98 protein-coding genes, 3 tRNA genes and 2 pseudogenes (1 of these 103 cut by a window edge) are annotated in these 112,318 nt (G+C 63.0%); 43 read left to right on the top strand and 60 right to left on the bottom strand.

The features are described 5' to 3' along the window. The 3 genes from GKZ68_RS15900 to proB all read right to left on the bottom strand — a co-directional run. Positions 1-41, bottom strand: partial view of a YdeI/OmpD-associated family protein gene (locus GKZ68_RS15900; protein ID WP_173116483.1) — the beginning only. 391 nt of this gene lie to the left of the window's left edge; the window shows 41 of its 432 coding nt (coding positions 1-41); it begins with the start codon at positions 39-41; its stop codon lies off the left edge, out of view. Between the two features lie 80 nt (positions 42-121). Next, a complete protein-coding gene (locus GKZ68_RS15895) occupies positions 122-1,375 on the bottom strand; it encodes a glutamate-5-semialdehyde dehydrogenase (protein WP_173116481.1) in 1,254 nt (417 codons plus the stop codon). A 32-nt stretch (positions 1,376-1,407) separates the two neighbouring features. After that, complete coding sequence (gene proB, locus GKZ68_RS15890; protein WP_173116479.1) at positions 1,408-2,493, bottom strand: glutamate 5-kinase; 1,086 nt, start codon at positions 2,491-2,493, stop codon at positions 1,408-1,410. Positions 2,494-2,690: 197 nt separating this feature from the next. On the opposite strand from proB, the gene GKZ68_RS15885 reads away from it, so the two are divergent. Then, positions 2,691-3,701: an NAD(P)-dependent alcohol dehydrogenase gene (locus tag GKZ68_RS15885; RefSeq protein ID WP_173116477.1), complete on the top strand. Its 1,011-nt coding sequence runs from the start codon at positions 2,691-2,693 to the stop codon at positions 3,699-3,701. 20 nt (positions 3,702-3,721) lie between these two features. Here GKZ68_RS15885 and GKZ68_RS15880 read toward each other — a convergent pair whose 3' ends face one another. Continuing rightward, a complete protein-coding gene (locus GKZ68_RS15880; RefSeq protein WP_173116475.1) occupies positions 3,722-4,714 on the bottom strand; it encodes an aldo/keto reductase in 993 nt (330 codons plus the stop codon). A gap of 189 nt (positions 4,715-4,903) precedes the next feature. On the opposite strand from GKZ68_RS15880, the gene GKZ68_RS15875 reads away from it, so the two are divergent. The 3 genes from GKZ68_RS15875 to GKZ68_RS15865 all read left to right on the top strand — a co-directional run bounded on the left by GKZ68_RS15875 (position 4,904) and on the right by GKZ68_RS15865 (position 8,319). Continuing rightward, positions 4,904-5,602, top strand: a complete 699-nt coding sequence (locus tag GKZ68_RS15875) for a DsbA family oxidoreductase (RefSeq protein ID WP_173116473.1) — start codon at positions 4,904-4,906, stop codon at positions 5,600-5,602. Between the two features lie 159 nt (positions 5,603-5,761). Further along, positions 5,762-6,955, top strand: a complete 1,194-nt coding sequence (locus tag GKZ68_RS15870; protein ID WP_173116471.1) for a hypothetical protein — start codon at positions 5,762-5,764, stop codon at positions 6,953-6,955. Further along, positions 6,946-8,319: a TonB-dependent receptor gene (locus tag GKZ68_RS15865; protein WP_173116469.1), complete on the top strand. Its 1,374-nt coding sequence runs from the start codon at positions 6,946-6,948 to the stop codon at positions 8,317-8,319. The genes GKZ68_RS15870 and GKZ68_RS15865 overlap by 10 nt, the downstream gene beginning before the upstream one ends. 68 nt (positions 8,320-8,387) lie before the next feature. On the opposite strand, the gene mfd is transcribed toward GKZ68_RS15865, so the two are convergent. Beyond that, entirely contained in the window at positions 8,388-11,861 is a 3,474-nt protein-coding gene (mfd, locus tag GKZ68_RS15860) for a transcription-repair coupling factor (protein WP_173116467.1), read from the bottom strand. Positions 11,862-11,999: 138 nt separating this feature from the next. On the opposite strand from mfd, the gene GKZ68_RS15855 reads away from it, so the two are divergent. The 3 genes from GKZ68_RS15855 to GKZ68_RS15845 all read left to right on the top strand — a co-directional run bounded on the left by GKZ68_RS15855 (position 12,000) and on the right by GKZ68_RS15845 (position 14,290). Further along, positions 12,000-12,224, top strand: a complete 225-nt coding sequence (locus GKZ68_RS15855; protein WP_173116465.1) for a hypothetical protein — start codon at positions 12,000-12,002, stop codon at positions 12,222-12,224. Between the two features lie 4 nt (positions 12,225-12,228). Continuing rightward, positions 12,229-12,966 (top strand): metal-dependent hydrolase, encoded by a 738-nt coding sequence (locus GKZ68_RS15850; RefSeq protein WP_173116463.1) that lies wholly within the window; start codon positions 12,229-12,231, stop codon positions 12,964-12,966. A gap of 232 nt (positions 12,967-13,198) precedes the next feature. After that, on the top strand, positions 13,199-14,290 hold the full coding sequence (locus GKZ68_RS15845) for an NYN domain-containing protein (RefSeq protein WP_173116461.1): 1,092 nt from the start codon (positions 13,199-13,201) through the stop codon (positions 14,288-14,290). A gap of 76 nt (positions 14,291-14,366) precedes the next feature. Here GKZ68_RS15845 and GKZ68_RS15840 read toward each other — a convergent pair whose 3' ends face one another. Then, on the bottom strand, positions 14,367-14,819 hold the full coding sequence (locus GKZ68_RS15840) for a PaaI family thioesterase (protein WP_173116459.1): 453 nt from the start codon (positions 14,817-14,819) through the stop codon (positions 14,367-14,369). A gap of 153 nt (positions 14,820-14,972) precedes the next feature. On the opposite strand from GKZ68_RS15840, the gene GKZ68_RS15835 reads away from it, so the two are divergent. Both GKZ68_RS15835 and GKZ68_RS15830 read left to right on the top strand, forming a co-directional pair. Further along, entirely contained in the window at positions 14,973-15,464 is a 492-nt protein-coding gene (locus GKZ68_RS15835) for a YajQ family cyclic di-GMP-binding protein (protein WP_173116457.1), read from the top strand. A gap of 109 nt (positions 15,465-15,573) precedes the next feature. After that, positions 15,574-16,371: a TerC family protein gene (locus tag GKZ68_RS15830; RefSeq protein WP_302051994.1), complete on the top strand. Its 798-nt coding sequence runs from the start codon at positions 15,574-15,576 to the stop codon at positions 16,369-16,371. Between the two features lie 65 nt (positions 16,372-16,436). Here the strand turns inward: GKZ68_RS15830 and GKZ68_RS15825 are convergent, their stop codons facing one another. The 3 genes from GKZ68_RS15825 to GKZ68_RS15815 form a co-directional block, all read right to left on the bottom strand. Beyond that, the gene (locus GKZ68_RS15825) at positions 16,437-16,853 is read right to left on the bottom strand and encodes a hypothetical protein (protein WP_173116455.1); all 417 of its coding nucleotides are present in this window, start codon (positions 16,851-16,853) and stop codon (positions 16,437-16,439) included. Between the two features lie 123 nt (positions 16,854-16,976). Beyond that, positions 16,977-19,778, bottom strand: coding sequence for a M36 family metallopeptidase (locus GKZ68_RS15820; protein WP_173116453.1), 2,802 nt, complete (start codon positions 19,776-19,778; stop codon positions 16,977-16,979). A 138-nt stretch (positions 19,779-19,916) separates the two neighbouring features. After that, a complete protein-coding gene (locus GKZ68_RS15815) occupies positions 19,917-20,453 on the bottom strand; it encodes an RNA methyltransferase (RefSeq protein WP_173116451.1) in 537 nt (178 codons plus the stop codon). A 238-nt stretch (positions 20,454-20,691) separates the two neighbouring features. Between GKZ68_RS15815 and mutS the strand changes: the two genes are divergently transcribed. Together mutS and msrA are read left to right on the top strand one after the other, a co-directional pair. Next, complete coding sequence (gene mutS, locus GKZ68_RS15810; RefSeq protein WP_173118489.1) at positions 20,692-23,355, top strand: DNA mismatch repair protein MutS; 2,664 nt, start codon at positions 20,692-20,694, stop codon at positions 23,353-23,355. Positions 23,356-23,461: 106 nt separating this feature from the next. Further along, positions 23,462-24,145 carry a peptide-methionine (S)-S-oxide reductase MsrA gene (gene msrA / locus GKZ68_RS15805; RefSeq protein ID WP_254244036.1) on the top strand — a complete coding sequence of 228 codons (684 nt, stop codon included), beginning with the start codon at positions 23,462-23,464 and terminating at the stop codon, positions 24,143-24,145. An 83-nt stretch (positions 24,146-24,228) separates the two neighbouring features. Here the strand turns inward: msrA and GKZ68_RS15800 are convergent, their stop codons facing one another. Next, positions 24,229-24,654 carry a hypothetical protein gene (locus GKZ68_RS15800; RefSeq protein WP_173116447.1) on the bottom strand — a complete coding sequence of 142 codons (426 nt, stop codon included), beginning with the start codon at positions 24,652-24,654 and terminating at the stop codon, positions 24,229-24,231. 141 nt (positions 24,655-24,795) lie between these two features. Here GKZ68_RS15800 and GKZ68_RS15795 point away from each other — a divergent pair, with 141 nt between their 5' ends. Together GKZ68_RS15795 and GKZ68_RS15790 are read left to right on the top strand one after the other, a co-directional pair. Next, positions 24,796-25,959 (top strand): methionine aminotransferase, encoded by a 1,164-nt coding sequence (locus GKZ68_RS15795; RefSeq protein WP_173116445.1) that lies wholly within the window; start codon positions 24,796-24,798, stop codon positions 25,957-25,959. Positions 25,960-26,056: 97 nt separating this feature from the next. Further along, complete coding sequence (locus GKZ68_RS15790; RefSeq protein WP_173118488.1) at positions 26,057-26,854, top strand: amidohydrolase; 798 nt, start codon at positions 26,057-26,059, stop codon at positions 26,852-26,854. 11 nt (positions 26,855-26,865) lie between these two features. Here GKZ68_RS15790 and GKZ68_RS15785 read toward each other — a convergent pair whose 3' ends face one another. Next, complete coding sequence (locus GKZ68_RS15785; protein WP_173116443.1) at positions 26,866-29,205, bottom strand: FG-GAP-like repeat-containing protein; 2,340 nt, start codon at positions 29,203-29,205, stop codon at positions 26,866-26,868. Positions 29,206-29,409: 204 nt separating this feature from the next. Between GKZ68_RS15785 and murF the strand changes: the two genes are divergently transcribed. Next, a complete protein-coding gene (gene murF / locus GKZ68_RS15780; protein ID WP_367949172.1) occupies positions 29,410-30,711 on the top strand; it encodes a UDP-N-acetylmuramoyl-tripeptide--D-alanyl-D-alanine ligase in 1,302 nt (433 codons plus the stop codon). 7 nt (positions 30,712-30,718) lie between these two features. On the opposite strand, the gene rfbC is transcribed toward murF, so the two are convergent. Together rfbC and GKZ68_RS15770 are read right to left on the bottom strand one after the other, a co-directional pair. Then, entirely contained in the window at positions 30,719-31,267 is a 549-nt protein-coding gene (gene rfbC / locus GKZ68_RS15775; protein ID WP_173116441.1) for a dTDP-4-dehydrorhamnose 3,5-epimerase, read from the bottom strand. Positions 31,268-31,281: 14 nt separating this feature from the next. Then, positions 31,282-32,433 (bottom strand): glycosyltransferase family 4 protein, encoded by a 1,152-nt coding sequence (locus GKZ68_RS15770; RefSeq protein WP_173116439.1) that lies wholly within the window; start codon positions 32,431-32,433, stop codon positions 31,282-31,284. A gap of 129 nt (positions 32,434-32,562) precedes the next feature. On the opposite strand from GKZ68_RS15770, the gene GKZ68_RS15765 reads away from it, so the two are divergent. Together GKZ68_RS15765 and hflX are read left to right on the top strand one after the other, a co-directional pair. Beyond that, entirely contained in the window at positions 32,563-32,859 is a 297-nt protein-coding gene (locus GKZ68_RS15765) for a cytochrome c (protein WP_173116437.1), read from the top strand. Between the two features lie 40 nt (positions 32,860-32,899). Further along, positions 32,900-34,240, top strand: a complete 1,341-nt coding sequence (hflX, locus tag GKZ68_RS15760; RefSeq protein WP_173116435.1) for a GTPase HflX — start codon at positions 32,900-32,902, stop codon at positions 34,238-34,240. A gap of 90 nt (positions 34,241-34,330) precedes the next feature. On the opposite strand, the gene GKZ68_RS15755 is transcribed toward hflX, so the two are convergent. Beyond that, on the bottom strand, positions 34,331-34,708 hold the full coding sequence (locus tag GKZ68_RS15755) for a peroxiredoxin family protein (RefSeq protein WP_367949171.1): 378 nt from the start codon (positions 34,706-34,708) through the stop codon (positions 34,331-34,333). Between the two features lie 267 nt (positions 34,709-34,975). Between GKZ68_RS15755 and GKZ68_RS15750 the strand changes: the two genes are divergently transcribed. The 3 genes from GKZ68_RS15750 to GKZ68_RS15740 all read left to right on the top strand — a co-directional run bounded on the left by GKZ68_RS15750 (position 34,976) and on the right by GKZ68_RS15740 (position 39,928). Continuing rightward, positions 34,976-35,473, top strand: a complete 498-nt coding sequence (locus GKZ68_RS15750; protein ID WP_173116433.1) for a histidine phosphatase family protein — start codon at positions 34,976-34,978, stop codon at positions 35,471-35,473. Between the two features lie 114 nt (positions 35,474-35,587). Then, positions 35,588-37,738 (top strand): polyphosphate kinase 1, encoded by a 2,151-nt coding sequence (gene ppk1, locus GKZ68_RS15745; RefSeq protein ID WP_254244035.1) that lies wholly within the window; start codon positions 35,588-35,590, stop codon positions 37,736-37,738. A gap of 75 nt (positions 37,739-37,813) precedes the next feature. Continuing rightward, positions 37,814-39,928 carry a molybdopterin-dependent oxidoreductase gene (locus GKZ68_RS15740; RefSeq protein WP_173116431.1) on the top strand — a complete coding sequence of 705 codons (2,115 nt, stop codon included), beginning with the start codon at positions 37,814-37,816 and terminating at the stop codon, positions 39,926-39,928. Between the two features lie 124 nt (positions 39,929-40,052). Here GKZ68_RS15740 and GKZ68_RS22200 read toward each other — a convergent pair whose 3' ends face one another. Continuing rightward, positions 40,053-44,150 (bottom strand): metallophosphoesterase, encoded by a 4,098-nt coding sequence (locus GKZ68_RS22200; protein WP_254244034.1) that lies wholly within the window; start codon positions 44,148-44,150, stop codon positions 40,053-40,055. Between the two features lie 287 nt (positions 44,151-44,437). On the opposite strand from GKZ68_RS22200, the gene GKZ68_RS15730 reads away from it, so the two are divergent. The 3 genes from GKZ68_RS15730 to GKZ68_RS15720 all read left to right on the top strand — a co-directional run bounded on the left by GKZ68_RS15730 (position 44,438) and on the right by GKZ68_RS15720 (position 47,502). Beyond that, positions 44,438-45,766, top strand: a complete 1,329-nt coding sequence (locus GKZ68_RS15730; RefSeq protein ID WP_254244033.1) for a Pycsar system effector family protein — start codon at positions 44,438-44,440, stop codon at positions 45,764-45,766. Positions 45,767-45,799: 33 nt separating this feature from the next. Continuing rightward, a tRNA-Arg gene (locus GKZ68_RS15725) sits at positions 45,800-45,871 on the top strand. 185 nt (positions 45,872-46,056) lie between these two features. Next, on the top strand, positions 46,057-47,502 hold the full coding sequence (locus GKZ68_RS15720; RefSeq protein WP_173116429.1) for a hydrolase: 1,446 nt from the start codon (positions 46,057-46,059) through the stop codon (positions 47,500-47,502). Positions 47,503-47,586: 84 nt separating this feature from the next. On the opposite strand, the gene GKZ68_RS15715 is transcribed toward GKZ68_RS15720, so the two are convergent. From GKZ68_RS15715 to GKZ68_RS15690, 6 genes and pseudogenes are all read right to left on the bottom strand, one after another. After that, positions 47,587-49,836 carry a DUF5686 family protein gene (locus GKZ68_RS15715; RefSeq protein WP_173116427.1) on the bottom strand — a complete coding sequence of 750 codons (2,250 nt, stop codon included), beginning with the start codon at positions 49,834-49,836 and terminating at the stop codon, positions 47,587-47,589. Between the two features lie 2 nt (positions 49,837-49,838). Then, entirely contained in the window at positions 49,839-50,165 is a 327-nt protein-coding gene (locus tag GKZ68_RS15710; protein WP_173116425.1) for a carboxypeptidase-like regulatory domain-containing protein, read from the bottom strand. Positions 50,166-50,401: 236 nt separating this feature from the next. Next, positions 50,402-51,613: a family 1 glycosylhydrolase gene (locus GKZ68_RS15705; protein ID WP_254244032.1), complete on the bottom strand. Its 1,212-nt coding sequence runs from the start codon at positions 51,611-51,613 to the stop codon at positions 50,402-50,404. 212 nt (positions 51,614-51,825) lie between these two features. Then, a complete protein-coding gene (locus GKZ68_RS15700) occupies positions 51,826-53,517 on the bottom strand; it encodes a GMC family oxidoreductase (RefSeq protein ID WP_173116423.1) in 1,692 nt (563 codons plus the stop codon). A gap of 51 nt (positions 53,518-53,568) precedes the next feature. Continuing rightward, a complete protein-coding gene (locus GKZ68_RS15695) occupies positions 53,569-54,138 on the bottom strand; it encodes a gluconate 2-dehydrogenase subunit 3 family protein (RefSeq protein WP_173116421.1) in 570 nt (189 codons plus the stop codon). Positions 54,139-54,222: 84 nt separating this feature from the next. After that, positions 54,223-55,019 (bottom strand): annotated as a pseudogene (locus tag GKZ68_RS15690) (SDR family oxidoreductase). Positions 55,020-55,370: 351 nt separating this feature from the next. Here GKZ68_RS15690 and GKZ68_RS15685 point away from each other — a divergent pair. Next, positions 55,371-56,876: a S9 family peptidase gene (locus GKZ68_RS15685; RefSeq protein ID WP_173116419.1), complete on the top strand. Its 1,506-nt coding sequence runs from the start codon at positions 55,371-55,373 to the stop codon at positions 56,874-56,876. Between the two features lie 29 nt (positions 56,877-56,905). On the opposite strand, the gene GKZ68_RS22195 is transcribed toward GKZ68_RS15685, so the two are convergent. The 7 genes and pseudogenes from GKZ68_RS22195 to GKZ68_RS15650 form a co-directional block, all read right to left on the bottom strand. Next, positions 56,906-57,187, bottom strand: a complete 282-nt coding sequence (locus GKZ68_RS22195) for an OmpA family protein (RefSeq protein WP_254244031.1) — start codon at positions 57,185-57,187, stop codon at positions 56,906-56,908. A gap of 437 nt (positions 57,188-57,624) precedes the next feature. Beyond that, a pseudogene (locus GKZ68_RS22190) lies at positions 57,625-58,062 on the bottom strand (PA14 domain-containing protein); the annotation flags it as partial. A gap of 45 nt (positions 58,063-58,107) precedes the next feature. Continuing rightward, complete coding sequence (locus tag GKZ68_RS15670) at positions 58,108-58,824, bottom strand: SDR family oxidoreductase (RefSeq protein ID WP_173116416.1); 717 nt, start codon at positions 58,822-58,824, stop codon at positions 58,108-58,110. A 51-nt stretch (positions 58,825-58,875) separates the two neighbouring features. After that, on the bottom strand, positions 58,876-59,328 hold the full coding sequence (locus tag GKZ68_RS15665) for a DUF2007 domain-containing protein (protein WP_173116414.1): 453 nt from the start codon (positions 59,326-59,328) through the stop codon (positions 58,876-58,878). A gap of 100 nt (positions 59,329-59,428) precedes the next feature. Beyond that, the gene (locus GKZ68_RS15660) at positions 59,429-59,965 is read right to left on the bottom strand and encodes a hypothetical protein (RefSeq protein WP_173116412.1); all 537 of its coding nucleotides are present in this window, start codon (positions 59,963-59,965) and stop codon (positions 59,429-59,431) included. 26 nt (positions 59,966-59,991) lie between these two features. After that, positions 59,992-60,501 (bottom strand): energy transducer TonB, encoded by a 510-nt coding sequence (locus tag GKZ68_RS15655; protein WP_173116410.1) that lies wholly within the window; start codon positions 60,499-60,501, stop codon positions 59,992-59,994. Positions 60,502-60,736: 235 nt separating this feature from the next. Then, entirely contained in the window at positions 60,737-61,297 is a 561-nt protein-coding gene (locus tag GKZ68_RS15650) for a fasciclin domain-containing protein (protein WP_173116408.1), read from the bottom strand. 252 nt (positions 61,298-61,549) lie between these two features. On the opposite strand from GKZ68_RS15650, the gene GKZ68_RS15645 reads away from it, so the two are divergent. From GKZ68_RS15645 to GKZ68_RS15615, 7 genes are all read left to right on the top strand, one after another. Further along, positions 61,550-61,625: transfer RNA gene (locus GKZ68_RS15645), tRNA-Gly, on the top strand. Positions 61,626-61,718: 93 nt separating this feature from the next. Then, positions 61,719-61,801 (top strand) — tRNA-Leu (locus GKZ68_RS15640). Between the two features lie 406 nt (positions 61,802-62,207). Then, positions 62,208-62,636, top strand: a complete 429-nt coding sequence (locus GKZ68_RS15635) for a Rieske 2Fe-2S domain-containing protein (RefSeq protein WP_173116406.1) — start codon at positions 62,208-62,210, stop codon at positions 62,634-62,636. A gap of 58 nt (positions 62,637-62,694) precedes the next feature. Further along, the gene (locus GKZ68_RS15630; protein WP_173116404.1) at positions 62,695-63,150 is read left to right on the top strand and encodes a thioredoxin family protein; all 456 of its coding nucleotides are present in this window, start codon (positions 62,695-62,697) and stop codon (positions 63,148-63,150) included. Between the two features lie 4 nt (positions 63,151-63,154). After that, positions 63,155-64,243 carry an FAD:protein FMN transferase gene (locus tag GKZ68_RS15625; protein WP_173116402.1) on the top strand — a complete coding sequence of 363 codons (1,089 nt, stop codon included), beginning with the start codon at positions 63,155-63,157 and terminating at the stop codon, positions 64,241-64,243. Next, positions 64,240-64,473 (top strand): DUF4266 domain-containing protein, encoded by a 234-nt coding sequence (locus tag GKZ68_RS15620; RefSeq protein WP_173116400.1) that lies wholly within the window; start codon positions 64,240-64,242, stop codon positions 64,471-64,473. The genes GKZ68_RS15625 and GKZ68_RS15620 overlap by 4 nt, the downstream gene beginning before the upstream one ends. Before the next feature lie 34 nt (positions 64,474-64,507). Next, complete coding sequence (locus tag GKZ68_RS15615) at positions 64,508-65,797, top strand: DUF3570 domain-containing protein (protein WP_173116398.1); 1,290 nt, start codon at positions 64,508-64,510, stop codon at positions 65,795-65,797. 25 nt (positions 65,798-65,822) lie between these two features. Here the strand turns inward: GKZ68_RS15615 and GKZ68_RS15610 are convergent, their stop codons facing one another. The 7 genes from GKZ68_RS15610 to GKZ68_RS22745 form a co-directional block, all read right to left on the bottom strand. Further along, positions 65,823-66,368, bottom strand: a complete 546-nt coding sequence (locus GKZ68_RS15610) for a hypothetical protein (RefSeq protein WP_173116396.1) — start codon at positions 66,366-66,368, stop codon at positions 65,823-65,825. 1,043 nt (positions 66,369-67,411) lie between these two features. Beyond that, complete coding sequence (locus GKZ68_RS15605; protein WP_173116394.1) at positions 67,412-68,344, bottom strand: FecR family protein; 933 nt, start codon at positions 68,342-68,344, stop codon at positions 67,412-67,414. Continuing rightward, on the bottom strand, positions 68,344-68,586 hold the full coding sequence (locus tag GKZ68_RS15600; protein ID WP_173116392.1) for a hypothetical protein: 243 nt from the start codon (positions 68,584-68,586) through the stop codon (positions 68,344-68,346). Before GKZ68_RS15600 ends, GKZ68_RS15605 begins: the two co-directional genes overlap by 1 nt. A 31-nt stretch (positions 68,587-68,617) precedes the next feature. Then, positions 68,618-69,319: an RNA polymerase sigma-70 factor gene (locus GKZ68_RS15595; protein ID WP_173116390.1), complete on the bottom strand. Its 702-nt coding sequence runs from the start codon at positions 69,317-69,319 to the stop codon at positions 68,618-68,620. A 117-nt stretch (positions 69,320-69,436) separates the two neighbouring features. Beyond that, positions 69,437-70,819, bottom strand: coding sequence for a cell wall metabolism sensor histidine kinase WalK (locus GKZ68_RS15590; RefSeq protein WP_173116388.1), 1,383 nt, complete (start codon positions 70,817-70,819; stop codon positions 69,437-69,439). Continuing rightward, complete coding sequence (locus tag GKZ68_RS22750; protein WP_367949170.1) at positions 70,820-71,083, bottom strand: winged helix-turn-helix domain-containing protein; 264 nt, start codon at positions 71,081-71,083, stop codon at positions 70,820-70,822. It abuts the gene before it with no gap. Then, complete coding sequence (locus GKZ68_RS22745; RefSeq protein WP_367949169.1) at positions 71,080-71,523, bottom strand: response regulator transcription factor; 444 nt, start codon at positions 71,521-71,523, stop codon at positions 71,080-71,082. The genes GKZ68_RS22750 and GKZ68_RS22745 overlap by 4 nt, the downstream gene beginning before the upstream one ends. A 215-nt stretch (positions 71,524-71,738) precedes the next feature. On the opposite strand from GKZ68_RS22745, the gene GKZ68_RS15580 reads away from it, so the two are divergent. From GKZ68_RS15580 to GKZ68_RS15550, 7 genes are all read left to right on the top strand, one after another. After that, positions 71,739-72,407, top strand: a complete 669-nt coding sequence (locus GKZ68_RS15580) for a DNA starvation/stationary phase protection protein (protein WP_173116386.1) — start codon at positions 71,739-71,741, stop codon at positions 72,405-72,407. A 203-nt stretch (positions 72,408-72,610) separates the two neighbouring features. Further along, entirely contained in the window at positions 72,611-72,937 is a 327-nt protein-coding gene (locus GKZ68_RS15575) for a helix-turn-helix transcriptional regulator (RefSeq protein ID WP_254244030.1), read from the top strand. A gap of 71 nt (positions 72,938-73,008) precedes the next feature. Next, positions 73,009-73,827 carry a sulfite exporter TauE/SafE family protein gene (locus GKZ68_RS15570; RefSeq protein ID WP_173116384.1) on the top strand — a complete coding sequence of 273 codons (819 nt, stop codon included), beginning with the start codon at positions 73,009-73,011 and terminating at the stop codon, positions 73,825-73,827. Between the two features lie 48 nt (positions 73,828-73,875). Next, entirely contained in the window at positions 73,876-75,225 is a 1,350-nt protein-coding gene (locus tag GKZ68_RS15565) for a rhodanese-like domain-containing protein (RefSeq protein ID WP_173116382.1), read from the top strand. A gap of 26 nt (positions 75,226-75,251) precedes the next feature. Beyond that, on the top strand, positions 75,252-75,815 hold the full coding sequence (locus GKZ68_RS15560; protein ID WP_173116380.1) for a YeeE/YedE family protein: 564 nt from the start codon (positions 75,252-75,254) through the stop codon (positions 75,813-75,815). A 15-nt stretch (positions 75,816-75,830) separates the two neighbouring features. After that, positions 75,831-76,241, top strand: coding sequence for a DUF6691 family protein (locus GKZ68_RS15555; RefSeq protein WP_173116378.1), 411 nt, complete (start codon positions 75,831-75,833; stop codon positions 76,239-76,241). Positions 76,242-76,291: 50 nt separating this feature from the next. Then, positions 76,292-77,620 (top strand): MFS transporter, encoded by a 1,329-nt coding sequence (locus GKZ68_RS15550; protein ID WP_173116376.1) that lies wholly within the window; start codon positions 76,292-76,294, stop codon positions 77,618-77,620. Positions 77,621-77,649: 29 nt separating this feature from the next. Here GKZ68_RS15550 and GKZ68_RS15545 read toward each other — a convergent pair whose 3' ends face one another. The 6 genes from GKZ68_RS15545 to GKZ68_RS15520 all read right to left on the bottom strand — a co-directional run bounded on the left by GKZ68_RS15545 (position 77,650) and on the right by GKZ68_RS15520 (position 84,210). Continuing rightward, positions 77,650-79,191: a glycoside hydrolase family 32 protein gene (locus GKZ68_RS15545; protein WP_173116374.1), complete on the bottom strand. Its 1,542-nt coding sequence runs from the start codon at positions 79,189-79,191 to the stop codon at positions 77,650-77,652. Positions 79,192-79,374: 183 nt separating this feature from the next. After that, a complete protein-coding gene (locus GKZ68_RS15540; protein WP_173116371.1) occupies positions 79,375-79,959 on the bottom strand; it encodes an arylesterase in 585 nt (194 codons plus the stop codon). 149 nt (positions 79,960-80,108) lie between these two features. Beyond that, a complete protein-coding gene (locus GKZ68_RS15535; RefSeq protein ID WP_173116369.1) occupies positions 80,109-80,774 on the bottom strand; it encodes a carotenoid biosynthesis protein in 666 nt (221 codons plus the stop codon). 107 nt (positions 80,775-80,881) lie between these two features. Continuing rightward, a complete protein-coding gene (gene crtD / locus GKZ68_RS15530; protein ID WP_254244029.1) occupies positions 80,882-82,393 on the bottom strand; it encodes a 1-hydroxycarotenoid 3,4-desaturase CrtD in 1,512 nt (503 codons plus the stop codon). 75 nt (positions 82,394-82,468) lie between these two features. Further along, positions 82,469-83,671: a class I SAM-dependent rRNA methyltransferase gene (locus tag GKZ68_RS15525; RefSeq protein ID WP_173116367.1), complete on the bottom strand. Its 1,203-nt coding sequence runs from the start codon at positions 83,669-83,671 to the stop codon at positions 82,469-82,471. A 98-nt stretch (positions 83,672-83,769) separates the two neighbouring features. After that, positions 83,770-84,210, bottom strand: coding sequence for a hypothetical protein (locus GKZ68_RS15520; protein ID WP_173116365.1), 441 nt, complete (start codon positions 84,208-84,210; stop codon positions 83,770-83,772). A 134-nt stretch (positions 84,211-84,344) separates the two neighbouring features. Between GKZ68_RS15520 and GKZ68_RS15515 the strand changes: the two genes are divergently transcribed. Continuing rightward, positions 84,345-85,679, top strand: coding sequence for a hypothetical protein (locus tag GKZ68_RS15515; protein ID WP_173116363.1), 1,335 nt, complete (start codon positions 84,345-84,347; stop codon positions 85,677-85,679). 20 nt (positions 85,680-85,699) lie between these two features. Here GKZ68_RS15515 and GKZ68_RS15510 read toward each other — a convergent pair whose 3' ends face one another. From GKZ68_RS15510 to rbfA, 13 genes are all read right to left on the bottom strand, one after another. Next, positions 85,700-86,368, bottom strand: coding sequence for a hypothetical protein (locus GKZ68_RS15510; RefSeq protein WP_173116361.1), 669 nt, complete (start codon positions 86,366-86,368; stop codon positions 85,700-85,702). A 12-nt stretch (positions 86,369-86,380) separates the two neighbouring features. Next, complete coding sequence (locus GKZ68_RS15505) at positions 86,381-87,799, bottom strand: hypothetical protein (protein WP_173116359.1); 1,419 nt, start codon at positions 87,797-87,799, stop codon at positions 86,381-86,383. Positions 87,800-87,808: 9 nt separating this feature from the next. Further along, entirely contained in the window at positions 87,809-89,176 is a 1,368-nt protein-coding gene (locus GKZ68_RS15500; RefSeq protein ID WP_173116357.1) for a hypothetical protein, read from the bottom strand. Continuing rightward, positions 89,157-91,325, bottom strand: coding sequence for a hypothetical protein (locus GKZ68_RS15495; protein WP_173116355.1), 2,169 nt, complete (start codon positions 91,323-91,325; stop codon positions 89,157-89,159). Before GKZ68_RS15495 ends, GKZ68_RS15500 begins: the two co-directional genes overlap by 20 nt. Beyond that, positions 91,280-92,716, bottom strand: coding sequence for a hypothetical protein (locus tag GKZ68_RS15490; RefSeq protein WP_173116353.1), 1,437 nt, complete (start codon positions 92,714-92,716; stop codon positions 91,280-91,282). Before GKZ68_RS15490 ends, GKZ68_RS15495 begins: the two co-directional genes overlap by 46 nt. A 175-nt stretch (positions 92,717-92,891) precedes the next feature. Continuing rightward, a complete protein-coding gene (locus GKZ68_RS15485; RefSeq protein WP_173116351.1) occupies positions 92,892-93,641 on the bottom strand; it encodes a hypothetical protein in 750 nt (249 codons plus the stop codon). 146 nt (positions 93,642-93,787) lie between these two features. After that, positions 93,788-94,444 (bottom strand): hypothetical protein, encoded by a 657-nt coding sequence (locus GKZ68_RS15480; RefSeq protein WP_173116349.1) that lies wholly within the window; start codon positions 94,442-94,444, stop codon positions 93,788-93,790. A 114-nt stretch (positions 94,445-94,558) separates the two neighbouring features. Further along, on the bottom strand, positions 94,559-95,011 hold the full coding sequence (locus tag GKZ68_RS15475) for a hypothetical protein (protein ID WP_173116347.1): 453 nt from the start codon (positions 95,009-95,011) through the stop codon (positions 94,559-94,561). 67 nt (positions 95,012-95,078) lie between these two features. After that, positions 95,079-96,425, bottom strand: coding sequence for a hypothetical protein (locus tag GKZ68_RS15470; protein WP_173116346.1), 1,347 nt, complete (start codon positions 96,423-96,425; stop codon positions 95,079-95,081). A gap of 120 nt (positions 96,426-96,545) precedes the next feature. After that, a complete protein-coding gene (locus GKZ68_RS15465) occupies positions 96,546-99,545 on the bottom strand; it encodes a DEAD/DEAH box helicase (RefSeq protein WP_173116344.1) in 3,000 nt (999 codons plus the stop codon). Positions 99,546-99,652: 107 nt separating this feature from the next. Then, positions 99,653-100,885 carry an FtsX-like permease family protein gene (locus GKZ68_RS15460; RefSeq protein ID WP_173116342.1) on the bottom strand — a complete coding sequence of 411 codons (1,233 nt, stop codon included), beginning with the start codon at positions 100,883-100,885 and terminating at the stop codon, positions 99,653-99,655. A gap of 181 nt (positions 100,886-101,066) precedes the next feature. Continuing rightward, the gene (locus GKZ68_RS15455) at positions 101,067-101,876 is read right to left on the bottom strand and encodes a bifunctional 2-polyprenyl-6-hydroxyphenol methylase/3-demethylubiquinol 3-O-methyltransferase UbiG (RefSeq protein ID WP_173116340.1); all 810 of its coding nucleotides are present in this window, start codon (positions 101,874-101,876) and stop codon (positions 101,067-101,069) included. Positions 101,877-101,926: 50 nt separating this feature from the next. Next, complete coding sequence (rbfA, locus tag GKZ68_RS15450; protein WP_173116338.1) at positions 101,927-102,361, bottom strand: 30S ribosome-binding factor RbfA; 435 nt, start codon at positions 102,359-102,361, stop codon at positions 101,927-101,929. A 235-nt stretch (positions 102,362-102,596) separates the two neighbouring features. Here rbfA and GKZ68_RS15445 point away from each other — a divergent pair, with 235 nt between their 5' ends. Continuing rightward, complete coding sequence (locus GKZ68_RS15445; RefSeq protein WP_173116336.1) at positions 102,597-104,027, top strand: hypothetical protein; 1,431 nt, start codon at positions 102,597-102,599, stop codon at positions 104,025-104,027. A 69-nt stretch (positions 104,028-104,096) separates the two neighbouring features. On the opposite strand, the gene tatC is transcribed toward GKZ68_RS15445, so the two are convergent. Both tatC and glyA read right to left on the bottom strand, forming a co-directional pair. After that, complete coding sequence (gene tatC, locus GKZ68_RS15440; protein WP_254244028.1) at positions 104,097-104,981, bottom strand: twin-arginine translocase subunit TatC; 885 nt, start codon at positions 104,979-104,981, stop codon at positions 104,097-104,099. A gap of 180 nt (positions 104,982-105,161) precedes the next feature. Continuing rightward, complete coding sequence (gene glyA / locus GKZ68_RS15435) at positions 105,162-106,469, bottom strand: serine hydroxymethyltransferase (protein ID WP_173116334.1); 1,308 nt, start codon at positions 106,467-106,469, stop codon at positions 105,162-105,164. Between the two features lie 87 nt (positions 106,470-106,556). Between glyA and GKZ68_RS15430 the strand changes: the two genes are divergently transcribed. Beyond that, positions 106,557-107,126: a Crp/Fnr family transcriptional regulator gene (locus GKZ68_RS15430; RefSeq protein WP_254244027.1), complete on the top strand. Its 570-nt coding sequence runs from the start codon at positions 106,557-106,559 to the stop codon at positions 107,124-107,126. Positions 107,127-107,211: 85 nt separating this feature from the next. Next, positions 107,212-107,937, top strand: coding sequence for a hypothetical protein (locus tag GKZ68_RS15425; RefSeq protein ID WP_217275267.1), 726 nt, complete (start codon positions 107,212-107,214; stop codon positions 107,935-107,937). On the opposite strand, the gene GKZ68_RS15420 is transcribed toward GKZ68_RS15425, so the two are convergent. The 4 genes from GKZ68_RS15420 to GKZ68_RS15405 all read right to left on the bottom strand — a co-directional run bounded on the left by GKZ68_RS15420 (position 107,921) and on the right by GKZ68_RS15405 (position 109,713). Further along, positions 107,921-108,628, bottom strand: a complete 708-nt coding sequence (locus GKZ68_RS15420) for a metallophosphoesterase family protein (RefSeq protein ID WP_173116330.1) — start codon at positions 108,626-108,628, stop codon at positions 107,921-107,923. The genes GKZ68_RS15425 and GKZ68_RS15420 overlap by 17 nt on opposite strands. 91 nt (positions 108,629-108,719) lie before the next feature. Then, positions 108,720-108,932, bottom strand: coding sequence for a hypothetical protein (locus GKZ68_RS15415; protein ID WP_173116328.1), 213 nt, complete (start codon positions 108,930-108,932; stop codon positions 108,720-108,722). 52 nt (positions 108,933-108,984) lie between these two features. Then, the gene (locus GKZ68_RS15410; protein ID WP_173116326.1) at positions 108,985-109,158 is read right to left on the bottom strand and encodes a hypothetical protein; all 174 of its coding nucleotides are present in this window, start codon (positions 109,156-109,158) and stop codon (positions 108,985-108,987) included. Positions 109,159-109,191: 33 nt separating this feature from the next. After that, a complete protein-coding gene (locus GKZ68_RS15405) occupies positions 109,192-109,713 on the bottom strand; it encodes a hypothetical protein (RefSeq protein ID WP_173116324.1) in 522 nt (173 codons plus the stop codon). A gap of 76 nt (positions 109,714-109,789) precedes the next feature. Here GKZ68_RS15405 and rsmI point away from each other — a divergent pair, with 76 nt between their 5' ends. Together rsmI and lnt are read left to right on the top strand one after the other, a co-directional pair. Further along, complete coding sequence (gene rsmI / locus GKZ68_RS15400; protein WP_173116322.1) at positions 109,790-110,569, top strand: 16S rRNA (cytidine(1402)-2'-O)-methyltransferase; 780 nt, start codon at positions 109,790-109,792, stop codon at positions 110,567-110,569. Continuing rightward, complete coding sequence (gene lnt, locus GKZ68_RS15395; RefSeq protein ID WP_173116320.1) at positions 110,553-112,220, top strand: apolipoprotein N-acyltransferase; 1,668 nt, start codon at positions 110,553-110,555, stop codon at positions 112,218-112,220. Before rsmI ends, lnt begins: the two co-directional genes overlap by 17 nt. Positions 112,221-112,318: the final 98 nt, after the last annotated feature.

The raw sequence follows: 112,318 nt of genomic DNA, 5'->3' as shown, positions 1-112,318 counted from the left end.
TGCCAGGCGTGGCCGGGTACCTGCACAATCTGGGTAGGCATGAAGCTGGGCCCCCAGCTTCGAGTATGGCGCGGAAAGTAACGTTCATAATAACAGTAGATTAGCCTGGTGAAGCGAGCAGCTAGCCCGCCCGCACCTGCCCGGTGCCGCGCACCAGCCACTTGTAGCTCGTCAGCTCCTCCAGGCCCATCGGGCCGCGCGCGTGCAGCTTCTGGGTGCTGATGCCGATTTCGGCCCCGAGCCCAAACTGCGCGCCGTCGGTGAAGGCCGTAGACGCATTGGCGTACACGGCGGCCGCGTCAACCACTTGCAAAAAGGTGTCGATGTGCGCCGCATCTTCCGAAATAATGGCCTCACTGTGGCGCGAGCCGTGCGCAGCAATGTGGTCGAGGGCCGCGCCGAGGCTGGCCACCGTTTTAATGGCCAGCTTATAATCCAAAAACTCAGTGCCAAAGTGCGCCTCGCTCGCCTCGGCCAGCAGCGCGGCCGGGTAGTGGCCGGCTAAGGCCGCATGGGCCGGCGCGTCGGCAAAAAGCTGCACCCGTGCCGAGGCGAGCGGCGCCACTAAAGCTGGTAAATCAGCCCGGCGCTTAGTATTGATTAACAGGCAGTCGAGCGCATTGCATACGCTCACGCGGCGCGTTTTAGCATTGGCGATGATGGCCGCGCCCTTAACCAGGTCGCCGGTTTCGTCAAAATACGTGTGCACCACGCCAGCCCCGGTTTCGATAACAGGCACGCGCGCATTCTGGCGCACATAGTCAATCAGTCCCTGGCTGCCCCTGGGAATAACCACATCTACCAGGCCCACCGCTTGCAGCAGCGCCTCGGTGGCGGCGCGCTCGGGTGGTAGCAGCGTGGCGGCGCCCAGCGGCAGGCCGTGGCGCAGCAGCACTGGCCCGGCCACCTCGATAAGCGCGGCATTGGAGGCGGCGGCATCGGAGCCGCCTTTCAGCAGGCAGGCGTTGCCGGTTTTCAGGCACAGCGCCAGGCTGTCAAACGTCACGTTGGGCCGCGCCTCGTAGATGATGCCCACCACCCCTAGCGGCACGCGTATTTTCTTTAGCTGCAAGCCATTAGGCAATTCTTTCTTGCTGATGACGGTGCCGAGCGGCGAAGGCAGCGCGGCCACGTTGCGCAGGTCCTGGGCCATGCTAGCCAGGCGCTCGGGCGTGAGGCGCAGGCGGTCGTGGCGCGGGTCGGCGGCGGGCATACGGGCCAGGTCCCGGGTATTTTCGGCCAGCACGAAGTCGGTGTGGGCGAGTAAGGCATCGGCCAGGTCGCGCAACGCGGCATCGGTAGTGGCGGGCGGCACCGTAGCCAGTGCACGGCTAGCCTGCTGGGCCGCGCGAAAGAAGTCGGAGTAGGCAGTCATAAAAACAGGCGCTGGCGCTGCTAGGCAATTGCTTAGCTTTCAGTAGTTAAAAACAGATAATCGTAGTGCACCAGCGGGCGCTGGCCGTGCTGGCCCAGGCGCTCGCGGGCCTTGTCGGCGCCGTACTCGGCCAGGCCCAGGCCCAGCGGGTGGCCGGCTTCATCGACGAGCCGGATGAGGTCACCTTTCTGAAAATCGCCGTCGATGCGCGTCGCGCCCACCGGCAGCAGGCTGGTGGCCTTGGCGGGGGCTAGCAGGGCGGCGCGGGCGCCGGCGTTTACGTGCACGGTGGCCTGGGCGGCCTGGGCGTGGGCCAGCCACTTCTTGGTGCCCGAGGCCTTTTTGCTGGGTTGAAACCAAGTGTTGACAGCGCTTTCATTCAAGATATTAGGCAGAATGTCCGGCGTTTTGCCATTGGCGATGTGCACGCTGATGCCCAGCCCGGCCACCTTGTGGGCAATGGAGCACTTGGTGAGCATGCCGCCGCGCCCAAACTGCGAGCGCGTGGCCTGCACGAACTCGGCAAAGCTGGTGTCGTGCGGCGCGATGCGGCGGATAACCTGCGCGCCCGGCCGGCCAGGGTCGCCGTCGAAAATACCATCCACGTTGCTCAGAATGAGGAGCGCGTCGGCATTGAGCATGCTCGCCACCAGGCCGGCCAGCTCGTCGTTGTCGGTAAACATCAGCTCGGTTACCGAAATCACATCGTTCTCATTGACAATGGGAATGACGTTCTGCTGGAGCAATTCCTGAAAGCAGTTGCGCATGTTGAGGTAGTGCTGGCGGTCGCGGAAATCCTCCTTGGTTACCAGCACCTGGGCGCCCAGCAGGCCGTGCGGGGCCAGCAGCGCGGCGTAGAGGCTCAGCAGCTTTACCTGACCCACGGCGGCCAGCAGCTGGCGGCTGCGCACGGCATCGGCCTTGGGCGGCAGCGTGATGAGGCTGCGCCCCGCCGCCACCGCCCCCGACGATACCAGAATGATTTCGCAGCCCTGGCTTTTGAGGCCCACTACCTGGGCCACCAGCTGGGCCATGCGGTCCTCGTCGGGCAGGCCGTTGGGCTGGGCGAGCACGTTGGAACCGATTTTGACGACGAGGCGGCGGTAGGGCAGGGGCATGGCGGCAACGGGGGAGAAGACCAAAACTACCGCCGGCGGGCAACTTGGCGCGGCAGCGCACAAGCTGGCCGCCGGCCCGGCACTACGCAAGCCGGGTCGGGGCTAGCGACTGATTTTGCCCGCCGGGCTAGACCTTCCGGGGTTCCGCTTGTTGCTACGGTTCTCACACGGGGCCGCCTGGCCCCTTTCTGGTTATCATGAAAGCGTATAAACTGCACGAACCCAAAAGCCTCGCCAACTTCAAGCTGGGCGATTTTGACGAGCCCACCGCCCGCGACTACGAGGTGAAAATTCAAGTTAAAGCCGTATCGCTCAACTACCGCGACTGGGCGTTGGCCAACGGCTGGTTTGGCTACCCCGGCGAGAAGTTACCCATGATTCCGTTCAGCGACGCGGCCGGCGTGGTGACGGCGGTGGGTGCGGGCGTTACCCGGTTTCAGGTCGGCGACCGCGTGGCCGTCAACTTCTTTCCCGATTGGGCCGACGGCGCCTTCACGGCTGTCAAGGTGCACCGCTCGCTGGGCGGCAGCACCGATGGCGTGCTGGCCGAGTACGTGGCCTTCCCCGAAAGCGCGGTGGTGAAAGTGCCCGACTCGTTCTCGTTTGAGGAAGCCGCGGCCTTTCCCTGCGCGGGCGTCACGGCTTGGCACTCGCTGGTCGAGCAGGCCCGGCTGCGGCCCGGCGACACGGTGCTGCTGCAAGGCACGGGCGGCGTCTCCATCTTCGGCCTCCAAATCGCCAAGCTCTTTGGTGCCCAAGTGATTATCACCTCCAGCTCGGATGAGAAGCTAGCCCAGGCAAAAGCCCTCGGGGCCGACCACGGCATCAACTACAAAACCACGCCCAACTGGGAAGACAAAGTGCGCGAGCTAACCCAGGGCGAAGGCGCCACCTACGTGCTCGAAGTGGCCGGCCAGATGGCCCGCTCGCTGCGCGCCCTCAAGCCGGGCGGCACGGTGTTTCAGATTGGCCAGGTGTCGCCTAGCGACGAGGCGCCCAACCTGCGCATGGTGCCGCTGCTCACGCAGCGCCTGCAAGGCATCTACGTAGGCAGCACCCAGATGCTGGCCGACCTCCTTAAAGCCTTCGATAGCAACCAAGTAAAGCCCGTTATCAGCGAGGTGTTTGCGTTTGATAAAGTGCCCGATGCACTGGCCCACATGGGCAGCGGCGCGCACTTCGGCAAGATTGTGGTACGCGTGGGCTAGCCAACGGGGGAGGCAGCTGGCTAGCCCAATTGCAGGCTAGCCAGCTGTTTATTGATAAAATCGACCTCCTCGAAGCTCAGCTGCACGTCCATCGCGCGGGCGTTTTGCACGGCCTGTTCGGGGTTGCGGGCGCCCACCAGCACCACCGTGATGCCGGGCTGCGCCAGCGTCCAGCGCAGCACGAGCTGGCCCAGGGTGGCGTTTTTGGTTTCGGCCAGGGGCCGAATTTTGTTCAGAAACTCATTGACCTTCGTCACTGCCTCGGGCTTGAAGAGGCGGTTGGTGCTGCGCAGGTCGCTGGCGTCGAAATGCTGGCCGGGCTTCATTTTGCCGGTCAGCAGACCTAGCTGCAAGGGGCTGTAGACCAAGATGGCTTGGTTGTGCTGCTGCGCGTAGGGCACCACGTCTTTCTCAATGTCGCGGCGCAACATGCTGTACGGCACCTGGTTGCTGGCTAGGGTCAGCGTCTTCTCAGCTTCCTCCAGCTGGGCCACCGAGTAGTTGCTCACGCCGGCGGCCCGCACCTTGCCTTGCTCGATGAGGCGCTGCACGGCCTCCATCGTTTCGGCAATGGGTGTAGTCACGTCGGGCCAGTGCTGCTGGTAAAGGTCGATGTAGTCGGTGCCCAGGCGCTTGAGGCTTTCCTCGCATTCCTTGATGATGCTGTCGCGGCTGGCGTACTTATACACATCGAGGTCGCGGCCTTGGTTGTCCTTGGTTTTCATGGCGAAGTCGCCCTTGGGCTGGTCCCAGCGCATGCCGAACTTGGTCAAAATCTGCACCTTGTCGCGCGGCAGGCTCTTGATGGCCTCGCCCACAATCTGCTCGCTCAGGCCCATGCCGTAGACCGGGGCCGTGTCAATGCTGGTCACCCCGAGGTCATGGGCGGCGTGAATGGCGCCCACGGCGTCATTTTGCTCGGTGCCGCCCCACATCCAGCCGCCGGCCGCCCAGCTGCCAAAAGTGATGCGCGAAACGCGGACGTCGGACGAGCCTAATTTCTGATAGTCCATAAGTTAAGAAAAGCGAATGCTTGAAAAGTCGTTTGTGCTAACCCCGCCGGCCCGCCGAAGGTTACGGCCCGGCTAGCCCCGCCGGGCCGAACGCGGGCCGCCCACCGGGGGTAAGCAGCTGAGCAACTAAACATTTAGTGGCCCTGGCCGCTTCGTGCTGTTCCGATTATTACCTAGCCCGCTAGTCCTATGAAAGTTGAAATCTGGTCCGACGTGGTATGCCCGTTCTGCTACGTCGGCAAGCGCAAGTTTGAGAACGCCCTGGGCGAGTTTGCCCACCGCGACGACGTGCAGATTGAGTGGAAAAGCTTCCAGCTCACGCCCGACTTCGTGCCCGTGCCCGGCGAGAGCATCCACGCCTCGCTAGCCAAGAAAAAAGGCGTATCCGAAGCTGAAGGCCGCCGCATGGGCGACCAGATGACGCAGATTGCCAAAGAAGTAGGCCTGGCCTACGACTTCGACAAAACCATTCCGGCCAATACCTTTCTGGCCCACCAGCTCATCCACTTTGCGGCCCACCACGGCCAGCAGGGCGAGATGAAAGAGCGCCTCTTCGCGGCCTACTACCTCGAAGGCCAGGACCTGAACTCGCTCGATACCCTGGCTAGCCTGGCCGCCGAAATCAGCCTCGATGCCGACGCGGCCCGCCAGGCCCTGCTGGCTGGCACCTACGCCAACGAGGTGCGCCGCGACGAGTACGAGGCCCAGCAAATCGGCGTGCGCGGCGTGCCCTTCTTCGTCTTCGACGATAAATACGCCGTGTCGGGCGCCCAGCCCAGCGAAGTATTTGCCGAAGTGCTCGGTACCGTGTGGGCCGAGGCCCACCCCAAAGCCCAGCCCACCGTGCTGGCCGACGGCCCCGCCTGCGGCCCCGAGGGCTGCGACTAAGTAACCGATTTTCAGGCAGATTGCCGCAAGCCCCGGTGCCCCAGTGCCGGGGCTTTTTAGTGCGCAAGCGGCTGGCTAGGCTATTGCTTCATACTTTCGCCACCCCGCCCGGCGTAGGCTTGTAGGTGCGCCGGGCTAGCGCTGCTTTTGCTGTTTACTATGAAAGATAAAATTATGGCCAACCCGCGCGCAATCAAGCGATTGCGCACGTGGCTGGTGCCGCTGGTGGTGGGCGCGTCGGCCCTGATGGCCTTCCGCCGGCCGGCCGACGACAATCCCATCCGCGTTATTGCCGAGAAGCTGAGCGCCTACTATGCCGCCACGGTGCCCGAAAAAACCTACCTGCACCTCGACCGCCCTGCCTACGGCACCGGCGAAACCATCTGGTTCAGCGCCTACGTGGTCGATGCCCTGCGCCACCGGCCCGATACGCTGAGCAAGGTGCTGCACGTCGATTTGCTCTCGCCCGAGCGCCGGGTGGTAGTGCGCCGCACGCTGCGCCTGGTGGGCGGCCGTGCCGCCGGCGATATCGAGCTGAACGACAGCCTGCTGGCCGGCACTTATCTGCTGCGCGCCTACACCAGCTGGATGCTCAATGCCGGCCCCAACTACGTGTATGAGCGGCGCCTGCAAGTGTGGCCCGCCTCGCCCGACCAGACCGCCGCCGTTGGGGCTGACGCCGGCCCCGCTACCAAGGCCGCCGTAAAATCCAGCGTGCTGCCCGCCGGCAAGGTCGATGTGCAGTTCTTCCCCGAAGGAGGCGCCCTGGTGGCGGGCCTGCCAGCTACGGTGGGCATCAAGGCGCAGGCGGCCAGCGGGCGCGGGGCCGTGGTAAGCGGCCAGGTGCTGGATGAGAAAGGCCAGCCCGTGGTGGCGGTGTTTGCCACGCCGCACGCGGGCATGGGGCGGCTCAGCTTTACGCCCGCCGCCGGCCAGCGCTACCACGCCCGCGTGAAGCTGCCCGACGGCACCAGCGCCGACTACCCGCTGCCCGCCGTGCAGCCCACCGGCTACGCGCTGCACGTGGCCGATGCCGGCGACAGCTACACCGTGGAGGCGCGCTACCGGGGCACGCCCGGCGCCCCGGTACCCGGCCCGGTAATGCTGCTTACCGAGGTGCGCGGCTTTCTCATTGGCCTGGTGCCGCGCCCCATCACCGACGACGGTGCGCCCGTGACCTGGAAGGTGGCCAAGGCGCGCTACCCCAATGGCATTCTGCACTTTACGCTGTTTGATGCGCAAAGCACGCCGCAGGCCGAGCGGCTAGCCTTCGTGCTGCGGGGGCAGCCCGCTTTGCGCGTGGTGCTCACGCCCGACCGCGCCGCCTATGCCCCCACGACCCCGTGCACGTGAAAGTGCAGGTGCAGGATGCTGGTGGCCAGCCGGTAGCTACGCACCTCTCGGTGGCCGTGGCCGAGGCGGGCGCGGCTAGCCTCGACCCCGAGGCCGGCAACGTGGCCACCAATCTATTGCTGACCTCCGACCTGGCCGGCTACGTCGAAAATCCGGCGTACTACTTCCAGAACACCAACCCCGAAACCGCCCAGGCCCTCGACAACCTGCTGCTCACCCAGGGCTGGCGCCGCTACGTGTGGAAACAGGTGCTGGGGCCCACGCCGCCACCCATTACCTACCCCGCCGAGCAATCGTTGAGCCTCTCTGGCCGGGTCACCGGCATGGGCCAGCAGGGCATTGCCAATAGCCAGCTTACCTTTATCCAAAGCAAGCCTGCGCGCAGCGTACTCACGGCTACTACCGGGCCCGATGGGCGCTTCAACTTCACGGGCTTTCCGGGCCGCGACACGGCCGTGATAACCTTGCAGGCGCGGCGCCAGACGGGCGGCAGCAATGTCATGATTCGGCCCGACCTGGGGCCGCCTACCTTCGGGGCGCCTCTGCCGCCGCTACCACCCCTGGCCGCCGCGCCGCCCGGCGTGGCCGACTACCTGCGCCGCAGCCGCCAGCAGCAGGTGCAGGAGCGCCAGAATAATCCTGATGCTTACGTGGCGCGCACCGTGCAGCTCGGCAATGTGGCCGTGACCGGCAAAAAAGAGCTCGTAGCCCGCGACGATACCCGCCGCCTCTACGGCGCGGTGGCTAACACTGTCATCGACTTCGCTAATAACCTTTCGGCGCAGTCGGGCCTGAGTATTTTTCAGGTGCTACAGGGCCGCGTGGCGGGCCTCACCATATCGGGCTCGCCGCCCAACATGAACGTGCAGATTCGCGGGTCCGGCTCACCCATCTTCATCTTGGATGGCATGAAGGTCGATGACGATGCCATCAGCTCCATCCCCGCCAATCAGGTGGAAAGCGTAGAAGTCTTTAAAGGGCCCGAAGCCGCCATTTTCGGTGCCGGCTCCAACGGCGGGGTTATTGCCGTGTATACCAAGCGCGGCGACAAGAACTACAAGGGCGCAGATAAAGGTCCTAGCCCCGGCCTCTTGGTAATAAAGCTGCCCGGCTACTACCAGGCCCGGGAGTTTTACCAGCCGCGCTACGGCGCGCCCGTCCTGAATGCCCCCGCCTCCGACCCGCGCCGCCTCACCCTCTACTGGGACCCCACCTTCAGCACCGACCTCAAGGGCCAGGGTGAGTTTCTGTTTTATACGGCCGACGGCGGCGGTAATTTCCAGATTGCCACCGAAGGCGTCAGCCTGGCCGGCGACCCTAGCCAGGGCAAAGCCACCATCTACGTAGCGCCCAAATCGCGCTAGCTAGACCTGCAAAAAGCGGGCTTCGGTAGCCATCACTACCGAAGCCCGCTTTTCTATGCATCAGTTGCTTACGCCAGCACCATCTCGGCGGCCCCTAGCTCCACGAGCAGGCGCTGAGCCATGCCCACGTTCTTGATGCCGTCGATGGTGACTTGCAGCTTATCCTTCTGGTCTTTCATGCGGGCCGTGCGCGGGTGCGTCTGCACGAAATTCAGAATCTGCCCAAACTGCTCGCCTTGGAAGTATGCCTCGTGCCCGGCCCCGGCGGGCACGTAGGCGCGCAGCGTTTCACGCTTCAGGGTCAGCTTGTCGAAGCCCAGGCGGCTAGCCTGCCAGCGCAGCTTCACGATGTCCACGAGCTGCTGCACCTGCTCGGGCAGCGGCCCGAAGCGGTCGGTCATGCTGGCCACTAGCTTGGCTAGCTCCTCCGGCTTCTGCGTCCGGTCGAGCTTGGCGTAGAGCTGCAGGCGCTCCGATACATTGTTGACGTAGGTGTCCGGGATGAGCACCGGCAGGTCGGTTTCAATCTGGGTTTCCTTGGGCGCGTTGAGCGCGCCGGCCGCCAGTTGCAGGCGCTGCTGGCTGGTGCCGGCCGTGCCCTCACCCAAAAACAGGTCCCGAAACTCAGTTTCCTTCAATTCCTGCACCGCCTCATCGAGCACCTGGTGGTAAGCTTCGTAGCCGAGGTCGTTGATAAAGCCCGACTGCTCGCCGCCCAGCAAATTGCCCGCGCCCCGGATGTCGAGGTCGCGCATGGCCACGTTGAAGCCCGCCCCCAGGTCCGAAAACTCTTCCAGCGTGTTGAGGCGCTTGCGGGCATCGGCCGGCAGGTTAGCCACCGGCGGCGTCAGCAGGTAGCAGTAGGCCTTGCGGTTCGAGCGGCCCACGCGGCCGCGCATCTGGTGCAGGTCGGAGAGGCCGGTGAGGTGCGCCCGGTTGATAATGATGGTGTTAGCATTCGGAATATCCAGCCCGCTCTCAATGATGTTGGTCGAAACCAGCACGTCGTACTCGCCTTCCACAAACTTCATCATGCGCTTTTCCAGCTCGTCGCCTTCCATCTGGCCGTGGGCTACGGTCACGCGGGCGTTGGGCACGAGGCGCACTATCATGGCCGCCATCTCCACGATGTCGCTGATGCGGTTGTGCACGAAAAACGCCTGCCCGCCGCGCTTCAGCTCGCGCGCAATGGCATCGCGCACCAGGGTTTCGTCAAACACGTGTAGCTCGGTTTGCACCGGCTGCCGGTTGGGTGGCGGCGTGGCAATCACGCTCAAATCGCGGGCACCCATCAAGGAAAAGTGCAAGGTGCGTGGTATCGGCGTGGCCGAAAGCGTGAGCGTGTCCACGTTCACCTTAATTTCCTTGAGCTTGTCCTTGGTCTTGACGCCAAACTTCTGCTCCTCGTCAATAATAAGCAGCCCCAAATCCTTGAATTGCAGCCTTTTATTGGTCAGCGCGTGCGTGCCGATTAGAATATCAGTGCGGCCCGCCGCCACGCGCTCCATCGTTTCCTTCACCTGCTTGGGCGTCTTGAAGCGGTTGATGTACTCCACCGTCACCGGGAAGTTGGCTAGCCGGTCGCGGAAGGTCTTGTAGTGCTGCATCGCCAAAATCGTAGTCGGCACCAGCACCGCCACTTGCTTGCCATTAGCCGCCGCCTTAAAGGCCGCCCGAATGGCGATTTCCGTCTTGCCAAAGCCCACGTCGCCGCACACGAGCCGGTCCATTGGGTGGGGCTGCTGCATGTCCTGCTTCACGTCCTCGGTGGCCTTGGCCTGGTCGGGCGTGTCCTCGTAAATGAAGCTCGACTCCAGTTCGGCCTGTAAAAAGTCATCCTTCGAAAAAGCAAAGCCCGGCGCCGTCTTGCGCTTGGCATACAGCCGGATAAGGTCGGCCGCAATGTCCTTCACCTTTTTCTTAACTGACTTCTTCTTGTTCTCCCACTCCGGCGAGCCGAGCTTGCTCATGGTAGGCGGCGAGCCTTCCGCCCCGCTGTACTTCGCAATCTTGTGCAGCGCGTGAATGCTCACCGTCAGCACGTCATCATCCCGGTAAACCAGCCGGATAGCCTCCTGCACGTGCCCGTTTATCTCCACCTGCGTCAGGCCCGCGAAGCGCGCAATGCCGTAGTCCTGGTGCGTCACGTAGTCGCCGGGCTGCAGGGTCTTGAGCTCGCGCAAAGTGAGCGCCTTTTTCTTCGAGAACTTGCGCGTTTCCTGCGCCCGGTAGTAGCGCTCAAACAACTGGTGGTCAGTGTACACGGCTAGCCCCAGCTGCTCATCAATAAAGCCCTCGCGCAGGGCAATGAGTAGGTGCTGAAACTGCACATTCGGGTCCAGCTCATCGAAAATCGTGCGCAGGCGGTCGGCCTGCCGCACCGAGTCGGCCGCGATAATGGTGGTGAAATCACGCACCTTATTTTCCCGGATGTTCTTCAGCAGGCGCTCAAAATCCTTGTTAAAACTCGGCTGCGGCTTGGCCGCAAACTGAAATTCCTGCGCATTCTTAAAGTAAAAACGCTTGCCAAACTCAATAATGGCAAACTCGTCGAAGCACTTTCTCAGGCTCTTGCCATTCTCAAACAAGTCGCTGGGCTTTGACACGATTTGCATTCCGCCAGCCTCGTCCAGCACGCGCTTAAAGTTGCTTTCGGCCTTGTCGAACAGTTCCGTCACCACGTCCAGCGTCTGGCGCACATCCTTGACCCACAGGCAGCTGGTGCGCGGCAAAAACTCCAGAAACGACTCGCGCCGTTCCTGCAATAGCTTAGTTTGCACGTTCGGAATAATGCTCACCGAGGTGCGCGGCTCCACCGAAAGCTGCGTTTCGGGGTTAAACGTGCGGATGCTTTCTATCTCATCGCCAAATAGTTCGAGGCGATAGGGCAGCTCATTAGCGTAGCTGAACACGTCCACGATGCCGCCACGCACGGCGTATTGCCCCGCTTCGTACACAAAATCAGCCTTTTCGAAGTCATACTGCCCGAGCAGCTCGCCCAAAAAATTCACGTCCAGCTTATCGCCCACCTTAGCCGAGAAGGTATTCTGCACCAGGCTCTGGCGGTTGATAACCTTCTCGCTCAGCGCCTCCGGGTACGTTACGATGAGCGGGGCCTTCCCCAGCGCCGCCACGCTAGCCTGCCGGCTGGCATTGAGCTGGTTAAGCACCTCGGCGCGCATCAGCACGTTGGCGTTTTCGGTTTCGTCAAACTCGTAGGGCCGCTTGTAGGAGCTCGGAAACAGCAGCGCCTCCGGCCCGTCGGGCAGCAGGTGGCGCAGGTCGGCCATGAAGAGCGCCGCTTCGTCCTTGTCGTGCAGCACAAACACGTTGGGATGCGCGTGGTGGGCGCTGGCGGCGGCCACCACGGCATCCTGCGAACCTACCAGGCCCCGTAGGTGCACGCGCAGCTCACCGCCGCGGGCCGCGTCGTCGGCCGGGCGGCTGGGCTCGGCGGGCTTGTAGGCAGCCAGCAGGCGGGCGCTCAGGGTTTGCAGCTCGGCGTCGAGGCGGTAAAGGCGAAGAAAATCAGCTACTTGCACAAAATTTGACTTGGTGGGCTAAAAGCAGGCAGCCCGGCCGGGCAAAATTCCGGTCGGGCGAGGCGCTCAGACAATACCGTGGCTAGCCTCCGAAAGTTTCCGCCGTAACTTGGGCCAAGATTTTTAGTACGTTATTTTATGAATCCGCGTGACCTGCCCGAAGTAGTGGCCGCATTGACAATGGAGACGCACGAAGTACGTTCCGAATTACAGGGAATCAATGGCCGCATTGACCGCCTGGAATCCCAGATGCAAGCCACGCGCGAAGAAAATCGCGAGAATACCGACCACCTGCTCGAGCACGACGACCAGCTGCGCCACCACGCCCGCCACCTTAATAATTTAGAAGCTCCCCAGCAGTAAGTAGTTGCGCGGTTCTGCACACCTGGCCATCGGCCTCATTACGGGCGTAGCTGTGGCTAGCCTCGTCAAGGGTATTCCATTCTCACCCGCCGGCATTGCCCTGGCGGGCTTTTCGGCCCTCGCCCCCGACCTCGACCACCCCGAGAGCAAGCTCAGCCACCGGTTGGGCTTCACTTACGGCTACGTGCGCTGGGCTTTTGGGCTAGCGGCGCTGGGGCTGGCGGCCTACGCCTATTGGCAGCTGCGGCCCGGCCCCGACCAGCGCCTCACCTACACGGCGGCCCTGGCCTTCGGGCTGCTGGGCGTGGCCTTGCAGGGCGGCTCGGCCCGCCGGCTGGCATTGCTTTTTACGGGGCTAGCCACGGTGCTGGCGGGCCTGTATGCGCAGTACTTGTGGCTGAGCCTGCTGGGCACGTTTATCGCGGTGGCCCCCTTCACGGCCCACCGCACCTGGACGCACACCCTTTGGGCTACCGCGCTCTGGACCTACATTGGCTACCTGGCCGACCACGCGCTGGGCTGGCGCGGCATTGCGCAGTATGCCGGGGCCGGCTACGCTTCGCACCTGCTGGCCGACACCCTCACCAAATCGGGGGTACAGTGGCTGCGGCCCGTGGGCATCTGCTTCAAAATACCGCTGCTCAGCACTGGCTCCAAAACCGGGAATATCCTAGAAGCTGCCATCTGCCTGGGCTATGGCCTGCTGGTGCTGGGGCTGGCTATCGGGCGCATTGGGTTTTAAAATGAATTACTTGTGTATGTACCGGTCGTGTCTTAGCTTCGCAGTTGAGCGAGTGGCACGGTGGCGGAAAAATATCCTGGTGTATAGTATAACAGCACAGCTCACCTAGACCTGTGTGCCCCGTAAGTCGCTTATTCTTACTGTGTCAGCCCGCAGTGCCGTTAGCCGGCGGGCTTTATTCCAACTGCTACCCCATTCACAAATTTTTACCCCCACCAACGTTCTGTATTTTATGAACCAGATGAATAGTCCGCTCATCCGGGTCGGCGTTTTCTACGACGGCAATTATTTTCTTAAGATTAGTGATTATTACTATTTCCAGCATGAGCGCAAGGCCCGCATTAGCCTCGAAGGCCTGCACGAATTTATCCGCCACCAGGTAGCCGAAGAAGAAGACGTAGATGTGCGCCTCGCGCAGATTACAACCTCCCATTTTTTTCGGGGCCGCCTCTCGGCCACCGAAGCCCGTGATAAGGACCGCCTCTTCCACGACCGCCTGCTCGACGATATTCTGATGAACCTGGGCGTGTGCACGCACTACATGCCCCTCAAAACCCGCGACGGCCGCCTCCAGGAAAAGGGTATCGACGTGTGGCTGAGCCTCGAAGCCCTCGAAATGGCGCTGCACAAAACTCTTGATGTAGTGGTGCTCATCGCCGGCGACTCCGACTACGTGCCGCTCATTCGCAAGCTCAACACCGTGGGCACCCGCGTGATGCTGCTCAACTGGGACTTTAAGTACGAAGACTTTAAGGGCGAAACCCGCGTGACGCGCGCCTCGCAGCACCTGCTGGAGCAGGCTACCTACCCGGTGGCCATGCACGCCGTTATCGACCGTGGCTTGCAGGAGCAGGATGAGGTAGTAGAGAACATGTTTGTGACGCAGAGCGAGCCCGCCGCGTTTGCCACCATGCCCGCCCCGGCCGCTACTAATGGCCACGCCACCAACGGCCAGAGCTACGCGCCGGCCGCTGCCGCCGCTAGTGCAGCCACGGCCGCCAGCCGCGCCGTGCGCCCCACCGGCCCCACGGCCGCCGGCCCGGTTGGCACCATCGGCATCAGCACCATCAAAAACCTGAAAAACGGCTTTGGCTTCGTGGTGATGCCGCCTAACAATCTGTTTTTTAGCTACGCCGATTTGTCGGAAGGCGACTTCAATGACCTGCGCGAAGGCGACTGGGTCGAGTTCACGGTGGGCCGCAACCACCGCGACGAGGACTGCGCCCGCAACGTGCGCAAAGTAGCCGCCCCCGCCATGACGGGCGACGAAGACGGCGATTACGAGCCAACTACTGTGGCGCACTCAATGGGCGCCGTGCTGTAAGCAGGCCCTGGCTAGCTAAGCTAATTAGTTGTAAAAGCCCCGCTGCCGGGTAGCAGCGGGGCTTTTTCGTGCCGGGTTACAGCTGCTTTTTGGCCACCGGGTAGCGGTTGAAGGTGCCCAGGCCCTGGGCCACGGCGGGGTCGGCGGCATCGTCGGCCTGGCGGTAGATGGTGCCGCTGGCCACGATAATCGACTTGCCGGTGTGCTCGACCCTAGCCACGGCGCGCAGATCGTCGCCGAGGTGCACGGGGCGCAGGTAGTTAATTTTGAATTCGACCGTCGATACCAGGTCGCCAGCCGTGTAGGCTAGCGTGAGCGCTGCCGCCCCCAGCACGGCATCCATAAGCCCGGCCAGCACGCCGCCGTGCGCCGTGCCCGGCGACGAGAGATGGGCTTCCTGAATAACCATGCGGTACTCGGCCTGCCCCGGCTCGGCTACCGTGAGCGTCATGCCATTGGCTTGGCCGTAGCGATTGATGCGGTTGTAGTGGGCCACCAGGGCCGGCCAGTCGGTAGGGGGAGAAGGCATACGAAGCAAAAAGGCGTAGAAGCCGGCGGAAACTCCGCCGGGGCCGGGCCGGGCGGCGAAGATGCGCGCAAAACACGCTTCCGGCCAATCCGTACCTTTACTGCCCGGGCCTGGCTAGGCCCGCCGCCTGGTTTCAGTTACGTATTTTTACCCATGCCTTCCTTCGACATCGTCAGCAAAGTAGACCCGCAAACGCTGGAAAACGCCATCAATACCGCCAAGAAAGAATTGGCTACGCGCTACGACCTGCGCGATACCAAGGGCGGCATCGAGCTCGATAAAAAAGGCAATACCATCCAGCTCAGCTCCGAAAACTCTATGCGTATCAAGGCGTTGGAGGATATTCTGCTCACGCGCGTGGTGAAGCAGGGCATCGACGGCACGGCCCTCGACTTCACGGCCGAAGAGCAGGCTAGCGGTACGCTCGTGAAGAAAACTATCAAGGTGCGCGCGGGCGTAGATAAAGACGCGGGCCGCAAAATCATCAAAAACATCAAGGACAGCAAAATCAAGGTTGAGGCCCAGATGCAGGACGACCAGATTCGCGTGTCGGCCAAGAAGATTGATGACTTACAGGCCGTTATCGCCCTGCTGCGCCGCACCGATAATGGCCAGCCGCTGCAATTTGTGAATATGAAGTCGTAGCCGGCCCGTCGGCGCTTGCATTCGGGCTGGCCAGCGGGGCCCGCGCCATTGGGCGCGGCTGCCGTATTTTTCACCCTTACTTCACTTGTTTGCCTTTTTAGGAGCCTTTTTGTCACCACTCGCTGCTTTTTCGCCTGAGCACTTCGCGGCTTTCTCGCAGGTGCAAACCTGGGTTAGCCTGCTCACCCTCACGCTGATGGAAATCGTGCTGGGGATTGACAACATCATCTTTATCTCCATCACCGTCAACCGGCTAGCCCCGAATGAGCAGACTCGGGGCCGCACCATTGGCCTGCTGCTGGCGCTGTTGTTTCGCATCGGGCTGCTGCTCAGCATCTCTTGGATTGTGAGCCTGCGCGCGGCGCTGTTTACCATCAACTTGCCGCCGCTGATTAAAGACTTTGGCGTGAGTGGGCGCGACCTTATCTTGATGGCGGGCGGCTTGTTCCTGATTTATAAGAGCACTACCGAAATTCATACCAAGCTGCAAGGCGAGGAAGAAGACGAAAACGTGGCCAAAACCCACGCCAAGCTGGGGACTATCATCTTGCAAATCATTGTCATTGACATTGTTTTCAGCTTCGATTCTATCCTCACGGCCGTGGGCCTCGTGGACAATGTGCTGGTGATGATAGCGGCCGTTATCTGCGCTATGGGCATTATGCTGGCCTTCAGTGGCGCGGTGGCCGACTTCGTGAACCGCAACCCGACCATCAAGATGCTGGCGCTGTCGTTTCTCATCATGATTGGCTTTATGCTGGTGATGGAGGCCGCCCACAAGGAAGTCGAAAAAGGCTACCTGTACTTTGCCATGGCCTTCTCGCTGGTAGTAGAGCTGCTGAACATGCGCCTGCGCCGCAAAAGCAAAAACGGCCCGGTGCACCTGCGCGATTCGCCAAACGATTAAGCAGCCAATCAGCTGCCCCCCGCCTAAAAAAAGCGCGCCGCCCGGCACCGGGCGGCGCGCTTTTTTTAGGCGGGGGGCAGCTGCGTCAACAGCTCGGGCAGGCTGCTGAGCACGCGCTGCCCGGCCAGGTCGAGCAGGCGGCGCGTGAGTTCGGCCCGGTGCTGGCGAAAGAACGCCAATTCGGGCGTGGTGAGCAGGCCCACGGCTAGCCCCGCAATGGTGGCGCGCAGGCGGGCATTGCGCGCCAGCAGCTCGGTGAGCAGGCGGGTGGCCTCGGCGGGGGCTAGCGGCAGACGGTAGTCGCGGGCAAAATCGGCCACGGTGGCCAGTAGCACGGCGTGCTGCAACTTGAGCACCGGCCGCAGCACCTGGTGCTGAAAGTCGGCCACGGTGCCGGGCGTGGGAATGGCGGCCGGCTGGCCGGCAATGGCCGGGCGCAGGGCTAGCAGCGCCGCATCGGGGCGGGTAGGGAAGTCGGACATAAGCCAGTGTAGTACGCGCCCAAAAAAAGCCCGGCCGAAGCTGGGCTTTTTATGAAGGAATGAAAAAGGAGAAATTTAGCATGAGAAAACAGAGCATTCTTCATGCTAAATTTCTCATTAACGCTAGTGTTGAATGGTCACCTTGGTAGTGTAGGTGCCTTCCGAGGTCGTGACGCGCACCACGTAGAGGCCAGTGGCGAGGCCGCCGGTGTTCAGCTCAGCGCCGGTGTGCTGCATCTGGGCAGTGGGCACGGTGGTCGAAAGCACCGTTTTGCCCAGCAGGTCGAGCACGGCCACGCGCATGGGCACCGTGCTGGCTAGCTGCGTGCGCACGGTGAGGCGGTCCTGGGCCGGGTTGGGGAAGGCTTCGAGCGCGTTGCTCACCGTTACGCCGTTTTGGGTAGCCAGGGTGATGGGTTTTACATTGGGCGGCAGGTCAAACGCTTCTTTGATGCCCGTGAGGCGGGGAGTGCCATTCACGCGGTCGCCCTGTACGGCGGTGTTGCCCATGCCACGGCGGGCAAACACGTTCCAGATAATGTCGGCGTTGGCCGCGCGGTTGGTAAGCGTATCGGCCCGGAGCAGGGCGTCGCGCCCGTCCAGAAAGCCAGGGTTGCACACCTGAATCTTGCAGCCATCAAGTACCAGTTTAAGCATTTGGTTGTTGCCGCCGGTGGTGCCAAACATATCGGCGTTGTAGCCATAGCGGTTGATAAACTGCCAGTTCAGCTCCCAGAGTGTCTCCGCCCATATTTCCCCTAGTCCGTGCGTTTCGCTGTAGGTAGCATTGCTGCCCACCCGGCCGTAGGTCAAGGGGTTAACGCTGATATTAGTAGAGTACGGATACGTGCGCAGGCCCGGCCCGGTGGCCGCCGTGCCACCAAGCAGGTAACTGGCGACGTAGCGCGGCGTACTCCCGATATCGCCGGGCTGCGTCGTCATCCACAGGCCGATAAAGTCGCTCCAGCCTTCGCCCATCACTTGCGTGTAGAGCGTATTGTCGTTAGAAGTATATGTCTGAATCAGGCAGTTGGCGTTGGCGGGGCCGCCCGTGAGGCGGTTGGTTACCCCGTGCCCATACTCGTGGCTTACTACCGCATTGTCGAAGGCCCCATCGAAGTCGGCGCCCGGCGTAGCCGATGCCACCGCCAGGCTGCCCCCGCTTTGCAAAACTGACCGTAGCTTAAACCCATCAGCCCCGGTGATGTAGACGGACGGAATGCGAATGCCCGCGGTATCCGGACTGCCGATGGAGAGGTATCTGGTGCTAGCTACCGAGTCAAACAGCACTACGCCAACGGCACCGTTGGCCTGCGCCCGCCGTATTTTATCTGAAAAGTTGTTGGTCGCTTTAGGATTGAGCTGAAGCTGCGGGCAGCCGCCGCGCTGAATAAAGGCAATATTGCCACTTACAGCGGCAGCGTTGGTAAAAGGCGAGGCACAGGCGTGGTCACCGCCATCGGCCGATACGCCGTCATTGACCAGCACCAGGTTGCCGGTAAAGGGCTTTTTAGTAATGCTAGGTCCATAAGCGACGGACACAAACCGATAAGTACCGGCTCCCGCGCTTGAGCCAGTGATAACTAGCTTATTACCAGCGATGTTGTCAAACAAATACATCTGCATGGTGCCGCTGGTACCATCGGGAGTAATGGAGAAGTTGGCATTGTCGCGGCCACTGCCATCCTGGGCTTCGGCGCGCACCGGGTCACCGCCCGCGCCGAGGCCGGTGGCATTCTTGTATTGAAAATTACCCGCTACCTCATTAAAGCCGTGCGCCATCATCACGTCGTGCACCATGTTATTCCAGTAGAATAAATTGGTAATGGAAGCACTCAGATTAGCCCGCGCCCCGTCGGTTTGCACGAAGGGAAAATCGAAATTTAGCGTGGGGCCTCCATCGGGCGAGCTGGTAGGCGATTTAAAATTGGCGTTGCCGGGGCCACTTACCGTGTTGCTGTTGTCGTCGTAGGCGGCTACGTTGTTGCCCCGGGTCAAAAACTTGCCGCTGGAGGCGAGCGAGTAAGAATCGGGAAACGTACCGCTCGGCGCCAGGCTCACCTGCCAGCCGTAGGGCGAGTACGTCGGGTTGGCGCTGGCTAGCGGCACTGCCTGCCGGCTGCCCGAGTTGGGCGATTCGAGCGGCACTGGGTATACCGTGAGGCTACCAGCAGCGCTGGGGCTCAAAATACTGCGCACGCTAGCCGGGGCCGCCGCTGGCCCGAAGGCCGCCCGCGACTGCCGGCTTTGGTGCCGCAGCACGGCCTCGCTAAAGGTAGCCGCCTCACTTACGACGTAGTCGTTGTGCTCCACCAGGCGACCGGTCTGGGCATCCACGCGGGCATTCCAGGAGTGCTGCCGGTTGAGCTGAGTGATGGTGACGTTCCACGTCAGCACCAGCTTGTCGCCTTGGCGCGTGTATAGGAGGCGCACCGGAATATTTTCATCCGAAATGCCGCCGTTGTTGAACACCAGGCCATCGGCCTCGCGGGCTTCTACCATTGTGCGCAGGCCTACCGGCCGGGGCAGCCCCAGGCCCACGGCAGCGGCTACCACGGCCTGCTCGGGCGTGAGGGAGGGCGTCGGCGGCGCCGCCTTGGCCGTGGCGTTCACCACAAAGTCCTGCGCGGCAAATACTACTTTACCCGTCGGGTCGGTGTGCACGGCCCCGGTGGCGTTAAACACTACCAAGCCATTGACCCGTTGTTGCAGGTAGGTGTGGGTGATACCGGTGCTGGCATCGGTATACGAGTTGGTGACGAGTACATTGGCCACGTCGCCGGCACTCAGGCCCTGCGCCTTGGCTTTGGCCGCAAAGGCCACTACGGCCGGGCTGCCCTGCTGCGCGCTCGCCAGCCCAGGTACTGCCAGGGCCGCAGCAAGAGCCAGCGTGCGGTAGCCCAAGCGGGTAGAAAACAACGTCATAGAAAAGGAAATGGGAGAATAAAAAAGCCGCGTGTGGCCTGCTTCAAAGATAATCCAGTTTCCTAAATCGCTTGCCAACTAGCATCCGAAAAAACAGCCTAATACCAGATTTTTCTTGGCCGGCCGTACCGGCGGGTATTAGCCAAAAACTGCCAGCTTGCTCAGCACGTCCCACAGCACCACGCCGGCCGCCACGCTCACATTGAGCGAGTGCTTGGTGCCGAGCTGGGGTATCTCTATGGCCACTTCGCACAGGGCCAGCACCTCATCATCAACCCCAAATACTTCGTTGCCCAGCACCAGGGCTAGCGGCCGGCCGGGGCGGGGCTGAAACTGTGGCAACTGCACCGAGCCGGTCGTTTGCTCCACGGCTACGAGCTGGTAGCCGGCGGCCACCAGCTGCTGCGCCGCCTCCAGGGTAGTGGCCGTGTGCGTCCAGGCCACCGATTCGGTACTGCCCAGGGCCGTTTTGGTTATTTCGCGGTGCGGCGGCCGGCCCGTAACGCCGCAGAGGTAGATGTGGGCGAGCGCAAAGGCATCGGCGGTGCGAAACACGGCGCCCACGTTGTGCAAGGAGCGCACATTGTCGAGCACCAGCACTACCGGGCTTTTGGCGGTAGCCTTAAAATCGGCCACCGGCAGGCGGTTCAGCTCCTGCATCGTGAGTTTGCGCATCAAAGTGGGGCGAACTTTGTCGTTCGCGAAAAAGGTTTTGAAAGCCTACTCTGTCATTGCCGCGCTGCGCTCGCACTAACAGACGCTTCGTTAATTTACTGATTGAAAACTGGCGAGCCCCAAAGTTCGCGCTTCTGCCTTGTCTACCGCTCCTGCCCCCGCCGCCAAGTCCAAGTTTGCCATCAAGTCGCTGGGGCCCGACCACATCAAGCCCGCTGCGGTGGCCGACACGCCGCTCATGCGCCAGTACTACCAGCTTAAGACCGAGCACCCCGGCGCGGTGCTGCTGTTTCGGGTGGGTGATTTTTATGAAACCTTCGGCGAGGATGCCGTCACGGCCGCCCGCATCCTCGACATCACCCTCACCAAGCGCGGCGCGGGCACGGCCAGCGAGGTGGCCCTGGCCGGCTTCCCGCACCATGCCCTCGATACCTACCTGCCCAAGCTGGTGCGCGCCGGCCAGCGCGTGGCCATCTGCGACCAGCTCGAAGACCCCAAGCAGGCCAAGGGATTGGTAAAGAGAGGGATAACCGAACTCGTGACGCCCGGCGTGAGCCTGCACGACAATACCCTGGAGCGCCGCCAAAACAACTACCTGGCCGCCGTGCACTTCGGCAAAACGGAGGGTGGCATCTCGTTTCTCGACATCAGCACCGGCGAGTTTCTGGCCGCCCAGGGCACCATCGAGTACCTGGGCAAGCTGCTGCAAAACTTCCGGCCCGCCGAGGTGCTGTTTTGCAAGCGCAGCCGGGCCGACTTTGAGGGTTATTTTGGCCCCGATTTTTGCACCTACGCGCTCGACGAGTGGGTTTTTGGCCCCGACTACGCCCACGATACCCTCACGCGGCACTTCCGCACCACCTCGCTCAAGGGCTTTGGGGTCGATAACCTGAAGGAAGGCGTGATTGCGGCCGGCTGCATTCTGCACTACCTGGCCGAAACCAAGCACACGGACATTCAGCACGTGGCTAGCCTCGGGCGGCTCGAAGAAGATAAGTACGTGTGGCTCGACCGCTTCACGGTGCGCAACCTGGAGCTGGTGCAGGCCCAGCACCCCGGCGGCGTGCCGCTCATCGACATCTTGGACCAAACCCTGACGCCGATGGGCGCCCGCCTGCTGCGCAAGTGGGTGGTGCTGCCCTTGAAGGAAGTCAGCCAGATTCAGCGCCGCCTCGACACCGTGGCGGCCCTGGTGGCCGACCCCGAGCTGCTGGAAGAAGTGCAGGCCAACCTGCGCCCCATCAGTGATTTAGAGCGCCTTATCTCGAAAGTAGCCGTGCGCCGCGTGAATCCGCGCGAGTTGTTGCAGCTGGCTAGGGCCCTCGAAAGCATTGCGCCGCTGCGCGAAAAGCTGGCTGCCTCGGGCGTGCGCGCCCTCGAAAAGCTGGCCGACCAGCTCAATCCCTGCGCCTCGCTGCGCAAGGAAATTCAAACGAAAATCCGGCCCGACGCGCCGCTGCTCACCAACCAGGGCCACGTCGTCCTGGATGGCGTCGATGCCGAGCTGGACGAGCTGCGCGGGCTAGCCTTCTCGGGCAAGGATTTTCTGCTCAAGATGCAGCAGCGCGAGCAGGCCGCCACGGGTATATCATCCTTGAAAGTGGCTTATAACAAGGTGTTTGGCTACTACCTTGAGGTGAGCAACGCCCACAAAAACAAGGTGCCCGCCGAGTGGATTCGCAAGCAAACCCTGGTGAACGCCGAGCGCTACGTGACCGAGGAGCTGAAGACCTACGAGGAGAAGATTCTCAACGCCGAGGAGCAGCTCTTCGTTATCGAAAGCCGTATCTACCAAGAAGTTGTGCTGGCGGCGCTCGACTTCGTGAGCCAGGTGCAGCAGAACGCCCGCGCCATTGGCGTGCTCGATTGCCTGGCCTCGTTTGCGGCCACGGCGCGGCAGTACCGCTACGCTAGGCCCACCGTGAACGACGGGCCGACGCTGGATATCAAAGGCGGGCGCCACCCGGTGATTGAGCGGCAGCTGCCGCCCGGCGAAAGCTACATCCCCAACGACCTGTGCCTGAGCCAGGACGACCAACAAATCGTCGTCATCACCGGGCCGAATATGGCTGGTAAGTCGGCCCTGCTGCGCCAGACGGCGCTCATTGTGCTGCTGGCCCAGATTGGCTCGTTTGTGCCCGCCGACGAGGCCACCATCGGCATCATCGACAAGATTTTTACCCGCGTGGGGGCTAGCGACAACCTGAGCAAGGGCGAAAGCACCTTCATGGTGGAGATGACTGAAACGGCCAGCATCCTGAATAATCTCTCGAACCGCAGCCTGGTGCTGATGGACGAAATCGGGCGCGGCACCAGCACCTACGACGGCATCAGCATTGCCTGGGCCATTGTGGAGCACCTGCACAACAATCCCAAAGCACGGGCTAAAACGCTGTTTGCCACCCATTACCACGAGCTCAACCAGCTGGCCGACGACTGCCCGCGGGTGCGCAACTACCACGTGGCCGTGCAGGAGGCCGATGGCCGGGTGCTGTTTTTGCGCAAGCTGCGGCCGGGCGGTTCCGAGCACTCGTTCGGTATTCACGTGGCGCGCATGGCCGGCATGCCGCCCGCCGTGGTGCTGCGCGCCAACGAGATAATGCACCACCTTGAGCAGGAGCGCACCCAAACCGGCCTGGCCGAAGCCGTGGACCCGGGCGCGCCCACCGAGTTTGACGAAATGCTGGCGGGCCTTGATGAGCAGCCCAAGGCTAGCCAGCCCCGGCCCCGCGCCACCACGGCCGTAGCCTCGGCGCCCAAGGTGCAGCTCAGTATGTTTGAGCCCGGCGACCCGGCCCTGGAGCGCCTGCGCGAGCAGCTGGCTAGCCTGGATATCAACACGCTCACGCCCATTGAGGCGCTGCTGAAATTGCAGGAGTTGAAAGGGCTGGCCGGCTCTTAAGCTGCCGAACTCGGGGCTGGCCGGTGGTGTTATAAGGAATCCGATGAGAACGCGGTTAGCGTATAAACCTCATTACTTCTTTTCCTTGACTCCCATGACGAAGCTTTTGTCAGCCGTTTCTGGCCTAGGCCTGCTCGCCCTCGTGGCTTGTGGCCCGCAGCAGCCGGCCCAGGCACAGACCAAAACCCCGGCCGCTCAAGCGGCTTCTACGGCCGGCTTTGCGCCTAAAGACCTCACCGGGCTAGCCCAGGCCACCTTTGCCGGCGGCTGCTTTTGGGCGCAGGAGGAGGCTTTTGAAGAAATTAAAGGCGTGAAGCAGGTGGTGAGCGGCTACGCTGGCGGCACCGTGCCGCACCCCAGCTACGAGCAGGTGGCGGGCCAGCAAACCGGCCACACCGAAACGGTCAATATCTACTACGACCCCAAGGTGATTAGCTACCAGGAGCTGGCCAACATCTTTTTCACCGCCAGCCACGACCCTACGCAGCTCAACCGCCAGGGGCCCGATACTGGCCCCGAGTACCGCTCGGCGGCGTTTTATCGCACGCCCGAGGAAAAGAAAATCATCGACGAAACCATTGCCAAGGTCAACGCCTCGAAGGAGTACGGCGGCAAAATCGTGACCCAGGTAGTGCCCTTCACGCAGTTCTGGCCCGCCGAAGACTACCACCAGGGCTACTTCCGCCTGAACCCCGATAATCCCTACATCGCCACGGTGTCGGCCCACAAGGTAGAGCACGTGCGCCAGCGGTTTCCGCAAGATTTGAAGCCCGCGCTGCCTAGCCTCTAGCGGCTAGCCCGCCCCAAGCGCAAAGCCCCGCGCTGCCGATGTAGTAGTCGGCGGCACGGGGCTTTTATTTGAGCAGCAGCTGCTTACTTAGTTGGGGTGGGCGTGGTAGTGCCGGTGCTGGCGGCCCAGTGGCGGGCCGGGGCGGCCTCGGCAAAATACTGCGTGGCAAAGGGCGTGTGCGCGGTAGCGCGCTGCATAATGGTGCTGATGCCCATGCGGTTGAGCGCGTCCTGCGACTCTACGATGGCCATGCGCTGCACGCCCAGCTTGGCAAATTCGGGAAACCACTCCTGGCTTATCCAGTCTTGGTCGGCGGGCCGGATGGTGCGCAGCAGCGTATTGTTGGCAATCCAGCCCCGCACGCGGTGCTGGCGGCCCAGGCGCAGCGATTCGGTAAGCGCCGAGCGCAATTGCTCGGAATTAGCAAAGTCCAGCCATTCAGTTTCGAGGGTGGCGCCGGCCGGGTCGTGGCGCACCTGCACAAAAGAAGTACGGTAAATAATGGACATAGTAAACGATAAAGCGAGGCCCAAAGCCGGGCGGATAAGTACTTTTCCCAAAATTACGGGGCTGGCGGCAAAATCCTAATCTAGTAGCAAAGCCTGCCGGCTCTGAGTATCATTTCCTTTTCCCGCGTTCTTTCGCTCTGCATGATAGAATCCAAGCTGCCCGATGTCGGCGTCAGCATTTTTGCGCGCATGACCTTGCTGGCCCAGCAAGCCGGGGCCATCAACCTGGCCCAGGGCTTTCCGGACTACGACCCGCCGCTGGCCCTGCGCGAGGCACTCGCGCGCCGCTCGCTGGCTAGCGGTGGCCACCAGTACGCCCCGATGCCGGGCCTGCCGCGCCTGCGCCAGGCCATCGGCGCGCAGGTGGGGCGGCTGCAAGCCGATGCGCCCGCGCCCGACCCCGAGCAGGAAATTACCATCACGGCCGGGGCTACCGAGGCGCTGTATAGCGTGCTGGCGGCCGTGGTGCGGCCCGGCGACGAGGTAATCATTCTGGAGCCGGCCTATGACCTCTACGGCCCGGCCGTGCGGCTGCAAGGCGGTGTGCCGCGCTACGTGCGCCTGCCCGCCCCGGGTTTTCGGCCCGACTGGGACGCCGTGCGGGCGGCCATCACCGGGCGCACCCGGCTCATTATGGTCAACTCGCCGCACAACCCGAGCGGGGCCGTATTCACCGCCGCAGACTGGGCCGCGCTGGCTAGCCTCGTCGAAGATGCCGGCCTGCTGGTGCTCTCTGATGAGGTGTATGAGCACCTGGTGTTCGACGGGGTGGCGCCGCGCAGCGCCCGCCAGCACCCGGTGCTGCGGGCGCGTAGCTTCGTGGTGTCGTCGTTTGGCAAAACTTACCACGCCACCGGCTGGAAGGTGGGCTACTGCCTGGCGCCGCCCGCCCTCACGGCCGAGCTGCGGCGGGTGCACCAGTTCGTGACCTTCGCCGTGAGCACGCCCACCCAGCACGCCCTGGCCGACGTGCTCGAAGCCGACCCAGGCGACGTGCACGCCCGCAGCCTGGCGGGCTTTTACCAAGCCAGGCGCGACGAGTTTGCGGGCTTGCTGGCCGGCGCGGGCTGGGAGTTGTGGCCCGTGCCGGGCGGCTACTTTCAGCTGGCTGGCTACGGGCAGTTCTCTGCCCAGGGCGACCTGGCTTTTGCCGAAGAGCTTGCTCGCACCTGGGGCGTGGCGGTGGTGCCAGTCTCGGCGTTTTACCATGATAATTTTGAGGCCGGACTGGTACGTTTTTGTTTCGCCAAAGAATCAGCCACTTTGCAGGCGGCGGCCCGCCGGTTGGCCCGGTTGGCCGGGTAGCTGAAGGGCTAGCGGAAAAACTAACCTATTGTACTATTTCGGTTTATCCGCTATGTTTGGCTTTTCGTGGGCCAAGCTCGGTAATTTAGCTGTTGTGATGAATGATTTAACGGTGTCTCTGGTCCAAACTACCCTGCATTGGCACGACCCGGCCGCCAACCGCGCGCAATTCGACGACCTGCTGAAATCGGCCCTGCACGGCCCCGGCATTACCGACCTGATAGTGCTACCCGAGATGTTCACCACCGGCTTTAGCATGGAAGCGGCTGCTCAGGCCGAGCGCTATCCTGGCCCTACCCTGGACTGGCTGCGCGCGCAGGCTGCCCGCTACGATGCCGTGGTGACGGGCAGCCTGCTGACTCAGGATGGCGAAGGATATTACAACCGCCTGCTGTGGGTGCGCCCCGACGGTAGCCACAGCGCCTACGACAAGCGCCACCTGTTCCGGCTGGCCGGCGAGCACGAGGTATACACGGCGGGTACGCACCGCCTGCTCGAAGAGTGGCGCGGCTGGCGCATCCGGCCGCTCATCTGCTACGATTTGCGCTTTCCGGTATGGAGCCGCAACAGCCCGCACGAACCCTACGACCTGCTGCTGTACGTGGCCAACTGGCCGCAGGCACGGGTCGAAATCTGGCGCACGCTGCTGCGTGCCCGGGCCATCGAAAATATGGCGTATACGCTGGGTGTCAACCGCCTGGGGAGTGATGGCAAGGGGCTGGACTACCCCGGCCAGTCGGCCGTGCTCAATATTCATGGCGAGTACCTGGTCCAGGCCGGCAACCTGCAAACCGTGCTCACGCATACGCTGCGGGCCGCCCCGCTCCAGGAAATGCGCCAGCAGCTGCCCTTCCTGCTCGATGCCGACCATTTCGACCTGCGCGACGAGCGCTAGCCCCGGCTAGCCTACCGGCCCACCGCCAGCCGCTGGCTGGTGGTGGTGCCATCGGCGGCCGTGGCCTGCACCACGTAGAGGCCGGGGGCTAGCCTATGCAGGTCGAGCTGGCGCGTGCGGGCCAACTGCGCGTCGGTGCGCACGAGGCGGCCGGCCAGGTCGTAGAGGCGCAGGCTGGTGGGCTGGGCGGTTTCGACGGTGGCGGCCCCGGTGGCGGGGTTGGGGTAGAGGCTGAGGGCCAGCGCGGTGGCCGCGCCGGGGCGGGCGGCCAGCACCGTGCGGTTGCGCGTGAGGTAGCTCACGAGGCCGCCGGTTTCGGTGCCCACGTAGAGCTCGGGCGCGCCGTCCTGGTTGAGGTCGGCGGCGGCGGCGGCAAAGCGCAGCACGTAGCCTTTGCCCAGCCGGGCCGGCTCGTACTGGTTAGTGAAATTATTCAGAAACAGCTCGTTGGTTCCCAAAAAAGTGCCGCTCTGGCCCTGGAAAGCCGAGTAGAGCGTCACCGCGCCTTTGCCATCGAGAACGAGCAGGTCGGCGCGGCCGTCGCCGTCGAAGTCGGCCACCGCCGGGGCCAGGTAGGGCGGGCGGCTGCCGGCGTCGAGTAGCTGGCCGTAGTTGTTGTTGGCGAGCACGAAGAGGTTGTCCACGTTGCCGCCGGCCGCCGCGCCCTGGTTGCGGAAGTAGCGCAGGCTGCCACCCGCCTCCTGGGTGTCGTTGGTGCCGAGCAGCAGGTCCATGTAGCCATCGCCATCGACGTCAAAAAAGCACGGCGTGTCGCCTTGCCTGGCCGGCAGCACGCCGGTGCCCGCCGCGCCCTGCGGCTTAAAGTAGCTGGCCCGGCTAGGGTCGAAGCTCACGGCCTGGCCGGCCCGGGCCGCGTTCAGGATGTAGCGCAGCTGGTTGGTAGTGCCGTTATACACCGAATACACGAGGTCGGGGGCGCCGTCGCGGTTCACGTCGGCCAGGGCCGGGCGCAGGCTCTCAAACTTGACGCTGGGCGTGCGCGCGGCCGCGGCGGCTAGCCCCAGGTAGTCGTCCGTCACGAGCCGGAACACCGGGCGGCGGGCCGTGCCCACGTTGCGGTAGTAGTAGATACTGGCGCGGTAGTAGCCATTTACGAGGTCGGCCTGGTTGCCCACCAGCAGGTCGGTCAGCCCGTCGCCGTCGATGTCGGCGAAGGCCGGCACGCTGCCCTCGCTCGCATCGAGCATGTCGTTTTGCAGAAAGCCGTCGTTGGCTAGGCTGAAGCTGGGCACGGCCGCGGCGCTGGTCGCCGCGTTTTGGTAGAGCCGGATGCTGTGGCGCATGCTCACGCGGTCGAGCGAGTTGTCGGTCATGTTGGGCGCTACCACCAGGTCGGGCACGCCGTCGAAGTTGGCATCGAACGAATACGGCGCCGGAAACACCGGCAGGTTCACCGGCGCGGCGGCCGACGGAAAGGCGCTGCTCACCCCGCTCGCCGCCACCAGCCCCGCCACCGTCGAGGCACCCGAATTGAGCAGCTGCGTGAGCTGCGGGCAGTTGTCGCGGCCATCCAGCACGTCGAGCTTGCCGTCGCCGTTCAGGTCGATAAACAACACGCTGTGGCCGGGGCTGTGCTGTACCTTGTAGACCGCGCAGGCCGTGCTGCCCGCCGGCTGGTACGAGGCGCACGTGCCGGCGCAGGCCTGGAGCTGGCCCCAGTAATTGGTGCTCTGCGTAAACGAGCTGATGCCGCCGCACGCGCCGGTGCTGGCGTTGAGGTACAGCTCCAGCACCGTCGAGCCCACAAAGTCGTAGGTCAGAATGTCGAGCCGGCCATCGCCGTTCACATCCTGAATACTGGGCGTGTTGTACGAGCCAATGTTGAGGTTGCTGATGTAGCCATTAGCCACCGGAAACGACAACTGGTTGTTGGCCAGCGTAAATGTGGGCCGGCCGCTGGCATTGGCCACGTTGTGAAATACCCGAATGTCGCCGCCGCTAGCGTAGGTGAAGAGGTCGGCGCGGCCGTCGCAGTCATAATCGCGCAGCAGGGCCCAGCCCGAGAGGTCACTCGGGAAAAGCGACTCGTAGTCGGGCGCGTACTGCCAGCGCCGGCCGCTAGCCCCGGCCACGCTCAGAAAGGTGTAGCAGCGCGCCGTTTCGCGGTCGAAGGCAAAGAGGTCGGGCTGGCCGTCGCCGTTGAGGTCGATGGTGCTGAACTGCGGCGTGTTGAGGCCGCCCGTCCAGGCCTGGGCCAACGTATCGGTGCCCTGCACAATCTTGGCCACGCTCCCGAAGGTGAAGCCAAACTGCGAGCTCGGCGCCTGCGCCCGCGCCGCGCCCGTAGCCACCCCTACCAGCAGCCCTGCCAAAAGAAAAGAACGCCGCATAAGCTAAATCCCAAAAGCCGGTACCGGCTAACAACGCCAGCCCGGCCGTAAGTTGCACCCATAATTATTAATGAGCAGTGAGCAACGAGTAGTGAATAAGTGGCCAACAATAGCGCCCGCTGCGGGGCAAATTGTTAGCGGCTCGCTCAGTGCCCCGCTAGCATCGGCCAATGGCGCACTACGCCTGGCTCATTACGTCTTGAAATGATGACTCTTTACGACCACTACCTCGCCGCCCAGGGCCAGGTTAGCACCGATTCGCGCCAGCCCCAGCCCGGCACGCTGTTCTTTGCCCTCAACGGCCCGAGCTTTCGCGGGGCCGACTTTGCCGGCGGGGCGCTGGCCCAGGGCGCTAGCCACGCCGTGGTCGATGACGAGGCCCTGGCCGCCCACGACCCCGCGCACTACACCTACGCCCCCGACCCGCTGGCCGCCCTGCAGGCGCTGGCCCGTGAGCACCGCCGCCGCTTTCGCGGCCCCGTGCTGGCCGTGACGGGCTCCAACGGCAAAACCACCACCAAGGAATTGCTGACCGTGGTGCTGGCGCAGCAGTATAACGTGCTGGCTACCATTGGCAATCTCAATAACCACATCGGCGTGCCGCTCACGCTGCTGCGCCTGCGCCCCGAAACCCATGAAATCGCCATCGTCGAGATGGGCGCCAACCACCAGGGCGAAATTGCCAGCTACTGCCAGTGGGCCGAGCCCACCCACGGCCTCATCACCAACATCGGCAAGGCCCACCTCGAAGGCTTTGGCGGCGAAGCCGGCATTGCCAAAGGCAAGGGCGAGCTGTTTGACTACCTGGCCAGCCACGGCGGCACGGCTTTCGTCAACACCCTCGATGCCAAGCTGCCCGCCCTGGCTAGCCCCGTGCCACAACGCACCAGCTACCCCGGTCCGGCCGATACCTACCCAGCTAGCCTGCTGGCCGCCGACCCCGCCCTGCGCCTGCGCCTCTGGGACGGCACCGAAGTGGCGGCCCAGCTAACTGGCGAGTATAATTTTCCGAATATGGCCGCCGCCGCCGCCGTGGGGGCTTATTTCGACGTGCCGGCCGCGCAGGTCGCCGCCGCGCTGGCTAGCTACAACCCGCAAAACAACCGCTCGCAGCTCGTGCGCACGGCCGGCGGCAACGACCTCATCCTCGACGCCTACAATGCCAACCCCAGCAGCATGGCCGCCGCGCTGCGCAGCTTTGCGCAGCGGCCGGTAGCCGCCGGGCAGGGCCGGCTAGCCATCCTGGGCGACATGTTTGAGCTGGGCGATAGTGCCGAAGCCGAGCATACCGCGTTGGGCCAGCTGCTGGCCGAGTTGAAGCTGGATAACGTGCTGCTCATCGGCCCGCTGATGCAGCTTGCCGCCCAGGCCCAGCCCGCCGCCCAGCATTTTGCCGATAAAACGGCCGCCGCCGTGTGGCTCGCCGGGCACCCGGTAGCCGGCCAGCTCGTGCTGCTCAAAGGCTCGCGCGGCATGGGGCTGGAAACACTGCTGCCGCAGCTGTAACGCCTGCCTAAAACGGACTCGCCAGCTCGGCTAGGGTGGGCAGGATGGCATCCTTGGGCGACACCAGCGCCTCGCCCGCAAAGCCCCAGTCGATACCCAGCGCGGGGTCGTCCCAGCGCAGGCCGCCCTCGGCAGCCGGTGCGTAATACGCTGAGCACTTGTAAAGAAACAAGGTATTATCTTCCAGCGCTACGAAGCCGTGGGCAAAGCCTTCGGGCACGTAAAACACGTTGCCTAGCTCGGCCGTGAGCAGCACCTTGGCGTGCTGGCCGAAAGTGGGCGAGCGGCGGCGCAGGTCTACTACCACGTCGAGGGCGCGGCCCTGGGCCACGCGCACGAGCTTGGCCTGGGCGTGGGGCGGGCGCTGAAAATGCAGCCCGCGCAGGGTGCCGGCCTTCGAGCTGCTTTGGTTGTCCTGCACCCAGTGGTGGCGGGGCAGGCCCAACCATTCCATCGTGCGGGCGCTGAACGACTCGAAGAATGCGCCGCGCGGGTCGCCAAAAATGCGGGGCCGGAACTCCAGCAAGCCCGGCAGTGCGTGGGTGATAACTTCCATAAGTAGCGGCGAAATTAAGCCCGAAGGGCGCTAGGGTGGCGGGCCCGGCCGGCCTCGGCCACGGCGTCGAGGTATTGGCGCAGCACCAGCTGCTCGTCAAATTTTTCTTCGGCCAGCTGGCGGCTGGCGGCGCCCAGGGCAGCTAGGCGGGCGGGCGGCAGCTGGGCCACGGTCAGAAGCTTATCGGCCAGGTCGGCGGCATTGCGTACCTGGCAGAGGTAGCCGTTGCGGCCATTTTGCACGGTTTCGCGGCAGCCGGGCACGTCGGTGGTTACCAGGGGCTTGCCGCAGGCGGCCGCTTCGAGCAGGGTTTTGGGGGTGCCTTCGCGGTAGCTGGGCAGCACCACGCAGTCGGCGCGGTGCAGGTGGGCGGCCACGTTGTCGCTGGTGCCCAGGTAGTCGATGTTGCCTTCAGCCAGCCACTGCTCGAAGGTGGCGCGCGTCACGCCCACGCCGCCGGCCTCATCTAGGGCGCCCAGCAGCTGCAGGCGCACATGGGCGGGGCCGAGCGCCGCCCGAACCTGCTTGGCGGCTTCAAAATATTCGGCGATGCCTTTTTCGTAGAGCACCCGCGCCACCATCAGGAAGGTAAACGGCTCGCCGGGCGCCTTTGCGGCGGTCGGCTCGGGCCGGAAGCGGTTTAAATCGACGCCCGAGCCGGGCACCAGGCCCGTGAGCGCCGGCCGTATCAGCCCGCCCCGGATAAAGAGCTCGCGGTCGTCATTATTCTGAAAAAATACTTTTTCCGGAAACCGGAAGGCTAGCCGGTAGAGGCCCTTCACCACCTTGCTCACCAGGTTTTCGACAATGAAAGCCGTGCCCAGGCCACTCACGTTGTTGATGCTGGGCACGCCCGCGATGCGCGCGGCCAGCGTGCCATAGATGTTGGGCTTGATGGTGAAATGCAGCACCACATCGGGCCGCTCGCGCCGGTACACGGCCACGAAGCGCCGCGTCAGCTGGGCATCCTTGATGGGGTTGGTACCCTTATTTTCCATCAGGATGGGCACGTAGCGGCAGCCCAATTCGGTTTCCAGCCGGCCAGAATAGGCATCGGGCGGTGCAATGGCCAGCACCTCGTGGCCGGCCGCTTGCAGGGCCTGCACCAGGCCGCGCCGAAAATTCCAGATGTTCCAGGAGGTATTGATGACGAGGGCAACGCGCACGGGCTAGCGGGGGACAGAAAGCAGAAAAAGCACTAAAACGGCGCAAAGGTCGGGCTAGATGCCGGCCCGCCCGCTATAAAGCGGCCGGGCCGGTTACTTTCGGGACAGTTTTTGCGTTATGCTTCCGTAATGAATGTTTTTAAAATTGCCGGCCTTCTGCTGGCGGGGCTAGCCGGGGCGGGCGCGGCGCAGGCCGCGCCGCCCGCGCCCGGCCAGCTCCTGTTTCAAAAGAATTGCCAGCGCTGCCACGGCCAAGACGGCCGCCTGGGCCGCAACGGTGCCCACGACCTGACCAAGAGTAACCTCAACGCCTTCGGACGCACCTACTTGGTCACCAACGGGATGCGTAAGATGCCGGCCTTTGGCAAAACCCTGACGCCGGCCCAGATTGAGGAGGTCGTTGCCTATTCTCTCACGCTTAAATAGCGCCGGGCTGGCCGCTGGCCGCCGTCGCTTTCCGCTTTTTATGTCCAAATCTAAAGACAACAACGGCCAGGGTAGCACCCGCCACGTGGGCGCTACCGACCACACGCCCGCCCGGCGCGATACCAAGCTCGACCGCCTGCTCAAAACCAAGACCTACGAAACGGCTAAGGAAGTTGAAACCGCCGTGCTGGTGAGCGTGCCCCCGCGCCGCCAAACCGACGCGCAGACGACCGAGTACCTCGACGAGCTGGCTTTTTTGATTGAAACGGCCGGGGCGCAGGCCACCAAGCGCTTTGTGCAGAAGCTCGACAAGCCCGACATCCGCAGCTACGTGGGCGAGGGCAAGCTAGCCGAAATCAAGGCCTGGGTGACGCACGAGAAAACCAGCATGGTGGTTTTCGACGATGACCTCTCGCCCTCGCAGCTGCGCAACCTGGAGGCCGAGCTGAAGGTGAAAATCGTGGACAGGTCGCTGCTCATTCTCGATATTTTTGCGCTGCGGGCTAAGTCGGCCACCTCGCGCACGCAGGTCGAGCTGGCACAGTACCAGTACCTATTGCCCCGCCTCACCGGCCTCTGGACTCACCTGGACAAGCAGCGCGGCGGCGTGGGCATGAAAGGCCCCGGCGAAACGGAAATCGAGACCGACCGGCGCATTGTGCGCGACCGCATTGCTTTTTTGAAAGAGAAGCTCGAAGACCTCGACAAGCAGGCCGTTACGCAGCGCAAGACGCGCACCAATACCATCAGGGTGGCGCTGGTGGGCTACACCAACGTGGGCAAGAGCACGCTAATGAACCTGCTGGGTAAGTCGGAGGTATTTGCCGAAAACAAGCTTTTCGCCACCGTCGATGCCACCACCCGCAAAGTGGTGCTCGACAACCACGTGCCCTTCCTACTGTCTGATACCGTAGGGTTTATCCGCAAGCTGCCCACCAAGCTCATTGAGAGCTTTAAGAGCACGCTCGATGAAATCCGGGAGGCCGATTTGCTGATTCACGTCGTGGATATTTCGCACCCGGCCTTCGAGGAGCACATTGAGGTGGTGAACGAAACGCTGCGCGAAATTGGCGCGGCCGACAAGCCCGCCCTGCTCGTATTCAACAAGATAGACCAGTACAAGGCTGAGGAAAACCCGGCGCTGCAGTTCGATGCCGAACCCGGCGACGACGAGTGGCCCACCGACCAGCACGAGGCCGCGCCGCGCCCGCCCCTCGAGCAATTGCAGGAAACATACATGGCCCGCATGCACGACCCGGTGGTATTCATCTCGGCCCAAAACAAGGAAAATATCGAGGCCCTGCGCGAGCTGCTGGCCCGCCGCGTGGGCGAGCTGGCCGCCAAGCGCTTTCCGCACTTCGCGGCCGGCTACGGCGAATAGCCTGGCTAGGCTGCTGCCACTAAAAAAGGCCGGTCACCACTGACCGGCCTTTTTTAATGCTGCCTGCTGCCTGCGGGCTGGTGGCTAGCCCTACTGCGCGGCGGTGGGCAGCACGGCGGCCAGCTTTTTGCCCAGCTCCTCGCCGCGCACGTTTTTGGCCACCATGCGGCCGTCGGGGCCGATGAGGAAATTCTGGGGAATGGCCTGGATGCCGTAGAGCTGGGCCACGTCGTTTTTCCAGAATTTAAGGTCCGATACCTGGGTCCAGGCTGGCCCATCGGTTTCGATGGCCTTGAGCCAGGCGTCGCGGCCACTTTCGCGGTCGAGCGACAGGCCAAGTACGGTGAAGTTGCGCGTTTTATACTGGTTGTAATTGGCCACCACGTTGGGGTTTTCGCCCCGGCAGGGCCCGCACCAGCTCGCCCAGAAATCGACCAGCACGTACTTGCCCCGGAAGTCGCGCAGCAATACGGGCTTGCCGTTGGCATCGTTTTGGGTAAAATCGGGGGCTAACGCCTCAGCTGTCCCCGCACGGTGTAGGCGTCGCTTTGGGCTAGCGAGAGGGTGGGGGCCAGCACGGCCAGGGCCACCGGCAGGCCGCCGCGCGTGCGTAATGTTTTCATAAGACCGGGTGAAAGATGCTTGTCAACAAGCGGTTAGCTTCGTTTTGATGCCGGCAATATACGTCGCTGCCCGGCCCGGCCCTAGTTTAGCGCTGATTAAGCCCTTGCGACCATGAAAACCCTGTATCTGATGCGCCACGCCAAGTCGAGCTGGAGCTTTGATGAGCTTAGTGACCAGGAGCGCCCCCTCAACGACCGGGGCCGCGCCGACGCCCCCGCCATGGGCCAGGCCCTGGCCAAGCGCCAGATTGCCCTCGACCTGCTCGTGAGCTCGCCCGCCGTGCGGGCCATGACCACGGCTGTGCTCGTGGCCCGCGAACTGGGCTACCCGCACGATAAGATTCAGGTTGAGCCCTGCCTCTACCAGGCCGACCTCGACTCGCAGCTGGCCGTTATTCGCGACCTGCCCGACGCGGCCGAATCGGCCATGCTCACCGGCCACAACCCCACCATAACCGACACGGCCAACTACCTGCTGCCCCATAACAGCTTCACCCACGAGCTGCCCACGGCGGCCGTAGTGTGCGTGCGCTTTCAGGTCGAGCACTGGGCCGAGGCCGGCCCGGCCAATGCCGAGTTTTACTTCTACGACTACCCAAAGAGCAGTTAATCACAAGGCAGTTAGTCAGAAAGGAGCGTCATGCTGAGCTTGCCGAATCATCTCTGCCACTTCCTGGGGTTAGTGACCCTAGCGGCGTGATAGAGATGCTTCGGCAAGCTCAGCATGACGTTCTTCCGTATGCGCTATCCTCCACCCACCACCTTCCTGAATGAAAACCCTGCCCGCGACCTGAGCTGGCTGCGCTTTAATGCCCGCGTGCTCCAAGAGGCGCAGTGCCCCACCGTGCCGCTGCTCGAGCGCCTCAAGTTTCTGGCCATCTTCTCGGCCAACCTCGACGAGTTTTTCAAGGTGCGGGTGGCCACGCTGCGGCGGCTGGTCAAGCTCAAGAAGAAAACCCGCGCCCAGCTGCCCGGCGGCAGCCCCAAGCGCCTGCTGGCCGAGGTGCTGGCCGAAGTGCACCGCCAGCAGGAGGAGTTTGGCCGCACCTTTCGCGAGGTGTTGCTGCCCGCGCTGCAAGGCGCGGGCATTCGGCTGCTTACCGCCGAGGAACTGACCGAGGCGCAGTGCGACTGGGTGAAAACTTACTTCCAGGAGAACGTGCGCGACCTGCTCTCGCCCATCGTGCTCGACGATACGCTGCACCAGCTTTTTCTGAAAGACCAGGCCGTATACCTGACCTTCGACCTAACGCAGCCGCTGCCTAGCCCGGCGGCGGGCAAGGGCAAAGCCAAAAAGGCCACTGCCGAGCGCGTCGTAATCATGGAGCTGCCCACCAAGCGGCACGGCGGGCGCTTCGTGGCCCTGCCCGGCGGCGCGGGCACCGCCGACGACCCGCACCTGGTGCTGTTTCTGGACGACGTGGTGCGGGCCGGCGCGGCTAGCCTCTTTCCGGCCTACGGGCGGGTGCAGGTGAATGCCATCAAGCTCAGTCGCGATGCCGAGCTGGATATTGAGGAAGAAATTTCGGGCGACCTCATGGCCAAAATCAAGAGCAGCCTGGCCAAGCGCGCCACCGGCTACCCGGCTAGGCTGCTCTTCGACCCCGCCACGCCCAAGAGCGTGCTTAAGGCCATCAAGCAGAAAACCGGCATTGAAGACGAGGAGCTGGTGGAAGGCAGCCGCTACCACAATTTCCGCGATTTTTTCGGCTTTCCTGATTTTGGGCGGCGCGATTTGCTGAACCCGGCCTGGACCGAGCTGCCGCACCCCAGCCTGCCGCGCACCGGCCCGCTGCTGCCCAGCATTGCCCGGCGCGACCACCTGGTGCATCCGCCTTTTCAGAGCTTCGACGTGGTGCCGCGCCTGCTGCGTGAGGCGGCCCACGACCCGCGCGTGAGCGCCATCAGCCTCACGCTCTACCGCGTGGCACCCAAAAGCGCCGTGGTGAAGGCGCTGCTCAGAGCCGTGAAAAACGGCAAGCAGGTGACGGCGGTAGTAGAGCTAAAGGCCCGCTTTGATGAGGAAAGCAACCTGCACTGGGCCGAAAAATTGCAGCGGGCCGGCGCGCACGTCATCTTCACGCCGCCCGAGCTCAAGTGCCACGCCAAGCTGCTGCTCATTACGCGCCGCGCCGAGGCCGACGACCAGCCGCAGCGCTACGCCTACCTCAGCTCGGGCAACTTCAACGAGGCTACCGCCCACCTCTACGCCGACCACGGCCTGTTCACGGCCAGCCCCGATATCACGGCCGAGGTCGACCAGGTGTTTCGCTACTTTATCACCGGTGAGGAGCCGGGCCACCTTCAGCACCTGCTGGTGGCGCCCTTCACGCTGCGCAAGCAGCTGCTCAAGCTCATCGCCGCCGAGGCCAGCCGCGCCAAGCACGGTGAGGATGCTTACATCATCTTGAAAGTGAACTCGCTGGAAGACCCCGGCATGATTGCCGCGCTCTACGCGGCCAGCCAGGCCGGCGTGCGCATCGAACTGCTTATCCGGGGCATTGGCTGCCTGGTGCCGGGCGAGCCCGGCCTGAGCGAAACCATCAGCCAGCGCGGCCTGCTCGACCGGTACCTGGAGCACGCCCGCATCTACGTCTTCGGCAACGGCGGCCAGGAAAAAGTCTACGTATCGTCGGCCGACTGGATGAGTCGCAACCTCGACCGCCGCGTGGAAGTGGCTTTCCCGCTGCTCGACGACACGCTACGCGCCGAAATCCGCCACCTGCTCGACCTCGAGCGCCAGGACAACGTGAAAGCCCGCGACTTCGACAATCACTACATTTTGCCCGCCGAGGGCCAGCCGGTGGTGCGGGCGCAGGAAGCCGAGCGCACCTACTTACAAAAGCTGGCCCGGCGGCGCCGCAAGGTGCAGTAGGCAGGGGAAGGAATGAGCGGGGAAAGGGGCTAGCGGCGCGGCTGGCCGTATCTTTTCCCGCTCATTCCCGCCCTTATGACGCCCGAAACGCATTACCGCGCCTGCAACCTCTGCGAGGCAATCTGCGGCCTCGAAATCACGCACCAGGATGGCCGGATTTTGCGCATCGCGGGCGATAAGGCCGACCCGCTCAGCCGGGGCCACATCTGCCCCAAAGCCCTGGGTTTGCAGGATATATACGAAGACCCCGACCGCCTGCGCCGGCCGCTGCGCCGCACCGCCACCGGCTGGGAAGAAGTGAGCTGGGACACGGCGCTCGACGAGGTGGCCACCCGCCTGCGGGCGGTGCGCGCCGCTCACGGCCCGCACGCCACGGCCTGGTACGCCGGCAACCCCACGGTGCACAACTCGGGCACCCAGCTGTCGATGCCGGGCTTTTTGAAGGCGCTCGGCTCGCGCAGCCTGTTCTCGGCCTCGTCCGTGGACCAATTGCCGCACCACTTCGCGGCCTGGCAGCTGTTCGGGCATCCGCTGCTGCTGCCCGTGCCCGACCTCGACCGCACCGACTACTGGCTGATTTTGGGGGCTAACCCCCTGGTTAGCAACGGTAGCCTGATGACGGCGCCCGACGTGGCTAGCCGCCTGCGCGCCATTCAGGCCCGCGGCGGCCGGGTGGTTGTCATCGACCCGTGCCGCACCGAAACCGCCGCCCGCGCCGACGAGCACCACTTCATCCGGCCCGGCACCGACGTGTTTCTGCTGCTGGCGATGGTGCACACGCTCTTCGCCGAAAACCTGGTGCGGCCCGGCCGGCTGGCCGACTGCCTCGATGGCCTGGCCGAGCTGGCCGCCGCCGCCGTGGCCGACTTTGCGCCCGAGCAGGTGGCTAGCCGCACCGGCATGGCGGCCGACACCACGCGCCGGCTGGCGCGCGAGCTGGCCGCCGCCGGGCGCGGCGTGTGCTACGGCCGGGTGGGCGTATCGGTGCAGGAGTTTGGCGGGCTGTGCTTGTGGCTGGTGAGCGTGCTCAACGCTCTCACCGGGCACCTCGACGAGCCGGGCGGGGCCATGTTTGCCACGCCCGCCCTCGACCTGCTGGGTAAGCCTCAGGCGTATGAGCGCTACGACCGCTACCGCAGCCGGGTGCGCGGCGTGCCCGAGTTTATGGGCGAGCTGCCGGTGGCCTGCCTGGCCGAGGAAATCCGCACGCCCGGCCCCGGCCAGTTGCGGGCGCTGGTCACGAGCTGCGGCAACCCGGTGCTGAGCACGCCCAACGGCGGCCAGCTCGACACGGCGCTGGCTAGCCTCGATTTTATGGTGAGCATCGACATCTACCTCAACGAAACCACGCGCCACGCCCACTACATTCTGCCGCCCGCCACGGGCCTCGAAACGGCACACTACGACGTGTCGTTTCACGCCCTGGCCATTCGCAACACGGCGCGCTACTCCGAGCCGTTGGTTGAGAAAACGGCGGAGCAGCGCTACGACTGGGAGATTTTTGAAGGCCTGCGCCAGCGCCTCGAAACCGGCGATGCCTACGACCCGGCCACCGCCGCGCCCCCGGAAAATCCCGAAGCTAAAATCGACCTGGGATTGCGCTACGGCGCCTACGGCCCGGCCGGCCTCTCACTGGCCGCCCTGCGCGCGCAGCCCCATGGCGTAGACCTCGGCCCCTTGCAGCCGCGCCTGCCGCACACGCTGCGCACGGCCGGCCAGCGCATTAACCTGGCCCCGCCGCTGCTGCTCGGCGACCTGGCCCGCGCCCGGCAGGCCCTGGCCGCGCCGCTAGCCCTGGCACCCGAGCAACTGCTGCTAATTAGTCGCCGCGAATTGCGCAGCAACAACTCCTGGATGCACAACCTGCCCCGCCTCATCAAGGGCCGCAACCGCTGCACCCTGCACCTACACCCCACCGATGCCGCCGCCCGCCACCTCACCGCCGGCCAACTGGTGCGGGTGCGCTCGCGGGTGGGCAGCATCGAAGTGCCCATTGAGCTGACCGAGGCCGTGATGCCCGGCGTGGTCAGCCTGCCCCATGGCTACGGCCACCAGCGCGCCGGCCTGCGCCTGGCCGTGGCTAGCCAGCACCCCGGCGCCAGCCTCAACGACCTCACCGACGACCAGCGCCTCGATGCGCTCACCGGCAACGCCGCGCTCAGCGGCGAGCCGGTGTGGGTGGAGGGATAGTGAGCTTGAAAGCTGATAGTTAACGCTGATTCACAGGTTAACTTATTGACTATAAAGTAAAAGTCCCTTAGTGCATTGATGCACTAAGGGACTTTTACTTTTTTATTTCGACCTGCGCCAATACTTAAAACAAAAAGTCAAACCCCACATACACCAGCTTTTCCTCGCCTACCGAATAGGTGACGTTGATAACCGTGGTGTCGAGGATATTGACGAAGGCGCCGCCGCCGAAGCCGGTGTGGAAGGCCTGCAGGCCGCTGCGCGTATCCTGCGCCGAGTATACGCGGCCGGCGTCGGCTAGCCCCATGATGCCGAACGTGCCGGGGAACAGGTAGGCGTTGAACTTAAACAGGTGCAGGCGCGCCTCAAAGTTGCCGTAGAGCGCGTCGCGGCCCGCGAAGCGGGTGCGGCGGTAGCCGCGCAGGTTGGTGGTGCCGCCCAGCGTGTTGGCCTGGTAAAAGCGGTAGTCGCCGATGTTGTGCTGCCAGCCCACGCGCCCGGCGTAGGTGATGCGGAACGGGAAATTGGGCGTGAGGTAGGCCTTCAGCTCGGAGGCGATGCGGCCGTAGGTAAGCTGCTCGCCGTTGAGCTGGAAGTTATACTGCGCCTCGTTGTGCCACTGAATGCCAATGCGTGGGTCTTTGGGCGACGACTGCGCGCCGAGATTGAGGTAGACCAGCCCGCCGAGGTAGGTGTTGGCTTGAAAGTCGGAGTTGCGAATGCCGAAATGGCGGTTCTCCAAATCAGCGCCGATACTGTCCCTGATAACGGTGCCAATCTGGTCGTCCATCACCCGGAAGCGCTCAAACTGCGGCCCGATGCCCCAGGTGCCGAAGGTGAAGAGCTTGCGCTCGAAAGTGGGCGCTATATACAAGCGGTCGAAGCGGATGCGGTAGGCACTGTTGACCGAGCGGTTGGTGGGGTTGCCTTCGTGCTCTTTGGCGTAGTTCTGGGTGTTGTTGCCGATGCCGAAGAAGTTGTAGAGTAGCTGCGGGCCGTAGTACTGCGCCGCCACGTGCAGGTCGGTTTTGCCCCCGAATACGCTCGTAAACTGCCCGATATAGCGTAGGTTAAACGCGCCGCTGCGGGCCGGCGCCACGTTGGCCGTCAGGCTCTGCTCCGAGCCGTAGGGCTCGCGCCGGAAGGCGTAGCGCCGGTGCGTAACGCCGCCGCCCAGCAGAAAGCCATCGTCGATATTATAGCCAAAAAACAGCGCCGGGCCGGTGTAGTTGAGGCGGTAGTCCTTGAGGTCGAAGCGGTGCGGGTGGTCGTAGCGGCTCACGTCCACGCCCGGCTCCAGGCGCAGGCGGGCCTCGCCGAGCTTGTTGATGATGACGTTGCCGGTGTCGGCGTCGTAAATCTGGGTGCGGTGGCGCATACCCGCCACGCGCGAGTCGTCCACGATAGAATCGCGCCCGGTGCCGGCAATGATGCGGATTTTGTGGCCCTGGCGCTCGTCGCCGCTCAGGTCATAAATATCGCGCCCACTGATGCCGTAGAGGCGAATCTCATCGGTTACGCGGTCGAAGGTGCGGTCGTAAAGCACCTTGGTGAGCTGGCCTTTTTTGCTGATTTTCTGCATCACCACCCGTGTTTTGTGGTCGGGCAGGCGCGTCACCGTAAATTTCTCGCGCTTCTGCGAGCCGCGCACTTCCACGATGTCGCTCATCAGGTCGGAGTACTTGCGGGCCACGTCGGGCAGCAGGTCGCGGCGGCTCTTGAGCTTGGCCACAATCTCGGCGCCGTGCTCGGCATAAATCTGGCTAGGCCACTTATCGCGGAAAGCTTTTTCAATCACCTCATCGGTTAGCTGGGCCTTCATAATCTCGGCCTGTTTCACCCATTCCTCACGGCTCACCCCGCTCAGGTACAGGCGGTCGTTGCTCAGGCCGGTCTGGTTGAGGCCCTTGTAGTCGCCGTAGTCATAGCCGAAATTCTGGAAGTTGCGCACCGCAAACTTCTTGGAAATGAGCGTGGGCAGCACGCCATCGCCCTTAAAAAAGGCAATGTCGCGGTCTTCGGGCACGGCGGTGTAAATCTTGTCGCCGTCCTTGGTTTTGCGCTGCGCCCAGCGCCACTGGTCCTCGTGGCGGTCCCAGTCGCCAATCCACATATCGAACAGGCGCGAGCGGGCAAAGGCCGGCTCGTCCACCTGGTTGTCGTTGTCTTCCAGCAGGTTTTCAAGCATCTTGTCGGTGCTCACGAGCTTCTTGGCGTAGCCGAGCGAGGCGTCGGTATCCTGGCTGCCCTTGGCGTCTTCTTCGAGCGAGGCGGGCGTATTGGCAAATTTCTGCTGGTACTGCCCCAGCGCCGGGTCGTTGGGGATGTAGACATAGCGCGGGTTGGTGTGCAGGATGCCGGCCGCCGTGGCCAGCGGCGGCAGCACAAAGGCCGCATACGGGTGCTGAGCCGAAATCTGGTCCTGGAGCACGGCCTTGGCTAGCCCGGTCCGAAAATTCTCGGGCAGCACGGCGGCGGGGTCTTTATCGATGCCGCGCACCTTGAAATAATAGCCGTCTTCGTTGCGCACTTTCAGCGAGGCCGTTTGCTTGCCGCCGCCCGTTTTATAAGGTATCAGCCCGCCCTCGGCCGTTTTAATATCGAGTACCGGGAACTTCACCGGCGTGGCCCACTCGCGGCGGTAGTGCTCGCCGAGCAGCCAGTTGTGAAACCTGCCGTGCTGGTTGTAGGCCGGGTTCACGGCCACCGTCACGGTGCTGTCTTTATAATCAGGGCGCGGGGCGGCCGAGGTCACCACTGGCGCCCCGGTGGGCTTGTTGGGCGTACCGGTCGAGGCGGCATTGTCGAGGTCGTCGCGGCTCTGGTTGCCCTTCACGGTTTGGGCGGTGCCGGCGGGGGCGCGGGTGCCCTGCGCCGGGCCGGCGTCGGGCTTGGTGGTGTTTACGGCGCTGCCGGGGCCTTTTTTGGCGCTGGCCAGGGTGCCCCGGCCCAGCTCGGCATACACCTGCTGGCGATACACGCGCCGGGCGGTCTGGCCCTTGTCGGCATCGCTCGGAATGAGGTACTCGACCCACACCTGGCCGTCGTCGTAATAATTGAGCCGGGCGAAGCCCTTTTCCTTGTCCGAAAACAGCGCGTCGCCGCCGTTGCCGGGCTTCACGTGCTGGGTTTTGCAGCCCGAGCCGCTCGTGATGAAGTGCGCCTTGCTGCCGGGGTCGTCGTAGTATTGGAGGTTGTGCTCGTGCCCGTTGGCGTAAATCACGTTCGGGTACTTGGCAAACAGCTCGCGCAGGTTCTTCTTATAATCCTGGTAGGCCGGGTAGGCCAAATCCTGGGCAATGCCGCCGTACTTGCGGGCTAGCGGATACACCGAGCCAATGACGGGCAGCGGCAAAAAGGCGTATTTCTGCACAATGCTGAGCGGAAATACGTGGTCGGCAAACGTGAAGTAGCCGCCGTGAATACCATCCGAAAACAGCGGGTGGTGCGTCACAATCAGAATGTGCTTGCTTTGGTTGCGCTTGATAACCTCTTCTAATTGAGCATAAACTTCCTCCTCGGTATCGGCGCCGCAGGCCTCGCCAAAGGGCCGGTTGGCCTGGTCGGTAATAAACCACTGCGAGTTGATGGCAATCATCACCAGGTCGTCGCGCAGCCGGATTTCGTAGGGCCCCGGGCAGCCATCGCGCGGTACCAGAAAGTCGCCGGTATACGAGAACTCGGTCGAGTCCTGGGCCAGGTAGTGCTCGGCGTAGGCCTGCTCGCGGTTTACCTGGGCTAGCCCGCCCTTGTAGCCCTGAATCCAGTCGTGGTTGCCGGGCACCATGTATTTCTCACCCTGGTAGCCCTTCAGAATATTGAGCTGGGTATTGAGGCGGCCCTCGGCAATCTTGCGGTCGTAGGCGCCTTCGGGCGGCATACCCTGGTTGTAGATATTATCGCCTAGAAATACCACCGCGCTCTTGCTGCCGGCCTGCAGCATCTGCTGGCGCATGAAGTTGAGCGAGGGCTCGCCGCCCTTGTCGGCCGGGATGGGATTGCCCACGTCGCCAATCAGAAACACCGAGTAGCGCAGGCGGCTAGAATCGGGCGGCAGGTTTTTTTCCCAGCCCAGGGCCTTGCCCCGGTAGTTGGGCTTGGGATTGACGGGGTTGAAGTCGGACTCACCGGCTTCGCCCAGCTCCTCAAGCTGCGCGGCGGCCGTGCGGGGCAGGGCGGCGAGCAGACTTAAGCAGAATAAAAGGCGGAAAAAGAGCGTCATAGAAACAAAATTACGACCCACCGGCGGGGTCATAAGGAAAGTGCAAAAACTCAAGGCTTTCTGCTGGCAGCAGGCCGCTCCATACCGCCAGCCAGTGGCCTGGCTTCCTGTGCGGCCCACTGGTGAAGCTAAAATGAATCCGGCTTTGCGCGCTGGCTAGGCGCAGCTACGCAAAGCCGGCCCCTGCGGTTGAGCTTAGCGGCTAACCCGCGCTGGCTAGCCCGCGTTGAAAGCCCGCCACCGGGCCGAACCCAACGCCGGCCGGCAGTTGTTTCTTGCGTTGAATTATGGCTACTACTACCCTCCCCGCCGCCGCCGACGCCCCGGCTACCCCTGCCGACACCCCCGAAGCGGCACCCGCCAACCAAGGGGCCGCGTCGGCCAAGGCCCCCAAGCCGCCCAAGCCCGAGCCGTCGGCGCTGGTGCAGCAGGCGCAGGCTTATCTTGAGCCGATACTCGAAAAAGAGCTTGACCCGCGTCTCACCTACCACACGCTGGCCCACACGGCCTACGTGGTGAAGCAGGCGCGCAACCTGGCCGACGATGCCCACCTCAGCCCCGAGCAAACCGAGGAGCTACTGCTGGCCGCCTGGTTTCACGATTCGGGCTACCTCGATACTTACGACGGCCACGAGTACAAAAGCATGGTCCGCGCCGAAGCCTGGCTCAAGGAAAAAGGCTACGACCCGGCTCGTATCGAGGTCATTAAGAATCTCATCCGGGCCACGCACCGCAACGAAGAGGCCCGGACCGAGCTTGAAAAGATGCTCGTCGATGCCGACATGAGCAACCTCGCGGCCGATGATTTCCGGGCCCGCGCCGAGCTTATCCGCAACGAGTGGGAGCTGGCCCTCGACAAGTCGTACACCACCCCCGACTGGGCCGAGCTGCAGCTCAACTTCATGCTGGCCCACAAGTACCGGTCGGAAGTAGGCAAGGCGCGCTACAAAAAGTGCCTCAAAGCCAATATTGAAGAGCAGCGCGACCAGCTGAAAAAAGCCGCCAAAAAAGCCAAGAAGAAAGCAAAGGAAGCTACCGACACCTTCGCCGAGCCCAAGCGGGGCATCGAAACGATGTTTCGCACCATGTATTCTAATCACATGAAGCTCTCGGATATGGCCGATAAAAAGGCCAGCATGATGATTCAGCTCAATGCGGTAATTCTCTCGGTAATAATTACTTACCTGGGGGCTAAGTCGTCGCACCTGGTTACTGGCGATACCAATTTTACCCGCAACCCTATCTTGGCGGTGCCGATGGGCGTGCTGCTCATTACGGCGCTAGGGTCCGTCACGTCGGCCATCCTCTCGGCCCAGCCCGACGTCACGAGCTTTAAGTGGCTGAAGCGCAACCCCGAAATTGCCACCAACCGGCGCGTCAACCTCTTGTTTTTCGGGCAGTTCACCAAGCTTAGTCTCCAGCACTTTCAGGAGGGCATGCGCGACCTGATGCGCCAGAAAGACACGCTCTATACCAACATGGTAACCGACGTGTATTACCTCGGCGAAGTGCTCGACCGCAAATACAAGCTGCTGCGCGTGAGCTACTCCATTTTCATGGTGGGTCTTATCCTCACGGCGCTCTCGTTTGGCATCGTGCTCGCGTATAAGATGTAGCTGCGCCGCCCCGGCGGCGTAACTTTGTGGCCTGGCTGCGTAGTTCAAGGGATAGAATAGGCGTTTCCTAAACGCTTGATAGCAGTTCGAATCTGCTCGTGGCTACATCTAGTATAAGTAAAACGCCCCTGTTTCAAGTTGAAGCAGGGGCGTTTTACTTATGAGCTCCGTGTCGACGGATAAGAGGAGGTTATCCAATTGTTATTCATCTTTTATTCATGTGTTCGTTTGATGAAAAGGCGTAGTTTTGCCAGCTCCTAACTCACTCTTTTCCACTCAAAACCAACCACATGAAGCAAGTAATTCGCTACCTGGCAGCGCCGCTGCTGGGCGCCGCCCTACTGGCCGCCTGCGCCCGGCAGGAGGCTAGCCCCGCCTTACCGGCCGCCAGTGCTCTCAGTCAGAATGCCTCGGCGCCTGGCTTCCCCGAGGGCTTCGAAACCGGCACCAAGACGGCCTACACCAGCGGCAGCGTCACGCTCGGCTCGGGCTCGTGGACACTTAACGACGCCCTCATCGGCAACACCACCGCCGATGCCAAAACCGGTAGCCAGTCGGCCAGGGTGCGCAACAGCGGTACGCTCAGCATGAACTTCGACCTGAGCGGCGGCGCGGGCGTGGTCACGGTGGCGCACGCGCGCTACGGCACCGATGCCAGCGGCACTTGGGAGCTGTGGGCCAGCGCCAACAGCGGCTCCTCCTACGCCAAAGTGGGCAGCACTATCACCACTAGCAGCACCGCCTTGAGCACGGCTAGCTTCACGGTGAACCTTGCCGGTACGGTGCGCCTGCAAGTGCGCAAAACCGATGGCACGACCAATCGCCTTAATTTCGACAATATTACCGTCGAAAGCTACGGCGGTACCGGCACGGGCGGCGGGGGCACCCCCACCATCGGCAAGAAATTTCTGTTCGACGCCAGCCACGGCGAGCTAGCCGGCAATGCCGACTGGGCGCTCGACGTAGATGCGGGCGTCGTGCCGCGCTACCCCACGCCGGCCGCCTCGGGCATTACGGCCAGCACCCCGGAAACTTACTGGACGGCCGCCCTCTCGTCGTGGGGCGTGGCGTTGGTGAAGCTCGGCAACTCGGTCGAAAACCTGCCTAGCGGCACGGCCATCACCTACGGCAATACTTCCAACCCGCAGGACCTGGCTAACTACAGCGTATTCGTGGTGGATGAACCCAATAACCTGTTCACGGCCAGCGAGAAAACGGCCATCCTTACTTTCGTGAAGAACGGCGGCGGCCTGTTCATGATTTCTGACCACACACAGTCGGACCGCGACAACGACGGCTACGACTCGCCGGCCATCTGGAACGACCTGATGACCAACAACTCGGTGCAGAATAACCCGTTTGGCTACAGCATCGCCCTCACCAATATTTCCGAAACAACCAGCAACGTGCTGGCTAGCTCCGCCAATGTCATCCTGCACGGCTCGCAGGGCAACGTGACGCAGCTCAAGTTCTCGAACGGCGCCACCATCACCAAAGCCAGCGGCTCGCAGGCCACGCCGCTCATCTGGCAGGGCAGCTCTGCGCAGGGCCTCAGCAACATCATGTGCGCCACCAGCACCTTCGGCACGGGCCGCGTTTGCTGCATCACCGACTCGTCGCCGGCCGACGATGGCACCGGCAGCCCCGGCAACACGGTATACCCCGGCTGGACGGAAATTTCGAGCCACGCCCCGCTGCATATGAACGCCTCGCTCTGGCTAGCCAAGCAGCAGTAGTGAGTAGCAGACATAAGGGGAATACTGCTGTTCAGGAAAGCTGAACAGCAGTATTCCCCTTATGTCTGCTATGCGCATTGCTCGCTACAGCCGGAATTGCGCGCCGACTTTGATGCCGAAATTGGGCGGAGTGATGCCGTTGCGCGGCGGTTCGTTGCGGTAGGTGACGCGGTGAATAAAATCGACCCGAACAAACCTGAAAATGTTCTCGATGCCGTAGCCAGCTTCAATGTAAGGCGCTTTGCCCAGCGAGGGCAGTAGAAACTGGTTGCCGCGCCCCACCGGCGAAAGCTTATTGGCGTCGGTGAGGCCGCCGTAGAGAAAATTGGCCGTGGCTACCAGGCGCCAGTTAAAGCGCCGGATGCCCGGAATAGCGTTCAGAATGATGCCCTCAAAGTGGTGGTCGAGACGCAGGGATACCGAGCGGTCGGTCACGAACTCAAAGTAATTGAGCAGGTTAAACGAGTTGATGTTGAAAAACGGCGTCTGGTTGCCCAGCGGCGCCTTCAGCAGCAAGTACGACACCTCCGATGGAATGTAGCTGCCCTCCACGCGGTAGCTGAGGCGCCCGAAGTGGCCCGCCGACAGGCTATGCGTGACCAGCAGGTTATACTTATTGTAGGTATTATTGCCCCGAAACCAGTCGATAGTGCCAAAGGTGTAGCGGAAGGTGAACACCGGCCAGTGCTTGAGGCCAATGGCGCGGCGGCGGTTTTCAGCCTGCACCAGATTCTCGTCGGGCGCGTAGCGCGACTCCAGTACTATCTCAGTTTGGTGCAGCTTGTCGGGCGTTAGCTCGGTGGGGTCGCCACCCGGTGTGCGCGGCTGGGTGCGCACCATAAACTGCGGCACGCTATTCTGGTAGCGCAAAATCACGCTCTGCGTAAAGCCGTGAAATAAATCGCGCTGCAAGCTCAACAGCGATAAATCGCGCATAATGGGCAGGCCCTCGCGGAAGCGCCCCCAGCGCGAGGCGGCTACGAAGAGATTATTCTCCGGCAAAAAGTCGTTGTCGAGCAGCGCATACTGCTCAATGTCGTGCCGATACTCCCCCCCAATTACCGTCCAGTGTCGGCGCTCGGCAATATAATTGGCCCGCAGGCCGTACTTGAGGCGCCCGTCCATTGTGCCGTAGGCCACGTAGGGTTGCAGCACCCAGTTGCGGCTAAAAGCCGGCGTAGTGCGGAAGCCAACGCGAAAGCGCGCGCCCTCAAAGTTGTTGTAGGCGAAGGTATTGATGATTGGCCCGAGCTCAATCAGTCCACGCTCCCCCACGCGCCGGTAGCCATTGATGAACAAATCAATCCAGTCGAGGGTGCTGCGCACGGCGGGCAGCTCACGGGCCGAGTCGAGCACCGCAAACGTCTGACGCTCGCTGAGGCTGAGCGTGTCGGGGCGGTTTTTATCAAAGTAACCCTCAGTAGCGCCGCTCGGTAGCACGCCGCTTATCAGGCCGCTGGTTTCGCTGTCGGTGCCCGGCTCCATTACGGTTGAGACGATGGGCTGGTCGTAGAAGCTGCCTGGGTGCTGCGTATTGCGCTGAAAGCCTGAGTTTACGGTAGTGAAGCGCACGCGCATGGCGGCCTGCTTGTCGCCGGGGCGCACGGCCACTACCAGGCGGGTGCGGGCGGCTAGCCCCGGCCCCTGGTCGGGCGGCGTCAATTCCTGCAAAATGCGCAAGTCGCTGACGAAGTTGAGGTTAGCGTGCTCACTGGCTATTACGTCAATGCGGCGCAGGGCGTACTTCTCCTTGGTAATCCAGATGGTGCCCGTAAAGGCCAGGTCGTGGTCGCGCTTGGGCGCCACCGCAATCTTATAGCACATATCCTGGCCCACCAGCAGCGAGTCTTGCAGGGTGTAGTCGTAAGTGAGGCGCCCACCCGCCGAGATGGGCGAGATAAAGTCTTTACCCAGAATATTTTGCCAATTAGGGTAAAAGTCGAAGTTCTGAAAATTTGACCCGAGCATCTGGCTCAGCACCGAGCCCTCGCGCGGGCCAGCGCCGCGCATCTGCTTGTGTAATATGTCTTCGCGGCGGTGCATGGGCGGGCCGTACTTCACGTACACCTTCGAGCCTACCTCGGAAGCAAACAGCGGCAGCGGGGCGTCGGGGTCGGAGGCGGCGGCCGCGCCGTGGCGGGCAGCCAGGGCCCGCATGTCCTTCACCACTTTGCGGTTAGCCAGCGCCTTCGGAATGTCAGCCAGGCTCACCTCGATGCGGTTATACGAGTCAAACTCGGCCGACGTGAGGGCCGTGCGCTCGTTTTCGGGCTTGTGCTTCTGCACTTCGCGCAAAATGCGAAAAGCCGGGTTTTCGGGCTGGCGCGAACTCACGACTACCTCGCCCAGGGCCACGCCGCCCCTTTTTTCAGGCGGAATAAGATGGTCTGGCTAGGTTCATTGCTGAGTTTTTTGCGCAGCGGGAGGAAGCCGAGCGCCGAAGCGGCCAGCGAGTCGGGGGCGCCGTCGAGGGCAAGCTTAAATTTGCCTTCCAAGTCGGCCGTGACACCGGTGCTGGTGCGCGGCACAAAGATGGACGCAAATGGCACCGGCTCGCCGGTAGCCGCTTCCACGACTTGCCCACTGACGCTGATTCGTTGGGCCACCGCGAGCTGGCCGGTCAGCAGCAGGCCCAGCAGCAGTAGCGAAACGGTAAATTTCATAGAATTAGAGCGATACGCAAGACCTTGGGTTGGAGGGATACGCTCGCAAGTTACGCAAGGTGCAGCAGGTGGCAACTAGTTCCGGGGGGCTGGCCCGCTAGCTTGACCGCCGCCAAACAATCGAAAAAACATGTCTGACTATGAATGTTTTACGATTAATTACTTACTAAAAAGCAGCCCGAAATCAATTCGGACTGCTTCCTAAATGTAGCACTTTTCTGTGCAAATAGTGAACTTTAGACCTCTACTTTCAGGGTGGCCGGTCGCTCAGTCACCTCAAACAGCTCGCCGTGGGGCACGATGGTAATCTGACCGTACTCCTGCAGCAACATCTTGTAGGCCTCGGCCACGGGGCGCGGCTTGCGGTCGAGGTCAAAGAGGCCGCAGGCGTTTACGGTGCCTTTTTTCTGGGCTAGCCCCGTTTCCCAGTCTACCTGGTCGATGAGTGAGTACCACGTAAAGCCCAGCACCGGCACGCCTTCCTTGCGCATCCGCAGAATATTAACCCATTGCTTCCAGAGCCAGGTGGGCGCCTCCTTCGCATCAAAAACATTGGTTTCGGTGTGCATCACCGGCTTTTTGTAGCGCTGGTAATAGTCGTGGGTAATAGTATACCACCCTAGCACATCCATGCTGGTGCAGAGCTCACCGTTGGGCAGCATTATTTTCTCGTTGCGGCCGTAGTAATCGTTGCCCATTACTTGGTAGCCCGGCGGTTCGCCGGCCATAAACCAGTCGTATTCCTGGCGGGTCATGCCATTGTCGTAGAGGTAGTTAATAACCTCGCCTTCTGGATGATGCGCATACAGCAAGTCGAGCGCCGTGAAGCGCAGCTTGTTTGCGAGCTGCACAGTGGGCGTGTGCTCGGCGCGCAGCTCGTGCGTAAACTCGGCCGACTCGCTCTGCACAATCACGCAGTCGGGGCGGTGCTTGGCAATCTTTTGCGTGCCCATGATGCTAGCCGCCACCGTGTGCTTGAGGGCGGTCACAAAGCCTTTGTCGGACTTCAGCTGCTCGTTCCAGAGGCCATCCTTGGCGCTCGACTTAGCCGTGACGTAAATCTCATTGACGGGCGTGTAGTAGCGCACCCAGGGGTAGCGCTTGGCCACTTCCTCGCAGTAAGCGGCAAAGTGTACCGGTAACTCGGGGTTTTGGAAATTGCCCAGCCAGTCGGGCACGCCAAAGTGCATAAGGTCCAGAATGGGCGTGATGCCTAGCCGCTGCATCTCGGCCATTGCCAAATCCGAAAATTCCCAGTCGTACTTATCGGGGCTCTGTTGAATGTTGTAGTACGGCAGGCCGTAGCGCAACACCTTCAGGCCCATTTCTTTTACCAGGCCCAGGTCTTCCTTGTAGCGGTTGTAGTGGTCGCACTCGGCCAGCAGGTCGCGGCGGGTTTTGCCATGGTCGATGGTGGGGTAGCTGCACTCGATGCCGGTGGCAAACATAAAATTGTTGGGCAGGCCCGTAGGCAAGCCGTTGCCATTATGCCCCGTGCACCCCCAAATTCGTCGCCCTCGTAGTTGCCGTTGCCGAAATGCTCTTTAATTTCGGTGAGAAAGGATTTCATAAAAAAGTAAGGTGCGGGGCTTGCCCCCGCCCGTCATTAAACGACTAGTAGTTGTAGCTCGACTGCATGGGCGGGAACAAGCCCTGCACCTTACTCGTCCCGCCGTCTTTCTTTTTCCAGAAACTTATCGGCAGTTCGCAGGCTGAGCGCCATAATGGTGAGCGCCGGATTGACGCTGAGCGCGCTGGGAAACACCGAGTTGTCGCAGATGTACAGGTTAGGCACGTCGAAGGCCCGGCCGTCGCGGTTCACCACCGCATCGTCGCCGTTCAGGCCCATGCGGGCCGTGCCGATAACGTGCGCATAGCGCTGAAAATCCCAGATGTCGCTAGCCCCGGCGGCCTCCCAGATGCCGCGCATGGTGCGCGCGGCGTGGGCATTCATGCGCAGCTCGTTTTCCTGGGCCGTGAAGTGCAGGCGTGGCTTAGGCAGCTGGCGGGCATCTTTTTCGTCGCTTAATTCCAGGTAATTGTCGGCGTGGGGCAGGCAGTCGCCCAGGATGTTGATGCCCGCGATGTGGTTGAACTGCCGCATATAGTCGCGCAGTGGCTGGCCCCAGAGCTTACGCCCGCGCGCCACCTGGCCCGCAAACGTAACCGGCATTACCCCAATGCTTTGCAGCAGGTAGCCGCCCGCAAAATCGGCGTCTTTAGGCCGGTGCGTATCCTGCGAGATAAGGCCGCCGGGAATGCCTTTATTCGGGCGCACCTCGTCGGGGAAAGTGCCCCACACCTGCAGGCCGGGGTGAGCCATCAGGTTGCGGCCCACCTGGCCGCTGGTAAGGGCCAACTCATTGAGCAGCAGCAGGCGTGGGGTTTCGACCGAGCCGCCGCAGAGAAACAGATTCTTGCAGGCTAGCCGGTGGTTTTGGCCATTTTGCGTGTACACCACTGCCGCCACGTGGCCGCGCGCATCGCGCTCAATCTCCGTCACGAAGCTATTGGGGCGAATATCAGCCCCGTGCTTCACTGCCAGCGGAATGTACGTCACATCCATGCTGGATTTGGCACCGTTCGAGCAGCCGGCCTGGCAAAAGCCCCGGTTGGTGCAGGCCTCGCGCCAGCCCACGCCCTCCTGGTAGTAGCGGGCCGAGAGGGCGGCGTTGGCCGCTGGCGCGGTTTTGATACCGAGCTTCTCGGCCCCGCGCACCATGAGTTGGGCGGCGCTATTGAGCGGCAGCGGGGCTAGCGCGTAGCCCTTGGGCCGGCCAGGACCCCAGGGGTAGGGGGTAGGCCCCGAAACGCCCAGAAACTGCTCAACTTCTTCAAAATAAGGCGCCAGCTCGTCGTAGGTCAGCGGCCAGTCTTCGCCCTGGCCGAAGTCGCGCTTCAGGTGCAGGTCGTCGGGCAGGGGGCGGGGCGTATAGGCAGTGTAGTGCAGTGTGGAGCCGCCCACGCCGGTACCCGAGTTGTTTTTGCCCATCGCCAGCGGGTCGCCACCGGCCGCCAGCCGCTCGTCGTTCCAAAACAGGAAGTCCTGCGCTTTTTCGTCGGTGGCAAAGTCTTTTTCGGGATTATGCCAGGGGCCGGCTTCCAGGGCTACCACCTTCAGGCCGGCCTGGGCTAGCCGGGCCAGCAGCGGCGCGCCACCCGCGCCCAGCCCAATCACGATGCAATCGACGGTTTCGGTAGGGGCGGGCAGGGGTTGCGGCTGCTCAAGCGGCGTGTCGATGGGAGCGGCTAGCGGCGCATTTTCGGCCAGCAGCTCGCGCAGCAGGGGGTCCTGAATGGCGGGCGCGGTAGGGCTAAGGATACCTTCCTCGGCGATTTCTTCGTCGGGCATATAACGGATATGATAAATAGATAAAGAGCTGTTATGTAGCTAGTTATTTGGCTATGCTTCGCGGTCGTCTTTTTCGTTGAGACCGATTTTGGCCCAGGCGGGCAGGTCGGCATAGCCTACATAGCCGATTTCATCTTGCGCCCAGGGGTGGGCATAATAGGTTTCGGTAAGCTCGGCCAGTAGTTCTTCAAAAAAGCGGCCGGCCGGCAGCGTTTGCCAAATCGCGCCGGGCGGGTTGCCGCTGGCCAGCGCCTGGATTGCCGCATCCTGCTGACTAGGGTTGAGCTGCTCAAAATCAGTTTTAAAAAGCGACTGCGCGATTTCCTGCACGCCACCCAGGCCCAGGCGATAGGCCTCGCGGTCGGGCGGCAGGGCATCGTAGCGCCAGCCATCGGCGCGGCCTGCGGCCAGGCGCTGGTCAACGGCCGGGGCTAGCGGAATGGGCACCGGCCGCTCGGGCTGCGGAAACAACCGCGCGGCCACGGCTTCGAGCAGCCGGTAGGTTTCGGGGGCCAAAAACTGCGGCGTATAGGCCGCCCCAGTGTCGGCCAGGCGTTGGGTAAGGGCGGCGCGGGTGGCCGCCGATACGTGCGCCGAGGAAAGCAAATCCTGCGAAGTCATACCAAAAAAACGGGTGGAAGGAAATTCGTCAGCATCAGGCGCTACGGATTTCCTTCCTTCTGAACGGGGAAACGGCCCAGAAGTTTACTCGTCGCTGCTGAGTTTACCACCCGTGACGTGCACCAGCGCGCCGGTCATAAACGAGCCATCCTGCGAGGCCAGCAGCACGTAGGCCGGCGCCAGCTCCTCGGGCTGGCCGGGGCGCTTGAGGGCTACTTCGTGGCCGAATTTCTCGATTTCCGAGCGCGGCATGGTGCCGGGAATGTTGGGCGTCCAGACCGGGCCGGGCACCACGCAGTTCACCCGGATATTGCGCTCGCCCAGGTACAGGGCCAGCGATTTGGTAAGGGCGTGAATACCGGCCTTGGTGCAGGCGTAGTCCACGAGCAGCGGAATGCCCACCAGGCCCACTACGCTGCCCGTGTTGATGATGCAGTCGCCGCTTTGCAGGTGCGGAATAACGGCCTGCGCCATCCACATGTAGCCCAGAATATTCGTGTCGAACGTGCGCCGAATCTGGGCTTCCGGAATATCCTCAAATTTCTCCTGCGCCATCTGAAAGGCGGCATTGTTGACCAGAATATTCAGCCCCCCAGTTCCTGGCGCACCAGGCGCACGGCCTGAAACGCCTGCTCGCGGTCGCGCACATCGAGCTGCAACACCTGGCACCTGCGGTTTTCCTGTTCGACCAAGCGCTTGGTTTCCTGCGCATCTTCCTGGTTTTCATTAAAAAGAATGGCCACATCGGCCCCTTCCTTGGCAAAGGCGATGGCCACGGCGCGGCCAATACCCGAGTCGGCCCCCGTGATGAGGGCCACCTTGCCTTCGAGCTTGCCGGCGGCGCGGTAAGCGGCCAGGCTGCTCTGGGGCTGAAATGTCATGTCGGCCTGTTTGGCGGGGTAGGGAAGCTTCTGGGCGTGCTCCTTCATATCCTTGGCGGTAGGGCGCTTGGGTGGGGCCGGCGTGGCAGCTTTGCGAGTTGGCATAGTGGAAAAGGCTGGAATGAGTGAAAAAGCTTACGTAAAACCGGGCCCGGTGGGTGGCGGCAACCCGCCTGCTGGCTGGTAAAAACCTGGCTCCTGGCTAGGGATGATGCCAGGAAAAGGATTGTACAATTACTCCTGAAGCAATGCTAGCGAATGAGCCTGTATTGCGGGCGGAATGCCGCTTGTTTGGTAGTTTGCAGTAGTTTTTAAGGGCTACGGCTCCTGCTCCTGGTAGAATTAAATTTTATGCAAAAATTATTACTTTTCCTTTCGCTACTTATTTTTATCAGCTCTACTGGCCGGGCGGCTAGCCACCTGGCGGGCACCGGCGAGCCCCCGCGTCTCAACGGCCAGTGGCAGGGCCCGCTGAAGGTGCCGGGCGGCACGCTCACGCTCATCATTACCATCGTGCCGCTCAGCAACGGCACCTACTACGCGGCGCTCGACGTGCCGCAGCAGCGCATCAGCCGCATGCCGGTTGAGGTAGAGCTGAAGGATGATAATCTTAAGCTGAGCATCGAGCAGGCGGGTAGCCGCTTCGAGGGCAAGGTGCTGGCCGGGGGCGATAAGCTGGTGGGCACCTGGCAGCAGCCGGGCCTCAAAACGGACCTCACCCTGGAGCGCGGCACCGCCCCGGCCGCCGCCCAGGCTGCCAAAAAACTGCGCCTCACGCCACCCTACCGCGAGTCGGAAGTGACGTTTTACAACCCGGTAGCGAAGATTAAGCTCAGCGGCACGCTCACCATTCCGAGCGGCGAGGGGCCGTTTGCGGCCGTGGCGCTGGTATCCGATTCGGGGCCGCAGGGGCGCGACTCGGACGTGCAGGGCTACCGCGTGTTCGGGATTCTGGCCGACTACCTCACCCGGCACGGGGTGGCCGTGCTGCGCTACGACGACCGGGGCGTGGGCAAATCGGGCGGCGATTTCAGCCGCGCCACCACTGCCGACTTTGTGACCGATGCCCGGGCGGCGCTGGCTTTTTTGCGCGACCGGCCGCTTATCGCGCCGCAGCAGGTAGGCCTGCTCGGCCACGGCGAGGGCGGCAACGTGGCCCTGCTAGCCGCCGCCGAGCCGCTCGAAGCGCCCAATTTTGTGGCCTCGCTGGCCGCCTACGGGCAGCCGGGGCGCGATGTGCTGCGCCGCCAGCAGGGCGAAATCATGCGTCTTATCGGGGCCGATGGCGCGCAGGTGAAAGCCGCCCAGGGGCTGTTTGACCGCCTGGTCGAAACCGTGCGCCAGACGCCGAATGCCGCCGCCGCCCGCGCCAAAATCATTACCCTGCTGCGCAGCAGCAACTCGGCCCTCGATGAGCCGATGGCCCGCGCCCGCGCCGTGCAGCTGACTTCGCCCTGGTCGCGCTATTTCTTCGACTTCGACCCGGCCAGCCGGCTTTCGCTGGTGCGCTGCCCGGTGCTGCTGCTCAACGGCACGGCCGACTTGCAGGTGGCCGCCGGGCGCAATATGTCTTTGTTGCAGAAGGGGTTGCGCCAGTCGGGGCAGCCGGTGCAGGCGCACCGGCTAGGGGGTGTCAATCACTTGTTTCAGGATGACCCGGCCAAGTGGCCCATCGTGGCGGGCGAGCGGCAGGCCGCCTTCTCACCCGAGGGCCTCAGCTACCTGCAAACGTGGCTGCTGGAGCGCGCCCGCCTGGCCAAAGCCCCCGTGCCCGTAACGGTGCGCCGCCCCGCCCCGCGCCCCAAAACGCTCACGCCAATGCGCCCGCGCACGCGCCGGGTCACGGCGGCCATCTAGCCAGGCGCCAACTGCTTAGCAGCAGAGGGCTAGCGGGCCAGCGGCACGAATACCACGCGGCGGTTGCGCGGGCGCTGGTCGGGCTGCCGGTTGTCGGCCACGGGTTGGCTGCCGCCGCAGCCCACGGCCCGCAGCCGGCTGCTAGCTACGCCGTGCCCGGCCAGATATTGGCACACCGCTTCGGCCCGCCGCCGCGAGAGCCGCTGGTTGATGGCCGGGTCGCCCTGGTTGTCGGTGTGGCCCTGTACTTCGAGGCGCAGGGCAGGGTGGCTGCGCAAGGCCTGCGCCAGGGTGTCGAGGCTAGCCTGCACCCGGGGCAGCAGCTCGGCCTTGCCCTGCTCAAAAGGGCGTGCAGGGTTAGGGCTTGCCCACCGGCTAGCCGGGTCGCCAGCGCTGCCACCCGGCCCGAGTCGGGCACCGGAAGCTGAAGAAGCGGCTGCGTCGCTGGTAGTGGCGCCGTGGGCGCGGTCTGCAAGTAGCTCACTGGCCGAGGCTTGTGAGTGATAACGGGCTGGGGCAGCAGCGCCGCTTTGGCAGGGGCCACTGCGCGCGGGGCCATAGCCTTGGGCGGCTCAGGCAATGCGGGCGGCTGGGTCGCTACGGGCGTGGCTGGCCGCGGTGGGGCCGCGCCCGGATAGTAGCTGAATAAGTAGCGCGTCGGAATCACTACGGGCTCCGCTTTGCTCTCGGCCGTGCCCCAGAGGTTGTGCCAGGTGCTGGCCGGCGCGTGGGTGGGCGGAGCCAGCCAGGCTAGCCGCGCCCGCGTGGAAAGAAAATACTGGCAGTAGTCGATGCGCAGCGCATAGGGCTCGCCGGCCTTGAGGTCTACTTCCACCTGGTAATAGCTCAGCGGCTGGCCGCGCCAATCGTCGAGCAGGAGGTGGTCGTTCAGCCAAATCCGGATGCCGTCGTCTACGCTAACATGCAGCACGTAGCGGCCCGTGGTGGGCGGCACCAGCCAGCCGGTCCAGCGCACCGAAAAATCTTCGGACTCTAGGCCCGCCACCGGCCGGGCGCCGTGCCAATCAAAATTAATGGTGGCATCGCGGCGGCTCACCACAAACTTGTTAAACGCGCGGCCGTCGTAATAGTCGCCCTTCAACCCATCGCCAGCCAGGGCCTGGGCCTGCGCACGGCTGGCCCCCAGCAGCGCTAACGCGCAAAAAAGCCCCCAGTGCCTAGTCATAAGGTAAAGAGGGCTTTAAAGACGCATTCGTTGCAGGCAACCCTGCTACCAGGGCAGGCGCTCGGTATCGTGGAAGTAGCCGCCGGTGGGGCCGTCGGCGGGCAGCAGGGCTAGCCGCACGGCGGTTTTGGCCCCTTCGACCACGCCCAGCGGGGCATTGTCGCCGCCGAGGTCGGTTTTGACCCAGCCGGGGTGGGCCGCATTCACCTTAATGTTGGTGCCGGCCAGGTGCTGGGCCAGCACCACCGTCAGCATATTGAGCGCTGCTTTAGAGGAGGTGTAACCCGGCGTGGCCCAGCTGCCGCCCTGCCCCTGGCTGATAGCTGTGAGCGAACCCAAAATACTACTTTGGTTAACGATGCGCCCGGCCGGCGCCTGGCGCAGCAGCGGCAGCAAGGCCTGCGTAATAGCATAAGGACCAATGACATTAGCCTCGTAAGTTTGGCGCAGGGTATCGGGGCTCACGTCGGGGCCGTCGTCGAGCTGCACGCCGGCATTGTTCACGAGCACATCGAGCCGGCCAAACTGCGTTTCGAAGAACGTGGGCAGCGTGGCAATATCTGCGGCGCTGGTTACGTCGAGCTCTACCTCGTGGGCGTCGAGGCCCTCGGCGCGCAGCGCGGCGGCGGGTGCGGCAGCCTTGCCCTGGCGGGCGCCCAGCACCACCGTGAGGCCCTGCCGGCCGAGCTGGCGCGCTATTTCGAGGCCTAGCCCCTTGTTGGCGCCCGTGATGAGCGCCACTTGTTGCGGGTGTTTTTTCATGCCAGCTTAAAGCCGTTCGGCCCGCAAAAAGTTGGGCGCCGCCGGCTAGCCTCAGAAATTGAGCCCGCAGTGAAAGCAGTGGTGCGCCCGGCCCTGCAAGGGGTAGCGCCGCAGCCGCGAGAGCAGCGCCACAAACCAGTGGGCCGCGCCGGGCCGGGCCGCCGCATCAAACACCACGTCGGGCGAGCCGCAGCGCGGGCACGTGAGGGCATGGGTAGTATCGGCGGCCGGCGCGGCTAGCCCGCCGCGCACGGCCTGCATCACAACGGGCGGGCGCAACACCTCGGCCGCCCGCGCCGCATCGCGCTGGTAGATGTGCAGCCGCACCCCGCCCGCCACGGGGCTGTACATGCGGTTGAGCGACACCAGGTTTTCGTTGGTCAGAAAGCACGGAATGCCCGCTGCCTCCAGCTGCGTGCGCGCCAGATGCGCCGCCAGCGGCTCATAATACGAGTCGAACACGATAATATTCTCCGACTTCGGCGGCGTAAACTCAGTGGTCATGGCTAGGGTAAGGGGCAGATTTTCAGCAGGAGGCGTTCGGCGCTAAGATACTAGCCCATGCAGCGCAGGCTGGCCCGTGCTACCTAAACAAGCCCGGCTGCTAGTTGGTGGCAGTGGCCGCGTGCAGGTCCTTCGCGGTGCGCTTGGCGCGCAAAGCCGTAAACTCGGCCTGCCAGCCCCGGATGCGCAGCTCGTCGCGGGCCGGCAGGTCGAGCCGAATGCGGGCCAGCTGGGCATTCAGGCGGCGGTAGGTGTCCTGGGCGTAGTCCCAGTCGCGGGCCTGCCAGCCGGCCTGGCGCACGCGGGTGGCGCGCAGCAGTTCTCCGTAGGCCCCCGCAATGGTGGCCGGCGTGAGGCTGGCCACCTGGCCGGCGTAGCTGCCGAGCAGCTCCTGGTCCATGCGCTTTTGCCGGGCCGCCGCCAGGGGCACGGCCCGGCGGGCGTGGTTGGCCGAGTCGAAGCGGGCAGTTTGGCGGCCTAGCCGGCGCAGGGTGCGCCCGGTGTTATGCGCCGCCGTGTCGAGCTTGGTCATTTCCTGGCGCACTATTTCCTGCCGCTCACGCGGAGTTGAGTCACACCCAGTCAGCGTTAGCGCCAGGCCCAGGCTAGCCAACGAAGTAAAAAAAGCTACTTTCATGCCGCCAACATACGGCTACCGCCGGCTTAAGGCTGCGCCAGCCGAAAGTTGAGCGGCAGCTCGTACTCTACGGCCACCGCGCGGCGCCCCATGCGGGCGGGCACCCACTGCTCGGGCACGGTGCGGGCCACGCGCAGGGCTTCCTCATCGCAGCCGCCCCCAATGCGCTGCACCAAGTGGTAGTTGCTGAGGTGGCCGAGCGTATCAATCACGAAGGCCACCACCACTTTGCCCTGAATATTGCGGGCCTGCGCCGCCGGCGGGTAGTTGAGCCGGCTCGTGTATTCGGCCAGGGCCACGTCGCTACCAATAAAGAGCGGCGGCTGGTCGGGGCGCACGTAGCTCCACTTGCCGGGGCTCACTTCGGTGTGGCACGTAATGTCGGGCCCGGGCCGAAAGTACAGCAGCTGGTGCTGGTCGTAGTCGTAGCGTTGCAGCACCACTTTCTCGCCCGAAGGCGTGTAGCCATAGTATTCCCAGATGCCCGTTTTTTGACCTTTTACAAGAGTGCCTTTTTCATATTTTGTGTCGCGCATTTTCTGAGCAGTAGCGGTCTGAGTAAGTAGCAGCCAGCTTGTTACTACTAAAAATGCATGTAACCAATACCGGGTAGAAAGAAACATAGAATGGGTGGAAAAAGTAATAGAATGGAGATGGACGGTTCAAATTACTGGCCAGGCGCGACATTGGCAAATAGAGCCGGACACGCAAAAACGCCGGCTTTCTCCTAGGAGAAAGCCGGCGTTTTACGCAGCGAGCCGTGGCTAGCCACTAGGGCATCAGCACTTTGTTGATTACGTGAATCACGCCGTTGCTCTGGATTACATCGGCGATAGTAACGGTAGCTACGCCGCCCTTCTCGTCTTTCAGCTCGATGTTTTTGCCTTTCATCATGGCCGTCAGGGTTTCGCCCTGCACGGTAGTGAGCTTGGCCGTGCCGCCGCCCGCCTTAATGGCCTTCGCCAAGTCGGCCGACGTCATTTTGCCAGCTACCACGTGGTAGGTCAGGATTTTGGTAAGCGTAGCCTTATTCTCGGGCTTCACCAAAGTTTCTACCGTGCCAGCGGGCAGGGCATTGAAGGCCTCATTGGTAGGCGCAAACACGGTGAAAGGACCAGGGCCCGACAGGGTTTCCACTAGGCCAGCGGCCTTCACGGCGGCGACCAGGGTGGTGTGGTCTTTCGAATTAACGGCGTTCTCAATAATGTTTTTCGTGGGGTACATCGGGGCGCCGCCCACCATCACAGTTTTGGCCTTTTGGGCCGAAGCCGATTGAACGCCGGCCGTGCCAAGCAATGCTACCAAAGCGAGGGTTGCAAAAGAGAATTTCATGGGTAAAAAAGGAAAAAGAAAAATAGTTGAGGTTAAAACCTGGCTCACCTACGGCGGCCCGGTACACACTGGATTTTGCCGGGCTGTAAAAAATGCCTTGGCAAGCGCCAACACAGAGGTGGAAATTTTTTTTTACTTGAAAATGAAGCCACAACACCTCGCTAATCAAAAAAATGGGACCTGCTACTTGCGTGCTGCGCACTTTTGCCTACCTTTGTACCACCATTCGCCACCACGGCGAACAAACCTCAAGCGAGAGTAGCTCAGTTGGTAGAGCGCGACCTTGCCAAGGTCGAGGTCGCGAGTTCGAACCTCGTCTCCCGCTCCAAAACAGAAAAGACGTTGCTTACTTGCAACGTCTTTTCTGTTTCAAGGCAAGACTGATATTTTTCAATTAGTTTTGACTGTGTCAACACCTCTTGCCAGAGTGGTGGAATGGTATACACGAGGGACTTAAAATCCCTTGCCTTCACGGGCTTACGGGTTCGAGTCCCGTCTCTGGTACTAAAAGCCCCCGCTTATTAGGTTATAAGCGGGGGCTTTTTGGTTTGTGGCGTGCCGGAGAGCGGTGATGGCACTGGGGGAAAGAGCCGACAGATAAAATTGACTGGCTAGCGCCCGCGGCTGATTCGGGAAATGCCTTATTACGGCATAATGCGGGTCTATATTGGTATCCCAAGCCTTGGGCAGGGCGATATTATTCTGCCATCTTCAGCAATTTGAGGCAACTCTTTCGGAGATATAATTTTGATAATGAAGAAAATAACATTATTTATAAAGATTTTAACTGAAAATAAATTCTCTTGGCGTAGGGGTTGCTGAACTGCTGTGCATCTCTTCGGCAGCGCTGGTACACCGTCCGGGGGCTAGCTACCCGCCCCTAACTTATCCTTTTCTCCTGCTCCCCATTATGACGGCTAGCTCAGTAATCAACCACAATGTTGGACTGGGCGCGGCTGGTCTGCTAGCTGCGGGCTGCCTGGGTGGCTGCGCCAGTAGTAATCTGACCCTAGCGGCGGCAAGCGGCATCTATTTTATGGTAGACCTCGCGGCCGTGACCAGCACCCCGCTCGACAACCCCGGCGTGCGCTACACCTACGTAGATAGCCGGGCCATTATCGTGGCCAAAACTGCCGCCGATGCTTGCGTGGCCCTGCAGGCGCCGTGCCCGCATCCGGGTACCAGCGTGTGCCTCAACCAAGCGGCTGCGCATTTCGTCTGCTCCAACCACAACGCCGTATTTAATCTGGGTGGTGGCGCCATCAGCAGCCCGGCTTCGTCGGGTTGCAAGCAGGTGGTCGTGGTGCAAACGGGCACCAGTCTGCACGTAACCGGCTAGCCGGCAAAAGCTTATAGTTAGTAACTTCCTACTGTTCTCCCCTTTCGCTTCTGTATTTATGCGACTGCTTGCTATCTCTTTTGTGGTGCTGCTGGCCGCCGGTAGTGCCCACGCGCAGGCCCCCGCCCTGGTCTGGACCTCGGACCTTACCGCCGCTTTGGCCCAGGCCAAGGCTAGCCAGCAGCCGGTGCTGGCCGTGTTTTCGGGCTCCGACTGGTGCAAGCCCTGCATGCTGCTCAAGCAGGAAGTATTTGACCAGCCCGAGTTTGCGCAGTACGCGCAGGGCAAGTTTGTGCTGGCTCGCTTCGATTTTCCGCGCAACAAGAAAAATCGCCTCGACCCGGCCCAAACCAAGCGCAACGAGGAGGCCGCTGCCCGGCTCAACAAGGAGGGAGCCTTTCCGGCCGTGGTGCTGCTCTCGCCCGAGGGTAAAGTGCTGGCCCGCACCGGCTACCGCCCCGGCGGGGCCACCGCCTTCGATACGTATCTGAATCAACTACTTGCCAAAAATTAGGCGTATGTTCTTGCTGATTAAGCAGTTGTTAAAGCTGCGGGTTGCTGCGCTAGCGGGGTTGAGCGTGGGCAGCAGCTTGGTGGCCGCGGCGCAGGCGCCCACCGTGGCCGCCGCCCGCCCGGCGCGGGCCTACACCCGCGCGGCGCACCTGATGGGCTCGCACTTCACCTTCACGGCCGTGTCGGATGACGACTCGCTGGCCTGGCGCGCGCTGCGTGCCGGGATGCGCGAAACCTGGCGCATCGACCGTCTTTTTTCCTACTGGGACTCGACCTCGCAGGTAGTGAAAATTAACAGGCTGGCCGGCATCCGGCCGGTGGTGGTGGACGAGGAGGTGTACGACCTTATCGAGCGCACGCTGAAGATTTCGGCCTTGAGCGGCGGGGCGTTTGACATCACGTTTGCCAGTGGTGACAAAATATATCAATTTGACAAGCAGGCGCACGCCAGCCTGCCCGATTCGGCCACGGTTCGCAACTCCATTCGGCGCATTGGCTGGCAGCAGGTGAAGCTCGACCCGGCTACGCATTCGGTGTACTTGCCCGAGAAAGGGATGCGCATCAACCTAGCCGGCATCTTACAAGGCTACGGCGTGCGCCGCGCCCAGGAGATTATGAAGAAAATGGGCATTGCCGGGGGCCTCATCAACGGCTCGGGCGATGTGTACTGCTGGGGCAAGCAGCCCGACGGCGCGGGCTGGCGCATTGCCATCGGCGACCCGGCCCGGCCGCACACGGTGTCGTCGTGGCTCACGGTCAGTGACTTGGCGGTGGTGACGGCCGGTAACTACGAGCAATATTTCACGGTGGGCGGCAAGTACTACGGCCACATCATCAACCCGCACACCGGCTACCCGGCCACGGGCCTGCGCTCGGTTACGATTATCTGCCCCGACGTGGAGCTGGCCGATGCCCTCGACGACGCCGTGTTTGTGCTCGGCGCCAAGCCGGGGCTAGCGCTGATAAACCGTCTCAAGGGCGTGGACGCTACCGTGATTACCGACGATGGGCAAACCTTGGTTTCCAGGGGGATGCAGCTTAATTCGTACCACAGCGCCGCCGCCGCCGTTGCCAAACCCTCCGCTACCCGATGAGACTCTCCGCCTTTTTTCGCCCGGTTGCGCTGGGTTTATTGCTGGCCGGCAGCGCCCTGCTACCCGGCTGCGTGTCGGTGGCGGCCTACCAGAAAGCCTACCTCAACGACGAAGATATGAAGCTGGCCACCAAGAAGGTTGAAACCTCGGAAGTCAACTTCGAGAGCTACCGCGAGGGGGCCGGCGGCGCCAACGGCGGCAAGGTGGGCGGCGGCTGCGGCTGCAACTAGCCGTGGGTTTACAAGCGAATCTAAGAGCTTACACATGAGATTTTTGCTAGCCGCTGGCCTCGTGCTGGCGCTGCCCGTGGCGGCCCTGGCCCAGGGCACCCCGAACCCCAACCGCCTCGATGGCTCGGGCGTGCCGGCCGCCACTCCGGTGGCGCACCCCGCGCCCGTATCGGTGGGCGAAACCGACCTGGACTTTATCAGCAGCTACTACCAGCAAAATGGCGACCACGGGGCCGTGGAGGGCGGCATCGGCACGCAGCACCTCACCGATGTGGCCCCCACCATTGTGCTGAACGTGCCGCTCGACTCGGTGGCGCGCCTCACGGCCAACGTGGGCTTCGACTACTACGCCTCGGCCTCGACCGACCGCATCGACCAGGTTATTTCCTCGCCCTCGGCCAGCGACGTGCGCTACCACATCGACCTGGGCTACGCGCGCACGCTGAAAGACAAGCGCACCATCCTGAGCATCGGCGGTGGGGCATCCAAGGAGTATGATTACCAATCGTTTAATCTGGCCGGCTCTTGGACCCACGGCTCGCGCGACGGCAACCGCGAGCTGAGCATCGGCGGGCAGGTGTACCTCGACCGGGTGACGCTGATTTTGCCCGTCGAGCTGCGCACTGCCGCCACCGGCTCGGGCAACCAGGCGCACGGCTCGGGCTTCGACAACCGCCAGAGCTACAACCTGAATATCGTGTACTCGCAGGTACTCACCAAGCGCCTGCAAATGGCCGTGAGCACCGAGCTGGTGAGCCAGCGCGGGCTGCTGAGCACGCCGTTTCACCGGGTATACTTTTATGACAGCGACCGCGCGCTGGGCACGCCCGGCACGCTGGGCACCGCCAAAACCGAGCTGCTGCCGCGCCTGCGCAACAAGTTCCCGGTGGGCCTGCGCCTCAACTACTACGCCACCGACCTGGTTCAAATCAGGGGCTTTTATCGCTTCTACAACGACAATTTTGGCATCCGGGCCCACACCTTTGAGCTGGAAGCGCCGGTGAAGGTGTCGCCGTTTTTCACGCTCTATCCCTTCTACCGCTACCACACCCAAACGGCCTCGACTTACTTCGCGCCCTGGCGGGAGCACTCCATCTACGACGAGTATTATACCTCCGACTACGACCTGTCGGCCTTCACGGCCCAGAAACTGGGGCTGGGCTTCCGCTACGCGCCGCTCTACGGGCTGGGGCGCTTCAAAACGCCCTTCGGCGGCCGGGTTGCCAAGTTCAAGTCTATCGACCTGCGCTACGGCCACTACTGGCAAACGACCGGCCTCACGGCCAACATCGTGAGCGTGGATTTTGGCTTCGTCATGCCCTAGCCGGGGTCGGCTGGGGCTCGCATTGTCAGAAGCGCAGACCTACCTGCACCCCCGGCCACAGACGGATAATCGATTGGTCATCCGCCGTATTCAGCCACAGCCACCGGTCCTGGCCAAACGACCACTGCCGATTGCCATTATGGTTGGCCGTAGCGAGGTTGAAGGTCGGGCCGGCCAGCAGCGATACCTGGCCGTCGCGCTTGAACTGCCAGGCCAGCAGCGGTCGCAGCTGCAGCAGGCGCGCCTGCCGGATGCCGTCGTCGCCATCGCTCGACAAAAACCACGCTACGGCATCGAGGCTGGGCGTGAAGCGCCCCCGCGCCCGGCCCGCCGTGCCCAGCCCCAGCCCCCAAACTGCCCCCGCGCGCCGGTCGAGCGGCCCAATGGCCGCGCCCAGCACCAAGTAGACGCGCGGCACGCCGATTTTGACGGTGCCGCCCACGGGCAGGCTTTCACTCAGCCAGGCCTCACCGTGCAAGTAGGTGTGGTTCCAGATAGTAGCCAGGTCCGGGCGCTTTTTGGGGGCGCTGGGGCTAGCCGCTTCGCGCGCCGGGCGGGCAGCAGCCAGCAAGCCTAACGCCGGCGGAATTGCTGGCCCCTCAGTGCTTAGCAAGGTAGTAGTTAGCGGCGCTAATAAGGCCAAGGAACTAGCTGCTTCAGTGCTGGCTGGCCACCGCGCTACGGCAGCGGCGGGCCGGCCGATTGTGGCCCGGCCCAAAGATTCAGTAGATTTTTTACCTTGATTATCAGTTAAAAGACCTGGCAGCGCAGTGCTCCCGAGTGGCGGGCTAGCCGAGGTGCGGGCGATGGCAGGCTGGCCGTTGGCCGGGGCGGTTGGGCCCAAACGGCGGGGAGAACCAGCCCGGTTATTCGGGGTATTATGGGCCGCTGACTGCGCATGCTTAAGCCTAGCTGGCGGGGCCGTTGCTAACGCTCTGGCGGTGCCGGGCGCATTGCTTGTCGGCGAACTCGCCAGTGGCAACGTCAGTCTGGTAGTCTTCCCGGTCGTGCCGGGTGCCTTGCTGGTTCGTCGGCGCGACTCCGGGGGCCAGGCTAGGGTAGGCTGGGAGCCGATTCCTGCGGATGGGTGGGCGGCAAATGCAAGGGGGGCCGCCTGGCTAGCCGGTCGGCGCCCGGCCGAGGCGCCTGCGACATTGGCAGCTCCCTTGGCGGCGAAGGCTGCCGGCCCAGACCGGGGCGGTCGGCTGCTGGCAGGTCGGCCATTTACGGCGGTTACTCCGGCGGGTAGCGCCGTATGGGTGGGCCAAAGCACGAGCTGACCATCGAGCAGGCCGTAGGATAAATGGCTAGCCGCGAGCACTTCACTTAGTACCAGGCCCAATGGGCGCGGCGGCCCGGCTGGCAGCCGGAAGCGGTGCCCGACCGGAATAAGCGAGCTGCTGTAGCTGAATGGCAGGCCGCTTTGGCGCGATAGCTCGGCCAGTAGCTCGCCCAGCGGGCGATTGCCGGGCCGGGGCGCTACGGGGCGCGCCAGCACCGCTGGCCCCGGCTGGCCAGGCGGCTGCGCCAGCGCCGGCAAGCCACTGAGTAGCCCGCCCGCCAGCAGCCCAACCAGCAAGTGGCCCGCCGCCGGCCCGCGCGTAGTACCCCCGCTCACGGCTGGGCAACTAGCGTGGCAGAATCGGAAAGGTCGGCCGTGGCCGCAGCCTCTTCGGCGCAGCCCGTGCCAGTTAGCACGTAGCCGCCGCTGCCGTCGGGGGCCAGGCGGCTGGCGGTGGCGGCGGCCAGCACGGCCAGCACCTGCTCGGGGCGCGGCCGGGCAAAGGTGCCGGTAAAGCGGCAGTTACCCAGGCTGGTGCTCAGCAGCTTCACGGTGGTGCCGAAGGTGGCGCGCAGCGTCTGGGCCACCTGGGCCACCGGCGTATCGCGGAAGCGCAGGGTATCGGTCTGCCAGGCCCGGAAATTCTGGTCGGCCGTGGGCGTGCGGCGCAGGGTAGCGGCCACGCGGCCGGGGGCATCGGCGGCGCGCAGGGCAGCGCGGGTATCGGCCGTGAGCAGCACGCTGTCGGGGGCGGCGAGGCGCCGCAGCCACACCCGGCCGCGGGTCACGCTCACTTCCACCGAGTCTTCGGCCGCGTAGGCCCGCACGTTGAAGGCCGTGCCCGTCACCCGCACGCGGGCCGTGGCCGTGCTCACTAAGAAAGGCCGGGCAGCATTATGCGCCACTTCAAAATAGGCCTCGCCGGTGAGCTGCACGGCCCGCACACCGTGGCTAGCCGGCGCGCCCAGCCCCCGGTAGTGCAGCCGCGAATGGGCATTCAGCCACACGCGGCTGCCATCGGGCAGGCGCACCAGCTGGCGCTGGGCGGCGCTGGCATACGTGGTCACGGTGTCGTGCTTGTGCAAAAACTGCCGCTCAAGCAGCAGGTAGCCGCTGCCCACCAACAGCGCAAGCGCGGCGGCTAGCTGCCACCAGGTAGCTGCGGCCGGTTTGGCTGCCGGCCACAGCGGGCGCACCACAGGCGCGGCCGGCGGTGGGGGCGTGCCGCTAGCCCCGGGCGCCCGGGGCGGCGCGGGCGCGGCCATCAGGGGCGGAAGCGCTGCCAGGCGGCCTCCACATCGGCCGGCGAAAACAGTACGGGCTGCGCCGCCGCCTCACCCGCCCGCTCCCAGGCGCGCGTCACAGTGGTCAGGATTTGCAGGTGGCTAGGGTCGGCCTGCACCCAGGCGCGCAGGTCGGCCCGCTCGGCGGCCGACGCCTCGGCCGCCAGGTGGCGGGCCAGCAGCGCCCAGGGGGCATCTGGTGGTTCGGGGTAGCGGTGCATCATCAAGCAGGAAGCCAGGGAAAAGGAGCGGAACTCAGTACCCGATAGATACGCCCCGGCGCCGCCACCCCACGCGGCCCCAAAAATAACCCATGGGGGTGGCCCGGCCGGGACCGGGCAGCGTGCCGCCCAGGGCCAGCGCCCGCAGGGCGAGCAGGGCCAGCAGCAGCCCATACAGGTTTTTGAGCACGCCCGCCAGCTCGCGGCGCAGAATGCGCAGGGCCTTGCTCATCTGGTTCTCCACGGTTTTAGGCGAGATTTCCAGCGCCTCGGCAATCTGCTGGTAGCTCATTTCCTCGTAGCGGCTCAGCTCAAATACTACCCGGCACTGGGGCGGCAGGTGGGCCAGGGCCGCCGCCACGGCCGCGCTAGCCTCGGTGGCGTGCAGCTGGGCCAGGGCATCGGGGGCCACGGGGGCGCTGGCGGGCGGGGCCTCGTCCCAGGCCACTTGGCGCTGGGCGCGCTGCTGGTAGCGCAGGGCGGCATTGAGAACCATGCGCGTGAGGTAGGCGCGGTGCGAGGTTATGGCCGGCAGCGTGGCCAGCCCCTGCCAGACCCGCAAAAACACGTCTTGCAGAATGTCCTCTACCACCGCCCGGTCGGGCACCACGCGGTAGGTCACCGCCCCGAGCGGGGCGTAAAACACCTTGAACAATTCTTCCAGAAACGCCGCCGCGTCGGTCTGGCGCAAGTGCGTCAGGCGGGCATCCAAGGCAGCATCGTCGGGGGTAGCCATTGGCCGGGCGGGGCGTTCGGTAGTGAGGTAAAAGCTTCTAAAGCAAGAAGTCGTGCAAAAAATGCCGGCTCACTCCTTGAAAGGACACGCGGATATTTTTGTGGGGCTAGCAGTAGGCTACAGCGGGAAGCCCAGCGTGAAAGTGGTGCCCCGGCCCAGCTCGCTGCGCACGGCCAGGGTAATGTGAAGCAGCGCGCAAGCCTTGGCCACGATGGACAAGCCCAGCCCGGTGCCCCCGATTTCCTTGTGGGCCAGCGCATCAGAACGGTAGAGCGGGTCAAAAATTTTGTTTAAATCTTCGGCCTTAATGCCAATGCCCTCGTCGGTAATCGTGCAGCGCAGGGCCCCGGCTACCGGCTCCAGCCCCACCGTAATGGTAGAATTGGCCGGCGAATATTTCACCGCATTGGCCAGCACGTTGTCCAAAATCAGGTCTACCAGGTACGGGTCCGAAACGATGGCTGGCGTGTCACCATCCTGCACATCTACCCGGATGTGCTTGGCGTTCAGGTCGGCGCGGCGGCGGTACAGCACGTCGTGCACGCAGGTCAGCACCGTCAGCTCCTGCTGGTTCAGGCCCTTGGCGTGGTTCTCGAAGCGGGCTAGCAGCAGCAGCTGGTCCACCAGGTACGTCAGGCGGTCAATCTCACCAATGCCGCGCGTGATGTCGGCCACGTACTCCTCGGGCCGGCGGGGCTTGCGCACCAGCACCTCCAGCGTGCCCTTGAGCACGGCCAGCGGCGTGCGCAGCTCGTGCGAGGCATCGGCCGTAAACTGCTTCTCGCGCGCCACGGCCTGCTCGATGCGGTGCAGCAGCCCATTGATGGCGCTGGCTAGGGTGTGCAGCTCGTCGGGGCGGGGTGGTAGTGCAATGCGCTCCGATAAGTTATTGCGCGTGATGCGGTTAGTTGTTTCCGTAATCTGGATAATGGGTGCGATGCTGCGCCCCGCCAGCCACTGCGCGCTGCCAAACAGCCCCAGCAGCACCACCGGCAGCGACCCTAGCAGCACGAGCGCCAGGCTGTCGAGCACGTGCTGCGCCGCCTCCGACGAGATGGCTGCCAGCAGGTAGCCCCGCACCGGCCCGCCCGGTGCCCGCACCGGCACCTGCACCTGGCGCAGGGCCTTGCCCCGCAGCAGCACGTTGCGCGGCTGCTGCCAGTCGGGCCCCGCCGCAAAGGGCAGCTGGTCGGTTTTGAGGTTGGGCGAGCGGTCCATGAGCTGCCCGTGCAAGTCGTTTACCTGAATAAAAACGGGGTCTACCTGCACCTCGCGGTGCTCGCGCTCCAGCCACTCGCCCTTGTGGGCAAAGCGGATGCTGCTGGCCGTTACGCGCAGCTCGCTCATGTGCTTGGCAGCCTCGAAGCGCAGGTTTTGGTCGAGGTCGGTGTACACGCGCTCGCGCACCACCCCAAACACCACCAGGTAAGCCGCTACCACCAGCGCGGCCGTGGCCAGCACGTAGTGCAGCGCAATGCGGTCCTGAAAGCGCAGGCTCATCTAGTCGCGGGCGACATAGCCAATGCCGCGAATGGTTTGCAGATAGTCATCTTCCTTGCTGATTTTAAGCTTCTTGCGCAGCGCATTCATGTACACGTCGATAACGCCGGTGTTGTACTCAAAGTGAATGTCCCACACGTTTTCGATAATGCTCTGGCGGCGGCACACCTTGTTTTTGTGGCGCAGCAGGTATTCCAGCAGCGCAAACTCTTTTTGCGTGAGCGCAATCTCCTCGTCGCCCTTAAATACCTGGTGCGTGCTCACATCCAGCACGATAGGCCCCAGCGTGAAGCGCTCGGCCGGCCCCCCGCCGGCCGCAGCTGCACCCGGATGCGCTCCAGCAGCTCCTCAAAATGAAAGGGCTTCTTGATGTAGTCGTTGGCTCCGGCCTGCAGGCCGGCGATGGTATCGGGCACGGTATCCTTAGCCGTGAGGAAGATAATGGGCGTGTGGTCGTGGCGGGCGCGCAGCTGCTGGCACACTTCCAGGCCCGTGAGGCCGGGCACCATCCAGTCGATGAGCAGCAGGTCGTATTTCTGGGCCAGGGCCTGGCGTAGGCCCGCGGTGCCATTGTCCACTACTTCTACCTCAAAGCTTTCCTCCTCCAGCCCTTGCTTAAGAAACCTTGCAATGCCGGGCTCGTCTTCAATTACCAGTAGCTGCATGGGTGCGGGGGCAATGGCCAGCGCCAGGCGCGGCGGCAAGTGAAAAAAGGCTGCCGACGCGCCAAAAGGTGGGCTGGCAGCACAGTCGTTAAACGTAGTTGAGGCGGCCACTGCGGCGGCTTTAAGCAAATCTTAAGCTCTTGCTAAGCGGGGCATAAGGAAAGAACTCGTTCAGATGCCTACCAAACCGGACTGCCGGCTAGCCTCATAGCCACGCAGTCGAGAGTCGATAATACGTTTACTAACAAGTTTTTATGAAAATTTATCTCTTGGCAGCATCTGTTGCGCTGCTGACCGCCCTTGCCCCCCAGGCCCACGCCCAAACCCGCCGCGCCGCTAAAAATACGCCTGGCGCCCCGGCCATGACGATGCCCGCGGGCAGCAGCACGGCTCCCGACAATACCCCTGCGCCACCCGCCGACCCCAATGGTAAGCTCGACTACCGCAACCCCGCCGCCGACCCGCTCATTCCGGTGGAGGCCGACAAGCGCAAGCCCGTTACCGACGACCTGCAAGCCACCGTGGTAGAGCTGCTGGAGCTGTTTCACGACTCGAAGCAGAGCCACTGGAACCTGCGCGGCCCGCTCTACCTGCCGCTGCACGAAAAGCTTCAGGAAAATGCCGACGAGTATCGCAAATACGCCGACATCCTGGCCGAGCGCGTGCTGCAAGTAGGTAACCCCATCGACGGCCGCACCGGCGTAGTGGCCGCTACCGCCAACCTGGGCGAGTTTCCCGGCGGCTACCTCACCGACAAGCAGGTACTCATTATCATGACCGAGCGCATTACCACCGTGGCTAAGCGCGTGCGCCAGCGCATCGAGCACCTGAGCAAGGTCGATGAAGTGACCTCCAACCAGTTGCAGGAGTTGAGCTACGTGCTCGACAAGCACGTATGGCAGTTCCGGGTGCACATGCAGTAGGCTGGCCGCAAAGCGCAGCCAGCAACCAGCGGTTGAGCCGGCCTGACTGGTGCTTCGGGTGCTTATAGCTTATGAGCCCCCCAAAACGAAGCGCTGCGGCACTTGCCGCAGCGCTTCGTTTTGGGGGGCTTTTTTCAACACCGGGAACTTCTGCGCGGCCGGTACTTGTATGAATGAACAAGTGTTCATAAGTTTGTCCCCGAATGATGTCTGCTGCCCCTTCCACTGCCCCCATCGACCTGAACCTCTCGGTAGAGAAGATGGAAAAGGTAGCTTTTATTTTGAAGACCACGGCCCATCCCACGCGCATTGCCATTGTGCAGCTGCTGGCCGCGCAGGAAGGCCTGTCGGTGACGGACATCAGCGAGAAGCTGAAGGTGGAGCAGAGCCTGCTCTCGCACCACCTCGCCGGCATGAAGCTGAAAGGTATTCTGAGCAGCACCCGCGAGGGTAAAAACATCTACTACGCGCTGAAGATGCGCGAGGTCATTGATGTCATCCAGTGCCTGGCCAGCTGCACTTTCTTATAGGTGCCCCGGCTTTTTTTTACTAAAATACATGAACAAGTTTTCATAATTTCATACGTTTTTTCTCGTTCCGTATGGTGCACTACTTCGGCTATTTCGCGGCCATTTTCATTGGCCTTTCGCTCGGTATTATGGGTGGGGGCGGCTCCATCCTTACCGTGCCGGTGCTGGTGTACCTGATGGGCGTGAGCCCGGTGCTGAGCACGGCGTACTCGCTGTTTGTGGTGGGCTCGACTTCGGTAGTGGGGGCGTCGGGCTATTTTCGGCGGGGGCTGGTGTCGCTGCGCACGGCGATAGTGTTTCTGGCGCCGTCGCTGCTAGCCGTGTTTTTGGTGCGTAAAAAGCTGATGCCGGCTATTCCGCACGAGCTATTTAGGGTGGGCGGCCTTGTATTTACCAAAGACCTGCTGGTGCTGGTGGCGTTTGCCGGGCTCATGGTGGTAGCCGCCGTTTCGATGATTCGCAGCCAGCAAGTGGCGGAAGCCATCGCCGAAGAGCGGCCTCACCAAAGCCGGTTCAATTACCCGCTCATTCTCGGTATTGGGCTGGTGGTGGGCACGCTTACGGGCTTTGTGGGCGCGGGCGGGGGCTTTCTCATTATTCCGGGGCTGGTACTGGGCGCGCGCCTGCCCATGAAGCTGGCCGTGGGTACTTCCCTGGCCATTATCGCCCTGAACTCGCTCATCGGCTTTACCGGCGATTTGAGCGCGGGCGTGCCCATTGCGTGGCCATTTTTATTAGGGTTTCTGGCCTTTGCGCTGGGTGGCATTGTGCTGGGTACCTACCTGGCCCGCTTCATTCCGGGAGCCAAGCTCAAGCCGGCTTTTGGCTGGTTCACCCTGGCGATGGGCACGTTTATTCTGGCCAAAGAACTGCTGTTTCATCATGCATAATGTTTAGTATTTTAAATATTTAACCTGCTTATTATTTTCTGATTTGTCATGAAAATCGAACAGTTTGAAGACCAGGGCCTGGCCCACTATTCCTACGCCGTGCTCAGTGAGTGCGCCCGCGAAATCGTGCTCATCGACCCCGCCCGCGACCCGCAGCCCTACTACGATTTTGCCCAGGCCCACGGCGCTGCCATCGTGGCCGTGCTGGAAACCCACCCGCACGCCGACTTTGTGAGCAGCCACCTCGAAATTGCGCAGCGCACCGGCGCCGTCATCCGGGTAAGCAAGCTGCTGGGGGCCGGGTATCCGCACGCGGCCTTTGATGACGGCGACTCATTTACCGTGGGCCAGCTCACATTTCGGGCCCTGAACACGCCCGGCCACTCGCCCGATTCGGTGAGCGCGGTGCTTAGCCGCGCGGGCCAGGACGTGGCCGTGTTTACGGGCGACACGCTGCTGCTGGGCGACGTGGGCCGGCCCGACCTGCGCGAAAACGCCGGCAACCTCACCGCCCGGCGCGAGGAGCTGGCCCGGCAGCTCTACCACAGCACCCGCGCAAAGCTCCTGACCCTGGCCGACGACGTACTGGTGTACCCGGCCCACGGCGCGGGCTCGCTGTGCAGCCGCACCACCAACACGGCCCACAGCAGTACCATCGGGGCCGAGAAAATCGGTAACCCCGCCCTGCGCCCGCTTAGCGAGCAAGCCTTTGTGCAGGAGCTGCTGGCCGACCAGCCATTCATTCCTAAATACTTCGGCTACGATGTGGAGCTGAACAAGGCCGGGGCCCCGGCCTACGGCCCGAGCGTGCGGCAGGTGCCCCGGCTAGCCCCCGATGCGGCGCTGGAAACGGGCGTGCTGGTGGTTGATGCCCGGCCCGAGGCCGAGTTCAAAAATGGCCACGTGGCCGGTGCGCTCAATATCCAGGCGGGCGGTAAGTTTGAAACCTGGCTAGGGTCCATCATCGGGCCGGAAGAAGATTTTTACCTACTGGCGGCCGACGAGGCCACGCTGACCGCCCTGGTGCAAAAGGCGGCCAAAATCGGCTACGAAACGCGGATTAAAGGCGCGCGGGTGGGCTCGCCCTCGACGGAGGCCGCGCTGCCTACGCTCGACGTGGCGGCTTTCCGGCAACACCCCGAGCAGTATACCATCGTGGATATTCGTAATGCCTCGGAGGTGAAGCACGAGCCGATTTTTGCCGGCGCGCTCAACATTCCGCTGCCCGAGCTGCGCGAGCGGGCCCCCGAAATTCCGACCACCAAGCCCGTGGTGGTGCACTGCGCCGGCGGCTACCGCTCGGCGGCGGGCAGCAGCGTGGTGGCCCCGGCCCTGCCCGGCACGCCGGTCTTTGACCTGGGCGAGGCCGTGAAATCCTTTCAGCCGGCCGGTCGCTAGGCCCGGTCGCTTACCCACTTTTCTGCATGACTGATTTTTTGCAACAATCCTGGCCCTGGTACGTGGCCGGCCCACTCATCGGCCTCACGGTGCCGGCACTGCTGCTCATTGGCAATAAAGCGCTGGGTATCAGTAGCTCGCTGCGCCATGTGTGCGCCGCCTGCGTGCCCGCCGGCATTCCATTTCTGACGTATAACTGGCGGCGCGAAAGCTGGAACTTGTGGTTTGTGCTCGGCATTGCGCTGGGCGGCTTCCTGGGCTACCAGGTGCTCGGGCACCCGGCCAGGGTCGGCATTTCGCCCGCCACGGTGCACGACCTGCGCACGCAATTGCACCTCACCGACTTCTCGGGCCTGCTGCCGCGCGAGCTTTTTGCGCTCGACAACCTGGCCAACTGGAAGGGCTGGGTGTTTCTGGTGTTGGGGGGTTTTCTGGTGGGCTTTGGCACGCGCTACGCGGGCGGCTGCACCTCGGGCCACGCCATTTCGGGGCTGTCTAACCTGCAATGGGTGTCGCTGGTGGCCGTCATTGGCTTCTTCGCCGGTGGCCTGGTCATGACCTGGCTGGTATACCCGCTACTATTTTCCTAAGGCCGCTTTGCTACCATGAAAAACCTCAACTACCTGGTGCTAGGCACCTTATTCGGCATCATCCTCACCAAGAGCGAAGTCGTGAGCTGGTTTCGGATTCAGGAGATGTTCCGCTTTCAGGCCTTTCACATGTACGGCGTCATTGGGTCGGCCATTGCGGTCGGGCTGGTTTCCATTCAGCTCATCAAGCGGCTGCACCTGCGCACGCTCAGCGGCGAGCCTATTGTGCTGGCTGATAAGCAGTACACCCACGGCACCTGGATTGGCGGCTTCCTTTTTGGCCTGGGCTGGGCGCTCACCGGCGCCTGCCCCGGCCCGATGTTCGCGCAGCTGGGCAGCGGCATCGGGGCGGCGGCCATCCTGTTACTCGCCGCCCTGGCCGGCACCTGGACCTACAGCGCCCTGCGCGATAAGCTGCCGCTCTAAACCGGGCTAGCCAGCGGCCTTTCCCTCGCTAACGTTTTGCTATTCTGGTTATGACGCCTCGACTTGGCCTGCGCGAAAACTGGCCGCAGTTTACCCTGCTGCTGCTCGTCAATGCCTTCGTGGGTGGTATGGTGGGCCTCGAGCGCACCATTTTGCCCCGGCTGGCCGAGCAGGAGTTTCACCTGGTGGCGCGCTCGGCCATTCTCTCCTTCATTGTGGTGTTTGGCCTCACCAAGGCCGCGGCCAACTACTACGCCGGCGCCTGGGCCAACCGATTGGGCCGCCGCAACTTGCTGCTACTAGGCTGGCTGTGTGGCCTGCCCGTGCCGCTGCTGCTGCTCTGGGCCCCGAGCTGGGGCTGGGTGCTGGTGGCCAACGTGCTGCTGGGCCTCAACCAAGGGCTGGCCTGGTCGAGCACGGTGGTGATGAAAATCGACCTCGTCGGCCCCCGGCAGCGCGGCCTGGCAATGGGCCTGAATGAGTCGGCCGGCTACCTGGCGGTGGCGGCCACGGCTTTCGCTTCGGGCTGGCTAGCCACCCACTACGGGCTGCGGCCTTATCCCTTTTATCTCGGCCTGATACTGGCCGGGCTAGGGCTGCTGGCTAGCCTGCTGGTGCGCGATACCCGCGCCCACGTGGCCCTGGAGGCCGCGCAGGCACCCGCCGGCCCGGCCGGCTCGCGCCTTTCGTTTTGGGACGTGACGTGGCGGCACCCCAACCTGGGCTCCGTCACGCAGGCCGGGCTGGTGAATAACCTCAACGACGGCATGGTGTGGGGCCTGCTGCCGCTGCTGCTGGCCAGCAAAGGCTTTACCCTGACCCAGGTTGGCACCGTGGCGGCGGTGTACCCGGCCGTGTGGGGCCTGGGCCAGTTGCTCACTGGCCCGCTAGCCGACCAGTTCTGCAAGAAAGACCTGCTCTTCTGGGGGATGCTGCTGCAAGGCGCGGCGCTGCTGGCCATGCTTTTTGCCTCGTCGTACCCCGCGTTTTTGCTGCTGGCGGCGCTGCTGGGCGCGGGCACGGCGCTGGTGTATCCCACGTTTCTGGCGGCGGTGGCCGAGTATGCGCCGCTGGCGCAGCGGGCGCACAGCGTGGGTATTTTCCGCTTCTGGCGCGACGCGGGCTACGCCATCGGCGCGCTGCTCACCGGCGTGCTGGCCGATGCCTTGGGGCTAGGGGCGCCGCTGGCGGCCATTGGGGGGCTGACGGTCCTTTCGGCCTTGGTTATTCAGCGGCGGATGCACTGCCTGCCGGTAGCAGCCAGCCTAGCCGGCCCACCCCGGAGCTGCGCGGCAGCTGCCGCGGCCGCCCGGCCGGAATCTTTCCTAAGCTCAATCCTGACAAAGCAATACCAGACGCCCCCAGTCTGTGGCGCGTGAAGCAGCTGATAAATACCCAAACTATCAGCTTACCGCTGGCCCACAACTGGGGGCTTGCCAGTTGCCTTGGGGGCCAGCGCGGCACTGCTCACCTGCTGAAACGTGAGGCCCGAGGCCGAGCGCAGGCGCAGGTTGGTCAGGGGCTTAGACGGGAAAAATATCTCCGTCATGGCCGTCAGGCCGTGGTCGGCGAAGAGCTCGACCGAGGCCGCGTCGAAAAACAGCGTGAGGTCGGCGCCGGCCGCCGTGGCCAGGCGCGGGGCCACGTGGCGGCCTGCAAACTTGGGGCTGAAGCTGGTATTGCCGGCCCGGCGGCGGTCGATGAAGTACTCGTTCTTCGCCTTGTCATAACCCAGCACTAGCTCCTCGCCGGCCGCGTTGCTCAGTACCAGCTCGAAGCTGGCGAGCTGGCTCGTGCTCAGGTTGAGGCGGTAGTTGCCGCTGGGCACGCTGAGGCGGGCCAGGTCCACGGGAGCTTTCACGGCCACGTTTTGGAGCGTGGTGGGCGCGGCGGCTAGCCTAGCCAGCTCGCGGGCGGGCTGCGAGGTGAGGTAGATTTCGCCGCCTTCCTGCCGCAAGCCCAGCTCGCGCGGAATGGTCATGGCGCTGCGCCAGGGCGAGGTGGGCACCTGGTTGGCGTATTCCCAGTTGCTCATCCAGCCCAGAAACAGGCGGCGCGGCTCCGTATTGGCAAACGTGACGCCGGCGTACTCATCGGGCCCAAAGTCGGCCCACTTCGTCTTGTCGTTCAGAGGTTTGAAGGTATGGCCGTCGAAGCTACCCACGAAGTACTGCGTGGCCGAGCCGCCGTTGGGCCCGCCGGGGTTGATGTTGACAATCAGCACCCAATGAGTTTTACCATTAAGCGTGAGCGGAAACAAGTCGGGGCACTCCCACACGCCGCCGTGGGCGCCCACCTTCGCGCCAAACTCGCTTTCCTTGGTCCACTGCTTGAGGTTGGGCGAGGAAAAGAACGTGATGCGGTCCTTGGTGGCCAGCGTCATTATCCACTTGTTGGCCACCTCGTTCCAGCTCACTTTGGGGTCGCGGAAGTCCACGATGCCGGGGTTTTTCACCACCGGGTTACCCGCGTACTTGGTCCAGGTTTTACCCGCGTCGAGGCTGTAGGCCAGGGCCTGGCTCTGGGTGTGTGCGGGGTCCGATTGCTCTTTCTTGGGGTTATGGTAGGTGAAAATGGCCACCAGCGGCACCACCCCGTTTTTGCCAAAGCCGCTGGTATTCTTGCTGTCAACCACCGCCGAGCCAGAGAAGATATAGCCCAGGCTATCCGGGAATAGCGCAATGGGCTGCTCCTGCCAGCGCAGCATATCGGGGCTGGTGGCGTGGCCCCAGTGCATGGGCCCCCACACCATGCCGCCGGGGAAATATTGAAAAAACAGGTGGTAGGTACCCTGGTAGAAGACCATGCCGTTGGGGTCATTCATCCAGTGGGCAGTGGGCGCGAAGTGGTAGCTCGGCCGCCACTGCGGCGTGGCCGGCGGGGGCGTGGTCTGGGCTAGGGCCACCGTAGTCAGAAAGGTGCTGCCCAGCAGGGTCACTAACTTGTTCATAACGAGCGCAAAGTGCGAGAGGGTGGGAGAAACATTGCTGGCCCGGCCAAGAGGTGAAGGGCCCTCGGGCCACGCCCGGGCAAGGGCGAAAACGACTAGCCCAACGTGCTGGGTCTTAGCGCGGGGCTAGCCTGGCAAATGTACTCCGAGGGTCTCAACGGCCGGTGCGCTGCTCGTAGCCGGCTAGGCCACTACGTGCAGCAGCGGCGCCAGCACGGCCCACACGTTGGCCGCCAGCAGGCGCTGGCCGGCGGCGTTGGGGTGCACGCGGTCGGGCAGGTTCAGCTCGGGGCGGCCGAGCACGCCGGCCAGCAGCGAGGGCACAAAGGCCACGCCCTCGGCCTCGGCCAGGGTGCGAAATAAGGCACTGAAATCCTGGGCGTAGCGGCTGAGGCCGGGCAGGCCCAGCGGCCCCAGGTCGAAGGGAAAGTCGAGACCCATCAGCACCAATTGCGCGGCCGGAAACTGCCGCCGCACCTCGTGCAGCATGGCGCGCAGGTTGGCCACCGTTTCGCGCACTGGTATGCCGCGCAGGCCATCATTGGCGCCCAGCGCCAGCACAAATACGTCGGGGGCCTGGCGGGCCAGCACGCTAGCCAGGCGCTGGCGCCCGCCGGCGCTGGTTTCGCCGCTCACGCCGTAGTTGTGGGCGCGGTAGGGCAGGCCCGCCGCGTCGAGCTTTTCCTGAATGCGGGCCGGAAAGCTGTCGGCCGCCGGCAGGCCATAGCCCGCCGTGAGGCTATCGCCAAAAAAGAGAATGTGTTTCATAAAAAGCGCCCCGCCAACCAGCTACCAGAGCTAGCGGCGGGGCGTTGCCAAAAAATAATAGCCTGGCCAGCGCGCAGCCGCTAGGCCCGGGCTGGTAGCACAAGCGCCCCACGGGTAGAAACAACCGGCTGGCGCAGAAGATTTCGTGGCTAGGGGGTGAGGAGGCTCAGGCCGAAAAAAAACAGCAGCTGCACCAGGTACACCAGCGGCACCAGCGGGTTGCGCTTAGGAAAAGGCGTGCGCACGAAGAGCAGTTGCAGGAACAGCGCCAGCAAAAACCAGTCGCGGAAGTTGCGCAGCGGAATAATCCCGCCCGTCCAGTGCCAGAAGTCGAACCGGCCGGCTATCGGCTCCAGGCACAAGTCGAAGCCCACCATCAGCGCGGCGCCCACAATTACGCGCACCGCGAAGGAAGCCGGTAGATAAGCCGCCAGCGTGCCCGCCAAGTACGTCACTACAACCCAGTTGAGTCCAATAAGCCAGGGCGCCCCCATGTATTGCGGCCCCAGCGTGGCGCCGTAGGCATAGTGCCCAAACAGCAGGCCCGTATTGGTGCCCACCACCTCGGCCACCATGCCGAGCAAAAATACTTGCACTGCAAAAAGCCAGAACGACAGATTGCGCCCCGGCTGAAAAATAGCCAGCAGCCCTGCCGTCAGCAGCAGCGTAAGGGGCGTGTATTTCAGATAAAAGGTTTTATCCTGGCTAAACGCCAGCCCCACGAAGCCCGTCAGATGAAACAGCAGCACTAGCCCCTGCGCCAGTCGCACCCGGCTAGTAGATGCCGCCGGGGCGGGTAAGTTTGAAAACTCCATGCAAAGAGGAGTTATGAGTTAGAAGTTATGAATTATGAGTTGGCGAAACAGGCTAGCTGGCCGCAACTAATAAAGGCAACTCATAATCCATAACTTTTAACTTATAACTAATCAATGAGTTCGGCCACAATTTTGGCCGAAAGTAAGCACAGCGGGATGCCGCCGCCCGGATGCACCGAGCCGCCGCAAAAGTACAGCCCGGCCAGCCGGCCCGAAAAATTGGGATGCCTTAAAAACGCGGCTAGCGCATTATTGCTCGAACTGCCGTAGAGCGCGCCGCCAAACGACGACGTGTCGGCCGCGATGCCGGGCGGCGTCCAGGCCTTCTCGGCCCGGATAAGCGGCTCAATGTCAGTGCCCAGCGCCTGGCCGAGCTTGGCTAGCACCACGCGGCGGGTTTTTTGGGTAAGGGCGGCCCAGTCCTGGCCCTGGTCGTGGGGCACGTTCACCATCACAAACCAGTTTTCGTGGCCGGGCGGGGCGTCGGTGGGCGTTTTTTTACTCGTGATGTTGACGTACACCGTCACGTCGTCGGCCACGGTTTTCTGCTGAAATATGGCGTCAAACTCGGCCTTGTAGTCTTTGGAAAAGAAGATGTTGTGCAGGTCGAGGTCGGAAAATTCGCGGGCGATACCCCAGTAGAAAATGAGCGCCGACGACGAGCGGGGCTGCCCCAGGGTGCGCTCGGGCGCCGGCTGGCTTGGTAGCAGGTGGCGGTAGGTGGGCACCACATCCATGTTGCTCACCACCACGCCAAAATCGTAGATGTCGAGGTCGGTGCGCAGGCCCGTAACGAGGTCGGCGGCCGTCAGAATCTCGCGCACCGGCTCATTGAAGCGAAACTTCACTCCAAACTCCTCGGCTAGCCGGTGCAGGCTGCTGGCAATGGCGTAGATGCCGCCTTCCGGGTAAAACGCCCCAATACCGTGCTCCAGGTGCGGAATAAGCGACAGCGTGGCCGGCGCTTGGTAAGGGTCGGAGCCGTTGTAAGTAGCGTAGCGGTCAAAGAGCTGGACCAGACGCGCATCCTGGCCAAAGGCTGACTCGTGGCGCGCGTGCATGGTGCCGGTGAGGCCGAGCGAGGGCAGGGCGGCCACCGCCCTCAGCGTTTCGGCGCTGAGGTAGGTACGCACTTTGTGCAGCGACTTGTGCAGGAAAGTACCGGCCGTAGCCTCGTAGGCCCGCCCGCTGCGCGCCAGAAACTGCGTAACCTGCGCGGCCGGCACGCCCAGCTTGGCTTCGACCTCAGCCGCAAACCGGCTAGCCTCGGCCCAGGCCGTGAGCCGGGTGCCATCGGCAAAAAAGTAGTTGGTAATCGGGTCGAGCCGCCCGTAGCGGAAGTAGTCGGCCGGGTCGCGGTGGGCGAGCCGAAAAATATCGTCTACCAGCTGCGGCAGCGTAAACAGCGACGGGCCCGCATCGAAGCGGTAGCCGCCGGGCAGCGCAAACTGGTGCATCTTACCCCCAAACGAGCCGCTAGCCTCGAATACCGTGACCGGGTGCCCGGCCACCGCCAGCCGCGCGGCAGCGGCCAGCCCGGCCACGCCCGCGCCGATAATGGCCACGGGCTGGCGCGAGGGCGAAGATTTCTTTTTCGTAAACACTAAGTTGCTAACCAATGCGGCTAGGGTAGAAGTTTGGCCAGGCTTGGTAAAATCTGTGCTTTTAACGCGGCGTAATTACGAAGCTTTGTTTTACTCCACGGCCAGCACCAAGCCCTTCAGATACGCGCCTTCGGGGTGAAAGAGGCTTACCGGATGGTCGGCGGGCTGGGTGAGGCGGTGCAGGATGCGCGCTGGCCGGCCAGCCTCGATAGCGGCGGCCAGCACCGCGCCTTCAAACAGCTCGGGGCTAACTACTTGCGAGCACGAAAAAGTGAAGAGCAACCCGCCCGGCGCCAGGTGGCGCAGGCCGGCCAGGTTGAGGCGCTTGTAGCCCATCAGGGCATTGTGGCGGGCCGAGAGGTGCTTGGCGTAGGCCGGCGGGTCGAGGATGATGAGGTCGTAGGGCTCCTCGCTCACCGGGTTTTTGAAGAAGTGCTGCACGTCCTGGGCGTAGGCCGCGTGGCGGTCCTGGTGGCCGCTGAGCTGGGCGTTGCGGTCGGTGAGCTCGATGGCTTTTTTGCTGGCATCGACCGAGTGCACGAGGCTAGCCCCGGCTTGCAGCGCATACACCGAGAAGCCGCCGGTGTAGCAAAACGTGTTGAGCACGCGGCGGCCGGGCGCGTAGCGGGCCAGCAGCTCGCGGTTGTCGCGCTGGTCGATAAAGAAGCCGGTTTTCTGGCCGGTTTCCCAATCCACGGCAAACTGGTGGCCGTTTTCGGTCACGAGGTGCTCGTGGCCGCTGCTCTCGCCGAAAAGGTAGTTGTTCTGGGCATCGGGCGCGGCCTGGGCGGGCACGGTTTCGGCGCTCTTATCATACACGGCGCGCAGGCGCTCGCCCAGCACGCGCTGCAAGGCGGCGGCAATATCGTGGCGGGCCAGGTACATGCCCGGGCTGTGCGCCTGCACAACGGCCGTATCGCCGTACACGTCGATGATGAGGCCCGGCAGCCCGTCGCCCTCGCCGTGGGTGAGGCGGTATACATCAGTAGTGCCGCCCGCGGCGGCTAGCCCCAGGCGCTGGCGCAGCTGGTAGGCATTGCGCAGGCGCAGCTCCCAAAACTCGGGGCTGGGCAGCTGGGCTTCGGGGCCAAAATCGAATAAGCGCACCGCGATGGAGCCGCCCGGCGAAAAATGGCCGGTGCCCAGGCGCTCGCCGCTGGCGGCTACTACCTCCACGGCGTCGCCTTCCCTGGCCTCGCCCTGGAGCCTGGCAATGGCACCCGAAAAAACCCAGGGGTGGCGGCGGCGGGGCGATTGGTCTTTTCCGGGCTTGAGAACGACGGTAGCGGGCATAGGCGTAGCGCAGGAGCGCGATTGGTGTAAAACGCGCTTCCAGATGATGATTGGCAAAAATGAAAAAACGCGAACTACAAAGTTCGCGCTACTCGGCGCTACTTAAACCAACGCCGGTACACCGGCCCGCGCAGCTTAAACTGCGCCCACATGGCGGGCCAAATGAGGGCATCGAGCCAGCGCCGGCCGGTGCTGAACGTAATGTCCTCCACGATGACGCTGCCGCCGCCCGGCGCGGGCTCGATGAGGTGGCGGTGCCGCCACTGCCGCAGCGGAGCGGGCAGCTCCTGGCCTTCGTCTACGAAGTAGTGGGTACCATCGGGCAGCGTGCCGTTGGCCGTGATAAGGGAAGTCCAGCGCCAGCGCTTGGGGCCGGCTTGCAGCTCGATGGCCACGGTGTCGCCGGTTCGGGACCCGTCGTAGCGCAGCAGGTGAAACTTCGGGAACGGCGGGGCCAGGGCGATAAACAGCTCGCGGGTGAAGCCCGCGGCCACCACGGCGGGGGGCTGGGCCACGGCAAAGCGAAGGAGCAGGTGCATAAGAAAGGGGCGAGGCGGGCCGGTTTGCGGGCTGGCCTGGTAATTTGGCGAGCTAGCCAGCTTCTTACGTTAGGAGCTGACGCTACGTATAGGCTAGCGCCAAAATAGCAAGCCGGTTTCGGCCGCGCCCCCGCATGTCACATTCAGACGAACTCACGCCCGACCCGGCGGCCGGCCGCTCCACCGAACTTCAGCAGCTGGAAGCCGCTTTAGCAGCCGGCGTCATCACGCCCGAGCTATTCGCCACGCTCAAGGCCAAGCTGCACCCGAGCGAGCCAGCAGCTGCGCCGCCACTACCGACGCCGGCTCCCCAACGGGTGCCGCCTGCTCCCGTTGAGGAGCTGCCCTCGCTGCTGGATATGTTCAGCCGCGCCCCGGCGCCGGCCGAAACGCCCAGCGCGCCGCCTGCCTCGGTAGCGCGCCCGGCCGCGCCGCCCCCGGCTAGCCCACCCCGCCCGACTGCCGCCGCCGAAGAGGCCGCCGCTCGCCAGCGCATTGCGGAGCAGCTCGCTAAAATGCGCCAGGAGCCGCCCGCCCCGGCGCCCCCGCCGTCGTTCTATCCTGAGCCCAAGCCCGCGCCCACATTCTACCCCGAGCCTAAGCCAGCACCACCCGTAGCGCCAGCGGCACCGGTAGCGGTGGCCGCGCCAGTGCGCCCCGCCGCCCCACCGCCCCGCCCACCCCGTCCGGGCCGGGAGCCCGTTTCTGAAGGGCGCACCGGGGCCAGCTGGTTTATTATAGTGCTGCTAATAGGCGTGATAGCAGCCGTGGCCTACTTTGCTACTAGCTCCAGCCACCCCAACGAAGAACTGACCAGCCCGGCGTTGCCTACCACTGAACCCGTGCCGCCCCCCGCCCCAGCGCCCGTTGTCACGAAGCATAAAAAGCCCGCCCGCAAGCCCAGGCACAAAGCCAAAGCGGCGCCGGTAGCAGCGTCAGTGCCGCCCCCAGACTTCGATTCGACCGAAACAACAGTGGCTTCGACCGCTAGCCCGGCCGTGTTGCCACCCAAAGCAGTAGCCGCGCCGCCCGCCGCCCGGCCCATTCCGGCCGCCGGCGAGCCCGGCGACGATGCGGCTGCCACCCGGGTGCGCGCCGCCATGGCCAGCTACTATGCCGACCTGTATGCCCCGCCGCTGCACGCCAGCGAGCACTTTGCCCCGCAGGTCGAGCGCCTCTACATTCGCCAAAACCTGACGCCCGACGCCATCGATGCGGAGCTAGGCCGCAGCTTTTTTCCCGACAACCAGCAGGCCACCGCCCGCATCGAGCCCGGCACGCTGCGCGTGAGCGACCCCGCCGCCGACGGCAGCCGCACGGCCACCTTCACCGAGCAGATGCGCCTCTACCGCCCATCGCTCCAGAAATACCAGCGGCTGCGCACCCAGGTGCGCGTGCGCTTCAATGCGGCGTATCAGATTGTGTACATGCGCCAGGAAAAGCTGCTGAGCAATACGTTTGAGGAATAGCGCGAACCCGGTAGTTCGCGCTACTTGCCCAGCGAGCCGATTTTGGGCTGAAGCTGGATGATGAAGCGCTTATTCTTCGCTTCCTCACGGAAGCCGGTGTAGCGGCCCACGCCCTTGAAGCCGCTGCCGGCGGCCACCAGCTCCAGGTTGGCCGGGAAGCGTAGGCCAGCGCTTTCCCAGAGGCGGATTACCTCCATCGCCCGGTTGTAGCTGAGCTGGCGCACGGCCGCGCCGTCGAGGTTGCGCGGGTCAGTATCGGGCAGGGTAGGGTTTTTGGCGGCCCGGCCTTCCACTACTACCAGGTACTGCACGTTGTCGGCCCGGTCGAGCACTTCCATCTGCTTGAGTAAGAAGCGCCCGGCCTGGATGAGGGGCTGGTGTGCCTCGGCGGGCAGGTCGTAGCGCTGGGCCTGGAACTCGACCGGAAAATTAAGCTCGTAGCGCTTGTAGCGCTGGTTGTACACGAAGTAGCGCGGGTCTTCGAGCCTAGCCAGAGCGGCGCGTATCTCGTCGAGCTTTTTCTTTTCCTTGAGCTGCACTTCGAGCCGGGCCTTGGCCTGCTCCAGGCTAGCCTGCTTGTCCTGAAACCGCTTGTAGCTGAGCACAAACAGCACGAGCATGACCAGAAACAAGGCCGTCATCAGGTCCACGTAGCTCGGCCAAAAGAAGTCGCGGCGGTTGGGGTTCATGCGGGGCGCCGGCTATTTCATGTTCAGGCCCAGCGCTTTCTGGAGCCAGCTGCGCTGCGTAAGCTGCTCCAGCACCACGTTGGTGCGCGTCACTTGCTGCAACAGCTGCTGCTGCAGAGCCGAGTCGCTGGCCAGCCGGTCTTGCAGGTTGTGGAGGGCCAGGGCCGTCTGCTGGGCCTGGCGCTCCTGCAATTGGTTGAGCGCCCGCTGCTGGGCCGGTAATTCGCTGAATGGGCTGAGGTACTGCACAATGCGCTCGTACACATTGTCCTTATTAAGGGCCTGAAAGTGGTCTTCCAGCACCCGCGCCGCCTGGTCGGCTTCCTGCTTGAGCACGGTCATGCGCTGGCGCATCACGGCCGCCAGCTCGTGGTACTGCGTGTCCATAAACACCTCCGACTGCCGGGCTAGCCGGTCGAGCTCGGTCTGGTTTTGGCGAAAGAAGCTAAGCTGGGCCTGCACCGTGCCCGCGTGCTGCTGCACCAGGGCCGGTACTTGGTTGAGGCCGGTTTCGAGGCCAGTGAGGCGGGCGAGCAGGCCCGTGATTTTGCCGGCTACCTCGCCGCCGTGACGCAGCATCTCGTTGAGCTGCTGCTGGTAAGCCAGAAAATTCTCGAAGTGGTGCGCGCTCTGGGCCACCTTGTCAAAAACCCGGATGCTGGCGTTGGCCATCTCGGTGTAGCCCACTTTCTGGAGCTGCTCCAAGAAGCCTTTCTGGGTGCTGATGTTCTCATTTAGGGCCTGCACTATCGGCCCAAACTCGTAAATCTTGCTCAGAAATTCCTGGTTAAACGCATCGAGCACGGCCTTGAGGCTGCCCAGGCTGCCGGCCATATCGGAGTGCAGAATGGGCAGCAGCTGCACCTGCAAAAACGTGTAGTAGTCATTGCGCCGCTGCTCGGCCTGGCGGTGGGCGTTTCGGTACAGGGCATTGCCCCACAGCGTGAGGCCCAGTCCGCAGAGGCTGCCAATCATGGCCACCGTCACGCCCCGCAGAAAGCCCTGAATCCCGGCTTCGTCAAACTTGCCGCTGCCGCCCAGCAGCCCGGCCAGCCCCAGAATGGCGCCCAAAAACGTACCCATCAGCCCAATGTAGAGCGGCGAAGAAGTACTGCTCTGCACCTCGGCATCGAGGGCTACGGCCCGGCGCTCGGCAATGCTTTGCAGAATGTCGAAATCGGCAGTGCCTTTGTTTTTAAGCAGATAGGCATTGGTGTCCTGCACCACGGCCTCGAAGTCGGGCGTGGCGCCGGTAGCCAGCAGCACGTCGGCCTGCTGGCCGCTCGCCTCATCGTGGTGCCGGGACAGGCGCAGCGCGCTGCTGGGCGGAAACAGCGCCGCCAGCTGCGCGCTAGCCCCCCGGCTTTGCCAGAAGGCCCGCGCCTGAAACCCGATAACCATGAGCAGCGCGAGCCATTCGAGTGCCTCCATGCCGCGAAGTTATTCGAAGTGCACCTGCGCCTTGCGGGTTATCTGCCAGTCGCCGCTGGGCGTGCGCTGGGCCTGGCCAGGCGCGTCGGTAACGATGCGCGACACGTTGCCCTTCGGAAATGGGTACTCGCAGGCGCCGCCCAGAATATTCTGGTGGCTGCCGATGTAACCGGCGTGACCCGCCGCATTGCTGGTAACTGTAAACTGCGCCTGGTCGGGCGCGCTAGCCCCCGTAGTCAGCTCAAAAATGGTGTACGAGGCGGGTGCCTCGGCCAGCATATCGCGCTTGAAAATACCGTCGATGGGCTGCTGGTTGGCATAGAGCGTGCGCGTGGGAGAGGCCGCCGGAGGAACCGCCGCCGTGTCGAGGGGATAATTTTCGTCGAAGAAAGTATCGTCCTGCACTGGCGCGGTGGGCTCGGCTGGCGCAGCGGCGGGGCTAGCCGTCGGCTGAGGCGGCGCGGCCGGCCCTGCGGCGGGTGCTGGGGCTGCCTTAGGGGCGGTGCCTTTAGGTGGCGTAGTCTGGGGTTGGGCGGGGGGCGCCGGGCTGGCGGGTTTGGCTGGGGCGTCGGGCGCCGGGCGGGCGCCGGGTAGCTTGCCCACCTCGCGCTGCACCATGGTGCGCACTTCGGCCCGCATCTCATCGGTAAGAGTAGTCAGGCTAAGCGTGGAGGCGCTGTGGCTATGGCGGTGCCGGCCGCGCGAGCTGCTCTTGAAAAGTGATACCAGCAGGCTGATTATCGACAAAGCCAACGCGACCCAGGCAATCATAGGCGTAGAAGAAATAGGCGTGAGGGAAGGAGGGCTAGCCACGGCCGTTGCGGCCGCCGCGGGGGCTGGTTGCACCACCGTGGTAGCACTGTCGGGGCCAGTGAGGCTAGCGGGATGGCTAGCCGCCGCTAGCGCAGTCGGGTTGGCCAAGGTGTGCAGGGAGGTGCGCAGCTGCACAAAGCCGGGCTGCGACTCACGCCCGGGCTTATTGGCTAGCAGTGTGTTAGTAATGGCAGCAGCCAGTTGGTCGGGCGAGTCATCTTCGGTACTAACGGTCTTGTAAAGCTCCAGCAGCTTTAGCAGATGGCCTTGCTTGCCCAGCGTTTTGCGTTCGAGCCGCACGGTCTCTTCCAGGCGGCGGCCAAAGGCCTTCACGCTGCTGCTGTCGATAGTTTGCAGCAGTTGGGGGCGCAGGCTAGCCAGAGTCGGGTCGTCGTTGTAGACGTAGCGCGCCGTGGCAGCCCACAAGCAGGCGCGCACATCGGGGGGGCGCACGTTGGTAGCCAGCGGCGTAGTAGTCGGGTTCTGCGCCCCGGCGGGCGAGCCAAGCAGCACGAAGGCCAACCCACCCGCTAGGGTGCCGAACTTAATGCGTTTGCGAGGCATAGTAACGCTTGAAAAGCTCGCGGCCCAGCTGGAACAAGGCATCGCGGAAGGGGAAGAAAAACAGTGTCTCGGGCAGGCGGTCGTCGGCGTTGGTGCCGCTGTCGCGCAGCGAGTTCAAGCCGGCGCGCAGGCTATCCTTCAGCTTGCCATCGAGGAAATTGTACACAAAATCGGGGTCGATTTCTACATTCAGCTCGTCGAGCAGCCCGCGGATTTCGGCCGAGTCGTGGGTGATGAAGCGCACCAGGCGGCGGGCGTTGGCAATTACTTCGTCTTCGATGGTGTCGCTTTCGGCCTCGGCTAGGGTAAAGGCCTGGGGCGGACCGGCGGGCGCGTCGGCCGGCAGCACGCCGGGCAGTACAAACTCGGCCGGGGCCTTGGCCTGGGCGGCGTCGCCGCCGGCCTGCTTCCACAGCACCGAGCCATTGGCAGTAGCTTCCTTGGGCTGGCTCACCAGCGTAAGGCGGAAATCGCTGGGGGCCGGCTGGCCGGAGGCAAACTCCAAGATGAGCTTGCCAATCTCGGTGAGCGTGCCCAGCTGCGGGTCGAGGTCGAGCATGCGCAGGTAGGTGCTGCCCTTGCCGCTAAAGCACAGGTGGCGCGGCACCGCCAGCTGCCGGGCCTGGCACACCTGCCCCACGTGGTAGACCACGGCCGCGTAGTGCAGCAGCAGCACAATGCGCAGCTGCCGCGCGCTGCGCAGCTCCCGGCTGAATTCCAGCTGTTTATCGAAGTTGAACAGCAAGCTTACCACGTCGGCCGAGCTAGCCTTGCTTTCCAGGGCGGCGCGCACTACCTCGCGGGCGGCCGCCGCTTCCTGGCTCACGGGCTTGTTGGCGGTGCGGGCCACGTAGTAGTAGAGCAGGCCATTCTGCTGGCGCGCGCCGCCGAAGGCGCCGTCGCCCCACAGCACGTCGCCGGCAAAGCGGAACGAGAGCGTGGCCTCGGGCTTCTTGCCGCGCAGCAACAGCACATCGGTCGTGCCGCCGCCGATGTCGATGTTCACCACGTTGTCGCGCTCCGAGGGCACGATGCCGCCGTCGGTGTGGCGGTCGGTGAGGTACAGGTACGGCGCCCACGACTCGCTGAGGTCGGCTAGCCGCTGGCCCGGCTCCTCGCCAAATACCCGCTCAAACTCCTGGTACCAAATGTCGTGGAAGTCGCGGCGCGCCACTGTTTTCATGCTCAGCGGGCGCGACCACACCACTTGCGTGGCGCGTACATCGCCCTCGTTCAGCGCCACTTTGTGCTTGATAAGCAGCAGCAGCTCCCGGATATAAGCCCGAATACGTTCGACCCCGGCGGCGCGCTCGCCGCCCTCGGTGTTCCACTTCAGGTTGGTGCGGTAGCGGCCATCCTCGGGGTGGTTGTACAGGAAGCCGTCGCGGCTCAGGTAGAAGCCAATGTTGATGCTGCCAAACAGTAGCGGGTTGCCCTCGCTAATAAAGGCCGGCGATTCGCACGTGGCCGTGCGAATCGGGAACGCCGACTCGGCACCCTCGATGCCGATGAAGGCAGGCACAAACTCGCGGTTGCGCACCGTGTCGGCCAAGGGCATCATGCCGAACGAATCGGGCCCGTAGCGCTTGGGTAGCACGAAGTCGCTTGAAGGCAACGGGCGGTTCAGCATTACCACTTCCATCTCGCGCTCGGTGCCAATGCGGAAGGGCTGCGGCTCGGGCCGGTCGGCAGTGGCGAAGGCCACGTGCGTGTTGGTGGTGCCAAAATCCACAGCAAAGGTATAACGCTGGGCGCCCGGACTCACCACCTGCCAGCGCGGCACCAGCAGGCCGGTGGCCGGGGCCGAGAGCTGGCCGCTTACGGGCGTTTCCACTTCCAAAAAGTCGAAGTGCGTGCCCACCACCTCGTAGTAGGTGCTGGCCGGCCCGCGGGGGTTGCGGCCCATGCGCTGGCGGGCGCGCACGCCCCGCGTGCCACCGGGCACGAGCGTCGGCAGCGCCTGCCCGCCCTGGTAAAAATTGAGCTTGGCCAGGTCGGTGCCCTCGTTCTGGTCGGCTAGCTGCACGTAGTAGGGGCCGTTGTCGCGGGCATTCGCGCCCTCAAACTTGTAGAACGGGAACACGCCCACGTCGAGGCGGGCGCTCACGCGGCCGCCGCGGTAGGGTGTCTTGGGCGAGTCGCTGCGCACGGCATCAACCGGGGCATCGGCCCCTGGCTAGGGCCGGGGCGGAAGTAGTAGCTGCGCTCATACACCACCTCGCGTCCGCTGGTCACGGGCACGGCTAGCCGCAGCTGCACGTGGTTGTCAAACAGCGTGAGGCGCAATTGCTTATCCAGGTCGGCCGGCTCGAAATAATCGAACCACGCCCGCTTCAGCGGCAGCAAAAAACGCAGCGGCCGGTCCTCGGGCCGGGCACCCGGCTCGGGCTGCACTTGCCCAAAGTAGAAGCGCTCGGTGTTCACCGCGAAGGGTACTTCGAGCAGCCGGTCTTCCAGGAAGTCATTGACCGTCAAGAAAGGATACTGCACCCCTAGCGTTTCGAGGCGGCGCTCTTCAAGGCGCTGGCTTTCGTAGCCGTACTGAATGATAGTCTGGTCGGTGCCCGCCGTGCCGCCGAAGTAGTCGCTGCGGCGCAGGTCGAGGCCGGGCATCAGCACCAGCGGAATTTTACCGGTCTGCGGCACCCGCTCATTAAAGCGAATAAACCAGTCGGAAGTCGTTTTTTGCTGCGCTTCGGCTTGCTTAAACAGCGTGATGCCGCGCACCTGCACTGCATTGCCCAGCGCGTCGCGCAGCGGCTCGTAGTGCTGCTCGAAGGTGGCCACGTTCGGCTTTTCCTCGGCTAGGGCCTGCACGCGGCCCTTATCGGTAGCAGCCAGAAACTGCGCGATGCACTGCGCAAAATTCTCCTGCCGCAGCTCGGGGTGCACTTCAAACAACCCGAAAATGTAGTTTTGAAACTCAGCGCTGCGCTGATTAAGCGGCACTACCTGGTTATCGAAGTAAAAGCCGTTGCCGTCGCCCTTGCGCTGCATATTGAGCCGCGGCACGGCCGGGTGCGCAAATACCAGCGTGAAGGGCGACGTGCCCCCCAGTAACTGCCGGGTTTCGCGACCGCTCGCGTCGCGGCTGTCGGCAAAAATGAGGTAGAGCGTATCCAGCTCGCGGAAGTGCGGGTCGGCCAGGTACAAGCGCAACGTATTGCCCAGCAGCCTAATGCGTGGCTCGCGGCTCTGCACCAATAGGTCTACCTGCTCTTTCTTGGCCCAGGGTACAAAGCGCAGCCGGTAGGCATCGGTAGCCTTGTTGTAGAACAGTAGCTCCAACATGTCCCAGCACTGGGCTACCAGCCTATGGTAGAGCGAGTTGCCCTGCGGCTGCTGGCGCACAAACTTGAAAGCCGTTTCCAACAGGTGCATGCGCCCGAAAGGGGTGGGGATAGCCGTGGCCGTGCGGCGCGGGTTATCGCCGGCGGGGTCCTGCATTTTCTCGGCTTCGCCGGCCGTGATGCGGTCCGACTCCTGCCAGCCGCGCAGCGTGGGCTTGCCGCGGTCAAGGAGCTGAAGGATGTTACTCATAAAAATCTGTTAAACAGACGCTTATTTGCGGCACGATTCCTACTTAGAACGTCATGCTGAACGCAGTGAAGCATCTCGCTTGGATTAGTAATTTCATCGTCAGCAACGGAGCGAGCAAGATGCTTCACTGCGTTCAGCATGACAGCCTAAAAAGTGACTAGGGTAACCTAGCCCACTATTGCAGCAACTGCTGCCCGTGCACCACCTCATCCATCACTTCGGTGAAGGTGCGAACTAGCGCCGTGGCCGGCGAGCTAGCCGTGTCATTGGCCACGGCCTGGCTCAGGCGCTTGTCTAGCATTACCCGGATTTGCTTAGGGTCGATAACGTCTGACTTGCCAAATAAGCCTTTCTTTTTCAGCTCCTTGCCAGCTACTGATTTGTCGAAATCCGGCTCAAGTAGGTCGGCCATGCTGTCCCAGTGGTTCTGGGGGTCGTAGCCGTCGCGCAGGTTAAAGGGTCGGAAGCGCCGCGAGTTGTCGCGCAGTTCGCGCAGCCAGGCAGTATAGCTGATAAACTGCCGGTCGGGCGAGTTGTAGTCGAATAAGAACCGGCGCAAATCCTGGTAAAACGGGTCGCGGTCCCAGGCGTTTTTCAAACCCAGGTTAGTGGCGTACGTGGCCGACATCGTCTCGTCCAGGTGGTGCTGCAGCCAGGTAGCGAAGAAATGGAAGCGCGTCAGCGCCTCGCCCACCTTCGGCAAGGTTTGGCGGCGGTCGAAGTGCTCGAAGCGCAAATCGTTCTCGTCGCGCTCCAGCCCAAACTCATAGAAGTGCTCCTCGTGGGCGATGCTGTCAGGTTTATCCAAAAAGTCGAGCACCGCTAGGGCCCCCACCACCTCAATAAAGTGGGCGTTGTTCTGCTGGCTAATGCCGCCCTCGTGGTTGTCGTTCTGCTTCTGCGCCTGGTCGCCCAGGTAGTACATGGCGTTCAGGCCGTGCAGGTTTTGCTGGTAGTAGGCTAGCGCTGCCTTCGTCTTCGTAATGAAGGTGTTGGAGTCGATGGCGCTGCTATCCTCGCTCTTCAGGCTGAAGTAGGGCAGCAGGCTGAGCGCTCCAATCGGTGCCGTGTTCAGCAGCTCGATGTGCGGCAGGTTGGCATCGCGGTCGCGCAGGTTCTTGAGCAGCAGCGGGAAGCCCGCCGCGCCCGTGCCCCGAAGATGGAGCTGATAAAGAAAATGCGGTCGCCAGCCCGAAACTCGTTGCCGAAAAACTGAAACTCGGGCGAGTCCACCAGTTGGTTCAGCACTACGCTGCCTACGTTGGGGCTGCCTTTGAAGCCCACTTTCAGATTCTCATCCAGGCTTTTCGGGTCAAAAAGCAGGTCCACCAAGTACTGGCTTTCGACCGGCAGGCTGGTGTAGCGCAGGTAGTCGCGCAGCGGCTCTTCCATGCCGCTAAAGCTGTACTCAAACGTGTCTTTCACGCGCGTGTCGCGCTGCTCGCCGGGCCTAGCCAGCGAGGCCAGGGTTTGAATGTCAGCTCCGAAGAACTGGCCAGCCGTGCTCGCGCCCGGCGCGGCGGGTTTTATCTGGGCGCGCAGGCGCTGGTAGGTTTTGAGCAGCTCAATAGTGCGCTGCTTGTCACCGTTGGTCGCATCGGGGTCGATGATGATGGGTACTACCCGGTCACAGTTCTTAAGTTCGACCCCGGCCGCCAGCAGCATCGTGAGCGAGCGGATAACCCGCGACCCCGTGCCGCCGATGCCGAAGATATAAAGCGTGGACATGCTTGGATATTAAGTGTTTGTGGTTTGTTATTGAAGCTGGCTATCGCTCGCTTGCCATCGCTGCGCAGGCTCGTAATGACAAGCGGAGCGGGTCAAGCCCAGGAATTCAGCCGCCTAGTTGGGCCAGCGCACTGGCGTAGTACGGGCGCTCACCGACAGCGGCTTCACCACAAACGACCAGAGTACAAAAAATAAGGCCCCGTACAGCGCATTTACCACTAAAAAACCTAGCACGTAGCGGTCGTAAGCCGACTTCTCCACGGCGCCCAGCGTTTCGCCATCCAGGCTGGCATACACCACCGAGCGAGCCTGTGAGTATGCCAGAATAGCTGAGCCTACTGCCGTGAGCAGCAGCATGATAAACCAGTGCGAAGTCTTGTAGAAAGACGTGGTCAGCACCCGATTAAAAATCACGTAGAACAGCAGCGCTGCTCCGAGTGCCACGCCAAACAGCGTGCCCAGGCCCACGCCCGGAAAAATACTTTTTTGGTAAACCGGAATCAGCGACGATGGCTCGGCGGTGCCCAGCAGCGCCTGGTAGAGGGTGGTGAAAAGCTTCTGAAACATGAAATAGAAAGAGGGTTTCGGGAAAAGGAAAGCACGCTGTGCGGGCTAGCGGCAAGAAACGGGCCGTTTAGTCGGCCGGCTGCAGCTGCACGGGTAACGCCCACACCTCGCGGCCGGCGGGCGTTTGGTCGTAGTAGTCCTGCACGCCCTGCAATACTTCGCTGAGCAGAAAGGTCTTAGGGCCTTGGGCGGCGATGTTGCTATCGTTAAGGGTAGTGTACTTGGTGACCCAGGCGGGCTGGGTGCGGGGCAGCACGAGGCGCACCGTAGCGGGCTTGCGGCCCGGCAGGCGCTCTAGGTGCACCCTAGCCAGGTGGGTATAGGTGGCCAGGGCCGGGGTACTGGGTGCCTTGGGTTCGTCGCGGGCGGTCCAGACTTTGGCCAGGGTAGCGCCCGTACCGGCTTCGTCGAGTTGCAACTTGGTTGGCAGGCTGGCAGCCTCGGTAGTAGGCGCGTTCGTGAGGTCGAGGCCCAGCACAAATTCGGCCGGCTCCTGGCGCGAGAGGCTTTTGGTGAAGTGCAGCGTGAGGGGTTGGGTCTGGCGGCTGCCGGTTTTGTCGGCGTACCACTCGCCCACGTTGCCGAAATGCTCAAACACCGCCGCCGGCGGGGCCGGAGTGTTGAAACTTACGCGCTCGAAGTCGGCGCCCATCAGCGGCTTCAGCCAGGGCATGGCGGCGGCCACGGCGGCGGGCTGGCCCAGCACCCATACGTAGTAGGGCAGTCGGCTGCCATGCAGCACTTGGAAGTGCGTGCGGTTGCCGGGAAAAAACTTGTCACGGAACTCCGACGTGCCCGCGAAGATGCTGATAGCCAGGTCCTGGGCCGAGGCTTCATTCAGCGCATCCTTCACGTCAGTCTTCACCTTCCAGGTCTGCTTCGGGTCGGGCGGGGCGTAAATGAAGTCGGAAATAACCACGCTCACCGTGCCCGGCTTGCTTTTTTGCAACTTCAGGATGTCGCGCAGCATGGTGGGCATTTCGGTGCCTAGCGCGGGGTTTTTAATGCCCTCGCTCACGGTGTTACTCAGCTCGGCGTAGGTGGTGGGGCGCAGGGTGCGCGGGTCCTTAGCCGTGCTCTCCTGCACGAAATAGTAGCTTGGCGCGGTTTGATTAACAGCCCGTTGGTCGTTGATATTACTCAGTAGCTCGGTGATGGAGCGCTGAAATTGGCTGCCCGTTTCGCCCGGCGCGTTGGGGTGCATAAAGCCGCGCATCCCGGTCGAGGCATCCACAAACACACTCACTTGGCTGATGGCGGCAACGGGCGTTTTGCTGGCCGCCGCGGTGGTTTTCTCGGTGGTTTTATCCGGCCCGCCGCAGCTGCTGAGCGCCGCGCCGCCGAGCAGCGCCGCCGCTAGGGGGTAAAAAGCCGAATTGTAGAAAAAGCGGGCCGTTGGTAGTCGAGCGTGCATGAGTAAGAAGCAGCGGGCACCGGCGCGGCGCCCATCTGCCCGCAAGTAACGACAATTGCGGGGTTACGGATATAACTGCTTACTATTCTCCGTTTCAGAGGCACAGGCCGACGCGGGCCACTACCCGAGCAGCTCCTCAATATCCTCGCGCGTCAGCGACTTTATCACGGCCTCGTCGGTCGTTATTAAGTCACTCACCAATTGTAGCTTACGCTTTTGCAGGGCCAGAATTTTTTCCTCCACCGTGCCCTGGCTGATAAACTTGTACACAAATACCGGCCGCTGCTGCCCGATGCGGTGGGCGCGGTCAATGGCCTGGGCCTCCACGGCCGGGTTCCACCACGGGTCGAGGATGAACACGTAGTCGGCGGCCGTGAGGTTGAGGCCCACGCCGCCCGCCTTAAGGCTGATGAGGAAGATTTGCAGGTCGGGGTCGCTCTGAAAACGCTCCACTTCGCCCTGGCGGTCGCGGGTGTGGCCGTCGAGGTAGGCGTAGGCTAGCTGGCGCTCATCGAGGCCAGCGCGCACGAGCGCTAAATGCTGCACAAACTGGCTAAAAACCAGCACTTTGTGGCCTTCCGATACCACGCTGCGAATCATGCGCAGAATCTCGCGCATCTTGCCCGATTCGCCCTCGTAGCTCTGGTCGGCCAGGTGCGGATGGTTGGCAATTTGGCGCAGGCGGGTGAGGCCCTGGAGCAGTAGAAGCTGGGTGCCGCCGGCCGGCGTGGGCGCGTGGCCCTCCAGGCTTTCTAGTATTTTGTTGCGGTAGAAGCTCTTGGTTTCTTCGTAGAACTGCGCTTGCTCCTCCGTAAGCGGGCAGTAGCTGAGGTGCTCGGTTTTAGCGGGCAGCTCGCTGGCTACTTGCGCTTTGTGCCGGCGCAGCACGAAGGGCTTGATGAGGGCGTGCAGCTTACGGGTGCGGCTTTCATCCTGGTTTTTCTCGATGGGCTTCACAAATTCCTTGCGGAAAAACGCCTGCGTGCCCAGCAGGCCCGGGTTGATAAACGTCATCTGGCTCCACAAATCCATCGTCGAGTTCTCGACCGGCGTGCCGGTGAGGATAAGCCGGTGCCGCGCCCGGAGCTGCCGCACTGCCTGCGCCGTAGTCGAGCTAGGGTTTTTAATGGCCTGCGACTCGTCAAGAATCACGTAATCAAACTGATAGCTAGCCAGTAGGTCAGTGTCGAGGCGCACGATGCCGTAGCTCGTCAGCACTACATCGTAGCCAGCAAACTGCGCCACGTTCTTGTCACGGTAGGTACCCGTGTACACCAACAGCCGCAGGCTAGGGGTGAATTTGCGCGCCTCCGCCATCCAGTTGTAAACCAGCGAGGTAGGCAGCACCAGCAGCGAGGCCGCGCCTTGGCTAGCCCCGCTTTCTTGGCGCTCCAGCAGCATCACCAGCGTCTGCACCGATTTGCCCAGGCCCATATCATCGGCCAGGCAGCCGCCGAGGTGGTAGTCCTGCACAAAGCGCAGCCAGTTGTAGCCGGCCTGCTGGTAGGGCCGCAGCGTGCCCCGGAAGCCCACCGGCAGCGGCCGGTCTTCGACGGCGGCAAAGTCGCGCAGCTTTTCCAGGCGGCGCGTAAGCGTGACAGTGGCCAGGTTATCCTGCTCTAAGTCATTAACTAAGGATAAGTGATGCCGGCGCAGGGCCAGCGGTTGCCCGTCGGTTTCTTCGGCGAAGGCAAATAGCTCCAAGTAGTCGGTAAACCACTCGTCGGGGATGAAGGCGACCTGCCCGTTGGGCAGTCGGTACTCGCGGCGGCGCTGCAAAATGTAGGGCCGCAGCCGGATAAACGGCACCGCATACTCGCCAAACCACACCGTACCGCGCACGTCGAACCAGTCGCCGCGCTCCTCGATGCCTACTTCCACCCGCACCGGCCCAATGAAATAATCCTGGCTAGCCGAGGCACCTCCCTGCACCTGAAAGCCGAGCTCACCCAGCGCCGGCGCATTATCGTGCAGCCAGCGGAAGGCTTCGGCTTTGGGCAGGCTGGCGTGGCCGTCGGCGTCGAGCGGCAGGCCGCGCTGGCGCAGCTCTTCGGCCCGGTCTCCTTCCTCTTTGGCCGAGCGTAGCAGGCGCCGAAACACATAAGAGTCAGCGTCTTCCTCCAGCTGCACGCTCATGGCGCGCGGCGGCGTCAGCGGGAGGTCGTAGGCGCCGTAGCGAAAGGTGAGGTTGAAAAACAGCGGCGCCTCGTCGGTGCCCGCCCCGGGAATAACCAGCGGCTTGGGCATGGGCACGCGGCCCCGCCGGGGCGGGCCCGGTGGGCGCACGGGCACCACCGGGCCGCCGCCGGGCGGGGCGGGCGGCACATCCGAAAATGTGAGCTGGGGCCGGGCCAAGTAGCGCTCGGTGCGAATGTCGAAGCCGCGCGCGTGCACGTCGAACGACTCCATGAGCGGGGCCACGAATTTCTGAAAATAGCTTTTTTCGACGGCGCGGGGCACCGTGATAAATTTCTTGTTCAGAAACGGCAGCAACTTGCGCCCGTCCACATCGTGGCGGAAGCAGTAGAGCACATCGTCGAGCAGCAGCCAGGCCGGCTGCTGGCACACCAGCACCGCGTTTTTGAATTGAAAATCAAGCTTTTGACTCTGAAACTGAATCGTCGGGAAATAGTGCGTGCTTTCTTCGTTGCGCCGGAAGTGAAAGAGCACCGAGGCGGGCACCGGGGCTAGCCGCAACTCGCGCCAGGTGGGCTCGCCATCGCGGCCCATGATAAAGACGTGCTTGCCTTTGAGGCCTGCCAGCAACCGGCCCAGCCGCGTTTGCACATAGCGGCTAATGGCCTCCTGCATCGGCTTATCGCCTTTTTCGGGGTTATATATTTTCAGGAAAAAATCGGCCGCCGAGATTTTACGGGGCCAGAATTCCTTAATAACCGCGTCTTGCTGCAGTTGGTCGCAGAGGGCGATGAGCTCGTAGTCGTCTTTCTCCAGACCTTCAGCAAATTCGGGCGCGTTTTTGGCCGAAATCGTTTGGTGTTGCAGCGTCAGGCGCCCGCTTGGGCCTAGCTGCACCACATGGGCCGTAAAAAGATGCCCCAGATACTCGTGCGCGAACAGCGAGTAAACTAATTGGAATGGTTGTGCAGTAGAAACATTCATAGCCGAGCACGAGAACGCGCAAGTTAGCCCGCGCGGCCGGGATTCCCGACTGATTTTGCTCAGTTTTATACGCTGCGCCGCCTGGCACCGCTTACGGTTCAGCTTAGCTAGAGGTTTTCCCGAATTTGCATTCGTCCGGCATTCAGCGCTGGCCGAATAGATACTGCCAAGGTTATCGAGATGATAGCCAGTGCGATAAAAAAGATGTCCGTTGCTTGCATTTTCACCGGATAGGAATCTACCACGCTCGTGGCCATGCCCATGCTCACAACGTGAAAAGTTTGCTGCACCCAGCACACGCCAATGCCGAGCGCCAGCCCCGCTACGGCGCCCACCAGCGCCACAATGGCCCCGACCAACAAAAACGATTGCCGCACTGTCTGCTCGGTAGCGCCGATGGCTTGGAGCACGGCAATGTCCTTACGCTTGTCGATAACCAGCATCGAAAGCGAGAAAAAGATGTTGAGCGAGGCGATGAGCAGAATAAAAGCAAACGTGATGAATACGAACAGCTTCTCAATCTTGATGGCCTTAAGCAGACTTACGTGCTGCTCGTCGGAGTCGAGCACTGTGAAGCCGGTGCCAAGGCGCTCGCGCAGGTCTTCTTTCACCTTGCTGAGCTTGAAGCTAGACCCCACGCGCACATAGAGGGCGGTGCGGCGGTTGCCGTAGCCCAGCAGGCGGCGGGCAAAAGTGAGTGGCACGAAGAGGTAGCTGTCATCGAGGTGCTGCTCTATCTGGAAGATGCCGCCCGCCAGGATAGTTTCTTCGTTGAACGCCTTTTCGGGATTGATGTTCAGGGTTTTACGTCCCGGTTCCTGGCGCGGGTACAGCAGGCGCAATGGGGCTAGCCGGTTGTCGAGCACGATGCCGAGCTCGCGCTGCACGCCCTCGCCCACCAGGGCGTATTCGCGCTCGCCACGGCGCAGGCGGTGGTCGCCAGCCAGCAGGTTCGAGTCGATGGGAATCTGGCCGAAGTAGTTTTCCGACAAGCCGCGCATTTTCACCACCATCTGGCGGTCGTGGTATTGCAGCAAGGCATTATCCTCAATAACCTCCGTGAGCAGGGCCACGCCGGGCGTGGTTTGCACGTTGGTAAGCAGCAAAGTATCAATGGAAAATGACTTGCCCTGGCGGGCCGCGATTACCAGGCTAGGGTCCGACTTGCCGTAGAGCGAGCGCACGAGGTCTTCGAGGCCGTTAAACACCGAAAGCACGATAATGAGCGCCGCCGTGCCCACCGCCACGCCCACCATCGAGATGTTAGAGATGATGGTAATGATGTTGCGCTTTTTCTTGGAAAGAAAGTAGCGGCGGGCAATGAGGAGAGGTACGTTCACAGGCGGGCTTGTACGCAAAATCGGGCTAGCTGGCTCTGCGCCATTGGTCGTTTAGTAAGTCTTCCGGCTTCACAAGGCGCGCTTCATTGTTCCTGTTGACCTTCAACCTTCCTCATTAGTTGCATAGCGGGCAAGAGCTAAAAGTAAAAGCCGGGCAATAGAGTGGCTTTGTGCGGATAGCCTATTTCCAGGCTTTTACGATGAGGCCAGTACCGGAGTCGTGCGTGGTGCGCGCATCAAACCAATTGAGCAACAAGCATAACGGGAAAACTACGGCATAGTAGAACGGCAGCAGCACGAAAAACCAGCGGGACTTGCCCAGCATCAAAATCGGGTATTTCATGCTGAGGCGCCACGAAATCTGGCCCGGCTCGCCATAGCTATAGCGCGCCTCAATGCGCTCGAAGCCCGCCGTGCGCAGCTTCTGCTGAATCTCGTGGATGTTGTAGCCATCGCGCACATGTTCCTCGATAAAGCTCGTTTCGGAGTCGGCGTGCACATCGGAGCCGCCCTGGTCGCTAGGGGTCGAAATAAGCAGCATGCCGCCATCCTTGAGCGAGGCGTGGATGTTGCGAAACACCTCCACATCTTCCAGAATGTGCTCCATCACGTCCACCGCGATGGACAAATCGAAGGAGTTGGGCTCCTGATATAATACTAGGTCTTGCACCGCAAACTGCACCTGGGGCCGGCCAATGGCCCGGAAAAAGTTGTTGGAATCAGCCACTTGCTCTTCCTTCACATCCACAGCCAGGATTTGCCAGAGGCTGCTCAGGCTGCTGAGCCAGTAGCTGTACTGGCCGTAGCCGGCACCGGCATCGAGGATGTTGAGCGGCTCGCGGGTGCGGCCGCGCGCCCACTGGCGCAGCTCGCGGTGCACGTGCCAGGTGCGCAGCAGCAGCAGGTCGAGCAGGTGATAAAACAGGCGCCGCAGCCACGGCGAGCGGTTGAAGACGTTGCCCAGGCTGCGCTTAATCGGGTCGTAGTACAAGGGTAATCAGGCGTTATGAGTTAAGAAATAGAAATTGCTTCTGCGCAAGTCTATTCCTCATTTTTAGGGTTGAACAGGCGCGGGCGCGGGACGTCGGTGGTCGAATCATCGTCGCTGTCTGCAGGCGGGGCGGCCGGAATGTCGAGCTTGCTGAGCACCTGGTCCATGTGGGCGGCGTAGGCAGCGCTGTCATCGTGAAAGAACGTCAGTTCGGGCACTACCCGCGCCTGATTGCGAATGCGCTTACCCAGCGCGTGGCGAATTTCCTTGGTGTGCTCCTTAATGGCCGCCAGCCGCTCGGGCGCGTCGTTGCCAATGAGCAGGCTCAGGTACACGCGGGCCACGGCCAGGTCGGGCGTCACCTTCACGGTGCTGATGCTGGGCACCAGCCCGCCGCTGAACAGGTGCGGCAGGTCGCGCTGCAGCACCTGGGCCAGCTCCTGCTGCAGCAGGCTAGCCATCTTTTGTTGTCGTTTGCTTTCCATAACTTCTTGCTAAACCACAAAGGTACGCTGCCCGGCAACGCGCGCCGTGCGCGGCCCGGTAAGTAAGCAAAGCGGTTTGGCAGGCAGTAGCGCGGGCTTTCAGTTCGCGACTAGGCGGGCGCTACGAACTCGCGGACTGGAAGTCCGCGCTACTGCCCGCTAGCCCCAGAGCCGGTAGTTGAGGCAGTACGCGGGTTCTGCCCGCACCTTTGCGGGGCCAAATTACTTTTTCACTGTGCTTCGCTTTTTTAAAAGCTCCTTTCCGGCCCAATTGCTGGTGCTGCTCGCCCTGGTGCTTGGCCTGCGGCTGCCGCTGCTGTGGCTGGGCGTACCCGTGTCGGCGGCCGAGCTGCGCCTGCTGGTGCTGGGCGAGGGTGTGGCCGGCGGTGCCTGGCCCTACCGCGACCTCTACGACGGCACTGCGCCGCTGGCCGCCGCCGCCGCCGGGGTGCTGGAGCTGGCCTGGAGCCGGCCGCTGCTACTGTACCGGGCTGCCGCGCTGGGGCTGCTGCTGGTGCAGGCGCTGCGCTTCAATGCCGTGCTCAACCGCGCCGACGTGCACCCCGAGCGGGGCTACCTGGCGGGCCTCACCTACCTGGTGGTGGCTAGCCTCACCGCCGACCTCGACACGCTGTCGCCGCTGCTCATCGGGCATACGTTCATCATCTTCGCACTCAGTGCCTTGCTGCCCACTTCGCGCGAGGGCTACGACAACCGCCGGCTGTTTCGGGCGGGGTTTCTGGTGGGGCTGGCAGCGCTGTGCTACCTGCCGCTGGCCTTTTTTGTGCTGCTCGGGCTTTTCGCGGTGCTCATCTTCGCGGCCAATTCCTTTCGGAGCGGGCTGCTGCTGGTGTGCGGGTTTTTATCGCCCTACGCGCTGGTAGCCACGGTTTTTCTGTACGTGGGGGCGCTGCCCAATTTCAGCGTCATGCACCTCGACCGTGGCCTGCGCCCCGCCGTGGCCGCCACCGATGGCCTGCCACCCGCCGTGGCTTGGCCGCTGCTGGCCGGCGTGGCGGTGCTGCTGCTGCTGGCGCTGCTGCGGGCGGGCGGCACCGCCCTGGGCCTGGTGTTCCAAAGCAAATTTCGCCAATTAATGCTGGTGTGGCTGCTGGTGGCGCTGGTGGTGCTGGCGGTGGGGCGCGGGCTAGCCCCCGGCTCGCTGCTGCTGCTGCTGCCGCCGCTCACGTATTTTGGGCTGTATCTGTGGCAGCAGCTGCCGGGCCGGGCGGGCTGGCTGCCCGAGCTGCTGTTTGTGGTGGTGCTGAGTTTGGTGGTAGTGCTGCGCTACCGCGACCTGGTGCCGGGGCTGGCTAGCCTGCTGCGCCTGCCGCCCGAGAGTGCCTTTGCCCCGCAGCTCAATCCCGCCTACCGGCGTTTGGCGGCAGGCCGCTCGGTGCTGGTGCTCGGTCCCGACCGCCGGGCCTACCTCGCGCATCCCGCCGCTAGGCCTTATCTCGACTGGCCGCTGGCCGAAGCCGATTTCAACCACCTCCACGAGTACGCCGCCGTGGTGCACATCGGCCGCAGCCTCGGCCCGCGCCCCCCGGCCTATATCCTGGACCAGAATCAGCTGCTGCCCCAGCTGCGGCACTTGTTGCCCCAGGTATTCGGGGCTTACGAGCCGGTGCCCGGCGTACCCGGCGCTTATCAATCAAGTAAATAATAGGCACGAAAAAGCCCCGCCGAGTACTACTCGGCGGGGCTTTTTCGGTTAATGTGCTAACGGATGGGCCTAGCCCACCGGCTTAGCATTTTGCGCGGCTAGCTCCTGATTGAGGCGGGCGGCACTGTTGCGGCGCACCACGCGGGCAATGTGAATGCTAAGCTCGTAGAGCAGCAAAATGGGGATGGTGACGATAATCTGGGCCGAGATGTCGGGCGGGGTGATGATGGCCGCAATAATGAGAATGACCACAATGGCGTGCTTGCGGTAGAGCGTCATCAGCTCGGGCGTCACGAGGCCGGCTTTGGCCAGGAAAAATACTATCATGGGCAGCTCAAACACGAAGGCGCACGACAAGGTCATGGTCGTGAGCGTGCTCAGGTAGCTCTGCAAGTCAATCTGGTTCTGGATAGTAGCATCGACGGTGTACGAAGCCAGAAAGTTGATACTCAGCGGCGCGGCGATGTAGTAGCCGAACAGCAAGCCCAGAACGAATAGAATCGACACGAAAAGCACCGCCCCGCGCGAGTTGGCCCGCTCGTGCGGATACAGGCCCGGCTTCACGAAGCGCCACAACTCCCAAAATAAGTAGGGGAAGGCCAAGCAGATACCCACGATGAAGGAGGTGCTGATGTGCATGGTCAACTGCCCGCTCATTTCGCGGTTCTGGATAATGAAATTGACCTGGTTTTCGCACGGGTCGGTCGAGCCGAACATATGCCCGATTTTGCAAAACGTCTGGTACGTCCAGAAATCTGAGCGCGACGGCCCCAATATCAGGTCGTGAAACAGGAAATTTTTATTGAAAAACGCGACCAGCGAAAACACCACCACCGCGATGGCCGCCCGGATAATGTGCCAGCGCAGCGCCTCCAGGTGGTCGATAAACGACATCTCCGCTTCGCCTTCGGCGGCGGCGCGGTTCTGCTGAAATTTTTGAGCGGGGGAAGCCAATGCTTAAGTAATGAAGTAGTTAATAATCTGTTGTCATTGCGAGCGCAACGAAGTGAAGCGCGGCAATCTTTCCTTTTCGCCAGGAGTACGACAAGGAAGGATTGCCGCGCTCCACTTCGTTGCGCTCGCAATGACAGACGACTGTTATACGGCCCAGCCGCCTAGCCGGCTTGTACGGCTTTACGCCTGAAACAGCGGGTAGCCTTGCAGCCACTCGTTCACCTGCTGGCGCACGCCGCTGATGCGGCTAGGGTCGGCGTGATGCAGGAGGGCCTCGTCAATCAGCTCCACGATGCGCGTCATGTCGGCTTCGACCAGGCCGCGGGTAGTTACGGCGGCCGAGCCGATGCGGATGCCGCTCGTTACGAAGGGCGACTTGTCGTCGAAGGGCACCATGTTCTTGTTGATGGTGATGTCGGCCTGTACTAGGGTGCTTTCGGCCAGCTTGCCGGTAAGGCCCTTCGAGCGCAGGTCAATGAGCATCAAATGGTTGTCAGTGCCACCCGAAATAATGTCGTAGCCCCGGCTCAGGAATTCCTTGGCCAGCGCCTGGGCATTGCGTTGCACCTGGTGCACGTAGCGGGTGTAGCCCTCGCCCAGCGCCTCGCCAAAAGCAATGGCCTTGGCCGCGATGACGTGCTCCAAGGGCCCGCCCTGCGTGCCGGGAAATACGCCCGAGTCGAGCAGCGCCGACATGGGGCGGATGTCGCCCTTGGGCGTCTTCAGGCCAAACGGGTTGTCAAAGTCCTGGCCAAGCATGATGAGGCCGCCGCGCGGGCCGCGCAGGGTTTTGTGCGTGGTGGTGGTTACGATGTGGCAATGCTCAAAGGGCGAGTTGAGCAAGCCCTTGGCGATGAGGCCGCTAGGGTGCGAAATGTCGGCCAGCAGCAGGGCGCCCACCTCATCGGCGGCGTGGCGCAGGGCGGCGTAGTTCCAGTCGCGCGAGTAGGCCGAGGCGCCGCAGATAATCAGCTTGGGGCGCTCGCGGCGGGCGGTGTCAATTACCTTGTCCCAGTCGATGAGGCCGGTTTTTTGCTCTACCCCGTAGAAGCTGGGCTGGTAGAGCTTGCCCGAAAAATTGACCGCCGAGCCGTGGGTAAGGTGGCCGCCGTGGCTGAGGTCGAAGCCCAGAATTTTATCGCCAGGGTTGAGGCAGGCCAGCATCACGGCCGCGTTGGCCTGGGCGCCGGAGTGGGGCTGCACGTTGGCCCAGGCCACGCCAAACAGCTCCTTCACGCGGTCGATGGCCAGCTGCTCGACCTGGTCAACTATTTCGCAGCCACCGTAGTAGCGCTTGCCGGGCAGGCCCTCGGCGTACTTATTGGTGAGCACCGAGCCCTGGGCCTCCATCACTTGGTCGGAGACGTAGTTCTCGGAGGCAATCAGCTCCAGGCCGTGGGTCTGGCGCTGGCGCTCCTGCGCAATGAGGTCGAAAACGGCGGTGTCGCGCCCGGCGGCAACGGCGGAGGTGGGGGCAGTGGCTTGCATAGCCTCAAAAGTACGACCGGCCACCCGAGTGTTTCTTCGTAGTGGCTGGCCATTCACCAGTTAATCTTTTTTCGCATGGCCCAAGAAATGCTCGTTTCCTTCTTACAAAGCACTGCCCTGCTCACGGTGGGGCAGGCCGAGGCAATAGCAGCCGAGTTTAGTTACCTGCACCTCAGTAAGCATAGCTTTCTGCTGGAAGCCGGTAGAGTCAGCAACGACTACCTGTTTCTGGAGGCGGGCTTGGTGCGGGCCTTTGCCTACGACACGGCCGGGCACGACGTCACGACGGGGTTTTATGGCCCGGGGCAAGTGGTGTTTGAGGTGGCTTCGTTTTTTCAGCGCACGCCTTCGCAGGAGTATCTGCAGGCTCTCACCGACTGCGCCGGCTGGCGCATCAGCTTCGCGCAGCTCAACACCCTGTTTCACGGCCACCCCGAGTTTCGGGAGTTTGGGCGGGCGGTGCTCGTGCGGGGCTTCGCGGCCCTCAAAACCCGGATGCTGGCCACCATCACCGAGCCCGCCGCGGCCCGCTACGAAAGCCTGCTGCGGGCTAGCCCCGATTTGGCGCAGCACGCTCCCCTCAAGCACATTGCCTCCTACCTGGGTATTACGGACACGTCGCTGAGCCGCATCCGCAAGGCGCTGTCGCAGAAATAGCAGGCCCGCGTATTTCTTGCCAAATGGCAAGCGGAGGCCCCTGGCGGCGCCGGTTCCTTTGCCAGACAATTTCAGCGCCTTGCTTATGCTCCCGACCATTCCGCTTTCGCTCGCTGTGGCCTTTGGCCTCACCACCCTCCTCGCGGTAGCACTGCTTTATTACGCGGCGCAGCGGTCGGGGCGCACGCTCCTGGTGCTGGCGGGGTGGCTGCTGGTGCAAAGCGCCCTCGCGCTGAGTGGGTTTTATACCGTAACCACGGGCCTGCCGCCCCGGCTAGCCTTCGCGCTCGGGCCGCCCGTGCTGCTGCTGCTGGCTAGCCTGGCCACGGCGCGGGGCCGCGCCTACCTCGCCGACCTGCGCCTCGAAGTGCTGACGCTGCTGCACGTGGTGCGGCTCCCCGTCGAGCTGGTGCTGTACAGATTGTACGTGCACGGCGCGGTGCCGCGCCTGATGACGTTTGAGGGCCGCAACTGGGATATTCTGATGGGCCTGAGCGCGCCGCTGGTATACTACCTGGTGCGCCGCCAGCGCATCGGCCGCCGGGCGCTGCTGGGCTGGAATATCCTGGGGCTGGGCCTGCTGCTGAATATCGTGGTGACGGCCGTGTTGTCGGTGCCTTCGCCGGTGCAGCGCTTCGCCTTTGAGCAGCCTAATGTTGGCCTGCTGTATTTTCCGTTCAACTGGCTGCCCGCCGTAGTCGTGCCGCTTGTGCTGCTCGCGCACGTGGCGGCCCTGCAGCATCTGCTGGTGGCTCCCTACCCGCCACGGCCGGCAGCCGCGGCGGGTAGGGAGCTCAGCGCCTGGCAATAGGGTAGGGGTCTTCGCGGTTTTCGACCAGGTGCAGCTCCCAGCTATCGAGGTTGAGGGCGGCCAGGTGGCGCAGCTCGGGGTTTTGGAGAAAGGCGCAGCCGGCGTCCAGGCCAATAGCCCCGGCGCGGGCAGCCACCTTTTCCTTTATTTCCGCCGCGGGCGTGGGCACGTGGCCGTGTAGCAAGCGCCGCCCACCCAGCCGTGAAGGGTCAAATACGAAGTCGCGGCTGTAAAGCATGCTGTGCGTATCCTGCTGCATCTCAGCGGGCGGCAGGGCAAAGTCGAAGCCGGCGTGCACCAGCACAAAGTCAGGCAGTTCCAGCGTCAGGGGCAGGCTAGCCATCCACTGCGCATACTGCGCCGGAATAGCCGCCGCCCGCGTCACGCCAAAGCTGGCTAGGGTCATCGCACGCTCGGCGGCCAGCTTCCACATGTCATTGGCATTGGGCGTGCCGTGGATGGTGGCCAGCAGCTCGTGTTCGTGGTTGCCGCGCAGGCAGTATACCTGGTAGCCAAAATCCTGCAGCTGCATCAGGTAGTCGAGCACGCCCCGGCTGTCGGGGCCTTTGTTCACATAGTCGCCCAGCAGATACAGGTGGTCGGCGGGGCGCAGGCGCAGTTCCTGCTCCACGAGGTAGCGGAAAGTGCGCAGGCAGCCGTGCAGGTCGGTGGCGGCAAAGCGACGGGGCATAAAACATCGAAATAAGTAAACTGGCTAGCCTACGAAAAAACCCCGGCCAAAGGCACGGGGCTTTCAGTTGTTTTCGGCAGGAAAAGTGGGGCTAGGCGTAGCTGCCTTTGCCGTTGTCGGGCTTGTTGTGGCCGCGGTTGGGGTGTGTGGTGCCGGCGTCCTGGGCCTCGTCTTCGAGGCGCTCTTCAGTCGCCTCATCGAGGTTGCCAGCCGGCAGGGCATCGGCTTTGGGATGCTCGGGCAGGCCCGCTTCGTTCTTGTTGGTCTGCGAGTCTTTATTGCGCTCCGTGTGGTGGGTTGACATGGGAAAAGGAATGAGCAGTGAGGTAAAAAGCAGCGCTAGCCCAGCTAAGCGACTAGTGGCGGTTGGGGTGCGTCACGGGCGCGTCCTGCGCATCCTGCTGCAAGCGCTTTTCCGTTTTTTCGTCGCGCTCAGCGTCGTTGTCTTCGCCAGTGCCGGCGGCTTTTTTGGCCACGTTGGGGCCACCCTGGTGCGATTCGCCTTGCTTATTTGCTTTATGGTCTGCCATGATTTTGCTAGGGTATAAGTTGAAAAGTTTGATTTAAAAGCCTTGGTCAATAGCCGAATCCTTGGCGCCGGGGTCGGTGAGCTCGGCGTTGGTATCGGTGCCCGTCACGGGTTTTTGGGGCTTGGGCGCCATCTGGCCCATGCCCACGTGCGAGTTGCGGTCCTCCATTTCGTCGGGGCCTTTGCGCAGGTCGTCGGCTTCGAGCTCATCGACGGGGCCACGCTTGGGGCGGTTGCCATCCTCATCGCGCTCGTCGTCGGGGCTGGGCAGGTCCTGGTCGCGGCGCTGGTCGGCACCCTCGCCGGCCGTGCGCATGTTGTCGCCGGGCTGCTTGTCGTCGGGGCTGTCGGTGGGCGCATTCATGGCCACGGCCGTGATGCCCTCGCTGCTATCGGTGCCAAAGCCTTCCTTGCCATCACGGTTGCCGAAGCCACCGCGCGCCTTCTCATTCTTGGGCGGGTCGGCGTTGGGAATGCGCAGGCCAGCGGCAAATTCTTCTTCGGTAGTATCGTCGTTGATGACGCGGATGGGACGATTGTTCGGGTCGACTGACATAGGGAGGGAAAGCTAAGCAATTGGTAGAGGGGTTTACTTAGGTTTGCCCGTTTGGGTTTACCGTACCTTTGCCGCCATGCCCGAAGCCGCTGCCCTGACCCTTGTGCCCACGCCCATCGGCAACCTCGAAGACATTACGCTGCGGGCCATTCGCACGCTACGCGAAGTAGACCTGGTGCTCTGCGAAGACACCCGCACCAGCGGCCGCCTACTGCAGCACTTGGAGCTGAAGAAGCCCCTGCTAGCCTACCATTTGCACAACGAGCACAAGCAGGTGCCCCACCTGCTGGAGCGCCTGGCCAAGGGCGAGCGCATGGCCCTGGTGAGCGACGCCGGCACGCCCGGCATCTCCGACCCCGGCTTCCTGCTGGTGCGCGAGTGCCTGGCCAGGGGGCTAGCGGTGGAGTGCCTGCCCGGCCCCACAGCCCTGGTGCCGGCCTTGCTGAAATCGGGCTTCGGCGCCGAGCGGTTTGCCTTTGAAGGCTTTCTGCCCGCCAAGAAAGGCCGCCAGACCCGCCTGCAAGAGCTGGCCCGCGAAACCCGGACGCTAATTTTTTACGAGTCGCCGCACCGCATTGTCAAGACGCTCACGCAGCTTGCCGAGGTATTCGGCTCCGAGCGCCCGGCCAGCGTCAGCCGCGAATTAACCAAGCTATTTGAGGAAACCCTCACCGCCCCGCTCGGCGAGCTGGCCGCTACGCTGGGCGCCCGCCCGGCCATTAAGGGCGAAATTGTACTGGTAGTAGAAGGTGCTAAACAAGAACGCAGTGAGCGCAGCAAATACCACTCCCGCGACGACCGCGACGACGACCACCCCGACGATGATGGCGACGCCGACGATGACCCCGACGCCTAGCGGCCCGCTAGCCCGCCTGGGGCAGTCGCCGCCGCTGCTGGCCCTGCTGGGCGCCGGGCTGCTGTGGGCGGCCTGGCCGGTGCACCCCGCACCGCTGGCGCTGCTGTTGTTCGTAGGCTTCGTGCCCTACCTGCGGCTAGAGCAGGTGCTCACGGCGCAGGGTGCCCGGCGTGGGCGCGTGTTTGCCAATACGTATTTCTTTTTGTTTCTCTGGAACGCCTTCACCACCTGGTGGGTAAGCTACAGCACGCTGGGCGGCGGCATCGCCGCCGTGGTGCTCAATGCCGCGCTCATGTGCCTGCCGCTGCTGGCGTTTCGGCGCACCAAGGAGCGGTTCGGGAATACAGTCGGTTACCTCTCGTTGCCCGTCTATTGGATAGCCTTCGAGCAATTGCACCTGCACTGGGACTTGTCGTGGCCCTGGCTCACGCTGGGCAACGGCTTTGCCAGCGCCACGAGCTGGGTGCAGTGGTACGAGTACACCGGCTTCTTGGGCGGCTCGCTGTGGGTGCTGGGGGTGAATGTGCTGATATTCTGGGCGTGGTTCGGAACGGGCGGCGTGCCATTGTGGGCTCTCAATGGGCCGCGTCGTTGGCGCTGGTCGCTACCGCTGGCGGCCATCTGGCTGCCGAGTACGGTTTCTTCTATTATCAACCACGGATTTCAGGAAAAAGGCCCTGGTATTGAGGTCGTGGTGGTGCAGCCTAACGTGGACCCCTACAACGAGAAGTTTCCCGAAAATCCCCGCTTTATTCCCTATAATGAACAGTTGACACGCATGCTCCAGCGCACCGAGGCTAGCATTACCCCGCAAACGCGGCTGGTGCTGTGGCCCGAAACCTCGCTGGAAGAGCCACTCTTCGAAACTACCTTCGCTCAAACGCCGCAGGTGGCGCGCATACGGCAGGAGCTGCTGGCCCGGCATCCGGGCCTGAGTTTGCTGGTGGGCGTCACGAGCCTCAGCACGTATCCCGACGCGGCCCATGCCTCGCCCACGGCCCGGCATCGCGACGACGTGGGCTACTACGACATTTTCAACGCGGCGGCTTTTTTTGCTGATGCTACTGCGGCGCCGCAGTTCTACCACAAAAGCAAGCTGGTGCCAGGGGTGGAAAAAATTCCGCCGGCTCTCAGCAGCGTGCTCAAGAATATCGACCTCGGCGGTATCGTTGGCTCCTACGGCTCGCAGGATGAGCGCACGGTATTTCCGGCGCCGCCCGCTACGCCCGGCCTGCGGCTAGCTCCGCTCATCTGCTACGAAAGCATCTACGGCGACTTTGTGGCCGAATACGTGCACAACGGCGCCACCCTGCTGGGCCTCATCACCAACGACGGCTGGTGGAGCGACTCGCCGGGCTTTCGGCAGCACCTGGCCTACGGCGCCCTGCGCTGCATCGAGACCCGCCGCGACCTCGCCCGCTCGGCCAATACCGGCATCTCGGCCTTCATCGACCAGCGCGGTACCATTTCGCACCGCACCGGCTGGTGGGTGGGGGCTAGCAGCCGCGCCACCGTGCACCTCAATAGCGAAGAAACGTTTTACGTGCGCTACGGCGAGCTCATTGGGCGCGGCGCGCAGGTGCTGGCCGTGCTCGGGATAATCGGGCTGGTGCTCGTGGCGGCGCTGCGCCGCAAGAAAATGCTGGCCTAGCTGTTGTCTGACGTGCCAAAAACTGTCCGTCGGGCTGACGAAGGAAGCATTTTGGCCGCTTCACTCAACGGCGCTGGCAAGACGTTTCCTTCGTCAGC

Origin of the sequence: Hymenobacter sp. BRD128 (assembly GCF_013256625.1) — a bacterium.
In the GTDB taxonomy this organism is placed as follows: domain Bacteria; phylum Bacteroidota; class Bacteroidia; order Cytophagales; family Hymenobacteraceae; genus Hymenobacter.
This window is presented reverse-complemented; position numbering and strand designations above follow the sequence as displayed.

Bases quoted from the DNA above. Each gene is read 5' to 3' on its own strand.
- GKZ68_RS15845 (WP_173116461.1), top strand. From the start codon at position 13,199: ATGAACCAGATGAATAGTCCGCTCATCCGGGTCGGCGTTTTCTACGAC.
- GKZ68_RS15550 (WP_173116376.1), top strand. From the start codon at position 76,292: ATGACGCCTCGACTTGGCCTGCGCGAAAACTGGCCGCAGTTTACCCTG.
- mutS (WP_173118489.1), top strand. From the start codon at position 20,692: ATGCGCCAGTACTACCAGCTTAAGACCGAGCACCCCGGCGCGGTGCTG.
- GKZ68_RS15870 (WP_173116471.1), top strand. From the start codon at position 5,762: ATGAAAGATAAAATTATGGCCAACCCGCGCGCAATCAAGCGATTGCGC.
- GKZ68_RS15475 (WP_173116347.1), bottom strand. From the start codon at position 95,011: ATGTTTCAGAAGCTTTTCACCACCCTCTACCAGGCGCTGCTGGGCACC.
- GKZ68_RS22200 (WP_254244034.1), bottom strand. From the start codon at position 44,150: ATGACGCTCTTTTTCCGCCTTTTATTCTGCTTAAGTCTGCTCGCCGCC.
- GKZ68_RS15895 (WP_173116481.1), bottom strand. From the start codon at position 1,375: ATGACTGCCTACTCCGACTTCTTTCGCGCGGCCCAGCAGGCTAGCCGT.
- GKZ68_RS15605 (WP_173116394.1), bottom strand. From the start codon at position 68,344: ATGGCCGCGCCCGCGCCGCCCCGGGCGCCCGGGGCTAGCGGCACGCCC.
- GKZ68_RS15505 (WP_173116359.1), bottom strand. From the start codon at position 87,799: ATGGAGGCACTCGAATGGCTCGCGCTGCTCATGGTTATCGGGTTTCAG.
- GKZ68_RS15765 (WP_173116437.1), top strand. From the start codon at position 32,563: ATGAATGTTTTTAAAATTGCCGGCCTTCTGCTGGCGGGGCTAGCCGGG.
- GKZ68_RS15415 (WP_173116328.1), bottom strand. From the start codon at position 108,932: ATGTCAACCCACCACACGGAGCGCAATAAAGACTCGCAGACCAACAAG.
- GKZ68_RS15545 (WP_173116374.1), bottom strand. From the start codon at position 79,191: ATGAACAAGTTAGTGACCCTGCTGGGCAGCACCTTTCTGACTACGGTG.
- GKZ68_RS15490 (WP_173116353.1), bottom strand. From the start codon at position 92,716: ATGAGTAACATCCTTCAGCTCCTTGACCGCGGCAAGCCCACGCTGCGC.
- GKZ68_RS15820 (WP_173116453.1), bottom strand. From the start codon at position 19,778: ATGACGTTGTTTTCTACCCGCTTGGGCTACCGCACGCTGGCTCTTGCT.
- GKZ68_RS15665 (WP_173116414.1), bottom strand. From the start codon at position 59,328: ATGACCACTGAGTTTACGCCGCCGAAGTCGGAGAATATTATCGTGTTC.
- GKZ68_RS15695 (WP_173116421.1), bottom strand. From the start codon at position 54,138: ATGACTTCGCAGGATTTGCTTTCCTCGGCGCACGTATCGGCGGCCACC.
- GKZ68_RS15750 (WP_173116433.1), top strand. From the start codon at position 34,976: ATGAAAACCCTGTATCTGATGCGCCACGCCAAGTCGAGCTGGAGCTTT.
- GKZ68_RS15520 (WP_173116365.1), bottom strand. From the start codon at position 84,210: ATGCACCTGCTCCTTCGCTTTGCCGTGGCCCAGCCCCCCGCCGTGGTG.
- GKZ68_RS15470 (WP_173116346.1), bottom strand. From the start codon at position 96,425: ATGCACGCTCGACTACCAACGGCCCGCTTTTTCTACAATTCGGCTTTT.
- ppk1 (WP_254244035.1), top strand. From the start codon at position 35,588: ATGACGTTCTTCCGTATGCGCTATCCTCCACCCACCACCTTCCTGAAT.
- GKZ68_RS15730 (WP_254244033.1), top strand. From the start codon at position 44,438: ATGGCTACTACTACCCTCCCCGCCGCCGCCGACGCCCCGGCTACCCCT.
- GKZ68_RS15880 (WP_173116475.1), bottom strand. From the start codon at position 4,714: ATGGACTATCAGAAATTAGGCTCGTCCGACGTCCGCGTTTCGCGCATC.
- GKZ68_RS15630 (WP_173116404.1), top strand. From the start codon at position 62,695: ATGCGACTGCTTGCTATCTCTTTTGTGGTGCTGCTGGCCGCCGGTAGT.
- GKZ68_RS15840 (WP_173116459.1), bottom strand. From the start codon at position 14,819: ATGCCTTCTCCCCCTACCGACTGGCCGGCCCTGGTGGCCCACTACAAC.
- GKZ68_RS15795 (WP_173116445.1), top strand. From the start codon at position 24,796: ATGATAGAATCCAAGCTGCCCGATGTCGGCGTCAGCATTTTTGCGCGC.
- GKZ68_RS15615 (WP_173116398.1), top strand. From the start codon at position 64,508: ATGAGATTTTTGCTAGCCGCTGGCCTCGTGCTGGCGCTGCCCGTGGCG.
- hflX (WP_173116435.1), top strand. From the start codon at position 32,900: ATGTCCAAATCTAAAGACAACAACGGCCAGGGTAGCACCCGCCACGTG.
- GKZ68_RS15525 (WP_173116367.1), bottom strand. From the start codon at position 83,671: ATGCCCGCTACCGTCGTTCTCAAGCCCGGAAAAGACCAATCGCCCCGC.
- GKZ68_RS15405 (WP_173116324.1), bottom strand. From the start codon at position 109,713: ATGTCAGTCGACCCGAACAATCGTCCCATCCGCGTCATCAACGACGAT.
- GKZ68_RS15885 (WP_173116477.1), top strand. From the start codon at position 2,691: ATGAAAGCGTATAAACTGCACGAACCCAAAAGCCTCGCCAACTTCAAG.
- GKZ68_RS15510 (WP_173116361.1), bottom strand. From the start codon at position 86,368: ATGAACCCCAACCGCCGCGACTTCTTTTGGCCGAGCTACGTGGACCTG.
- GKZ68_RS15825 (WP_173116455.1), bottom strand. From the start codon at position 16,853: ATGTCCGACTTCCCTACCCGCCCCGATGCGGCGCTGCTAGCCCTGCGC.
- GKZ68_RS15790 (WP_173118488.1), top strand. From the start codon at position 26,057: ATGAATGATTTAACGGTGTCTCTGGTCCAAACTACCCTGCATTGGCAC.
- GKZ68_RS15660 (WP_173116412.1), bottom strand. From the start codon at position 59,965: ATGAAAGTAGCTTTTTTTACTTCGTTGGCTAGCCTGGGCCTGGCGCTA.
- GKZ68_RS15670 (WP_173116416.1), bottom strand. From the start codon at position 58,824: ATGAAAAAACACCCGCAACAAGTGGCGCTCATCACGGGCGCCAACAAG.
- proB (WP_173116479.1), bottom strand. From the start codon at position 2,493: ATGCCCCTGCCCTACCGCCGCCTCGTCGTCAAAATCGGTTCCAACGTG.
- rfbC (WP_173116441.1), bottom strand. From the start codon at position 31,267: ATGGAAGTTATCACCCACGCACTGCCGGGCTTGCTGGAGTTCCGGCCC.
- GKZ68_RS15590 (WP_173116388.1), bottom strand. From the start codon at position 70,819: ATGAGCCTGCGCTTTCAGGACCGCATTGCGCTGCACTACGTGCTGGCC.
- GKZ68_RS15575 (WP_254244030.1), top strand. From the start codon at position 72,611: ATGATGTCTGCTGCCCCTTCCACTGCCCCCATCGACCTGAACCTCTCG.
- GKZ68_RS15420 (WP_173116330.1), bottom strand. From the start codon at position 108,628: ATGCCCCGTCGCTTTGCCGCCACCGACCTGCACGGCTGCCTGCGCACT.
- GKZ68_RS15720 (WP_173116429.1), top strand. From the start codon at position 46,057: ATGAAGCAAGTAATTCGCTACCTGGCAGCGCCGCTGCTGGGCGCCGCC.
- GKZ68_RS15700 (WP_173116423.1), bottom strand. From the start codon at position 53,517: ATGCCCGACGAAGAAATCGCCGAGGAAGGTATCCTTAGCCCTACCGCG.
- GKZ68_RS15620 (WP_173116400.1), top strand. From the start codon at position 64,240: ATGAGACTCTCCGCCTTTTTTCGCCCGGTTGCGCTGGGTTTATTGCTG.
- GKZ68_RS15535 (WP_173116369.1), bottom strand. From the start codon at position 80,774: ATGGAGTTTTCAAACTTACCCGCCCCGGCGGCATCTACTAGCCGGGTG.
- GKZ68_RS15650 (WP_173116408.1), bottom strand. From the start codon at position 61,297: ATGAAATTCTCTTTTGCAACCCTCGCTTTGGTAGCATTGCTTGGCACG.
- GKZ68_RS15625 (WP_173116402.1), top strand. From the start codon at position 63,155: ATGTTCTTGCTGATTAAGCAGTTGTTAAAGCTGCGGGTTGCTGCGCTA.
- GKZ68_RS15555 (WP_173116378.1), top strand. From the start codon at position 75,831: ATGAAAAACCTCAACTACCTGGTGCTAGGCACCTTATTCGGCATCATC.
- GKZ68_RS15565 (WP_173116382.1), top strand. From the start codon at position 73,876: ATGAAAATCGAACAGTTTGAAGACCAGGGCCTGGCCCACTATTCCTAC.
- GKZ68_RS15600 (WP_173116392.1), bottom strand. From the start codon at position 68,586: ATGATGCACCGCTACCCCGAACCACCAGATGCCCCCTGGGCGCTGCTG.
- GKZ68_RS15635 (WP_173116406.1), top strand. From the start codon at position 62,208: ATGACGGCTAGCTCAGTAATCAACCACAATGTTGGACTGGGCGCGGCT.
- GKZ68_RS15480 (WP_173116349.1), bottom strand. From the start codon at position 94,444: ATGTCCACGCTTTATATCTTCGGCATCGGCGGCACGGGGTCGCGGGTT.
- GKZ68_RS15710 (WP_173116425.1), bottom strand. From the start codon at position 50,165: ATGAAATTTACCGTTTCGCTACTGCTGCTGGGCCTGCTGCTGACCGGC.
- GKZ68_RS15835 (WP_173116457.1), top strand. From the start codon at position 14,973: ATGCCTTCCTTCGACATCGTCAGCAAAGTAGACCCGCAAACGCTGGAA.
- GKZ68_RS15595 (WP_173116390.1), bottom strand. From the start codon at position 69,319: ATGGCTACCCCCGACGATGCTGCCTTGGATGCCCGCCTGACGCACTTG.
- rsmI (WP_173116322.1), top strand. From the start codon at position 109,790: ATGCCCGAAGCCGCTGCCCTGACCCTTGTGCCCACGCCCATCGGCAAC.
- GKZ68_RS15800 (WP_173116447.1), bottom strand. From the start codon at position 24,654: ATGTCCATTATTTACCGTACTTCTTTTGTGCAGGTGCGCCACGACCCG.
- GKZ68_RS15500 (WP_173116357.1), bottom strand. From the start codon at position 89,176: ATGCCTCGCAAACGCATTAAGTTCGGCACCCTAGCGGGTGGGTTGGCC.
- GKZ68_RS15875 (WP_173116473.1), top strand. From the start codon at position 4,904: ATGAAAGTTGAAATCTGGTCCGACGTGGTATGCCCGTTCTGCTACGTC.
- GKZ68_RS15430 (WP_254244027.1), top strand. From the start codon at position 106,557: ATGCTCGTTTCCTTCTTACAAAGCACTGCCCTGCTCACGGTGGGGCAG.
- GKZ68_RS15855 (WP_173116465.1), top strand. From the start codon at position 12,000: ATGAATCCGCGTGACCTGCCCGAAGTAGTGGCCGCATTGACAATGGAG.
- GKZ68_RS15580 (WP_173116386.1), top strand. From the start codon at position 71,739: ATGAAAATTTATCTCTTGGCAGCATCTGTTGCGCTGCTGACCGCCCTT.
- GKZ68_RS15705 (WP_254244032.1), bottom strand. From the start codon at position 51,613: ATGTTTGCCACCGGCATCGAGTGCAGCTACCCCACCATCGACCATGGC.
- glyA (WP_173116334.1), bottom strand. From the start codon at position 106,469: ATGCAAGCCACTGCCCCCACCTCCGCCGTTGCCGCCGGGCGCGACACC.
- GKZ68_RS15815 (WP_173116451.1), bottom strand. From the start codon at position 20,453: ATGCGCAAACTCACGATGCAGGAGCTGAACCGCCTGCCGGTGGCCGAT.
- GKZ68_RS15740 (WP_173116431.1), top strand. From the start codon at position 37,814: ATGACGCCCGAAACGCATTACCGCGCCTGCAACCTCTGCGAGGCAATC.
- GKZ68_RS15540 (WP_173116371.1), bottom strand. From the start codon at position 79,959: ATGAAACACATTCTCTTTTTTGGCGATAGCCTCACGGCGGGCTATGGC.
- GKZ68_RS15515 (WP_173116363.1), top strand. From the start codon at position 84,345: ATGTCACATTCAGACGAACTCACGCCCGACCCGGCGGCCGGCCGCTCC.
- GKZ68_RS15465 (WP_173116344.1), bottom strand. From the start codon at position 99,545: ATGAATGTTTCTACTGCACAACCATTCCAATTAGTTTACTCGCTGTTC.
- GKZ68_RS15425 (WP_217275267.1), top strand. From the start codon at position 107,212: ATGCTCCCGACCATTCCGCTTTCGCTCGCTGTGGCCTTTGGCCTCACC.
- murF (WP_367949172.1), top strand. From the start codon at position 29,410: ATGATGACTCTTTACGACCACTACCTCGCCGCCCAGGGCCAGGTTAGC.
- GKZ68_RS15485 (WP_173116351.1), bottom strand. From the start codon at position 93,641: ATGTACTACCTGGGCGACCAGGCGCAGAAGCAGAACGACAACCACGAG.
- GKZ68_RS15685 (WP_173116419.1), top strand. From the start codon at position 55,371: ATGCAAAAATTATTACTTTTCCTTTCGCTACTTATTTTTATCAGCTCT.
- rbfA (WP_173116338.1), bottom strand. From the start codon at position 102,361: ATGGAAAGCAAACGACAACAAAAGATGGCTAGCCTGCTGCAGCAGGAG.
- GKZ68_RS15785 (WP_173116443.1), bottom strand. From the start codon at position 29,205: ATGCGGCGTTCTTTTCTTTTGGCAGGGCTGCTGGTAGGGGTGGCTACG.
- GKZ68_RS15410 (WP_173116326.1), bottom strand. From the start codon at position 109,158: ATGGCAGACCATAAAGCAAATAAGCAAGGCGAATCGCACCAGGGTGGC.
- GKZ68_RS15655 (WP_173116410.1), bottom strand. From the start codon at position 60,501: ATGCGCGACACAAAATATGAAAAAGGCACTCTTGTAAAAGGTCAAAAA.
- GKZ68_RS15570 (WP_173116384.1), top strand. From the start codon at position 73,009: ATGGTGCACTACTTCGGCTATTTCGCGGCCATTTTCATTGGCCTTTCG.
- GKZ68_RS15560 (WP_173116380.1), top strand. From the start codon at position 75,252: ATGACTGATTTTTTGCAACAATCCTGGCCCTGGTACGTGGCCGGCCCA.
- lnt (WP_173116320.1), top strand. From the start codon at position 110,553: ATGACCCCGACGCCTAGCGGCCCGCTAGCCCGCCTGGGGCAGTCGCCG.